A 92,603-nucleotide genomic window follows, 5' to 3' on the forward strand; every position below is an offset into this window, starting at 1 on the left:
CATAACCGACGCTTACGACGAACAGGCAAGGCGCGCGCGCGAAGCTTATACGCGCACATTCTTGCCTGAATATCTGCTTCCGAGGGACCGCGCCTCGCAGGCTGCCTGATCGGCCAGACACGCACATCAATCACACTAATGGCAGGAATTACAAGATGGTGGCGAACGTAAAGGATTTGGCGCTCCGTGAGCGCGCCGCAAAGGTTATTCCCAACGGAATGTACGGGCACGAGGCCACGCATCTCCTGCCGGCATCCTTTCCGCAATACTTCAGCCGCGCCAAGGGCGCCTACATCTGGGATGCAGATGGCAACCGCTATCTCGATTTCATGTGCGCCTACGGCCCAAACCTGCTGGGCTATGGCGATGAACTGATTGACTCGGCGGCCGTGCGCCAACTGGCCGAAGGCGATACCATGACCGGTCCGGGTCCGGTTCTGGTCGATCTTTGTGAAAAGCTGGTTGGCATGGTCAGTCATGCCGATTGGGTCATGGTCTGCAAGAATGGCACCGATGCCACGACGATGGCCATGACAGCCGCCCGTGCGCAAACGGGCATGCGCCGCATTCTCGTGGCGGATGGGGCCTATCACGGGGCGGCGCCCTGGTGCACGCCAATGCCAGGTGGGATCGTGCCCGAAGAGCGGGCCTTCATTTCGAAGTACAAATACAACGACGCTGCCAGCCTGGAAGCGGCCGTGGCCGAGGTCGGAGATGATCTTGCCGCGATCTTTGCCTCCCCGTTCAAGCATGATGCCTTCGAGGACCAGGTTCTGCCAGATCCCACTTATGCACGCCGGGCACGCGAACTGTGCGACCAGACCGGTGCCATGCTGATAGTCGACGACGTGCGTGCCGGTTTCAGGCTGGTGCGCGATTGCAGCTGGGAATTGGTCGGCGTGCGCCCGGATCTTAGTTGCTGGGGCAAGTCATTTGCCAATGGTCACCCAATTTCGGCGCTTCTGGGCTCGGATCGTTGCCGGGCCGGGGCCGAGGCAATCTATGCCACGGGGTCTTTCTGGTTCTCGGCCGTGCCGATGGCCGCCGCGATCGAGACGTTGCGCATTCTGGCCGAAAGCGACTACCTTGAGCGGACCATACGACTTGGTGAGAAACTGCGCGCAGGGCTTGCGATAGTGGCTGAACGGCATGGTTTTACACTGCGTCAGACAGGCCCGGTGCAGATGCCGCAGATACTGTTCGATGGAGATCCGGATTTCCGCATCGGCTTCGCCTGGGCAGAGGCCATGCTGGAGCGTGGGGTCTATGTGCACCCTTGGCACAACATGTTCCTCAATGGCGCCATGACCGATGCCGACATCGATTTCGCCCTCGAGGCGGCCGACGGCGCCCTGTCGCAGGTGCGTAGCTCCATAGCCAGTCTAGAGCCGCATCCGATGCTGATGGCGCTGATGGGGGCGCATTGACGGGGGGGCACCATGTTCGGGTTTCGAGTATTCCAACTGGCAGTCGGTGCGGCCCTGCTTTTCCTGGCGGAGCCGTTCAATTCAGCGCGCGCGGCTACCGAAGAATCCGCAGAGTTGCAGTGGATTGGCAGTTGGGCGGCCGCGCCCAGCGATGAATTGGCGATGCTCCCAACTGTCAATCCAATCCCTTTCTTCGATCAGACACTTCGCACGGTGATTACGCTTTCTGCGGGCGGGGAAGCTGTTCGGGTCAGGATTTCGAACGAGTTGGGAACGGCCAGGCTGAAGATCGGCGCTGTCACCGTAGGCCGTTGGCGTGATGGCGCGATCGTTCCGGGTTCCATCAAGACCGTCCTTTTTCGGCAGCATGGCGACGCAGTCATTCCTGGAGGAGCGGGCATCGATAGCGACCCGCTCGACCTGAAAACTGCACGTGGCGAGAAACTTGCGATCAGCATCTATGTGCCTGGACCGGTGCAGAGGCTGACCGGCCATCTTCTGGGCCTTGATCAAAGCTGGTCAATTCAAGGCAATGCCACAGGCACGGAACAGTTGCCTGCAGCACTCCCTGGCTTTGCGCGGTTGTTGTTGAGCAGGGTCGATGTCGGTTCGAAAATGCGCCACGCAAGCACTATCGTTGCATTGGGCGATTCAATCACCGATGGCTACCAATCCAGCTTCGGTGCCGAAAAGCGCTGGCCCGACGTTCTCGCCCGGTTGCTCAAGGACAGGCCCGGCTGCACGGTCGGAATCGTCAACCAGGGCATATCGAGCAATCAGATGCTGACCAGCGGTGACGGGCTATCGGCAGTTGCGCGGGTGGGACGGGACGTTTTTGCCGTGCCCAACGCCCGGACGTTGATTTTGCTGGAAGGCATAAACGATCTTGGCATGCCTCCGCTGAAAGGGGAGCCCGTCGCGTCGGCAGCCGATCTCAAGGCCGCATTCCAGCAGATTGCGGATGAGGCGCATGCAAGGGGATTGCGAATTGTTGTCGCGACGATCCTGCCTTTCAAAGGCGCGGGAGCACCCTATTTTTCAACAGAAGGGGAGCGCGTCCGGCAAGAAATGAATGATTGGATGCGTGGATCCAGCGTGTTCGACCATGTCATAGATCTGGATCGCAGGATGGCTGACAGGAAAGACGCCGACAGGCTTGCTGCTGACTTTGACAGTGGTGATGGATTGCACCCATCGGACAACGGCTATGAGGCTATAGGACAGGAGATGTTTGCATACCTCGATAAGGATTTATGCCATTGAATCTCCGTTGGGGAACGCCCGGCCCAGCTGCACCAGCAGCTTGCCGATATCGAGCGTTTCCTGCTGTTCGCGCGCCAGGCGCTGCGCTTCCTCGTCGGTGTCGGCCAGCACCGGGAACAGGCCTGGCAGCACCTTGATGTGATCGGGATTGCGCCCGAGCGTGGCGGCGCGTGACTTGAGATCGGCGTAGTAGCGGCGGCCGGAGTCGAAATCCTGTGCCGCGGCAAAGGTGCCGTCGGCGATCGAGGCGTCCAGCGTGCGGCCTTCGCTGCTGTCGCCCGCCTGGAAGATCACCGGCTGGCCCTGGCGTGACCGGGTGAGCGCGAGGGGGCCCGCCACCGAGAAATAGTCCCCCTTGTGATCGAGCCGGTGCTGCTTCGCCTTGTCGAGGAAAACACCCGAGGCCTTGTCGCGCGGGAAGGCGTCGTCTTCGTAACTGTCCCACAGTCCGCGCACCACATCGACGAACTCCTGCGCACGGGCATAGCGGTCGGCATGGAGGAAGTGCTCCTCCCGGCCATAGTTCTGCGCCGCGCCTTCAAGCCCGGTGGTCACGACGTTCCACCCGGCGCGGCCGCGGCTGATATGGTCCAGCGATCCGAACTGCCGCGCAACGTTGTAGGGCTCCCAGTACGAGGTGGTGAGCGTGCCGACGAGGCCGATGCGGCTGGTATGCGTCGCCACGGCGGACAGCAGAGTCAAAGGCTCCAGCCGATTGAGGAAGTGCGGCGCGGTATCGGGCGTGATGAAGGGGGAATCGACGATGAAGACGAGATCGAACTTCGCCTCTTCCGCCAGCTTCGCGTTGCGGATGTACCAGTCGATGTCCACGCTGGCGTCGCCCGGCAGATCGGGATCGCGCCACGAATGCTGATCGGTGCCGACGCCTTCGAGAATGGCGCCGAGGTGAAGCTGGCGTTGCACGGTCATCGTTGTCTCCTGTGTCAGGAGAGCTTTAGACCCGTCCGGTCGCCGGAATGAGCGACCATTGCTGATAGCTTCATGAAGAGTGCCAATGTGGGCTAGATCCGCCCCCCGGCGGCATGGTGTGGTGGGCCCGGCAGGATTTTGCGCCAAGGCGCCAGAACGCTTGGTTTTCTGGGGTTCTAGCCCCCTCTGACCCGTCAGCTGTGTCACACCTCGTTGTCACAGGCAACCGATGATGTGGGTCAAAGCATTCAGGCCAGGTAGCGGCGGTTAGGAAGAGGTCTGTCAGCAGTACGATCTCTTTCGCAAACAGCAGCTCGGTGGTGTTCCAGCGCGGCATTCCAGCTTTGTCCAATCGATCACAGCAGATGGCAGCGGTTCGCCATGCCCTTTTCGACAGACTTCCAGCGAGCAGCCAAGGTGACATTCTTGTCCAACCGGACGTGCCGGACTTCAACGGGTCCATCAGTCACCAGTGGGTCGAGACGCATCTGCAGCTCGAGCCAGTACTCGTGCAGAGAACCATCCATGCGGGGGGGAATGCACTTCAAGATCTACAGGCGGACGGCCACCGTCTGTGTGAGGATGCCCACGGATCTGCAACAGAGACTGGCCCGCGCGGTTTGCCAGAGGGATCTGCAGCCACTTCCATTGTTGCCGAGCTTCCCTACGGCAGATGTTTTGCAAGTGCGCTGTCTTCGCCCAGAATTGGTTCATAGTCTGATCGAACAATCTCACGGTCATTGTGCATGCCATGCTACGCGACGGCACATTGTTTCAGACATACACACTGGTCATTAGATCGAAATGTACCCGCACTAAGCGATTCGGCAGTCCCGCGTCGTGTTTGACGTTTGGGGCGAGGGGGCGTTCCAAATTTCCATGTTACGCAAGCCGGTACTCCTGCTGCAGGAGCCCGACGTTACGCGGCGTCGGATGATGAAATTCAATCTGGAGCTGGAAGGCTTCCAGATTGTTGCGCCGGACTCGCTGCGGGATTTGCAGGAAGATGCCAATCCCATCGACCTTGCGGTTCTTTATTGGGACGGTGCCGGACGGGCGCCGTTGGCCGATTGGGGCGCGTTGCGGGTGCGGAATGGCATCAAGTACATGCCGATCCTGGTCATCACCGAAGCAGACCGCGAGGAAGACCGCCTGGCTGCGTACGAAGCCGGCGCCGATGACATCCTGGTCAAGCCATTCTCAGTGCCCGAGTTCCTCGCCCGCATTCGCGCCATCCTGCGTCGCACTTCACCCGAACTGGGTGGCCGGGTGATCCGCGCCGGCGGGCTGAGCATGGACGTGGGCAGCGGCAAGGTCATGCGTGACGGCGTGGAAGTCCGGCTAAGCCAGACCGAGTTCCGCATCCTGCAATACCTGATGGAGCATGCCGGCAAGGTCCGCTCGCGCGAGCAGATCCGGCATGCCGTTTGGGAATCACCTGACCGGGTGGAGATTCGTGCCATCGACGTGCGGATCACGCGCCTGCGTCGGCAACTGCGCCTTGCCGGGGGCGGGGAGACGATCCGCACCGTCCGCACCGCGGGGTATGTGCTGTCGGAAGAGCAGCCGCGCGTGCGCAGCGAAATTCAGCCGGTCACCGAGGAATTGGTTGGACGAATCTGAACGCGCCGATTGCGGGCGCCGGATGGGTTCAGGACAGCAGCCGGCCGATGGTGTCGCGGTCGAGATTGCCGGTCGGCGCGATGCCGGTCGCAACCTGGAACGCGCGCAAGGCATCAAGCAGCAGCGCCGGGTCCTGCGCATCTTCTGCCCGACCCAATAGGTTCAGCGAGACAAGGCGTTCGGCAATGCGTCGCAGGGTGGCGCTATCCACCGCGCCGGTGGTCGGCTGGGGCGCTTGGGGATCGACCGTGGCGAAACGCTGTCCACCATTGATCGGAGCGGAGGATGGGGGTGTCGACGATGCATCGGGCGGCGTGGAATTGCGCGCCGGCACGGGCTTGGCAGTTACACTGTCGCCGTTGTCGTCGAGCTGTGGCGGCAATTCGAAACCGACGCTTGAATTGGCGGGCCCGACCGGTCCCTTGCCCCCTGCTTGCGCCGGGGCATGATCCGTCTGAGGAATGCTGCTTTCGAGCGAGACGCTTGCCGTGCTGGGGACGCCCCGCGTACTGGCCCTGCCGCGCGGTGCCGGGTCGGGCGGTGCAGCGGGCAGATCCGACAGCCGATAGGGATCGGCAGGCGGTTGCGGCGCCTGATCTGCGGTGGTGCGTGCCGCATCGCCCAGCAGCGGCGAGGCGACCTGCGCCTCCGCCGCACTGCCGATCACGAGCCACGCGGTCAGCGCGACGAGCGCAGGTAGGGCTTCGGGCCTTCGAACCATGACCGGCGCGCCGATCAGTTGGTGAAGGTGCCGGTGGAGCTGGTCTTGCCGCTGTTGTTGCCGGTGATCGTGTTGCCGTTGATCGAGTTGTTGTCACCGGTGATCTGGTTGTAGACGCAGTTGCCGCACGAGCTGATCGAACGGTACATCGTGGTGACCGCGTTGCCGATAGTGGCGGTCTGTGCGTTCTGGCCTTCCACCTGATGCAGCTGGGCCGATGCCAGGGCGTGGGCTGCGCCGCCGTTGTAACCCATGGTGCCCCACGCAGCGGCGGATTCGCCCGCCGAGGCCGGGGTGGCGGCCGCGAAGAACATGCCGAGAGCGGCGAGAGCGGCGGTGGTCTTGTTCAGGATCATGGTGTCCTCCGTGAGTTATCCGCCAGTCGAGGCGCGCGGTTTGGTTGCGATGGAAAAGCCGGATTGCAGGCCGATGGCGGAAATTGTCACGCTGCCGGTGGCGCTCGACTGTTCGCCGTTGATCGAACCGGTGGAACTGACCGTGCCACTGTTGGTGGCGCTGGCCTTGATGTTCGAGATCGAGACGTTGACCGTGCCGGTGCCGCTCGGGCTGATGGTGGTGGCGGCTTCGCTGGTCAGGTTCGACTGGGGGTCATAGTTGACGACCGCGCCCTGCGAGACCAGGCTGATGGCATTGCCCGACCCGCCCAGGATCTGCGGGTTGTTGATGCTGCCGTTCAGCGTCACGTCGCCGCTGTTGATCGCGGTGAGGATCGCCGGATCGTCTGCTGCGATCTGGGCTCCGGCAGGCACGGCGGCCAGCGTTAGCGCAAGTGCGGCGGTGCAGGCGGCGAATCGGGTTTGCAGCATCGCGAACTCCTGAAACTTGCCGGGCGGTTTTATCCGAGGCCCGGAACGCCGAAAAGGAGGGGCGCAGCGCCCCTCCTTCCCGTTTTGCTACGAATGGCGGATTTCCCGCATTCGATGGGCTTACTTGGTGAACAGCGAGAACGACTGCGAGGCGGAAGCGCCGATCGCAGCGGCCGAAACGCTGTTCTGCAGACCGCCGGCGATTTCCGCGCCGGTGATGGTCGAACCTACATAGACCGCCGAGCCGTTGAGCGCGGTGATCGTCGGGGCAGCGGCATAGAGCACGTTCGAGATCGCGCTGTCGCCGCCCGAGTAGTCGTTGACCGCGAACGACATCGAGGCAGAGGCGCCGATGCCGGCAACGCTGATCGAGTTGTTCGAGCTATCGGCACCGATCGAGGCTGCAGTGATGTCGGTGGCGTTGATCAGCGTGGTCGGGGTGTCGAGCGCGGCGAGGCCGGTCACGTCGTTGCTGAAGTCGGCCGTGGTGTCGCCCGCCAGGCCGTTGGCCGACAGGATGGTCACGCCGTCACCCGGGGTGATCACGCCCGTGCCATCGTCGAACGCACCGATCAGCGCGGTGTTGGTCACGTCACCGCCGAAGACGTTGGCGGCGTAGGACACGCTGGCCGACGAACCGATGGCCGAGCTGGAGACTGAACTGGCGTTGGCGCCATCCTGGATGTTGGCAGACAGTTCAGCCGGTTCGATCGCGGTCGGATCGCTGAGGTCGGCGAAGTCGTTCGACGAGTTGCCGACACCGACGTTGGCCTGGTTCAGCGAAGCCACCGAGATCACGCCGGCCCCGGCAGCCGTGTCGGGAGCGGTCGGGTCGATCGCCACGCCGAGGTTGAACACGCCGGTTTCCGAACCCGCCAGGATGGTGGTGGAGGCGCCGACGCTGGCCGAGGCACCGATGGCGGCGGCGCTGATCGAGTTGTTGTTGCCGCCGACGTCAGCGTCGGTGATGTTCACGCCGTTGGACACGGTCATGATGCCGTCGGTGTCAGGCGTCAGGGCTTCCATCGCCAGGCTGTTGCTGGCCGAAACCGTGCTCGAAGGTACGGTGTAGGTCGAAGCCTGTTCCCCATCGACAACGAAGACCGAAGCCGAGTTCGAGGCCGAAGCGCCCAGCGCGACGCGCGAGATCGAGTTGCCCGCGCCGTCGGCGCCGATGGCGGCGCCCGAGATGTCACCCCAGTTGGAAACGTTGCCGCCGTTGAAGGAGCTGGCGATCACGCCATTGGCGCCGTCGGCAGCCAGGATGTTGCCGGTCAGCGACGAATCGGTGGCGCTGGTGACGGTGAACGAGGACGAGGCGCTGGCACCGATGGCGGTGGCGCTGACCGAGTTCTTCTGGCCTTCCACGATCGAAGCCCCGACGGTGCCATCAGCCGCGTCGGACGAGTTCATGGTGACGTTGCCGATATTGCCCGAGGTTACAGTGGTGGGCGTGTTGGTGCCGTCGATGCTCCAGGTGTCAGCAACCTGGGCGTGGGCGGAAGTGCTCGCGAACAGAGCCGTCGCGCCAAGCAGCGCGATCTTGATCTTGTTGATGTTGGTCACGGTATACCCCTATGAATTCGTTAATACCCCGTTTCTAGCCCCGCAGGTACTAGCCCGTGCGCCTTGGGCCTGTTCCTTGAAACAATGGCGACTCTTTGGAGAATCTCGGGTACTTTTTGCTTAACCATACTGTCATTTAGAGATGCCACTTCAGCACAAGTGCTTGAAAAGGTGTGTTTCAATCGCATTGTGTCGATAGAGGGCGGGCAGATGCGGATGGTTAGCGTGCGGTTCGGGGTGTTGCGGGCGAAAGTGGATCGAACCACTGCTCTGCGCCCATGCAGGGGCACGCCCCGGATCGGAGCAGCAATCTGGTCTACGGCAGAAAGCGGTCAGTTCTCGGGAGTGCCAGGCTGCGGCGAGGCCTGGATCGCACCCGGGCGCTGAAGCAGCGAGGGTTGCTGGACCAGCGGTACGGGCTGCGGCAGCTGCGCCGGTTGCGGCTGCGGTCCTGATGGGCGAGTCGCCAAGGGAACGGGCAGTGGCAGCGCGGCGACCTTCTTGCCGTGCTTTTCCTTGCGCGATGCCTTGCCAAGCTGTTCCGCCTCATCACGGTTCAGCTTTTCGTGGTAACCCTTCAGGTCTTCCACCATGCGACGGCAGTTCTCGGGCACTATCGGCATGGCCGCGAGGACATCGGCGACAGACATCGCCACCACGTCACGCGTGGCTTCCTGCAGGCGCTGCTGGTCGTTGAAGCCCATCGTGCCGGTAACCAGCGTACCCTTGCCGTCGCCAAAGATCCGGGCAATGCCGACACCGCCCGACCTGTAATAGACCTGACGGTTGAGTGAGCTGATCGCCATCGTCATGCGGTCGCCCGGCCGGTACATTTCAGCCGAAACCTCGAGAGAGGCGCCGCGCACATCGTAATAGGGGCCGATGCCGGCCACCCGCATGTCAAGCGACGGGCCGCCGATGAAATCGAGCGCGGTGAAGGCGGTCGAGATGATGAAGTTCGGCGCCCGGCTCTGCTGCTGCGAGGCGAGCGACTGTTCGAGCCCTGGCCCGCCAAACTGGCGCAGCGCGCGTTCGGTGTTTAGCTCGTAGTAGTTCATCGCCAGCCCGCCGGCGCGGATCACGGTTTCCGAGGCCCAGATCGCTGCGGTGCCCTGTGGCAGGAAGGATCCGGTGGCGCCTTCGTAGCCATAGGACGTCTTGCCCGTGCCATCCGAATGAACTGCGATGCCGAAGCGGATCTTGTTGAGCACGTGGCTTTCCCGCATGCAGGTCAGCGCCTTGATGATGCCTTCGTTGGGCAGGCTCTGCTGGGGCGGCGGGGCTTCGTTCAGCGTAATGCGATGCTTGGTGCTGATCGGGATGCCGCACCCGGCAAGCGGCAGGCAGGCCAGCGCAGCGCCGAGCCAAAGGCGCTTGGCGCATGCGGCGCGCAAGCGACGGCCTTCGGCAGGGCGGCCATTGGGGCCGTCTTGGTCAATGCTTTGCTTCATAAATCCGGTTGTCTTGCCTGCCGCCATCGCCCTTGCGGGCTGCGCGGGGATTAGATGAGCAATTGTGCAATCAAATTGCAGTTATGTTTCGGTTCGGCGTCAAACATGTACGGGGCCATGCCCTGAACACTGCAATTTAGCTTCCGTTGGTGGCCGCCGCAGTCATCAAGACCTTGCAATCGCCCAGAAAAGTCCGGTTGAAGTCGAACGTGGCAAGATCCTGGGCGTCTGTCATGAACAGTTGCACCGTGTTCGCCTGTGCATCAAAATCGGACACGATCAGCAACTTGGACACGCCACCTGCCATCGGCATGGTCAGTTCGACTCGATCCGGCCAGAGATCGATTACCCGGTTGAACGATCCGACGGCATCCTTGGTCAGGTGGTCCGGATCGGCAAGTACGCGCGTTCCCGGATCAACGGGTTCGGCGGGGTCGGTGGCATCGGGCGGCGGCGTGGTCCGTGCAGGGATCGAAGGCAGCGCCAGCGCCAGATCGTGCCAGGCATCGTACTGGATCTCGTCACGCGATTGTTCGCGCGTCGCGTCGAGATTGGTCGCGTGGCCAAGATGGCAGCGCAGTTCGCGCGAGGGCAGGTGCATCGGTTCGGCCGGCGCACTGGCGGGCGCCGCAGCCAACGTTGCAAAGACAAGGGCAAGGGTCGGACGAAGTGCGACCCGGACTGTGTGCGTGATCGACTGGTATGCCATGATCGCGCGGCTAGGGCGCTTGCATGACTCGGATATGACGTCTGTGACGGCTTGTCCGGAAAATGTCGCAAACGCGGCCTAGCGCACCGGCATGATCCAGGCCGGTTACAGGTTGCTTCGGGCTGTTGCCGCGGTTGCGGCGATCTCGGCGTGTGCGACAGGCGCAATGCCCGCTTCCGCGCAGGATGGGCCGATCGCGCCGCTCTCATGGTCGGAACAGGATCGGCGCTGCCTGTCGCTGGCGATTGCCTATGAGGCGGCGCGCGAACCGGTGGCCGGACAGCAGGCCGTGGCCGAAGTGGTGTTGAACCGGCTTGCGCACCCGTCCTTTCCCAAGAGCGTGTGCGGCGTGGTGTTTCAGGGATGGCGGCGCAGCACCGGGTGCCAGTTCACGTTCACGTGTGACGGTTCGCTGCGCCGCAGGCTTTCGATCGCGACAATGGCCGAGGCGCGGACAGTTGCGGATGCGGTGCTGGATGGCGCGGCTCCAAGGAGAGTGCCCGGCGCACTGAACTATCACGCCGACTACGTCCGCCCGGTCTGGGCCGCATCGCTGCTGCGCGTTAACAAGCTGGGGGCGCATATCTTCTACCGTCCGCTGCCGGGCGGAGTGGCGGAAGGCGCGCGCCAGGTGGAGCGCGACTGGACTGCCGAAGAGCCCGATGGTGCGGTCATCGACCGGGCCTATGCAAGCGGCGGGGCACTGCCGGCGGCAATGCCCGCCGTTCATTCTGCGGCAGTTTCATCGACGACCAGGTCCGACGGACCGTTCGCCCCATGGGGCCTGCCCCTTACACGCTAGTCAGTTCGTCCAGCGCACGATGTAACGGGGGCGCTGCAGCCCGGTGAGTTCCACAACCATGCGCCGCGTTGCATTGGCGCCGTCCGCCATGCGGGCGGTGGCGAGGATCGTCACCGGCCGGTTCTTCCAGATATCCGGATCGTCCAGCGCGATTGCCACGCGCTGGCCGTTGATCTCGCGCTTGCGTTCAAGGATCTGCGGGGAATCGTCGCGTCCATCGACCATGGCGCGGATGGCGAGCGGGCTGGCGAACCGCGCTTCGAATGCGTCGGAACCGGCGTCGGTGGTGACGGCATCCTTCAATCGCGCAACCAGATCGGGGGTGAAACCGCGCACGTCCGCCAGTTCCTCTACCGACCGGAGCGCGTCGTTGCGGGGTAAAGTGCCGCGCGGCAGGTAATAGTCCATCTCGCCGCCGCGGGGCAGGGCGTCATCGTCCTGGTCGATCCAGTCCTGCAGGGAATCGGCCGCCACTTCGAGACGTTCGCCCTGCAGGCCAACACCTTCGAGCAGCCAGACGATGTTCTCACGGTCGATGCTGCCGAGCGGGACCTTGCCGCGTTCGTCCTGTACCGTGATCTCCAGCGTCAAGCCGTCGAAGCTGCGGCGTTCGACTCGCCCGTCGATCGCCCACTTCTTTCCAGCGCCTTCTGCCAGCAGCCCCTGCAGCGCGATCTGTACCCCCGCGTCAGCGGCTGCGGAAACGCGCGCGGCGTCCGCTTCGGCCCCGGCGGTGTCGATCCGGCTGGCCGTGCCCTGCACCAGCGTTGCGGCGATCACCGCCATCGCGCCAATCCCGGCGATCACCGCGACCATGGCGTAGCCGCCTTCCCGCTGTGGGCATGCCTTCAAGGAATGCGGCCCTTGGTGCGGAACGGTTCGAGCGTGCTGATCTTGGCACGCATCTCCTCGGTGATGGCGCTCAGGTCGTCTGGCGTTCTCAGCACGTGCGGCTTGATCAGCACGATCAGCTCGGTCTTGCGCTCGGTGTTGCTGCTGTTGCCGAACAGCAGCGATCCCAGCACCGGGATGCGCGACAGGATCGGCAGCCCGTTCTTGTCGAAGCTTTTCGAATTGCGGAACAGCCCGCCCAGCGCGATCACCTGGCCATCCTGCACCGCTACGGTGGTGGAAACCTTGCGCGTGGAGATGGTCGGCGAATTGAGCGAGGACGACTTGGTGGTCGAAACGTCGCTCACCTCCTGTGCCACGTCAAGCAGCACCATGCCGCTGGCGTTGACGCGCGGGGTGATCTTCAGGATCACGCCGGTATCGCGATATTCGATGGCGTTGATCACCGGTGAATTGGGGCTGATCGTGCTTTGCGAGCTCTGCGTCTGAACCGGAACCTGGTCACCCACCTGGAGCGAGGCGGTCTGGTTGTTGAGCACCATCAGCTTGGGCGCGGAAACAACCTTCACGTTGGTTCGCTGCTCCAGCGCGTTGAGCGCGCCGCGGATGTCGTCGCGGTTCGAATAGAAGTACGAGAAGCCGGGGAAGCTGCGGGCCGGGTTGGCCCCGGTTCCCTCGCTCAGGGCGAAGTTGGAATTGCCGGTCTGGAAATTCCACTGCACGCCATAGCGCAGGTCGTCGTTGAGGCCGACTTCGGTGATCGCGGCCTCGATCATCACCTGCACCGGCGGCACGTCGAGCTTGCGCAGCGCGTCCTCGACGATGCTGTAGTCATGTGCCGAGCCATAGACGACCACGGCATTGTTCACTTCGTCCGTTGATACCCGCACCTTGAGCGCGCCTGCCGTTCCGCCCGCGTTGCCGGAGCCGTCCATGGTGCTGCGCGGTGCAGGGGAGGGCGCGCGTGCGCCCTGCTGGCCATCGATCCCGTCGCCGCTGGCGCGGGCAGCGCCCGGCTGACCGTCCGCCGATTGCGAGGAATCGACGCCATCGCCGCCGCCGATGCCGAAGGTCGTGTTCAACGTCCTGACCAGGTCACGAGCGCGGCTGTTCTGCACGCGATAGACGAAAAGTCGCGCTTCGTTGTTGGTGCCTTCGCGGTCGAGCACTTCCACCCAGCGGCGCACATCTTCCAGGTATTGCTTCTGCGCGCTGATCGCGATCACGCCGTTCAACTTGTCCATCGCGATCAGGCGCACCATGCCGCGCGTGGGCGCATCGGGCGCGTTTATCAGCCGCTCCAGCTCGGGCACGATCAGCCGGCTGTCGGTGCGCTGCGGCACATAGAGGGCGAAGGACATCGAGCGCAGCCAGTTGACGTCGAACTGCGCGATAACGTCATGCGCACCCTTGCGCTGCGCCTCGGTGCCGGCCAGCACCAACGTGTTGCGCGCCGGATCGACCGATTGCACTGCGCCCGGCACCACGCTGTCCAGCAGCTTGCGCAGTTCCTCGGCATTGGCGAACTGCAGCGTCACGGTTTCGGTGGCAAAGCCGCGATCGGGCAGGAAGCCGGTTCCTTCGGCCTTGGCATCGGCCACGGTCATGATGCGATAGCCCTTGCCGGTCCAGACCATGGCAAGGTCGGCTTTCTTCAACGAGGCCTCGAACAGGTCGAGCAACTCGCTGCGGTTGACCGGGCCGGGCGTGGCCAGCGAGACGTCGACATCGCCGGGCACGGTGACGGCATAGGCAATGCCCAGCGTATCGCCCAGCACGATGCGGGCGAGCGTGCGCACGTCGGCACTGGGGATGTTGAACTCGATTGCGCCCCTGGGGCCCTTGCGCTGCCCGGTGCGGGGTGCAGAAGGTGGCGGGGTTTCGCCCCCGATCACGGTGGACTGCACCCCGTCAGGCCCAAGGGTCGGCGCGGCCATGGGTGGCTGCGGCCTGGCACGTTCGACCGGTTCGACCGGAGGGCGGGCCGCCATGGCCGTGGTGGAAAGCAGCAGCAGCGCGAGCATGCCGGTACGGGTCTGGGTCTGCATCATCACTCTTCGCTTTCGCTGCTTTCGTCTTCCTGCGCCGCAGCCGGAGCGGCGGCGCCGAAAGGGATGCGCACGCTTGCCGCGCCCTTGCGGAAACGGGCGTCGTCGTCGGTAATCGCGATAAGGCGCCAGCCCTTGAAGGCGGCGCCGGGGGGCAGGCGCAGCACGCGCCCATCGCCATCGCGCAGCAGCACCGCACTGGTGCGGCCCACCCGCATCGCGCCCAGCACGAACGCGCCGTCCAGCGGCCCGACGGGCGCCGGGGTGCCGTCTGCGGCTGTCGCTGCGCCCGCGGCCACGCGCAGGGGAGAAAACAGCGAGGCGCGATCCGCTCCCGCCAGCCCCGGCAGCGGTGCGACATCGGGCAGGCGCCAGTTGGGCGCGCGCCCGGGCGTAACCTCATCGGCCAGGGGAGGCGGCGGCAGCATCAGCTGCACCACCGCCGTCGCCGTCAGCAGCAGCGCAAGCGCCGCAGGCAACGCGGCGCCCTCAGCGCGCGCGGGCGACAATGAAAGGAGCCGCTGCTTCAAGTCTGACATCGAGAAGATCCGATTTGTAGTTGGTCAGGGCATCGTCGGCGATCACGGTCACAGCATCGACCGACAGCGCCGGGCGCGCCGCGTTCAGCCGCGCGATGATGTCGGACAGCTGCGCATGCCCCATTCGCGCTTCCACCGCGGCGTGGGCCCAGCCGTCATCAGACGCCACGGCTTCCGACGACTTGATCTGTGCGCCCCCGGCCTGGGCTTCCGCCTCCACCCGCGCGCGCAGGGCTTCGCCCGCCTCGTCGACGTTGGCTGCGGCGAGGAAGCGCGTCTGCAGCAGCGTCTGCTGGCTTTCCGCCTCCTTCTGCAGGCTGTCCAGCGCGTCGATCCGGCGTTCGTTGGCGTGGAAGGTCTGCGCCAGCATCAGCTTCTGTTCGCGCCGTGCGGAAAAGCCATCGACGATCGGCCCGATCAGCAGCAAGAGCAGGGCCGCCACCACCGCAACCAACAGCAGCACCGCCACCAGGCGCCGTTCGCGAAGGGACATCGGCCTCATCGCGGGCCCCCCGGCAATGCGGCGGTCAGGTCAAAGGGGCGGCCGGTGCGTTCCTGCCCCATCGCTTCGGCGCGATTGGAGCGCACGGTCACGAACCGTCCCGACTGCTTGAAGGCGGCCACGACGTTGACGTCATCCGCGGCAAAGCCGGACAGGCGCAAGCGCTGGCCATCCCATTCCAGACGCTGCACCCAGGCATTGGCAGGCAGCGCGGCATCCACGGCGGCCAGCAGGCGCAGTGGCTGGCGTTCACGGCGGCGATTGTCCAGCGCCGTTATCCGGCGTGCATTGTCCTGCAACCTGTCCTCTATGCGGCGGACGGCGTTGATCGCGGGGGCCTGCGCATCAACCAGGTCCTGCACGTGCTGCACCTGCTGTCGGTCCTGCAGGATGGCGGTGCCAAGATTGACCAGCACCAGCACCGCCACTGCGCTCCACCAGAACCGGCGCGCCTGCGAAAGCGGCGGCAGAAGCCCAGCCGCGCGCATTGCGGGCGCGAGATCGAACGCCAGCGCCGCACCATCGGGATCAAGCGGCCCCACATGGCGCGGCGCGATGCCCGCTTCGCCCAGCGCGGCGGCGAGCGCCACCGCATCGCGCCGCGCCATTGCGCCCACGCGCACCGTCTGCAAATCGCCTTCGCCCGCCGCGCCCACCACCGAAATCCCGGTCACGATCGAATCCGGCGCAACCGGCATGATCCGGTCCATGTCCAACGCCACCAGCGCGGCAAGATCGGCATGGCCCATGCGCGGCAGGGACAGCGTGCGGACGAGACACAGTTCCTGAGGGAGCACCACGGTATCCGCGCTGCCATCGTTGGCGACCAGCACCGCGCCCCGTTCATAACGGTGCCATGATCGCAGCGCCGAACCACGAACCAACCGTTCGGGCAGCATGGCGCGCAGTTCGCCGATCCACCAATCGAACCCGGCGCGGGCATGCCGCGCCAGCGTGGTCATGTCGGAATTGAGCAGTTCGGTCAGGTTCACGATGCGGCTCCGCATTGCGGGCGGCGGTCGTTTTCGCGGCAGGGGACCTGCAGCGCGCTGCCCGGGCGGACCAGGAACAGCGGCCAGCGTTCCGGCGCACCACGGGCCAGGCCAAGGCGGATACGCACCAGTTGTGGCGGTTCGCTCCGATCCAGCCATGATTGCTGCCAGGTCGGCCGCGCGGTCAGCCGGTCGGGCCCGAAATAGGCGATCTCCAACCAGTCCACCGGGCCCAGCAGGGGCAGGCTGGTCCAGCCTTCGGTAGAAGCAAGACGGGGATCGGCTCCGCCCAACGTGGTGCTGGCATAAAGCGTCAGGTTTCTTTGCGGGGACAGGGCGATGCGCAGATGCTGAAGCGCGTGCGGCCCGTTTGCCTCTATGCCCGGCGCCACGAACGTGAAGGACGTGCCGGTGCCGATGATGTCCAGCGTGCTGCCATCGCCCTGCGTGGAAGGCAGGCTGCGCAGCGCCTCGATCCGGTGGCGCAGCAGGCCCTGCGCGGTCACCACCCGATCGGCGGCGGCATCGCTGCGGTCTGTCCGCAGCGCCAGGCGTGACTGCATGTCCACCACCGACAGCAGCAGGCTGGCCACCAGACCAAACACGAACAGCGCAACCAGCGCTTCGGTCAGGGTGAAGCCGCGCTCGTGCGGGGCAGGGCTTTCCCTCACGGCGCGCTCCGCAGCGATGTCAGCCGCGCCAGTTCGCGGCCGCCAACGGCGTCGGTGATCACCACGCGCACTTGTTGCAGGGCCAGGCTGTCACTTTCCGAACCGCTCCACGGTTCGCTCCGCCACGACCAGGCGAGATCGCCGTCGCTGCCCTGCGCGGGGATCGGCGCGGATTGGCCCACCTGCGCTGCGGAAAGCACCGAGCGCGCCAGCAGGATCGCCTCGCGATGTCGCGCGGCATGCTGGCGGGTGTGAGCAGACTGCCAGACCGTGGAGAAGACCATCCCGGCCATGATGGCAGTGATGGCAAGGGCCACCAGCGCCTCGACCAGCAGGTAGCCGGCTTCGGCCTGATCAGCGCGACGTTGCACCCTGGCCCTCCAGCGAAGTCACGGTCCCGGTGCCCGGTGCGATGGCAAAGGTGGTGCTGCCATTGGCGGCGATCAGCGTCACGCGCCCACCGGTTACGCTGCCATCGGGAAGGAAGCGGATGTCGGCGGGCGCGATTTCGATCCTGACGGGAGAAACGGCTTCGGGCCGGGCAACCCGCCCGTTCAGTGCCAGACCTTGCCGCCCCGCAGAAAGGTCCACCGGCGCCCCCGTCCGCAACGCCCGCGCGCGGGCGCTGGCCAGCGTCGCCTCGGCCGCGCCACGGGCCTCGCGCAGGGCAAGCCCCGCCTGTGCGCGCTCGATCGCCGGATAGGCAAGGCCGGCGATCAGCCCGACCACGGCGAGCACGACCAGCGCCTCGATCAACGTGAAGCCCCTATCACGGGCGCAAGAGGTGAAGGCTGCCGGCACGGTATCACCAGTTGCCAAGGTCCTTGGACTCGCCGTCGCCGCCTTCGGCATTGTCGGATCCATAGGTGTAGATGTCGATCTCGCCATGCTTGCCCGGCGCGCCATAGCGATAGGGCTGGCCCCACGGGTCGGTCAGCGCTGCCGCATTGGGCAGGTACGGTCCGCGCCAGCTGGTCATGCCCTGCGGCTGGGTGACCAGCGCGTTCAGCCCTTCCTGCGTGGTGGGATACCGCCCCACGTCGAGCCGCAGCAGCTTGGCCGCAGCGTCGATGTTTTTCACCTGCACTTGTGCGGTCTGGCTCTTCGAGCTGGACAGGTACCGGATCACCTGCGGCCCGACGATGGCATAGAGCAGGCCGAGTATGGCCAGCACCACCAGCAGTTCCAGCAGGGTGAAGCCGTTGCGCTGAGGGCTTTCGGTTCTGTTTTTCATTGCGATACTGCCAGGTCGTTGAAGCCGAGGATGGCGGCCATGATCGAGGCGACCATCACCGCCACCATCACGCCGAGAGAGACCACGATGGCCGGGGTAACCACGGCGATGGTGCGTTCAATGCGCACGCCCACCTCGCGATCGATCACCGTTGCAAGGCGGCCAAGCATCGGGCCGAGCTGCGAGGTTTCCTCACCGGTGCGGATGAAGCTGAGCGCCATGGCGGGCAGGATGCCGCGTTCCGAAAGGGGAGCAGTGAGGCCGCCGCCCTGCCGCACGATATCCACCACTTCGCCGATGGCAGCATTCATGTGCCGGTTGCCCACAGTGCGGCGGGCCAGCGCCAGCGCCACCGGCAGCGGCACCCCGCCATCGATCAACGCGCCCAGTGTGCGGGAAAAGCGCACCGTTTCGATCGAACGGACCAGTGGGCCGATCTGCGGCACCTGCAACAGCAAGCGGTCGCGCACCAGCGCTGTCGCCGGCTGGGCCAGCGCCTGCCTCGCCGCGAATACCGCCACCGCGATCACGCCTGCCAGCACCAGCCCATTGGCGCGCACGAACCGGCTGATCTCCATCACCACGCGCGATGCGGCGGGCAGCTTGCCCGGCGGGGCGGAGGCGAAAAGCGGCTCGAATTGCGGCACCACGAACAGCAGCATCAGCAGCATCACGCCCAGCGCGATGGCTGAAAGCGCGATGGGGTACGTCATGGCCGAGGAAACCTGCCGGCGTTGCTGCTCGGCCTGTTCCAGCATCTGCGCCAGCCGCGCCAGCGCTTCGCCCAGCTTGCCGTTGGCCTCGCCCGCCTCGGCCATCGCCGGGGCAAGTCCGGGAAACAGCTCGCCCTGCGCCATCAGCGCGGCCGAAAGCGGCGCGCCCTCGCGCACGGCGGCGACTATTTCGCCCAGGCGCGTGGCGAGCGCGGGGTCCGTAACATTGTCGACGGCGATCGCCAGCGCGCGGTCGAGCGGCAGGCCCGCCTGAAGCAGCACGCCCAGCTCGGCGAAGAAGTTGCCTGAAAGGCGGCGCAGGCGCGCATCGCTGCGCTTGCCGGCCTTTGCCGCCGCCTTGCCGCGCGCTTCCTCCACCGAGATCGGCCGCAGGCCTGCTTTGCGCAGCGCCTGCACGGCGGCATCGCGCAGCGCCGCCTCGGTCCGCCCGCTCACCTGCGCGCCGGTGCGATCCAGCGCCCTATATTCGAATGTGGCCACGGCCTCAGTCCTCGGCCGATACGCGGAGGACTTCCTCCAGCGTGGTCAGGCCCTGCCGCGCCTTGGCGATGCCGTTGGCGCGAAGGGTGGCGAAGCCCGCCGCCGCAGCCGCTTCCGCCACCTGCCGTGTATCGGCGCGGCGCAGGATCAGGCTGGCGATGGCGTGGTCGATGCGGATGAATTCGAAGATCGCCATGCGCCCGGCATAGCCGCTGCCCTTGCATTCGCCGCAGCCGACCGGGCGGTGGAAGGTGCGCCAGTGGTCCTGGCTTTCCTCCTTGCCCACGCCCATCCGCGCGAGCAGCGCCTTGTCCGCCTTGTAGGGCTCGCTGCAATGGGGGCACAGCCTGCGCACAAGGCGCTGGGCGAGCACGGCGGTCAGCACGCTGGAGAGCAGGAACGGTTCCACCCCCATGTCGAGCAGGCGGGTCACCGCGCCGGCGGCGGTGTTGGTGTGCAACGTGGACAGGATCATGTGCCCGGTCAGCGCCGCCTGCACCGCCACTTGCGCGGTCTCGTTGTCGCGGATTTCGCCCACCATCATCACGTCGGGGTCCTGCCGCAGGAACGACCGCAGGGCGGTGGAAAAGGTGTAGCCGATGCCCGGGTTGATCTGGCTCTGCACCACGCCGGGCAGGCGGTATTCGATCGGGTCCTCGATCGTGGTCAGCTTGCGTTCGGTGGAATTGAGATGCGCCAGCGCGGCATAGAGAGTGGTGGTCTTGCCCGAACCGGTCGGCCCGGTAACCAGCAGGATGCCGTGCGGCTCTTCCAGCGCGGAAAGGAACTGCGCCTCCAGCACCGGGTCAAAGCCCAGCGCACGCGGATCAAGCGAGAGGCGCGACTTGTCGAGGATGCGCATCACCACGCTTTCGCCGTGGATGGACGGCGCGGTGGCCACGCGCAGGTCGATCTCGTGCCCGCGCACGGTAAGGCGCAGGCGCCCGTCCTGCGGCAGGCGGCGCTCTGCGATGTTGAGGTTGGCCATCACTTTGATGCGGCTCACGATCGAGGATCGCATCGCTGCCGGGCGCGGCGGCATCTCGCGCAGCACGCCGTCGATGCGGAAGCGCACGATCAGCCGGTCGTCGGCCGGTTCCAGGTGGATGTCCGACGCGCGCTGGTCCACCGCATCGGCGATCAGGCGGTTGACCGCGCGGATCGCGGGTGCATCGCTGACCAGGTCGCGCAGTTGCTCGAGGTCGGCTTCGTCTACCTCGTCCTCAACCGCGGCTTCCTGTTCCGCGCGATAGAGCCGGTCGATCGCGGCGTCGATGTCGCCGCCCCGTGCCACCACTGGCTGCGTCGCCAGGCCAGTGGCGAACGCGATGCCGGCGATGGCATCGGCATCCAGCGGGTTGGCCAGCGCAACCCGCACCGTGCCGCCCGCCACCTGCAGCGGCACCACGCGGTGATCGCGCAGGAACGGGATTGAAAGATCGGCGATCTCGAGAGCCTGTTCGGGGAAATCCCCCGCCTCGGCCAACGGCAGGTTGCATTCCTGCGCAAGCACCGCGGCCAGCGCATCCTCAGACATCAGGCCCAGGCGCGTGACGATCTTGTCGAGCGGCTCCCCCGTCTCGGCCCGTGCCAGCATCGCGCGGGAAAGCGCTTCGTCACCCAGCGCGCCTGCGCGCTGCAGCACCGCCGCCAGCGGGTCCGCTCCGGCCTCGCCCGCAGGCGGGTTCGCGGCAATGGCAACGGACGATTGCATGAAGGCAAAACCTGGCGCGCTGACGGATGGACACGATGGGGCCACCGCCTCGCAGCACCCCCTGTCGCGAGCATTTATGCGCATGATGTGACAGAATCATTTCTGTTCTGCTTATCGTGTCGAAAGTACACGTAACCTAAATATATCGAAACAAAATTGTAATAGTAATATATCGGGTTTAATAACAGGAACTTCCTGCAATTGATGGAAGTGTACGTAAACCCGTCTCAAAAATTTCATAATGCAGGGCCAATGTCGCCGGGAATGAATCGGAAGCGGTTCTTCCTCAGGCGGGGCAATGATTAACAATACTTCGATCCTTTCACGGCGAATCGCGCCGTCGGCACTGGCGTGTGCCCTTGCCGCTGCCGCCCTTCCGGCGGCGGCGCAGGATGCGCCTGCGCCCGGTGCCAACCCCGCCATGACGATCGATTCGATCGAGGTCACCGGCGCCACCGTGCTTACCGCCAACGACATCGAGGCGATCGTCTATCCCTACGTGGGCGAGAACAAGTCGGCGGCAGACGTCGACGCCGCACGCAAGGCGCTGCAGGACGCCTATGCCGCGCGCGGATATGAAGCCGTGGTGGTGGACGTGCCGCCGCAGGACGAAGCCTACGCCCGCAACAACATCGTGCAGATCCGCGTGTCCGAAGCCCCCGTGGGCGAGGTCCGCGTCGCAGGGGCGAAGCACCACTCTGCCGATACCGTGCGCGAACAGCTGCCCGCGGTGCAGCCCGGCAAGCCACTGAACCTCAAGGACCTGCAGACCCAGCTGGCGCAGGCCAACCGCATCCCCGATCGCACCGTCCAGCCCTCGTTCCGTCCCAGCAAGACCGAAGGCGCGATCGACGTGGAGCTGAAGGTCAAGGACAGCCTGCCGCTCCATGGCAGCCTCGAACTTGGCAACGACAACAGCCCCAACACGCGCCCGCTGCGCCTCGCCGCCTCGCTGCGCTACACCAACCTGTGGGGCGCGGGGCACACCGTCTCGGGCTCGTACATCGTCACCCCGCAGGATCGCCGCCAGACCGAGGTTTTCTCCGGCTCCTACAATGCGCCCATCCTCGGTTCGCCATGGTCGCTGGTCGTGTTCGGCTACAAGTCCAACAGCAACATTGCCGCGCTCGGCGGTACGCAGGTGCTGGGCAACGGCTGGCAGGTCGGCGGCCGCGCGATCTATCGCATCGCCGGCGAACACGGCGACCAGTCCTTCTCGGTCGGCGTGGACTACAAGGACTTCAAGCAGGACATCCTGATCGCGGGCAAGGTCGCCAGCCAGGCCCCGATCCGCTACCTGCCGGCGGTCCTCGGCTATTCGTGGTCGAATTTCACCGATCGGACGCAGATCGACCTCAACGTCAACGCCACCCTCGGCCTTCGCGTGATGAAGCACCTGTCCTGCGCGGACCTCATCAGCAGCACTTGCACGCCCGAGGACCAGTTCGCGCTCAAGGACTTCAACGCGCGGGAAAACTTCGCGCACCTCAATGTCGACGCCACGGTCACCGAACTGATCGCCGACGACATCAGCCTGATCGCGCGCGTTGCCGGCCAGTATGCGGACAGCCACCTCGTTTCCAACGAACAGTTCGCCATCGGCGGCGAGTCCACGGTGCGCGGCTACTACCAGTCCGAGTCCGTGGGCGATCGCGGCTTTGCCGCCACGCTGCAGCTCGATGGCCCGTCGCTGGCAACCAGCCTGCCCGATTTCGTGGGCGAACTGCGCCCCTTCATCTTCGTGGACTCCGGCATCGTCGGGATCATCGATCCGCTGGCGGACCAGCAGTCCACTTTCCGGCTTGCCGGCGTTGGCGGTGGCCTGCGGTGGCGGCTGTTCAAGCGCCTTTCCGGCGGCGTCACCGTGGGCGTGCCGCTGATTTCCCGACCCGACACCCGCCGCGGGGATGCCCGCATCACGTTTACAGCCAAGGGCGAATTCTGATGTCGTACACGCTTTTCCGGCGCAGCCGCCGGGTTCTGAAGAGCCTTGCAGTGCTCGCGTGCCTGGTGGCCACCGGCATCGCCACGCCGGCTTCGGCGTGGTGGAACAAGGACTGGACCTATCGCAAGGCGGTGACGGTGGATACCACCACCACCGGTGCGAACGTCAGTGGCCCGATCGGTCGGTCGCTGGTCCTGGTGCGCCTGCACAACGGCAACTTCACCTTTACCGATTCACTGGAAAACGGCGCGGACCTGCGCTTCGTCGATGCCGACGACAAGACGCCGCTCGCCTATCATATCGAAAGCTTCGATCCGAAGGCGGGCGTGGCCACGGTGTGGGTTTCGGTGCCGGTGCTGAACGGCGGCGAAAAGAAGCAGATCTGGATCTACTTCGGCAATCAGAACTCGCCAGTGGGTGAAGATGCCAAGGGCAGCTTCGATCCCGATTACACTGCGGTGTACCATTTCAACGAAAAGCCGGGCGAGCCGAGCAAGGACAGCACGGCCAACGGCGCCAACGCCACCAATGCTCCGGCTGGTATCGAAGACAGCGCCATCGTCGGCCATGGCGCGCACTTCGTCGGCCAGGGCGGCGTGACCGTGGATGCCACGCCGGCGCTCGCAATGACTGCGGGCGCGCCTTTCACCTTCACCGCGTGGATCAAGCCGGAACAGCTTTCGGGTGATCAGCAGGTGTTCAGCCGCGGGTCGATGGTGATCGGCATTGCCAACGGCATGCCCTTCGTCGCCATCGGCTCTGCCCGCGCCGCCGCCACCGCGCCGGTCAAGCAGGGAGACTGGACCCACGTTGGCGTCGTCGCCGATGGCCAGACCATCAAGATCTACGTCAACGGCGTGGAAGCGGGCGCCGCCTCGGCCGCGCTGCCGGCTGTCGATGGCCCGATCGTGCTGGGTGGCAACTTCATCGGCGCGATCGATGAAGCGCGCCTGTCCAAGACCGCACGCCCCGCCACCATGATGATGGCCATGGCCAATTCCGAAGGCCCTTCGAACAAGATGGTGGTCGTGGCCGACAGCGCCGAAAAGGCCGGCGGCAGCGCCAACGTGATCGGCTTCATCGTCTCGAAGCTCGAACCGGTCGATGCCGTGATCATCGCGCTGTGCATGGTCCTGCTCAGCCTTGCCATCTGGCTGATGGTCGCCAAGGTGCGCTATCTGAACGCTGCGGAGAAGGGCAATCGCCAGTTCTTCAAGCGCTTTGCCGAAATGCACGAAAACCTCGTGCCCGTGGCCGATCTTGCTGGCGTCACCCCGGCCGAGGCTTCCTTCATCGCCAAGGCGTCGCCCATCGCGCGGCTTTACAACATCGGCATCGATGAACTCGACGTGCGCCGCAAGACGCTGGGCGCGCGCCCGCTCTCGGGCGAGGCCGTGGAAGCCATGCGTGCCGCGGTCGATGCGCAGTTCGTGGAAGAGAACCAGAAGCTCGACAAGATGATGGTGATCCTCACCATCGCGATCTCGGGCGGTCCGTTCATTGGCCTGCTCGGCACCGTGATCGGCGTGATGACCGTGTTCGGCGGCGTTGCCATGGCGGGCGACGTGAACGTGAACGCGATCGCACCGGGCATCGCGGCGGCGCTGCTTGCCACCATTGCCGGCCTTGCCTGCGCCATCCCGGCTCTGTTCGGGTACAACTACCTGAACGGGCGGATCAGCGCGCTGGCAGACCAGATGCGCGTGTTCATCGATCGCCTGATCACCCGCCTCGCCGAAATGCAGGCCGATGCCGCCGAGCTTCGGCAGGCTGCTGAATAATCGACTGGCTATAAGGAGCCCATGCCATGCAGGTAGGCGGCGGCCGCAAGGCCTATGACGATATCAACATCACCCCGATGCTCGACCTCGCATACGTGCTGCTGGTCATCTTCATCCTGATGGCCACCGCCTCGGTGCAGGGCATCAAGGTGGACTTGCCCAAGGCCAGCTCGGCCAAGAGCCTGGTCCAGCCCAAGACCATCGCCCTGACCGTCAACGATCAGGGCCAGGTATTCATGGACGCCTTCCCGGTCACCCTGCCGGACCTGGAAACGCGCCTGCGCAACGCCAAGGCCTCAAACCCTGACGTACCGATCGTGCTGAAGGGCGATACCACGACCCAGTATGGCAAAGTCATGGAAGTGCTGGACCTGTGCCGCCGGCTTGATCTCAGCAAGGTCGGCCTCGTCACCGGCAAGCCCGGCGCCTGACGCGGATTGCTGCGGTGGCCACTGTTCCTGCCTCTTCCGGTTCTCCGCCTTCGGGCGGTGACGGGTTCGATCCCGATGCAAAGCCGCCGCTGCTCAACCGGCTGCTGCCGATCGTCGCGATCGTCCTTGTCGCTGCGGCGGCGTGGTGGCTCTATGGCCAGATCACGGCCACCGGCACGGTGAAGGTGGATAATGAACCGCCCGCGATCAAGGCGGAGATGCTGCCGCCTCCGCCGCCGCCACCGCCTCCGCCACCACCGCCGGACCAGCCTCCGCCCGACAAGCTGCCCGATCCCAACCCGGCCCCCGCGCCGGAACCCGCCCCAGCGCCCGATCAGCCCGCGCCGATGAAGATCGACGGGCCGGCGCAGGCTGGCACCGACGCCTTCGGCATGAGCGCGGGCAAGGGTGGCGGCATGGGCGCCGTGGGCGGCAACGGCACCTGCACCGGCCTGAACTGTGGCGGCGGCGCGCCGATCGCGACGGGATTCTACACGCGTTACCTTTCGGGCGCGCTGCAGGATCGCATTCAGGACAACGACAAGATCAACCGCCAGATCTTCACTGCTGATTTCTCGGTGTGGATCAGCGCCTCGGGCCAGGTCACCCGCGCCGAACTGCTGCGCTCCAGCGGCAATGGAAAGCGGGACCAGATGCTGCTCGCCATTCTCCAGTCGGTGCGCGGGCTCGATGCCCCGCCCGCAGCCTTCCGCTTTCCCCAGAAGATCACCGTGAGGGGCAGCCGTGGTTTCTGACCGCGCCCGCCTGGCCGCCTGCGGCCCTACGACGAACCGGAGTTTCCCGATGCGCAGTTCGCTTTCCCGTTCCACCCTCCGCGCCGCCCTGATCGCGTCGGCGCTTTGCGGAACATGCCTCGGCGGCCCGGCCATGGCGCAGGATGCGGCTGCGGCGGCCGCAGCACCGGCTGCGCAGACGGCTGCGCCTTCGCCCGATGCGATGACCAACCTGATCCGCCTGCTGGTGGCCAAGGGCACGCTGACCCAGGCCGATGGCGATGCGCTGCTGGCGCAGGCCCAGTCTGAAGCCGCCGCCGCGCGTGCCGCAGTGCCGCCCCCGCCGCCGCCGGTTCCCGAAGGCGCGGTCCGCGTGGCGCGCGTGCCCGAAGCGGTGCGTCAGCAGATCCGTGACGAGATCCGCCAGGACGTGATGGCCCAGGCCGCCTCTGAAGGCTGGGTAACGAAGAACCAGGCCGCACCGGATTGGACGCGCAAGGTCCGCGTTTTCGGCGATGTTCGCGTGCGCACGCAGAGCGAGCTTTATGCGCGCACCAACTCCGACCAGATCATCGATATCGGCTCGCTGGTGGAACGCGGCCCGGTGGATCTCAGCCGCCTCGCCAACTACGATTTCCTCAACACCCGGCAGGACCGCATCAACCGCCTGCGCATGCGCGTGCGTCTGGGATTCGAAGCGGAAGTGTCAAAGGGCGTTGTCGCCGGGATCAAGCTGGGCACGGGTGACGACAACAGCCCGATTTCGGAAAACGTCAGCCTCGGCGGCGGCTTTGCCAAGCGCAACTTCTGGCTCGATGCCGCCTATATCAAGCTGCAGCCGAAATCGTGGGCCAACCTCACCTTCGGCCGCTTCGAAACGCCGTTCAACAACACCGAACTGCTTTACGACAATGACCTGCGCTTCGATGGCGTGGCGGCGAAGCTGACCTTGGGTGGCAAGGAATCGGCTTTCAGCCTCACCGGCGGGGCCTTCCCGATCGACTTCGGCAACCCGGCCTATCCCGGCAATTCCACCACCAAGCTCGACTATCCCAGCAAGTGGCTGTTCGCGGGCGAACTCGCGTGGAAGGGCGATGTGACCGACGGCCTCAAGCTGTGGGGCAGCGTCGGCTATCACAGCTTCCAGAACGTGCAGGGCAAGCTGTCCGATCCGTGCAACATGGACCTCGGCAACTTCTGCTCTACCGACGGTCTCGTGCCGCTCAGCCTGCGCAAGGGCAACACCGTGTTCACCATGCGCAACCACGTGGCGAACTCCACCGGCATCTTCCCGCAGGTCTTCGGCCTCAAATTCGGGTACGACATCCTCGACGTGAACCTGGGCGCGCGGATTGCCGTGGACGACCATGTGGGAGCCCGGCTTTCCGGCAACTACATCCGCAACCTCGGCTTCAAGCGAGGTGATATCTGCTCGGGCCTGTTCGACAGCGCCAGCGCCTTCCTCGTCGAACCCTATAACAACTATGGCACTGACGGGAACGCGGACCGCCATGTCTGCACCAAGACCAATCCCACCAGCTTCGTCGGCGGCAACACCGCATGGATGGCCAATGCCGGTCTGGGCTATGACCGCGTGGACAAGCGCGGATCGTGGCGGGTCTGGGCGGAATACCGCTATGTGCAGAGCGATGCGCTGCTCGACGCCTTTACCGACAGCGATTTCCACCTCGGTGGCACCAACGCCAAGGGTTACGTGCTGGGCGGCGAATATGGCGTGCGCGATGGCCTTTCGATCGGCGCGCGCTGGCTGAGCTCCAACGAAATCTCGGGCGAGGCCTTCGCCATCGACGTGCTCCAAGTGGACCTCCAGGCGCGATTCTGACCGTGGGTTGAGACGGGTTGAGACCGGGTTGAAACCGACTGAAGCCGACTGAACCGGCATTGAAGACGACAGAGACAGGGACAAGAGCCATGATTTCTCGCCAGGGAGCGATGCGCCGGAGGCTCCTCGCCAGCGCTAGTGCAACCGTGCTCGGCCTGTCCGTTTCGGTCGCTCCGGCGGATGCCCAGATGGCCCGCCTGCGCGGCGCGGTGGGGGCTGCGCCGGTCGTCACGGCTCCGCCCACGTCGACCGCCACCCCCCTGCGCGGGCAGCGGATGCAGGATGCCCTGGCGGCGCAGATTGCCAACCGTGCCACGATTGCGTCGATGCGCACGATCGTTACCGAAGCGCGCAATGCCGCGCTGGCGGCAGTGCGGACGAAGCCGAGCGACGGGCTTTCCGCCAATGGCCTGAACCCTGCGGTGACCGCACCGGTGCTGGCGGCAAACGATGCCACCGGCCTTGGCACCTGGCAGGGCGCGCTGATGCCGACGCAGGTGCAGTCGGGCGATTCCTATACCGTCACGATCAAGCAGACCGACAGCAGGGCCTTGCTTTCGTGGAACAATTTCGACGTGGGCCAGAACACCACGCTGAAGTTCGACCAGACGCTGAACGGCAAGGCGCAGGCTGACTGGGTGGTGCTGAACCGCGTGGTCGATCCCAATGCGCGGCCCACCACGATCCTCGGCAAGATCGAGGCGGCGGGCACGGTGCTGGTGCTCAACCGCAACGGCGTGATCTTTGGCAAGGGCGCGCAGGTCAGCACGCATTCGCTGCTGGCCAGCACGCTCGAGATTGGCAACTATGCCAAGGACGCCACCGGTGCGGCGGACCCGGGCAACAGCTTCACCGGGCTTACGCTGAAGGAGCGCAACGCCGCATACCTGGAAAACGGCCTGCTTGGCCCTTCGGCCACGCCGACCAAGTTCGTGCCGATGATCACCTCGGCGCTGGCCGGGCAGGGCACCTATTCGATCAACAACGCCCAGGCCGCGTTCTCCGACACACCCGAGGGCCAGGTGGTGGTGGACCGGGGGGCGACGATCACCGCCGGCAAGGGCGGGTTCGTGATCCTGACCGGGCCGAACGTGAGCAACGACGGCACGCTGACCGCGCCCGAAGGACAGGTGAGCCTGCAGGCGGGCCGCGCGATCAGCTATACCGTGTCAACCGGCGACGCCAATGGCGTGGACCCGGACATCCGCGGCCTGATCCTGCGTTCCACCACCGAAACCGGCGGCAATGCGGTCAATAGCGGGCTGATCGAGGTTCCGCGCGGCTACATCTCGCTGGGCGCGGACCTGACCGGCACGGTGATCAACAGCGGGCTGCTGGCATCGACCACCAGCGTATCGCGCAATGGCGCGATCTCGCTGACCGCGGGGCACGTGGTGATCAGCGCGGGTGCCGATCCGGCACATGCGGGTGGCATCGCCATCCTGGAGGACAAAAACGGCGAGACGGTGCCACAGGGGACGGCCGACAGCCCGCCCAACTTCAAGGCATCGCGCATCGAAATCGGCGGCATGTATGTTGCCGCCACCACGCTGGGCGCGCAGGTGGGCCTGCTCGGCCCGGCGCAGGTGGACTTTGGCGCGAACGCGATGCTGCTGGCTCCTGGAGCAACTGTCTCCATCGGTGGCCGTGCTTCGCAGACGTGGGACCCGCAAGACTACCTGGCGCAGACGCATGCCCCGCTGGAAGGCAGCATCAACGTGGCCGATGGCGCGGTGATCGACGTTTCCGGCATCAAGGACGTGGCGCTTTCGGCCGGGCGCAATACCGTGCAGATCTCGCCGCTGAAGGGCAACGAGCTGCGCGATACGCCCAACTATCGCGACGTGACGACCGACGGTTCGTTCACGCTGAACGGCAAGACCGTGTACATCGATCCGCGCAAGAGCGGCGTGCGCGCCGACGGCGTGAAGTGGATCGGTTCGCCGCTGATCGAGGCGGGCAGCGCGGCCAGCCAGATCGGCGTGACCGCCGCCGAGCTGATGACCAAGGGCGGCAACGTGACCTTCGCGGTGAAGATCGTGGAAGGCGCCGCTGATGCCGCCAGCGCGCCGAACGTGAATATCGCCAAGGGCGCGACGGTGGACTTTTCGGGCGGCTGGGTCCGCTATGACGCTGGATGGGTGCGCGAATCCCGCCTGATCCGCGCCGATGGCACGCTGGTGCCGATCTCGCAGGCAGATCCGAACGGCGACTATATCGGCCTGGCCGACACCTATGACGAAACGCAATCGCGCTTTGGCGTGAGCGAGACCTATTCCAGCAAGGCGCTGAACGGCGCGCAGTACGAAGCAGCCTATGACGAGGGCCGCGATGCGGGCGCGATGGTGGTGCGGGCCTCGACCGGAACGGTTGACGCAACGCTGCATGGCGATGCCTTTGCCGGCAAGAACCAGATCGCCGCCGGCACGCCGGGCACCGCCGGATCGGCCATCGCGCGCGATCCGCGCAAGCTGCAGTCGAGTGGCCAGCAGATGCCCTCGGGCGGCTTCCTGCGCATCGGTTCGTTCAGCGGCAGCAGCGGCGTGGGGCTGGGTGGAGACATCTTCGTCCATGCCGATGGCGCGGCCGACCTGCCGGTGGGGCAGGGGGCATTCCTGCTTTCAGACAGGCAGCTGAGCGCTGCCGGGCTTTCCGCGCTGACGTTGCAGAGCAGCGGCAGGGTGACATTCGGCACGGGCAGCAAGCTGACGCTGGCCGATGGCGGCGCGCTGACCGTGGATGCGGGCCGCACCATCACCTTTGGCGGGGACGTGACCGCGCATGGCGGCAGCATCGCCGCGCGCACCTATGAATTGAACGGCATCGTGCTGCGATCCTCCATCGCGACGACCGGATCGGCCTTCACCACGGCCGACGACGTGAAGCACGTCTATGCCGAGGGCGAGGCGCTGCCCAACCTGTTCGACGTGGTGGTTGACGGGACGCTGGACGTTTCTGGCAAGTGGAGCAACGACCTGCTGGCGGCAGGCGGCTTCACCACCGGCAAGGCCTTCACCAACGGTGGCTCGATCAGCCTCGCGGTGGCGCCCAAGGTGCTGGTGGGCCTGGGCGAAAGCATCGATACTGCGACGGACGCGGCAGACCTGACCGGGGATCTGCTGATCCGTCCCGGCGCGTTGCTCAACGTATCCTCGGGCGGCTATGTCGACGCCACGGGCGCGCTGCAGCTGACGGCGCGGGGCGGCAACGTGACCCTGCTGAACGAGACGGTCTACGCCTCGCTATCACGCACCGATCCGCTGCTCGACAATACATCGACCACCGACCTGCCGATCGGAGGCGAGAACCAGTCGGTCACTTTCACACCTTACTTCCTTGAAGACGCAAGCAAGGGTGTGCGTTCGGCGCTGGTGCCTTCGGTACAGCGCTCGGTGATCCAGTTCGACGCATCGAACTTCAAGGGCTTCAGCTTTGGCGGGGGTGGCGCGTTCACGCTGGTGGCGCCCGAAATTTCCCTTGGCGGAACGAAGGTGGACGGCAAGGCGTGGCTGGCGCTGGACTTCCTGCAGCAGACCGGGTTCGGCGCACTGAACCTGACAGCGTGGAAGAGCCGCACGTTCAAGGACCTGTTCGACAACGGCATCGCCGGCAATTCCGCCTTCCTCGACACCACGCAGTTCGTGATCCGCGACGGCGAGACGCTGAACCTGTCGCAGGCCCTGCTGCCGAGCGTGCTGGATCCGGCGGCTGCGTCAAAGCTGATCGGCCTGCAGACTGGTGGCGACGTGACCACGCTGGTCAGCGCGTCGATCCCGGTGGATGCCTGGGACCGGCGGGCGGCGACGCTTTCGATCGGCGGCCTTTCCGAACTGGTGGTCGAACAGGGCGGTTCGATCACTGGCGCGGCGGGCGCGGGCATCACCGCATCGAAGCTGTTCAACCAGGGCACCATCCGCATCATGGGCGGATCAATCCTGCAGCGCAGCGCGCTGCCCGAAGTGTTGCTGAGCCGAGCGATCGGGGTGCGTGATGAAAGCCTGGGCGGCACCGGGCTGGATTCCGTGCTGGGCGGGCATGCCGTGGTGGATGGCCACGTGCAGTATGCCGAAGACGCAACCTCGCTGGTCGATCCCACGCTGACCAACGGTCAGTTGTTCTCGATCTCGGGCAAGGACCGGACGGTGTTCTTCCTTGGCGCGCTGGATGCCGGGACGGGCATCCGGCTGGCGGAGGGCAGCGTGACCGACCTTTCGGGCGGGCTGGTGGTGAACCCGCGCGCGCCGGTGCTGGCCGATGGCCGGCGCATGGTGGCGGGAACGCTCTATGCCGGTGGCAGCCTGCGCACCAGCGCGGCCTTCTTCGATCCTTCGTCGCTGCTGCTTTCCAGCCCCGCCTATGGCGCCGGGCGAGCGCAGGTGATCAAGGGCGGCACGACGATCGATTATGCACGGGCGCAGGTGGGCATGGCGCTGCAGGCCGATGCCGGATCGACCATCGATATCTCCGGCGCTGCGGCCAGCCTGGATGTGCAGACCGGCATCGACAGCTTTGCGCTGACCCCGCAATGGTCCAATGGCGGCACGATCTCTGCGCTGTCGGGCGGCTCGCTGGCGGGCGCAACGATCCGCGCGGCGGGCGGTGCGGCGCAGGCCGAAGGCGGCGTGCTGGAATGGCTGGCGCCGACCTTGACCCAGTCCTACGCCGGGCTTGTATCGACCAGCAACGTGCTGTCGGCCGACCAGATCGAGGATTCCGGCTTTTCCACGCTGTCTGTCCGCAAGAGCCTGGGCCTTTCGGGCGACGTATCGCTTAAGCTGTCAAAGGCGCTTATCCTGTCTTCGGCGGATTCAGCCAGCTCCAGCCCGCAGGAGCGCGATTTCCAGGTGGGGGTGACGCTGCTGAGCAGTGGCGCGGCGCGGATCGAAGCGCCCTATATCCGCCTGTCCAGCCGCGCCCAGACCGCGCCGAGCAGCCTGACCAGTGCAGCAACCGAAGGATCGATCACCTTTGCCGCCAACACCATCGACCTTGTTGGCGGCATCGGCTTTGCCGTGCCCGGCGCGGGCAAGGGATCGGTGAACTTCGATGCCGCAGGCGACATTCGCCTGACCGGGGTGGCACCGGCGGTGGTGGACGTGACGCGGCAGGTGGGCCTGACCGGGGGGGTGATCGCCACTGGCGACCTCTCGTTCAAGGCGAACCAGGTCTATGCCACGACCGGCACCGGCAACCTGCAGCAATTGATCGAGGACCGCCGCAACGGCACCACCAACTCGGCGGCGCTGCCTTTCCTCGTCGCCTCGGTGGCGGAAGGCGGCACGGTCTCGTTCGCGTCGAACGGTGGCGTGGTTCCGGATTCGCCGCTTTCGGCGGGAAGCTGGCTGCGGGTACTGGGCGCGCACATCCGGCAGGACGGGGTGCTGCGCGCACCGCTCGGCCTGCTCGAGATCGGCTCATCCTCCCGCCAGCGCATCCCGGGCTCGCTGACCTTCGCGCCTGCCACGCAGGACGTGACATTCGGCGCGGGCAGCGTGACTTCGGTGAGTGGCAAGGGGCTGAACGTGCCCTATGGCCAGACGACCGACTTGACCGAGTACTACTTCACGCCGAACACCAACGGCGCGCTGACCACAGCGCCCAGCGGGCAGCTGGTGCTGAGCGGGGGGACGATCGATGTCGCCACCGGGGCGACCATCGACGGGCAGGGCGGCGGTGACGTCTTCGCCTATGAATTCGTTTCCGGCACGGGCGGTTCGCGTGACGTGCTGTCCCGCTTCAACAGCGACAGCTTCAGCGCCAACAACGGCCTGCAATATGCCGACGGGCGGCAGGTCTATGCGATCCTGCCAGTGGCAAAGGCGGGCGAAATCGCGGCCGATGACCCGCTCTATTCGGCGGACTATGGCGTTGGTGGCGGGGACCTTTATGGCCTGTCTGCCGGGCGCACGGTGTGGCTGGATGCCGCGCCGGGGATCGCGGCGGGCGAATACCTGCTGCTGCCGGCGCATTATGCGCTGGTGCCGGGGACGCTGCGGCTGGTGGAGAACACCGCGGCGGTCGCGCCCTATGCCGGGGCGGCGGCGAAGCTGCGCGATGGCAGCGTGGTTGTGGGCGGCAGCTTCGGCACGGCGGGCACCGATTTCCGCGAATCCGAGCGCAGGTCGTTCACCGTGCAGGACGCCGACAGCTTCCTGAAATACGCGCGGATCAGGCTGACTTCGGCCACCGACAACTTCGACAAGCTGGCCGACAAGAAGGACCTGGCCAAGCCGCGCGCTCCGCGCGATGCGGCGCGCTTCGTGATCAATCCCGGCACGGCGTTCACCGCCGATGGCGCGTTCCTTGCAGGCGCTGCTGCGGGCGGGCGCGGGGCGCAGTTCGACATTGCCGCATCGGCGATAGAGATCCGCGCGGCGGCAGGTGGTGCGGAAACACCGGGCGTCCTGTCGCTGACCACCGGCACGCTGGCCAACCTGCATGCCGAAAGCCTGTTGATCGGCGGCGTGCGACAGGACAGTGCCGACGGCACGACGCGGCTGGACGTGGTGGCGCGCGACCTGAGCGTGGCGCGCGACGTTTCGTTGGCGCTGCCTGAGCTTATCCTGGCGGTGGGCGGGCAGGATTCCTCGCTGAAGGTTGCAGCCGGCGCTTCACTGGTGGCGACGGGGACGCTGTCGGGCAGTGACGATGGCGCCTATGTCGTCGGCTATGCCGAAGGGCCGCGGCTGCGGCAGGATGCGGACAACACCGGCGTCGGCGCGCTGCTGCGCGTGTCCAGCGGGGCGGACCGGCAGGTGGAGCGGACGATCGATCCATCGCTCGGTTTCTCGGACGGCGCCCAGACCGCGCTGCGCTTCGGTGCCGGGGCAAAGGTGGCTGGCAACGCGTTGATGCTGAATTCCACCGGGGTGGTCGGCTTTGGCGAAGGGGTTTCGATCAGCGGCAAGGCGATCGATTACAGCAGCGCCAAGATCTCGTTCGCCGACAATGGGATGGATCCGGCCATTGCCAGCCAGTTGGCGGCGGCGGACAAGCTGAGCCTGCATTCGCGCCGGGTGATCACGCTGGGCGATGCCCTGCCGGCAAAATTCAACGCGCTGACGATTGATGCACCGGGCCTTGCGGCGGGGGCGGGGGACGCCACGATCTCGGCCAAGACGCTCACGCTCGGCAATTCGGGCGACGAACGTGCCACTTGTTCGGCAAGCGGGCAGGCGGGCTGCGGCAGCGGCGCCAGCCTGACTCTGCAGGCGGACCAGATCACGCTCGGCTCGGGCATGGTCCGCACCTTCGGCTTCGAAGGCGGGGTGACGCTGCAAGCGGCAAAGGGCCTGCTGGTGGAAGGCACCGGTACGCTGGCGATCGACGATGCGGGCGATCCGCAGCGGGTGAGCCTGACCATCCGCACGCCTTTCATCGCCGACCACGCCAGCGGCAAGCAGGCGGACCTTGCCAATGGCGGTGCGGACTATGCCTTCCTCACGACCGGCAAGGTGACCGTGGACGGCACCGGGCTGACCGGCGATCTGGCGGGTGTGAAGCAGGCGCCGGGTTCGATCGTCTCGTTCGGGGCGCTGGATGCCGAAGTCGCCAGCCTGACGGTCAACAACGCCACGATCCGCGCCACGGCAGGCCTCGTCAACGGCTGGGCACGGCGCGATATCGCGGTGACGGGCAGCAGCGCGATCCTGGCGCCCGGGTACCAGACGCGGATCGGCACGGCGGCAGATGGCCTGCTGGCCACGGCGGGCGGCGGCACGATCAACCTGCGCTCGCTCGATGGATCGATCACGCTGGCGTCCACCGCCGCGCTGACCGTGGACAACGGACTGGGCGATGCCGGCAAGCTGATCCTGGCCTCCTCACACGGGGACATCCGCCTGGGCGCGGCGCTGAATGGCGGGATCGCGGCGACGGCGAAGCGCAAGGCCTCGATCACGCTGGACGCGGATCGCATCCTGACCGGAAATGGCGAGGCGTTCGGGCTGGCCGGTTTCGTCAGCGACTATGGCAACCACTTCCGCGGCGACATGGCCATCCATACGGGTGAAGGCGATCTCACGCTCAACGCCGGGCAAAGTCTTGTCGCGTCCAGCGTCAGGCTGGTGACGGACAGCGGGCGGATCACTATCGCAGGCACAATTGACACTTCGGGTGATGATGTCTCGGCCCTGAAGATGAGCGATCCGGCCTATGCCGCCGCGCGCGTGAACGGCGGCGACATTGCGCTCTATGGCGCGGACGGCGTCAGTCTGGCGGCTACGGCGCGGCTCGATACCGGGACCAGCGGCTACAGCGCGCTTGACAGCAGGCAGGCCAGCGCGGGCGATGTGACCATCGGCATTTCCGCGCAGGGTGCGGGGATCTCGATTGTCCAGGGTGCGGTCATCGACGTTTCGGCCGCGCGCACGCAGGACCGGTTGGTCGCGGTTACGGTGAAGGACCCGACGACGCTGAACCAGTCCACCGCATACCGCCTCGCGGCCGGTGACCTTGGTGGCAGCGTGGTGTTCCGCGCGCCGCTGGTGAACGGCGCGGTGGATATCGACCCCAAGGGCACGATCAAGGGCGCCGCGTCGCTGCAGATCGAGGCGTTCAAGCGCTTCGACCTCGATGCGATCGCCGATGCCGGAAAGTTCTCGGGCGTTACGCGCAGCCGTGGTGCGATCCATCTGGATGCCGGCGCAACCGGGCTGCCCAACTTCCTGGCAGACACCGGCAGCAAGGGCGCGATGGCCGAATTCATCCGCAACTTCTCGGTGCGGCTGAAGCATGGCGGCGATCTGACCGGCTATCGCCTGCGGCCGGAGGCGGAGCTGGTTTCCGCCAGCAACGTGGTGATCGACAGCAATATCAACCTGGGCGCCGGGCAGATCACCGACTACGCCGGCGCCCTGCAGGATGGCCTGATCAAGGTCTCGCCGCTTGGCCCCGATGCCACCGGCAACCCGCGTTATGAAGTGGTGGCGGGCAAGGAAGGCGAGCTTTTCGCCAAATACGTGGACATGACGTTCCGCGTCGGCGGCGCGGTGACGGGCGAGGCCGGCGTGCTGACGGTGCGCACGGCCAAGGACCTGCAGGTATCGGGCAGCATCAGCGACGGATATTTCGCGTTCCACGACCGGACCGATCCGGCCTACATCAATTACCAGCTGGGCGGCGGCGACCGTACCTATCACCCCGGGGTGGTGGTCGACTGCGCATCGGGCAGCATCTGCGACTTTGGCCTGCCCTCCTACAGCGAGCTGATCGCGCTGGGGCGCAGGCCCTCGGACGACGATATCGTCAAGATCGACCTGACCTCCGGGCTTCAGGGCGGGCAGGCGACGCCGATCTTCGTCCATTCGCCCTACAGCGCATCAGCCAACAGCGCCGCCGCCAATGGCACGGGCAATAGCATCGGCATCGGCGAACTGTTCCCGCTGGTGGATGGCAAGGCGGTCAACTCCTCGGACATCCGGCTGACGGCGGGAGCCGATCTTGCTTCGGCCGATCCGCTGGCCTTCGATCGCTCTTCGAAGGGATCGGTCACGGTTTCGGGCGAGAAGTCCTATCGCGTCGTGGCGCGTGATGGCGGGGCTTCGATTGGCGATACGCTGCAGCTTGGGTTCGACGATGGCTCGGGCACCTATCTGTTCGACAATGCCTCAAGCTTCCTGAACGGCCGCTTTGCCGACTACGTGGATGCGCAGACGGCGGGCGATTACTACACCCGGCTTGACTGGGGCAGCGATAGCGACCTGTCGGACGCGGCCAAGGCCGCAGCGGCCACGTTCTTCACCGGGCACCGGTTCATTCGCGAAGGTGGCGAAGTCGTAGGCGTCTATGCCTCGCTGGCAGAAGTGGCGCAGTTCCTGTCGGGCGACTTCGGCAAGAACTACGGCAACCTCAACCCGGATCTGAGCGCCGAGGCAAGCTCGGCCGTGACCTTCGACCAGTCGGTTGCGACCTATCGCCCGGTGATCCGCACGGGCAATGGCAACATCTCCATCGCGGCGGCGGGCGACATCGATCTCGTCGGCAGCAGCAAGGTGGTTTACCGCGACGCGTCGGGCTCGTCCCGCGATGCGGGGGGGGCGCCATACGAGGCGGAGTTCAGCTCTGCACAAGTTGGTGGCGCTGCCATCTACACTGCGGGCACGCGCCTGCCGACCATCGGCCTTTCGGGCCGGATCGTGGCCGATCCCGCCAGCCCCGAGAAACTGGATTACATTCCCTCGCCGCAGGGCCTGCTCGATTTCGCGCCCGTCCTGGCGGGCAACGGTGGCGACGTTTCGCTCGAGGCCGGACGCGACGTGATCGGACGGCGCGATATCTGGAGCGAGGCGTTCCTGGGCGAAGGGACCGAGATCGATACCGAGATGCCGGGCTATGAAGCCGGCACCTCTACCTTCGATCCTGCGCATATCGGCGGGTCGAGCCAGCGCTGGCGCGTCGGCGCGGTAGGCCTCGACACGCGGATCGGTGTTGTTTCGCAGCTGTTCGGTTCGGGTGTGGGGGCGCTGGCCGGTGGCGACGTGATGGTGCGGGCCGCGCGCGACGTGGCGGACCTGACGATCGCGCTGGACAATTCGATCGTGACCGACCGGACCGCAGCCGGAGCGAGGACACTGGCAAGCACCGGATCGGGCAACCTGACGCTGCAGGCCGGCCGCGACATGCTGGGTGGCCAGGTTGACATTGCTTCGGGTGTCGGGCGGCTGGATATCGGCCGCGCCGTGGGCTCGGCCGGGGAGACGCTGACGGGCGGGTCGTACGACGACCAGATCCCGAATGCCGACATCCGCAACCTGCTGCGCATCCGGGTCGCGGATTCGAACGTTTCGCTTGCCGCGCGTGGTTCCGTGGTGATCGGCGGCATCGGGGCGCTGGGCGCTGAGCAGGCCGGTGCAGGGCTCAACAGCCAGCTGAACAGCGCCGGCTTCTTCAGCCCGGTGGCCGGCGTTTCCGCATCGACGGTGGGCAAGCTTTCGCTGGTGCAGAACCGCAAGGAAATGCGCGTGGCGTTCATGGATGTCGATACCTCGATCTCCAGCGCCTCGTTCCTGCGCGGCTATGTCCTGCCGCCGTCGCTGGCACTGTCCTCGCTTTCGTCTGACCTCGCCTTTGGCAACGGGATCGCTTCGCTCCAGTATCCCAGCCGCTATGGCCAGCTTTCGCTGGTCGCAGGTGGGAACATGGGATCATTCGCCCTTTCGATGAGCGACGCCAATCCTTCGGACCTGCCGGGCGCCTTCACGGTGGCGAGCTTCGACGGTTTTGCCGGCAACGCCTTCCGCCTCGGCGGGCTGGGCTTCACGTTCGGTTCCGTGGTCGGGCCAACCGATGACGTGACGCTGCGCCTCTACCATGATCGCAACGTGACCCATGCAGACGATACCACTCCGGCGCAGATCTATGCCGGTGGTTCGATCAGCAGCGTGCAACTGGCGCTGCCCAAGGCGGCGCGGGTGAACGCCGGGCGAGACATCGTCGACTTCTATTTCGAAGGGCAGAACGTCCGCAGTTCCGATGTGACCAGCATCGTCGCCGGTCGCGACATCACCGCCACATCGAACCTGCCGCCGCTTGGCTCTTCGGCCAGCGGGCGTCCCTTTGTAAACGTCACGAACATCGTATTGGGCGGGCCGGGTTCGCTTCTGGTGCAGGCTGGGCGTGACCTGGGTCCGTTCCTGAACTCGGTGACCGTGGGTGGCGTCAGCTATGGCGGCGGTATCCGCACCATTGGCAACGAGGCCAACCCCTGGCTCGGCGGACAGGGCGCAGACATCTATGCGCTGTTCGGTGTGGCCAACGGTGCAGACTACGATGCGCTGTCGTCGACATACCTGGACCCGGCCAACCTGGCCAAGCTGGATGGCGACCTGTTCGTGCAGGTGAGCGACAGCGCCGGCAACAAGAGCCCGGACCGGGCCAAGCCGATCTACGCCGCCAAGCTGGCACTGTGGTTGAAGGACAACGCGCCCGACCTGTTCGCAAGCGCCCTGCCGGGCGCGACGGGCAAGAGCGACAGTGCGATCGCGAACCTGGCCTATGGCAGCTATGACAAGCTCTATGCCGCCTTTACCACAGGTCTTTCGCAGGAGCGGCAGCGGCAGTTCCTGATCAAGGAAGTGTACTTTGGCGAACTGACCGCGCCGGCCGATCCCAACGGGCCTTCCTACCAGCAATACGTACGCGGCTATCGCGCGATCCAGACGCTGTTCCCGGCAAGTGCCGGCTATACCGACAACCTGGCGACGTTCGAAACCGACCCCTCAACGGTCAGCGAAGCTCATCCACTGGGCGAAGCGACCAAGAAACTGGTGGATGGCCAGCCGGCGGTGGCGACGCGGGTGATTACCGGCAATGTCGACCTTCGGCTTGCCACGATCCAGACCTCGCGCGGGGGCACGATCGACATTCTCGGGCCGGGGGGCGATTTCATTGCCGGTTCCGTTGTGCGCACGTCGCAGCAGGCTGCATCGAAGTCCACGCCGTTGGGCTCGACCGGGCTGTTCAACATCCGCAACGGTGCGGCGCTCAGCGTATCGCCGGTGCGGATCTCGTCGATCCCGATTGGCTATGAAGGCGTGCTTTCGCTGCGCGGTGGCGAAATCCAGAGCTTCACCGACGGTGACTTCCGCCTGAACCAGAGCCGACTGTTCACTCTGAGCGGGGGTGATGTCACCATGTGGTCATCCAACGGCGATCTCAACGCGGGGCAGGGGCCGAAGACGGCCTCGAACTTCCCGCCGGTGGTGCTGCGCTTTGATCCCAACGCCTTTGCCGAGGTGGACAGCGCGGGCAGCGTTTCCGGCGCGGGCATCGCGGCGTTCCGGCCATCGCTCGATGTCGAACCTTCGAGCGTGATCCTGCTTGCCCCGGTGGGCACGGTGGATGCGGGCGATGCCGGCGTGCGCGCATCGGGCGACGTTTTCGTGGCCGCGGCGCGGGTGGCGAACGCCGATAACTTCAAGGTTGGCGGCACTTCGGTGGGCGTGCCGACGACGGCTGTGGTTGCGGCGCCGGCAGTGCCGGCCAGCGCCACGGCAGCCGTTGCCGCCACCGCCGCGCAGGCAGGCGCGCAGCAGAAGAACGACGCCGGCGATCGCCAGTCGATCATCCGTGTCGACGTGCTCGGCTATGTCGGCCCGGACAGCGACACCTGCCCCAGTGGCAAGCGGGATGCCGACGGCAGGTGCGCGAACTGATCAGCATGAGAGAGTGCAGGACATGACCGTTTCAACCGTTCTTCGCAGCAGCATGGCTTGTGCCCTGGCCACGATGATGGCCTCCGGTCCCGCTATGGCGCAGGCCCCCGCGGCCGTCGATGCCGGGCAGGGTCTTGGCGGTCCGGTGGTGCCTGGGGTCTGCCTGATCTCGCGCGAGGCGGTGCTGGCCAACAGCAAGGTGGGCATCGCGGCGGCGGCGCGGGTTCGGCAGCTGGCACAGGAAGCGCAGGCTGAGGTCGATGCCGAGCGCAAGCCGCTCGAGGCCCAGGCTGCAGCCTTGCAGGCACAGGCCGCGACGCTGACGGCGGACCAGCGCCGCGCGCAGGAGAAGGCGCTTTCCGAGAGGTTCGCGCCGATTCAGGCGAAGGCGGAACTGCGTTCGCGCGAAATCGACCGCACCCGGGCCAAGGCGATCGACACCATTGCCGCCCAGACCCAGCCGGTCATCGCGGCGGTCTATAAACAGCACAATTGCGGGCTGCTGTTTGACCGCGCCGTCGCTCTCGGTGGCAACTTCGGCAACGATCTGACGGTCGAAGTGGTGCGGGCGCTGGATGCGCGGGTGACCACGATAGACTTCAAGCGCGAGGACCTTTCCGGGCAGCCCGCACCCAAGCGCTGAACCAAGGGAATCAACCACGGGAAGGGCGGTTCGGGCCGTCCTTCCCGTTTTATTTTCGGCAGTTGTGACACGTGTTCGTGCCGTAACGGGGCGTGGCCAACGGACTTCCTTGCCAATTCCTTCGCGGCCCCTGCGGGATGCGACATATTCCTCACAAAACTGTCACCGCCAAAAAATAGAGGGGACCCCAGGGACGAATCGGACCCCGAATGCGCAACGCGGTCTACATCGCGCAGTGCAGTCAAAGTTCGTGAATCCCGTGCTGTATGTCCGAATAAGTTCATGCAGCGGAAGAGTTTTTCTTCATGAAGTGCTCGTCCTACCATCGCAGGGGGATGGGAATAAGAGCCGATCTTGAAAAGGGGTAAGTAATGAACACTTTCCAGAAGTCGCAGCTGCTTGCGGCGTCGGCAGTTGCCGCGCTCGTCGGTGGCACCGCCCAGGCCCAGGTCACCTATCCGACCGCTGAACTGCACGCCATGGGCGCCTCGTCGGTGGCCGTTGTGCTTCCGCGCGAACTGAACTGCGTCGGCCCGGCCGGTACCAAGAACAACGTCGGCAAGAACGACGGCACTTCGGCGCCGATCACCGAAGGCGCCTACACCGGCACCGACGCTCCGTTCGACTGCGCCACGCAGGCGATCCAGCCCAACGTCGGCGGCAAGTACATCTCGACCGGTTCGGGTGGCGGCAAGACCGCGTGGAAGAACATCGATGCTTCGGCGTTCTTCACCGGCGCGGCTGGCGCGATCTTCCCGTCGGCCTTCGGCACGACCTGGTCGAACCCGCACTTCGTGATGTCGGACTCGCCGCTGTCGACGTCTGAACTGTCCTCGTTCGCCGCGGCTTCAACCGCGAAGAAGGCCGGCGCCGCGATCCAGTTCCCGCTCTACGTCCTGCCGGTGGCGCTCGCCTACAACCCGGTCTACGGCGTGAAGACGAACCCCGACAGCTCCACCACCAACCTGTCGTTCAACATCGGTCAGCCGGTGTCGGTCGCCGGAAACGTGGTTGGCGGCCTGCGCCTGTCGAAGAAGGTCTACTGCGGCATCTTCAACGGCTACATCACCAACTGGAACGACGCCAAGATCACCGCGCTGAACCTGAAGATCGTCAACAAGAAGTCGGTTGCCGTCTCGCTCAAGGACGCCAACGACACCGACGCCCGCTGGAATGCGGACGGCGTTCCCATCCGTCTCGTCGGCCGTCTCGACAAGTCCGGCACCACCGACATCTTCACGCGCCACATGGCTGCCACCTGCGGCGCCTCGCTCGACGTGGGCCAGGCCAACAAGTACCTGAACGCGGCCGAAACCCTGCCGTACTCGGCTGCTTCGGGCATCGACCTGACCAAGGAACGTTCGGACACGAACTACAAGCCTTCGGTTTCAACCGCTTCGCTGGCCGGCACCGCCGACATGATCTCGGGCGTCATCTTTGACGGCACCGTGATCCGGAGCGGCCGCCTGCCCGATGGTTCGGCCGGTTCGTACACCGAAACGCCGGGCAAGTTCATCGTGGCCGACGGTTCGGGCAAGGTCGCCGGTGCGATCAACCTGGCGGCTGACAAGGCTTCGGCCAGCGACGCCACCGTGCTGCTGAACGGCAAGATCGGCTACATCGGTGCCGACTTCGTCCGTCCGGCCGCCAGCCAGACGCTGCACGCGGCTGCTCTGGAACAGGGGACTTCGAACGCCACCAAGAAGCCGGTCTTCCTGCTGCCGACCGCTCTGAACGCCCAGGCAGCGTTCGGTACGAAGATCCTGCCGCCGCAGTCCGACAAGGGCGGCAAGTACGTGAAGACCGGCACCCTGCTGCGTTCGAACCCGGCTGACTGGTACAACGCGCTCTACAACGGTGACTCGACCCTGGCGAACGCCCCGGTCGGCTACCCGATCACGGGCACGACCCAGTTTGTCACCGGCACCTGCTTCGCCGACCCGAAGGTCCGCAACGCTCTGGTCGCCTTCCTCAACGCCTCGCTCGGCAACCTCAAGTTCACGTCTGCCAACGCGAAGCTTTCGGCTGACACCTTCACCGGCGTGAAGGCTGCGAAGCAGGGCATCAAGGCTTCGATGGGCATCGCTCCGCTGCCCAAGGCCTGGAAGGTCGCGATCACGCAAACCTTCCTTGAGAAGTCGAAGAACAAGGCTGCCGACGGTGCGCTGCTTGGCGATGCCAACCTGTACATCCAGGCCGGCCTGCCCACCAAGGGTGGCCTCGGCAAGGTGAACGTCGACCTGAACGCTGTTGGCGCAACTCCGCTGCCGACCAGCAACCCGTACGTGCTGAACGGCAAGTCGGGCAAGACCGAAGCCGCTCCGAACCCGGGCTGCACCGCCGGTCTGGGCCTCTGATCGACTTCTCGATCACCTGAATGCGAACGGCCCCGGAGCAATCCGGGGCCGTTTTGCATTGCCGTCCTGAATTCAGCGGCGCGACCAGCCGACGTGGTTGGGGTTCTTCAGCGCATTGGCGAGCAATTCCGCCATCGACATGCCCTTCGGCGCTTCGCCCGGCAGGGACGGCGCACCCTCGATCAGATCATGCAGTTCCTTCTTGGTCAGCAATCCGCCGCGGACAGGCCCCATCGGTGGGGCAATGATGCTCAGCAACAGGGAGCGGCGGAGCGGGAAGACCTGGGCCGGTTGTTCGGTCTCGCCATCGACCGGCGTGATCATGCTCGCCTGCCCGAAGCCGGCGCCGATTGACGTCAGGGCGTCACTGTCTTCGCCCGCGATGCTGACGAGGGGCATGGTCATCGTGGCCGGCAGAAAGGCAGGCTGCGGCGCGTTGAAAGGTGAGGCTTCGGTGGGCCCGATCATGACAGCCCGCGTCCAGCTGGCCGGTTGCGAGCGTGATGGCGCCGGAGCGATCGGGCGTGCTGGCGGGGCAGGCTGGCACCAAGCCACCGATGCCGTTTCGAGGATCGAATCCTCGCAGGCGCTGGATGCCTCTCCAAAGTCCACTTCGGCAGCCATCGCCCAGGCTGACGGAGGCCCCGCGTGCGCATCGGGTGCACAAATGGTGGAAGCAGCCATCGCCAGGAGCAGCTGGGCAGCAGTGGAAGCAGCCGGCGCACCGGGCCGGAGCGATCGCAGGGTAAAGCGCACGATTGAGCCGCCTTTGCAAAGCCTTGAGCCCTGCGAGGCTTAAGCGCTGCCCGATTTCGGGCCGGCCAAGACGGAATAAGGGCGAATACGATGCGCGGCGGGAGGTACGGTCTTCAACCTGTAACCTCGCGTCGGCACCGGCATGCGCGATGGCTCGACGCTCCTTCCACTTTGCCATGGGCCTTGCAGCCGCCGTTCTCGGAACCGCGGCGCATGCGGGTGAACAGGCCGAGTGCGCGCGCATGGCCGGATCACGCCTGTGCCGCTTGGTGGCCGAGCGCCTGCCGCTGTCGATAGATCAGTCCGATTGGACCGTCCCGCCCGGGTGTGATTCCAGCGTTTCTGAACTGGACCTGGGCGAAGGCGAGTGGCTGTTTTTCATGGGGGCACGCTGCAATGGGTCACCCATCACGCTCAGCGTCGATCCTGACCACGCCGGGCAGCCCGGATTGCGTGCGATCCATGACATCGAATCGGGCAGGGTGGTGGCTTATGTGACCGTGGCCGAACCAGACCCGCATGCCCAGATCCTCGCCATTGCGCGGGCGGGCCTTTCACAACATGCGCGAAGGGCCTGCGCGATCGGCACTTCGCCGGTGGCAGGCGTGCCGGATGGCGCATGGGTGCTGATCTCCGGCGACAGGAAGCTGCCCGACAGGGACTGCGGTCCTTTTGGGGCAGGGCCGGATGGAGATGCCTACTGGTTCCAGGTTGGGCGCCATCTGTTTTTCATCCCGCCCGGCAACACGCAGGGCGCGCAACCGTTTGACCCGGCGACGTTCAACGTGGTGCGACTTGCCGATGTCGGCAGTTAAGGCGCTGGGCTGCTCCGGAATCGAGGCGGTTAGACAGAGTGCAACATAACTGAAAGTTAACATACGCCATTCTGCAAAGTGAGGGTCCTAGGTCCGTCTCCGCCAAGAACATTGTCAGGGGACACAACATGGCTACCGGACCTTCCACTTCGACCAATCCGTATCTGCTCGCGCTCGAACCCAATGTGAAGATCACGTCGATCCTCACCACTGGCGATGCGCTGGCCGGCAGCACCACCGGCGTATTCGGCGGCATTCCCGACGGCATCGGCGCGTTCGACAACGGCGATGGCACTCTGACCGTGGTGGTCAACCACGAGCTGTCGAGCGGCGGCGCGGTGCGCGACCATGGCGGCACGGGCGCCTACATCGACGCCATCATCGTCGACAAATCGACCCTCGCAGTCGTCAGCGGCGACGATGCGATGAAGACCACATACCTGTGGAACGGCACCAGCTATGTCGCTTCCGCCACCAACTTCAGCCGTTTCTGCTCGGGTGATCTGGCCGACAAGTCAGCCTATCTCAACACCGCCACCGGTCTCGGCACCGACGTCCGCATCTACCTGACGGGCGAAGAATCCGGCGTCGAAGGCCGCGCGATCGCCACGATCATGACCGGCGATCACAAGGGCGAGGCGTTCGAACTGCCCGCGCTGGGCAACCTTTCGTTCGAGAACCTCACCGCCAATCCCTTTGCGCAGGACAAGACCGTCATCGCCGCCACCGACGATGGCACCAACGGCCAGGTCTATATCTACGTGGGTGACAAGCAGGCCACCGGTTCCGACATCGAAAAGGCGGGCCTCGCCAACGGTTCGCTCTATGGCATCAAGGTTGCCGGGATCACCGACGAAGCCAACGGCACGATCGCGCAGGGCACTTTCTCGCTCGAGAAGATCGACAATGCCGCCAGCAAGACCGGCGCCCAGATCGATGCCGACAGCGAAGCGCAGGGCGTCACCAGCTTCCTGCGCCCGGAAGACAGCGCCTGGGATCCGCAGAACCCCAACGTGCTCTATTTCCAGACCACCAACAGCTTCTCCGGCCCCTCGCGCCTCTACAAGGCCGTGTTCACCGACATCGCGCACCCCGAACTGGGCGGAACGATCGAGGCAGTGCTCGATGGCACCGAAGGCCAGAAGATGCTCGACAACCTGACCGTCGGCAATGGCCACGCCATCCTGCAGGAAGACCCGGGCAATCAGGTCTATGTCTCGCAGGTCTATGACTACAACCTCGCCACCGATTTCAAGCAGGCCGTGCTGCAGTTCGATCCGGCCCTGTTCACCCCCGGCCTGCCGGGCTTCATCACCCAGGACGAGGAGTCATCGGGCGTGATCGACGTCACCCACCTGCTGGGTGATGCTGATACCCGCGCCTATCTGCTCGATGCGCAGGTCCACAAGGCCACGGGCAACCCCGCAACCACCGAACCGGGTCAGCTGCTGGTCATGACCATCGACGACGTGAAGGACGGCGGCAACGGCAACGACGTGCTCAACGGCGATGGCGCGGCCAACACCATCTCCGGCTTCAATGGTAACGACGTGATCAAGGGTGGTTCGAACGACGACACCCTGTTCGGCAACAACGGCAACGACGTGCTCGACGGCATGACTGGCAACGACGTGCTCGTCGGCGGTCGCGGCGACGATCGCCTGACCGGTGGCGCCGGCAACGATGTGTTCGACTACAGCCGCCTTGAAGACGGCAAGAAGGCGCCTGCCGGCAACGACACGATCACCGACTTCGCCCATGGCCAGGACGTGATCCTGCTGGCGCAGGGCGTGTGGTTCAAGGGCGAGGTCCACGGTGACTTCAACATCGACGGCATCGTCGACACGCGCATCACCCTGACCAATGGCGGCACGATCACCCTGCTCGGCGTCGATCACATCGAACAGGGCGATGTCACCAACACGCTGGTCCCCACGATCAGCCTGTTCGACAAGGCCGACAAGTTCGACCTGTTCCACGCCTGATCCTTCCGCCGCGGATTACAGGCAATTGCGGGCCGGTTTCCTTAGGGAGGCCGGCCCGTTCATTTTCCCGGGGGGAGAGGCCAGTACCGTCGGCAAGGCGGATTGGACGGGGTGTGGTGGGCCCGGCAGGATTCGAACCCGCGACCTAGCCGTTATGAGCGGCCAGCTCTAACCGCTGAGCTACAGGCCCACACCCTGCGCGGCGTTAGTGGCGCTTGCGCGGCTTGGCAAGCGGGGGCCTTCGCTGCGCTGGGAATGCGGGCCGGTGCCGCCTGCACGTCAGTGCAGAAAACGCATCATATCTGCGCCGCCGCCATGATCTCGCGCACGTTGGTCGGCCGCACCTTGCGCCGAGCGAGATAGGCGAAGACCGTGCGCCACCAGTCATAGAGCGCGTCCAGCTCGTCCTCGTCGCGCACATAGGGCGTGTGGCCGGGGCGCAGCGATGGGCTGTGGAACGAGAACACCAGCACCGGCAGTTCCTCGTCCAGCGCCATGTCGATGCCCTTGATCGCCTCTTCCACGCTTACCCCTTCGGGCGTCAGCGGGATGCGTTCGAGCAGGCCCGCCCGCGCCAGCGCGCCGCGCAGCCGGGGTACGCGCCACATCGCGGGGTAAAGCAGCGGCCCCTGCTGGCGCAGCAGGCCCCAGAACACCGTGGTCAGCGGCAGTTCCATCAGGCCCTGCCGCCGGTCGATCCACCATGGCCGCACCGGATGGTCGCGGAAATTGGGCCCGCCGTGCGAGCTGTAGTCGAAACGCGCGCGCACCGAAGTGTCGATGGCGATCGAATGGTCGGCCAGCATCTGCCCGCTCGACGGGCCCACGCCATAGCGCCCCGCGCGATAGATCAGCGGCGGCCGGCCGAACGCGGTCTCGATCTCGTCGCGCAGCTTGCGGAACTTGGCGCGCTCCAGCTCTGGCGGCAAGTTGCCGGCAAAGCTGTTGTGAATGTTGACTTCTTCCTCGTGCGGGGGGCTTACCCAGGGGTGCAGCTGCACGCCGATTTCCGCGCGTCCCTCGGCCACCGCCGCGCCGATGGCCTCCACCGCCTGCGGGTCGGTCGCCACCGGATAGTCGATCAGGTAGATCGGGCAGACGCCGAAGCCTTCGCAGAACTGCTGGAACTTGGCGAGGCGTGGCACATGGTCCAGGCTGTGCCCGGTGCGTTCAAAGGGCTTGCCCCAATCGAACTCTTCCTCGGTATCCACCGTGACGATGAAGCGCGGGCCGAAGCCTTCGGCAAAGCGCACGAAATCGCCATTCGCAGGAACATCGAGAATGTTCGGCTTGCCCACGAGTTTCCTTGCGTCCGGTCCTTGGCGCCGCTCAGCCGGTGGTGCCTGCGGCGGCTTCTTGGCTAAGTGGCTGACCGGAAACGGTCAAGAGCGGCAGGTCCACGGTCAGGCGTGCACCATTTCTTGACAGGACGCCGCCCGCCGCGCGCACTTCGGCCGCGGCCAGCCGCAAGGCGAAGCCGCTGCCCAGCATGGCCGATCCCATCGCACCGCCCGCGCGCCCGCCATCCGGGGCAAACAGTGTGGCGTCATCGCGCAGCGCCAGCGCCGCGGGCAGGGGAAGCGACAGCCGGGCATAGCCCGCGCCCGCCGCCAGCATGATCGAAAGCCGCTCGCCCGGTGCGGCGGCGCCTGCGATCACCGAAAGCATCCGCCACAGCGTCCGCTCCAGCTCGCCTGCATCCATCGCCACCGTAATGGCCATTTCCGGCAGGTTGCAGCGCAGCTTCACCTCGCGCGGGCCGATCACCGGTTCCAGCTGGCTGACCAGCCGGCCCAGCACGGCCACCAGGTCGGCCTCGCCCTCGGCGCGTTCGCTCCGCCCGGTTTCCAGCTTCACCAGCCGTTCCACTTCCTCGAACCCGGCCAGCATGCGCGCGGCATCGCTGGCGATGCTTGCGGCCAGGCTGCGGTACTGGTGCGGGGTGGGGCCGAACAGCTGCTGCTGGATCAGCTCGGCAAAGCCCTGGATCGCGTTGATCGGGGTGCGCAGCTCGTGCAGCAGCTGGCGCAGCCGGTCGCCGCTGCCATGGGTGTCGTCATCGTTGGCGGCGGCCTTGTCGGCCAGATGCGGGCGGCGCAGGCGCGCGTGATAGCCCAGGAAATGCCCGCCTTCGCGCGCGAAATGCGGGGCGGCATCAATCCGCCACGATCCGGCAACGGGGCCCGCGCCTTCCAGCGTCACCAGCCCGGCTTCCAGCGGCAGCCGCGCCCGCACCGCGCGCAGTGTCTGTGCATCACAGGTGGCGGGTGCTTCGGGTTCCCCGGTGAACGGCCGGGAGCCCACCAGCATCGCCGCGAACGATGGTTCCGCCGCGCAGATCGTGCCATCGGCATCGATGCGGATGTCGATGGCGGTGGTCGCCGGCGGGGTGGACTGAACCGGCGCTTCGGCCTGCGCACCTGCCTCGCCCTCGGGCTCCGCGCCGATTGGCGGCAGCACCTCGCGCGCACGGCGGAACGCTTCGATCCGGCGCACGATCGCACCGATGCCTTCGCTGGCAGAAACCGGGGCGGATGGGGGGGCGGATGCCAGCGCGACCGGTTCCGCCACCGTTTCGCGGGCCGGCACCGGCACCGTCTGCACCAGTCGCGGCGGCGCGGGCCGTGCCGCTTCGCGCTGCACCACCGGTTGCGGCGGCAGGGCGGGGGCCACATAGCCATCCGGCTCGGGCAGCGCAAAATCGTCGATGCCCAGTTGTTCGAGCAAGGCCTCGACCGTCGATCCCAGGTCACGCCTGTGGCGCAGGAAGCCGCGCGCCTGCACCGGCAGGGCGGGAATCATCGCCAGCCATTCCGTCTCGGCCAGCCGTGCGTGGGCGATCGCCGCGATCGCCGCCTTGGGCCCGCGATTGGCGAAGTGCTGCACCAGCCGGGGCGATCGCAGCGCGCAGGATTTCAGCAGGCCTGCGCCTTCCTCGTCCCCCAGTTCGTCGTGCAGCGCGTCAAGCCGGCGCAGGGCCTCGTCATGCCCGTCGTTCCATGCAGCCGCGCCCGTCCGGCCGAGGATGTCGGCCAGCTGGCGATACTGCGTCCGGATGCCCGCCCCGCCGGCCGCGACGGTGCGCAGCACGGTTTCAAGGCGGTCGTCGACGATCATGGACTCTCCGCTTCTGGGCCCGATCTGCGGGCCGATGGATAGGAAGGGGCAGTTACCTCTTGAAACACTAACAAAAAGTGCTGCGCGGGAAAGGTGTTGCTTGTGTGCGTTGCATTGTGGGACGATTGCGATATGAAACAATAAAATTATTCGCCGCCGCACGATAAGGTGTGGAAAATTACCGGGCCTCCGGTGCTTCCCCAACCAAAGCGGCGCATTCGGGATCATGCGACGGGGCTTGTTGACGGCGGACATGGCGACAATGGATGCAATCGATCGGCGGCTGCTCGCCGAACTGCAGGATGAAGGCCGCGTCACCAACGTGGAACTGGCGCAGCGCGTCGGTCTTACCGCGCCGCCCTGCCTGCGCCGGGTGCGCGCGCTGGAAGACGCCGGGGTGATCAAGGGCTACCATGCCGAGCTTGACGCCTCGAAGCTGGGCTTTGCGATCACCGTCTTCGCGCTCGTCAGCCTCAAGAGCCAGGCGGAGGAATCGCTCCGCCAGTTCGAGGATCACATGCGCACCCTGCCCGAAGTGCGCGAATGCCACATGCTGAATGGCGAGATCGACTTCATCCTGAAGATCGTCAGCCGCGACCTGCAGAGCTTCCAGGAATTCCTGACCAGCAAGCTGACGCCCGCGCCCAACGTGGCAAGCGTGAAGACCAGCCTGACCATCCGCACCGCCAAGCAGCTGCCCGGCGTGCCGCTGGAGGGTTGAAGCGCGTCCTTCAGCCCTGCGCCGCGTTCTTGTGGTGGCGGATCACTTCGTCAATGATGAAGCGCAGGAACTTTTCGCTGAATTCCGGGTCCAGCTTTGCCTCGGTGGCCAAGGCGCGCAGGCGGGCGATCTGGCGTTCCTCGCGCCCCGGATCGCTGGCCGGCAGCTTCTTTTCCGCCTTGTAGGCGCCCACCGCCTTGGTGATGCGGAAACGTTCGGCCAGGATGTGGATCATCGCCGCGTCGATGTTGTCGATGCTCTGGCGATAGCCTGCCAGAACCGGATCCTCGCTCATGCCATAAACCCCGGGTTGCCCTTTGATCTGCCCGCTACAGTGCAACTTGCGACTTGCCAAGCGCCGGGGGGCTTGCCAAGCGGGCAAGCGATGACTGCCACCGTCCACACCATGCCCCGCCGGGCCGAGCCTTCGCTGCAGCCGCTGATGGCGCTTGTCGCCGAAGGGATGAACAGCGTGAACGCCGTGATCCTTGACCGGATGCAGTCGCGCATCCCGCTGATCCCCGCGCTGGCCGGGCACCTGATCGCCGGCGGTGGCAAGCGGCTGCGCCCGATGCTCACGCTCGCCGGCGCGGCGCTGCTCGGCTATGGTGGCAGCCGCCACTACAAGCTGGCCGCGACGGTGGAGTTCATCCACACCGCCACCCTGCTGCACGACGATGTGGTCGATGGCAGCGACATGCGCCGCGGCAAGAAGACCGCCAACATCGTCTATGGCAACCCGGCGACGGTGCTGGTGGGCGATTTCCTGTTCAGCCGCAGCTTCGAGCTGATGGTGGAGGATGGCAGCCTGAAAGTGCTGAAGATCCTGTCCAATGCCTCGGCCGTGATCGCCGAGGGCGAAGTGGACCAGCTGGTCGCCCAGCGCCAGATCGAGACGAGCGAGGAGCGCTACCTTTCGATCATCAACGCCAAGACCGCCGCGCTCTTTGCCGCCGCCTGCCGCATCGCCGCCGTGGTGGCCGAACGGGACGAGGGCGACGAACTGGCGCTCGACGCCTATGGCCGCAACCTTGGCATCGCGTTCCAGCTGGCCGACGACGCCATCGACTATGACTCCGACGCCAGCGAGATGGGCAAGGACCAGGGCGACGATTTCCGAGAAGGCAAGATGACCCTGCCGGTGATCCTGGCCTATGCCCGCGGCGACGAGGCCGAGCGCGCGTTCTGGCGCGACGCCATTGCCGGCGATCGCAACAGCGACGAAGACCTGGCCCACGCCGTCAGCCTGATCCGCCGCCACGACGCCGTGCTGGCCACCCGCGAACGCGCCCGCCACTATGCCCAGCGCGCCATCGACGCCATCGCCGCCTTCCCCGCGAGCGCCGCCAAGGCCGCGATGATCGAGGCCGCCGAGTTCGCCGTCGCACGCCGTTTCTGACCCCTGGCGGCCCGGGTAAGCGGGTGGCGAGGTTGACACGGTTGACACTGTCCAATGGGGTGAATTCCGGGCGAGCCGTTTCGCGCGCTGCGGAGGCTTTCGCCTGGCCTGTGCGAGTCGCGCCAAGGTCCGCAATTCCGCCATTCTTCACCGGTTCAAAGAGCCATCAAAGGGGGATGGTCTCAAATCCGGCGCGTGTAGGAAAGTGGTTTTTCAGATAACAGACGTGTCTGTTATTAACCCTGCCGCGACTTGCGCGGGAAGTCCGTTACTTGACGGTGTAGTCTCCGCTCCCTATTTTTCCGCCAAGCATCAGGAGCAGGGCGCAAGCCCTCGCCAACCTGCCCGCCCGGGCAAGGTGGCACCTCGAACAGAGGGATGTGGCCGACGGCAACCAAGCGGGCACCGATCCGGCAACGTCATGCGTCCTTTTCCCGATGCCGCCACGCAAGGGAGCCATGACAATGACCGGACACTGCTGCTACTGCCAGAGCGCCGCGACCGCCAATGCGATCGTGCCGAGCCTGCCAGCCTACACCCTCTATTTCTGCAACCGCGACGGTGCGGCGTGGGATATGAAATCCCGTGCGGAAGTGTTCGCGAAAATTGCGGCTAGTTTCCCCAACTTTACCGCCACCGATGCAGTCGGCTTCTTTCGTGGACGCGAAGTGCCGACGCTGGCGGTGATGATCGCCACCAAGCATGAGATGACGCTGCATCGCCTGATCGGCAAGCTGCGGCATACGCTGGGGCAGGAAGCCATCGGCATGACCGTGGACGGTCGCTATCGTTCGCTTACCGAGTGATGCGGGCGTTTCGAAGGTGCGGCAAGGTGCGCAGGCCTGCTTGCAATCAGTCCTTAAGTACTCCTACTTAAGATACTGAGTTTTATGATCTGTTTTGGCTGAAACGGGACTTTCGGGTTTGACGTTCCGCCGTGCAGGTGGAACGTCTTGACCTTCCAAACAGGAGGGAATTTGCATGAAGTACGCAGCGCTGGCCCTTGCGGCGGCGATCTCAGCACTGGCGGTACCGGCCGTGGCGCAGGACGCCGCACCGGCAGCCGCCCCCGCCCCCGCCGCAACCGTTGCGCACATGTTGCCGGCGAGCACGCTGGTCTCGATAACGCCTGACAAGGAGATCTCGTCCAAGAAGATCGAAGTGGGGCAGAAGGTTTCATTCTCGGTGGTCAACGACATCACCGACAACGGTGCGGTGGTTATCCCGCGCGGATCGCATGTTGAAGGCACGATCAGCTTCAAGACTGGCAAGGCGATCGGCGGCAAGTCGGGCAAGTTCGAGGTCAACTTCGACAAGGTGAACGTGCGCGGCAAGGACTACGCCATGCGCGGCACCCATCGCCAAGAAGGCAAGGGCAATACCGTGGCTGCCGTTTTCGCCACCTGGCTGGTGAGCGGCCGGTCGGCTGTGATGCTGCCGGGCCAGTTCGTGGATGCTTTCACCGCAGAACCGATTCCATACTGATCGGCTGGCCCGGAGGCGCCTCCGGCTTGAGCGAAGGAAGGGGCGGGCAGCCATCACGGCGCCCGCCCTTTTTCGTCATCAGCCGACGAGTGGAGAGGAACGATTGAACCATCCTTCCACCCCCCGCACCGTCGCGAGCGCCAGGCCTGCAACGGCGAGGCCGATCAGCATGTCTGTGAGGTAATGCGTGCCTTCCACGGGCGTTGCCAGCAGCATGGCGGCGTTGAGCGGGACGAGCCAGCGGCGCAACGGCGGGATGGGCCAGGCTGTGGCGATGAACACGGCGGCTGAGACGGTGTGGAAGCTGGGGGCGCAGACGATGCCCTGAAGCGCGCCGAGATCGACCACCTTGAGCGCATGGCTGCGCAGCATGGGGATTATATGGCCCTGGCCAAGCCCCTCCATCGGCAGATAGGGGATGGGGCCGTGCCACAGGTAGGCCAGCGCGCCGCGCGCGGGCAGAAGCGGGAAGACCAGCAGGGTGAGCATGGCCGAGAGCCAATAGGCGGCGAGGAAGCGGCGGGCGTGGTCCTGCCGGGCGGTGACCGCGCAATAGCCGATGATGACCAGCGGGCTCAGCCAGATCGAGGCGTAGGCGGCTTCTCCCACCCATTGCAGCGCGGGGTGGCGCACGAACAGGCCATAGAGCGCCAGCCAATCGAAATGGAGCAGGCGGTCCGAGCGTTCGAGCAGGGCATCGTCGAAGCCGGTGGTGGCGGCCGCGGCGGCATAGCTGCCCAGCCCGCCGATCAGCGCGGCGCAGACTAGGAGCAAGGCGCTTTCAGCGAAATCGCGGACGGTGCGCTGGGTGGATGTTGCAGGGGCGCGGTGCCGGTGCCGGAGGGCGGCGAGCGTGGTGACGAGAAGGGCGAGCGCGGGCAGGGCGGGCCCGCCGAGGCGCAGGCCGATGTGCTGGCGCGCCATCAAGGCCGCCACGGCAAGTCCGCTGGCGACGATGGCGGCGATCAGCCAGCGCACGGGAAATGCGGCGGGAGGCTGCGCGACCGCTGTGCCACCGGGCAAGGGGGGCATCGGGCGGCGGAGCGGCGGGCGCGACAGGCGGCGGGGCGGTGGCGCCGGGAGGCTGCGATCGAGTGCCAGATCCTGCTGCTTCATGGCGTGATGCGATCCATCGTATCCGGTCTGCCCGGCCGGGCGCGCCTGTTCATGGCGAGCGCACGCAGCCGTTCCTGTCTTGCGCAGGGGGGCGGAGCAAGTGGCTGGACAAAATTTAACCTGGGCCAAAGGCGGCGGTAATCCGCCGGGAATGCCCCTGACGGTTCAACCCATCGGGTAGAGGATGTCGCGATGGACCTTGTAGGCGGCCTTCATCGCCGCGTCGGGCAGGACAAGATCGGCTGCGGCGAGGATCGGGGCCAGCTGTTCCAGGGTGGAGACGCCGACGATGGTGGAGGCGACGAAATCGTGCTGCTTGGACCAGGCGACAGCGAAGGTGACGGGATCAAGCCCGAGTTCGCGCGCGATGGCGGCGTAGCGGTCAGCGGCTTCGACCGAGCGGTCGTTGACGAAGCGGCTGGCCATGTCGGCCTGCCGGCCTCCCATTCCGAAATAACTTGAGAAACGCGCGCCATCCGGGCGGGCGCCGGCGGAATACTTGCCCGCCAGAACCCCGCCGGCGATGGGTGAATAGGGGATCAGGCTGACGCCTTCCTGCCGGCAGACCTGCGCCAGTTCGTCTTCAAAACGGCGGTTGAGCAGGCTGAAGTTGTTCTGGATCGTTTCGTAGCGCACGGTGCCGAGGCGTTCGGAAGTGGCGAGCGACTTCATCAGGCCCCAGCTGGTTTCGTTGGAACAGCCGACGACGCGGACCTTGCCGGCACGGACCAGTTCATCGAGCACCTCCATCGTCTCGTCATAGGCGAGGCCGGCATCGGGCCAGTGCGTCTGGTAGAGGTCGATGTAATCGGTGCCGAGGCGGGTGAGGCTTTCCTCTATGGCACGGGTGATGTTGTGCCGGTCAAGCGCGGTCATGCCGCTGCGCTTGGGGCTCTTGAACCAGACGTGGCTGGGGCCGGAGACCTTGGTGGCGAGGATGATCGCATCGCGCGGCTTGGTCTTGAGCCAGCGGCCAACGATGTCCTCCGTCCGGCCGACCCATTCGGGCGATGGCGGCACGGGATAGCCTTCGGCAGTATCGTAGAAATTGATCCCGGCATCGAAGCAGGCGTCAAGCACGCGGAAGGCGGTGGCTTCGTCAGCCTGGGAGCCGAAGGTCATCGTGCCCATGCAGATATCGGAAACGACGATGGCGGATTTGCCGAGGCGGCGATGCTGCATGGGATTCTCCGGTTGGGCGGGCACGGGGTTTGGCAGAGGCGGGGTTTGGCGGGCGCGCAGGAGGGCGTCAAGCCGATCAGCGGCGGCCGCGCAGCCAGCGCCAGAGCCACCAGCACCCACCCGCCGAAACCGCGCCGGCGGCGAGGATGCCACCGCCGATCAGCGCGCCGGTGGCCAGCAGGCCGGTGGCGAGCGCGACGACGATTTCGAGCGTGGTTCTCATCATGCACCTGTGCCCTACACCATCGGCACGGTGGATGAACGCGTGAAACGGGGGTTGCCTCCGTCGGGACGACGGTTAAGCGACGGGGCGTGAGCGATTTGCCGATCCATGCCGTTCTGCCGGACCTGCTGGCCGCGCTGCGCGCCGGCAATGCGGCCGTGCTGATCGCGCCGCCGGGCGCGGGCAAGACCACGGCGGTGGCGCCCGCGCTGATCCGCGAGCCGTGGTGCAAGGGGCAGGTTATCGTGCTGAGCCCGCGCCGCGTGGCCGCGCGCGCCGCGGCAGAGCGCATGGCCGAGATGCTGGGCGAGCAGGCCGGCGAGACGGTGGGCTATGTCACGCGGCTTGATGCGAAACGTTCTGCACGGACGCGGGTTCTGGTGGTGACCGAGGCGATCTTCGTCTCCACGATCCTGAACGATCCCGAATTGCAGGGCGTTTCCGCCGTGCTGTTCGACGAGGCGCACGAGCGGCATCTTGACAGTGACCTGGGGCTGGCGCTGGCAGTGGAGGCGCAGGGCGTGCTGCGCGAGGACCTGCGCGTGGTGGCGATGAGCGCCACGATCGACGGGGCGCGGTTTGCCGGGCTGCTGAACGGCGCACCGGTGGTGGAAAGCGCGGGGAAGGCGCATCCGCTGACAGTGAAGTGGCTGGGATCGCGGCCTGATGTGAAAGTGGATGCGGCCATGGCCAGCGCGCTGGTGCAGGCCTGGCGCGAGGAGGAGGGCGATATCCTGGCCTTCCTGCCCGGCGTGGCGCAGATCGAACGGACGGCGGACCTGCTGGCCGAGCGACTGCCGGGGGCGCTGGTGCTGCCGCTGCACGGGCAGGTGGAGCCGGCAGGGCAGCGCGCGGCGATCCGGGTGGACCCGCAGGGGCGGCGGCGGATCGTGCTGGCGACGAGCATCGCCGAAACCTCGCTGACGCTGGACGGGGTGCGCGTGGTGGTGGACGCAGGCCTTTCGCGCCGCGCGGAGTTCGACAAGGCGGCGGGGGTGACGCGGCTGGTGACGGTGCGCGCTTCGCAGGCCGCCGCGGCGCAGCGCGCGGGCCGCGCGGCGCGGCAGGGGCCGGGCGTGGCATACCGGCTGTGGGAAGAGGCGAGCCATGCCGGGCGTGAGGCGTTCGACCCACCGGAGATCCTGACCCAGGACCTGACGCCGCTGATGCTGACGCTGGCGCAGTGGGGCGCGGGCGATGCGGGGGCGATGGCGTGGCTCGATCCGCCGCCAGCCGCAGCGATGGCGGCGGCGCGCGGGGCGCTTACGGCTTTGGGTGCGCTCGATCGTGAAGGGCGGATCACGGAACATGGCCGGGCGATGGCACGGCTGTCGATGGAGCCGGCGCTGGCGCACATGCTGCTGTTTGCCGCCGAAAGGGGCGCGGGCGGTGAGGCGGCGCGGCTGGCGCTGCTGCTGCAGGAGCGCGGGCTTGGCGGGCGGGGCGAGGACCTGGCGCGCAGGATGGACCGCTGGAACGGCGAGCGCGGCGGGCGGGCCGAGGCTTCGCGCAAGCTGGCGGGACGGTGGGCGGAGAGCGCAGTGCGGGCCCTTCGACAGGCCCAGGGCGATCGGGGTGAGGATAGGGACCCAGCAAAGGCCGCTCGTGCTGAGCGTGTCGACGCACCAAGCGCGGGCGTGCTGCTGGCAGAGGCGTTTCCGGACCGGATCGCGCGGGCGCGGTCTGGTAGCGGGGAGGAGTGGCTTTCGGCAGGCGGGCGGGGATACCGGCTCGATCCGGCATCGCCGCTGGCGACGGCGAAGTGGCTGGTGATCGGCGATGCGCAGGGCGAGGCCAAGGGCGCGCGCATCACTGCGGCGGTGACGCTGGAGGAAGCGGACATCGCGCGCTGGCTGGGGCACCGGCTGGAGGAGCGGCACACGCTGCGGTGGAACGCCGAGGAACGCCGGGTGGAAGCGCGGCTGGAACGGCGGCTGGGCGCGATCGTGCTGGCGCGGGTGCCCGATCCGAAGCCTGACCCGGCGGCGGTGACGGCGCTGCTGATCGAACGGGTGCGCGCCGATGGGCTGGACGCGCTGCCGCTGGGCGCGGCGGCGAGGGCGCTGGTGGTGCGCGGGACCTATGCTGGGATCGAAGCGCTTTCCGAAGTGGCGCTTCTGGCCGATCTGGAGGACTGGCTGGCGCCGGTGCTGGAGGGGCGGCGCGATCTGGAAGCGAATGCGGGCCGGCTGCACGAGGCGCTGGCCGGACGGCTGGACTGGAACGAAAAGCAGGCGCTTGACCGGCTGGCCCCGGCCGAGTTCCGATCGCCCGCAGGGACGAGCCATGCCATCGATTATGGCCACGAGGGTGGGCCGGCCGTTGAACTGCGCGTGCAGGCGCTGTTCGGGCTGGACCGCCATCCCTGCGTGGGCCAGCCGCCGCGCCCGCTGCTGCTGAGCCTGACCAGCCCCGGTGGCAAGCCGATCCAGACCACGGCGGACCTGCCCGGCTTCTGGCGCGGATCGTGGAAGGACGTGGTGAAGGACATGAAGGGCCGCTATCCCAAGCACCGCTGGCCCGATACGCCATGGACCGAGGACCCGAGCCTGAAGACGAGGAACGCGTTCGAGGCGGGGAAGCGTTGAGGAATGGGCCGGTGCCGCCAAGGGAAGGCCGGATGGCCTTTCCGCACCCTTCCCACACTCCTCACTTGATTTGCGCGGCGATTCGCAGGAAAGCGCGTGGCCATGACTGCACGCATCTTTCAGCGCCCGAAGAACGCCATGCAATCGGGCAAGGCCCGCACCAGCGACTGGGTGCTCGAATTCGAGCGTTCCGAGGCGCAGCGTCCCGACCCGCTGATGGGCTGGGCCGGATCTGGCGACACGCAGGTGCAGGTGGTGCTGAACTTCGGCTCGCTGGACGAGGCCAAGGCCTATGCCGACAAGTACGGCATTGCCGCGCACGTGATCCCCACACCGCCCAAGCGGCTGAAGCTGCAGAGCTACGCGGATAATTTTCGCTGATTTTCAGTCGGAAAGGTCATCCGGCCTTTCCAGTGCCGTGTCCAGCCGACAAGGCTGGACAAAGCCAGAGGCAAAGGCCATATGCGCGGCCGGGAGTCGGTCGGACGCTTGCGTCCGCCAACCTGGTCAGGTCCGGAAGGAAGCAGCCACAACGGGTTGCGGCGGGTCGGCCGGCTCCTTTTTACCCCAATCGTCGCAAGGTGGATGTCCGCCCTTGGCCCTCCGGCAGATGGGCAGTCAGTCTGCGCCGCGCATGCGGCTGCGCGCGGCGTTGCGGCTGCCGGTGGCGGGGGCGAGGCCGCTGACCTTGCCGAGGCCAAAGGGCGGCATGTTGGCGTAGATGGTTTCGTGCGCCCCGGCGGGGACCACATAGGTTTCGTGGAAGATGCCCACGGTGCCGTCGGTGCCCACCGCCTTGTTGAAGGCGACCCAGGCGGGCCAGTGCTTCTGTTCACGATCGCGCGCGTAGGCCTCAAGGCTATCAAAGTCCCGCCAGTATTGCAGCAGCACGACGGTGCGCAGGCCCCGGATGAGGTATTCGGTGCCGAGGAAGCCGCTGTCAGGATTACGGCTCAATTCCGCGATCATCGGGCCCATGGCGCGGGCCACGGGCAGCCATTTGCCCAGCTTGCGAAACGCGTTGATGCGCATGCCGATGACGAAGACGACCACCGACCCATCATGGGTGGCGGTCATGCGGGCGGGAACGATCGTGTTCATGCAATCAAGGTTGCATTTTGCAACTGATTTGTCAATCCACCGCTTTGGCGAGGGAGGACATTCGACAAGCGGGGGCGGACGCCTTACCTAGGGCAGGCAATGGGCGATTCCACCGACATGTTTGGCGATCCCGTGGACCAGGATGCTGGTCCTCCGTGGGACGAGGCCGAGAGCGGACCGAGCGCGGCCGAGCTGGAGGCTGCGGGGCAGGCTTCGATGTTTGGCGATCCCGTGCCCCCGGCTGCGCCAACGCCCGCCGCCGTGCAGGAAGCCCCGGCGCCCGCTCCGGTTGCACCGCGGGTTGCTGCGCCCATACCGGCTGCCGCACCTTCTGCCGCGCCAGCTTCGACCGTGCAGCCTTATCGCGTGCTGGCGCGCAAGTATCGTTCGCAGACCTTTTCCGAACTGATCGGGCAGGATGCGATGGTGCAGACGCTGGCCAACGCGATCAAGCGCGACCGGCTGGCACATGCCTTTCTGATGACCGGCATCCGCGGGGTGGGCAAGACATCCACCGCGCGGCTGATCGCCAAAGCGCTGAACTGCATCGGCACCGACGGGCAGGGCGGGCCGACGATCGATCCGTGCGGGCAGTGCGAGCCCTGCGTGGCGATTTCGGAAGGGCGGCACATCGACGTGATCGAGATGGACGCGGCCAGCCACACCGGCGTGGACGACGTGCGCGAGATCATCGAGGCGGTGCGCTATGCCGCGGTCAGCGCGCGCTACAAGATCTATATCATCGACGAAGTTCACATGCTGTCTCGCAATGCATTCAATGCCTTGCTGAAGACTCTTGAGGAGCCGCCGGCGCATGTGAAGTTCCTGTTCGCCACAACCGAAGTGGACAAGCTGCCGGTCACGGTGCTGAGCCGCTGCCAGCGCTTTGACCTGAAGCGCATTCCGGCGCGGGTGCTGAAGGATCACTTCGCGATGATCTGCGCCAAGGAAGGCGTGGAGGCGGAGGACGAGGCGCTGGCCATGGTGGCCGCCGCGGCCGAGGGATCGGTGCGTGACGGGCTTTCCATCCTGGACCAGGCGATCAGCCATGCCGACCTTGCCACCGGCGGCGAAGGCGCCACCACGATCAGCGCCGATCAGGTGCGCGAGATGCTGGGCCTGGCCGACAAGACCATGCAGCGCCGCCTGTTTGGCGCGATGCTGGCGGGCGAGGGGGTGAAGCTGCTGGAGGAAGTGGCGCACCAGTATGCCCTGGGCATCGAACCGGTGGCGATGATGCGCGCGCAGATGGACCTGGTGCACAAGGTGACCGTGGCGCAGGTTTCCGGCACGGCGGATGCGCGCAGCGCCGAGGAGCGCGCCGCGATCGAGGGCTGGGCCAAGGCGATGGGGGCTGGCCAGCTGCACCGGCTTTGGCAGCTGCTGCTGAAAGGCTATGACGAGGTGCGCGGCGCGCCCGATCCGCTGGTGGCGACGCAGATGGCGCTGCTGCGCGTGATGCACGCCAGCGAGATGCCCGATCCGGGTTCGCTGGTGAAGAAGCTGGAAGACGTTGTGGCGCGCGCCCCGGCGGCGGCGCTGGCCGCGCCTGCGGGAGAAGGCGGCGCGGCGCCCGCGGCATACCAGCCCGCACCGGTGGCGATGGACTGGGAGGAGCTGGTCGAGCAGGTGGAGCATGTCTCTCCGCTGACCGGATCTTCGATGCGCCTTTCGGTGCGCGTGATCGAGCTGCGGCCCGGCTACCTGAAGTATGAGCAGGCCCCCGGCCTTCCCGGCGATCCGACGCAGGAAATCCGCAAGGGGCTGCAGACGGCCACCGGCGGGCACTGGCAGGTGGAGCGCGGAACGGGTAACGCGCAGCCGAGTCTGGAAGAGGCCAAGGCTGCGAAAGCGGCGGTGGCCGATGCCGAGATGCGGGACGATCCGCTGGTGAAGGCGGCGCTGGCCGCGTTCCCCGATGCGCAGATCGTGGACGAAGCCGCATCGCGAGATCACGAACAGAGACCCTGGAGCAGGCGCGCATGAAATCGATGGAAGAGATGATCCAGGCAGCCCAGAAGGCGGCCGAAACCATCCAGAAGCAGATGGAGGACGCGCAAGGCCGCCTTGACGCGATCGAGGTGGAAGGCGCCGCCGGCGGCGGGCTGGTGAAGATCAAGGCCAGTGCCAAGGGGCGCGTGATCGGCGTGAGCATCGACGACAGTCTGATCAGCGTGGCCGACAAGGGCATTCTGGAAGACCTTGTGGCTGCCGCATTCAACGACGCGCGGACCAAGGCCGATGCCGCCGCGGGCGAAGAGATGCAGAAGGTGCAGATGGCCGCGGGAATCCCGCCGGGCTTCAAGCTGCCGTTCTGAGTTTTCGGGCCTGAACGCCCCTTTCGCCTGCGGGAGGGGCCGGGGCGGGCAGGCCTGCCGCGCAAATATTTCGGTCTGGCTGCGGTTGTTCAGGAATTGTTGCGGGTTGAATGCGTTATCGGCAATGAGGCGACGGGGCGCCTGTAAATTTGTCGATCCTGGAAGGACTTGCGGTTGAGCGTTAGTGTTGTTGTCTTGACCGCCGCTGCCCTGGCGGGCGCCGAACCTGTGGCGGAAGCGCAGGCGGCTGCCGTGCCGGTTGCCGTGGAAGCGCCACAGCCGCCTGTGGCAGCGCCCGTTTCCCCGCCTGCACCATCGATGCCGGCTGCAGCTTCCCCGGCCGCCCCGAACCCGGCCGCCCCGAACCCGGCCGCCCCGAACCCGGCCGCCCCGAACCCGGCCGCCCCGAACCCGGCCGCCCCGAACCCGGCCGCCCCGAACCCGACCGCCCCAAACCCGACCGCCCCGAACCCGGCCGCCCCGAACCCGACCGCCCCGAACCCGACCGCGCCGCCCGAACCCTCCAACGAGATCGTGGTTGAGGGGGAGACCAAGGCGCCGCCGCAGGACCCGATCGAGCGGGTGAACGAAAAGTCGTTCGAAGTGGTGCAGAAGGTGGACGACAAGCTGATCGCCCCCATCGCCCACGGATACGAAAAGGGCGTTCCGCGCCCGGTGCGGATGGGCTTGCGCAACTTCATCCGCAACCTGACCGAGCCGGTGGTCTTCATCAACTACATGCTGCAGCTGAAGCCCGGCAAGGCGATGGAGACGGTGGGGCGCTTTGCGGTGAATTCCACCATCGGCGTAGGCGGGCTGGTGGATGTGGCGAAGAAGAAGCCGTTCAATCTGCCGTATCGTCCCAACGGGCTGGGCAATACGCTGGGCTATTATGGCGTGGGGCCGGGGCCATACCTGTACCTGCCGCTGGTGGGGCCGACGACGGTGCGCGACCTGTTCGGCCTGCTGGTGGACCGCGCGACGGTGCCGGGGCTGGTAGGCGGGCCTTTGCGCAAGCCGGAATACGTGCTGCCGCTCAACATCGTGGAATCCATCGACGACCGGCTGCAGATCGATGCCGAACTGCAGGAGATGAAGTCCGCATCGAACCCCTATGTCACCTATCGCGAGCTGTACCTGCAGGCGCGGCGGGACGAGATCGAGGCGCTGCATGGGCGCGGACCGCTGGCCAAGGGCGAGATCGGCGTCGCGCCGTTCCCGAAGCCGCTGCATCCGGAACCCGAGAAGCCGGAAGCGGCTTCGCCACCCGCGGCAGTGGTGCCGGCGCCGGCACCGGTCGACCCGCAGGTGAGGCAGCCGGAAGCGGAGGCAATTGCCCCGAAGGGCCCTGTTTTCGTGTCGATTCCGGTGGTGCAACCGATCCCCGTGCAGTAAGTTGTTGTCTGGTAACCGTTGCGGGCTAGCGCAGCGGACCCCGGCGAGGATGACCACCGCAGGACCAACCAGGCGGGGCGGCCTTTCCGGACGCAGAGGAACTGAAAGATGATGCGACAGACCTTGGTTCTGGCGGCAGGCATTTGCGCTCTGGCCGCCGCAGGAAGCGCGATGGCGCAACCCGACAATTCTCCCCAGGCAGCAGAGGACATCGTGGCGCGCGCCCATGCGCGTCCGATGGGCTTCATCGCCACCAGCGGCCCGGATGTGGCCGGGCACTATGCCGTGGCGATCGACGTGAGCGGCATCGATCCGACCACGCCCGCCGGCTGGGCGCGGATCAACCGCCGGGTGAACGTGGGCCTTGGCCAGCTGTGCGATCTGACAGGCGCGCACAACCTGATTACCGGGCCGGATTCGCCCGAACGCGCCGCGTGCCTTGCCGAAGGGCGCGCTGCTGCCGAGGCGCAGATGCACCGCGCGCGCGCCGCAGCCGAACGCGGCGAGACAGTGGCGACGCTGGGGATCAGCACCGCCGGTTGATCCCCAGCGCAAATGGCCGGGGTGGCGCCTGCCGTCCCGGCCGACTGCTTTAACGATTGTGCCGTAACGAAACTTCGCCAAAACGGATTGATCGCCGCGCGGCAGGACCGGGTTGCCGGGCATGATGCAGAAGCAGCGCCACACCCGCCCCGCGTGGTGGAGGCGAGATGGCAAGCGATTGATTGTATTCCGTTACTAACAATCGTTGAGCCGATCCGGGGTGAGACCTGCCAGCCCAATGGCGTGCCCCGGCGTGCGAAGCGTCCTCCACTTCGCTTTGGAACCCGCTGAAAAACAACCCTTTCCGAAGCATGTCCCGGCTGCTGCCGCGCCTGCCCGTGCCATCACCGCCGCCCGAACGGCAAGGCGAAGGACAGGTTTGCGATGGCGACGATTCCGGTGGTGGTGTTGGCGGGGCAATCGAACGCCGCGTTCGGCGGCGTGGACAACCGGCTTTATGAAGTGCTGGCGGCAGGGGGCAGCGACTTCGAGCTGGTGAAGGTGGCGGTGGACTGGACATCGCTGTTCGCCAACCCGGACCAGGACTGGGACCCCGCCTCAGGCGAGCTGTTTGCGCAGCTGGTGGCGGCGACCAAGGCCGCCGAGGACCGCGTGCGCGCAAGCGGCAACGAGCCGGTGGTCTATACCCTGTGGATGCAGGGGGAGATCGACGTGGGCACGCCGGGCTATGACGCGAAGCTGGCGGACTTTATCGGGCAATACCGCAGCGCCATCGGCCAGCCCACATCCACCTTCGGCATCAGCCTGCTGCCCTATGCCAGCGACGTGCGCAGTGCGCAGCTGGCGGTGGCAGCTGCCACGCCCAACGTGCTGACCGTGGAAACGCTGGGCGCCACCACGTGGGACGGGATGCATTACGACAAGGCCTGGCGCGAGAAGATTGCGCAGGACTTCCTGGCGCAGGCGGCGGTCACCACCGGCAGTTCGGCGGGATACGACAACGGGCTTGCGGCGGCGAAAGTGTGGCAGGACGGCGCGATCACCCGCGTGATCGGCCCGCAGTTCGTTGACTATACCTGGAACAACGGCAGCCACGCCACGATCATCCAGACGTTCTCCGGCGACGACACGGTGATCACTGGCGCCTTCATCGACACCATCCGCACCGGCGACAACAACGACACGGTGTGGTCTGGCGGGGGCAACGACTTCATCGACCTGGGCATGCATGACGACGTGGCCCACGCCGGCACCGGCAACGACCGCGTGATCGGTGGCTTCGGCAACGACCAGATCTGGGGCGACGAGGGCGACGACTGGCTGCAGGGCGTCTATGAGGACGACACGATACGCGGAGGCGCGGGCAACGACCGCATCGACGGCGGGGAGGGCGATGACCGCCTGCTGGGCGATGACGGCAACGACACGATCGTGATGGGGCCGGGCCGCGACGTAGTGACCGGCGGAGCGGGGGCGGACCGCTTCGTCTTCGTGACCGGCGAGACGCCGGAGCCGGGCCGTTCGGGCATGGACACGATCACCGACTTTTCCGCGCGGGCGGGGGACGTGATCGACCTGTCCGCCATCGACGCGAATGTGCTGGTGGATGGCGACCAGGCATTCCAGTGGATCGGCGCGGGCAAGTTCACTGGCCATGCGGGCGAACTCCAGGCCGTGGCAGCGCGCGGGTTCACGCTGATCGCCGGGGATACCGACGGCGACGGCAGGGGGGATGTGTGGATCAGGCTGACCGACGTGGGGGCGATCGATCCGGCGGGGATTGTTCTTTAAAGTGGAGCGTTTGGAATGGGTGGGGAGCGGATAGACCGCAATCGGAGGCAACAACCCCAAACCGGACACTCAATCGAGTGAAGCCAGCACCTTCGAGACTTCCTCTTGCGTCCACAGCTCGTCTCTGTCCTCTATGAAGCGACTACTGTCGTCTTCGAGGAAAGCGACGGCATCACGGGTAACCTCATCCTCAAACTCGATGTCGTCACTCGCTACGATGCAATCTGCAACATAGACTGCGGCGTCAAAAGACAGTTGCCCATCCCTGACGGCGGTTAGGAAGCGACGCACGGCAGACCGGGTCATGACAAAAAGCGGCCCATCTGAAATCGCGATGAAGCCGTGTTTTGTTTCTCGAAGGTCGGCGTAGAACTCGGCGACCTCACCCGCGATTTCCTCCATGAACGTGTTGGGAGCGAGTGTTCCAGAGAGGAACGCGACGAGAGAAGCGTGTTGCATTGCGAAAGAATGGAACGCTGAACGAATGTCCGCAATCCGGAAACGCGCAGCTCATTGTTTACGTCCGCAACTGGGCGAAAGCAGCCACCAACCCCTTGGCCAAAACCCGCTCACCCTGAGCATGTCGAAGGGTGTTGGCGCTGGCTGTGGTGTTGGGCTTTGGTGGTTCGACAAGCTCACCGCGAGCGGGTTTTGGTTTGCTGGATCGACTTACCCGAACCCTCAGCTCTCCAGCTGCAGCATGTTGTCGCGGAGCGTCTCGAACGCGCGGCCATCTGAAAGCGTCAGCAGGTCGTCGTGTTCCAGTCCGCAGTTGCGGCGCAGGAGGCGGGCGGCGGCGGTGCGGTTGGCGGGGGAGAGGCCGTGGGTGGTGGCCAGCACTTCCGGATTGTGGCTGATCGTGCGGTCGAACAGCAGTTCGAGGTTGCGCGGGTGATAGGCGTTGCCGAGGAATACCAGCCGCCTGGCGCCGCCCATGGCCTGGCGCAGGCGGTGGACCGAGGGCTGGTCGGCCAGGCGTTCGGCATGGGTGCGCACTTGCCCGGCGATGGCGTGGATGTTCCAAGGCTGCTCGCTGCCCGCCCATTCGGCCTGTGCGTCCTGCCCCGGCTGCCACGGCAGGCGGCCGACGCTGCCATAGGGGTGGATGATCTGCAGCCGTTCGCCCACGATGCGCTGCGCATCCTTCAGGTCCAGCCCATAGGCCATGACCAGTGCGTGCGGCAGGAAGTGTTCGATCGCACGGTCATAGTTGAAGCAGATGATGGTCAGGTCTTCGAACGCATGTTCCAGCCGGGTGCGCGGCAGGCCGGCGGTGAGCAACTGGCCCAGCCAGAACAGCCAGCATTCGTCGGGCTTGCCCAGCAGCGGCAGTTCGCCCGGCTGGCGCGGGGCTTCGCGCAGGGTGGCGCGCGTTTCGGCCTGGCCGATGTGGAACGCGATGGCGATCTTGCCCGCCATGGTGGCCAGCGGATCATGGTCGATCTGTTCCAGCACCATGTCGATCGCGGTGCCCATGCGCGCGGCGGTGCGCAGCAATTGCGAGGCGCGCACCATCTCCATGTGTTCCTTGCCCATGCGTTCTGCCTGCTTCATCAGGTGGCGCACGAGGATCTGGCTTTCACGCGATTGCGCCGGGGTGCCGAGCCGCGAGAAGTCATAGCCCGCCACCACGCGCGCCAACAGATCCTCGCCCGAGGGCATCTGCAGTTCGCAGCTTGCCCCGGCGCCGACCACGATGGTCGTCTTGGTGCGGATCATGCGGCGGCCCCGATCATGAGGCGGTTAATGCGCAGTTATGCCTAATATCGGGTTTACGAAGGAGAAATGGATTAACTTTCGGAAAGTTCGGGCCTGAATTGTCGCGATCCACAGCCGTCTTAACCTTTGCCATTGCGGCCACGGGTTGACGATCCCATATCGGACCCGGCCCCCGCACGGCATCGTGCAAGATCGTGGGGTCGGACGGACACGTGAACATGAATCTTTATCCTCTGCTTCCCCTGCGTGACATCGTGGTGTTCCCCGGCATGGTTGTGCCCCTGTTCGTGGGCCGCGAGAAATCCGTGGCCGCGCTCGAAGCGGCGATGGCCGGTGACAAGGACATCTTCCTGCTGGCGCAGCTCGATCCCGGCTGCGACGATCCCGATCGCGACGATCTTTACGACACCGGCGTGATCGCCAGCGTGCTGCAGTTGCTGAAGCTGCCCGACGGCACGGTGCGCGTGCTGGTGGAAGGGCACCGCCGTGCCACGCTGGAGGCCCTGCGCGCCGAGAACGGCAGCGGTGGCGAAATGCTGGTGGCGCAGGTCGAACCGATCGACCCGGTGGAAGAACACGGCACCGAGATCGAGGCGATGATGCGCTCGGTGGTGGACCAGTTCGGCGAATACGCCAAGCTTTCCAAGAAGCTGCCCCAGGATGCCGGCGCCCAGCTGGGCGATATCGAGGACGCGGGCAAGCTGGCCGACGCGGTGGCGAGCAACCTGGCCGCCAAGGTGGCGGACAAGCAGGCCGTGCTTTCGGAAAGCGACCCGCTCAAGCGGCTGGAAATGGTGCTCTCCTTCATGGAGGGCGAGCTGGGCGTGCTGCAGGTGGAGCGCAAGATCCGCGGCCGCGTGAAGCGCCAGATGGAAAAGACCCAGCGCGAATACTACCTCAACGAACAGCTCAAGGCGATCCAGAGCGAGCTGGGCGGCGGTGACGATGGCGAAGCCAACGAGATTGCCGAGCTGCAGGAGAAGATCGACAGCCTGAAGCTTTCCAAGGAAGCCCGCGGCAAGGCGCAGGCCGAGCTGAAGAAGCTGAAGACGATGCAGCCGATGAGCGCGGAGGCCACGGTCATCCGCAACTATCTCGACGTGCTGCTGGGCCTGCCGTGGGGCAAGAAGAGCAAGCTGAAGAAGGACATCCCGGCCGCGCAGGCGATCCTGGATGCCGATCACTATGCGCTCGACAAGGTCAAGGACCGCATCATCGAATACCTGGCGGTGCAGGCGCGGACCAACAAGCTCAAAGGTCCGATCCTGTGTCTCGTCGGCCCTCCGGGCGTGGGCAAGACCAGCCTGGGCAAGTCGATCGCCAAGGCTACCGGCCGCCAGTTCGTGCGCCAGTCACTGGGCGGCGTGCGCGACGAGGCCGAGATCCGCGGGCATCGCCGCACCTATATCGGCTCGCTGCCGGGCAAGGTGGTGACCAACCTGCGCAAGGCCGGCACGGCGAACCCGCTGTTCCTGCTCGACGAGATCGACAAGCTGGGTCAGGATTTCCGCGGCGATCCCGCCTCGGCCCTGCTCGAAGTGCTTGATCCCGAACAGAACGCCAAGTTCCAGGATCACTACCTGGAACTGGACGTGGACCTTTCGGACGTGATGTTCGTGTGCACGGCCAACAGCCTGAACCTGCCGCAGCCGCTGCTCGACCGCATGGAGATCATCCGGCTTGAGGGATACACCGAGGACGAGAAGGTCGAGATCGCGGAACGCCACCTGGTTTCCAAGCAGGTGGAAGCGCACGGCCTGAAGAAGGGCGAGTTCGAGCTGACGCAAGGCGGCCTGCGCGACCTGATCCGGTATTACACCCGCGAGGCGGGCGTGCGCACGCTGGAGCGCGAGATCGCCCGGCTGGCGCGCAAGAGCCTGCGCCAGATTCTTGAAGGAAAGGCGCAATCGGTCACGATCACGCCCGAAAACCTGGCCGACTACGCCGGGGTGCGCAAGTTCCGCCATGGCATTTCGGACGAGGAGAACCAGGTTGGCGCGGTGACGGGCCTGGCCTGGACCGAGGTGGGGGGCGAGCTGCTGACCATCGAAAGCGTGACGGTGCCGGGCAAGGGCGCGGTGAAGACCACCGGCAAGCTGGGCGAGGTGATGAGCGAGAGCGTCCAGATGGCGTTCAGCTTCGTGAAGGCGCGTGGCCCGAGCTATGGCATCAAGCCTTCGATCTTCCAGCGCAAGGACCTGCACATCCACCTGCCCGAAGGCGCGGTGCCGAAGGACGGGCCGAGTGCCGGGATCGGCATGGTGACCGCGATGGTATCCACGCTGACCGGCATCCCGGTGCGCGCGGACGTGGCGATGACCGGCGAGGTCACCCTGCGTGGCCGTGTGCTGGCGATCGGCGGGCTGAAGGAAAAGCTGCTGGCCGCGCTGCGCGGCGGCATCAAGACCGTGCTGATCCCGGAAGAGAACCGCAAGGACCTGGCCGACATTCCCGCCAACATCAGGGAAGGGCTGGAGATCGTGCCGGTCGCCCACGTTGACGAGGTGCTTGCCCGAGCGCTGGCCGCGCCGGTGGAAGCGATCGAGTGGACCGAGGCGGACGACCTTGCCAGCCAGCCGGGCGCGCCCGCTCCGGCAGCGGCGCCGGCAAGCCCCACGGCGCACTGAAGGCTGCACGCAGACACGGCGCGGGATCGCTTCGGCGATCCCACGCTTCTGCGTGCGCAAGTCATTGTGCAATGCGGTAATTTCGATTGTGCGCCGCACATTTGCGCAATTTCCTTGCTCAAGGCTCAGGAATAGCCCTGAATCGCCCGGAATCAGGGGATAAATCGCGTTTTTTCGTCGCATTTGCCTTTGACAGCGGAATCTTTCTCGTCTCTCTTCCGCCGCACCCGATAGGCGATTCCAAACCGCAGTTTTCCCACATAAAAGGTAGGGGGTTCCGCAATGAACAAGAACGATCTGATCAGCGCAGTGGCCGACGCAAGCGGCCTTTCCAAGGGCGACGCGACGAAGGCCGTGGAAGCGGTGTTCGACTCCGTGTCCGCCGCCCTGGCCAAGGGCGATGAAGTGCGCCTGGTCGGTTTCGGCACCTTCTCGGTCGCCAAGCGCAAGGCTTCGACCGGCCGCAACCCGCGCACCGGTGAACCGATGTCGATCAAGGCTTCGGCCCAGCCGAAGTTCAAGGCCGGCAAGGGCCTCAAGGACGCCGTCAACTAAGACGGAAAACGGAACGCCCCGCGACCTGCGGTTCGGGTCGCACGCGCGGGGTGAAGCCGGTCCAGCATAAAAGACCGCGCCGGATGGATCGTCCGGCGCGGCTTTTTTGTGCCTGCGCTGGCGTTGCGATCAAGGCGCCAGCTTGATCAGCGCGGTTGGCGCGGCGGGCGTGGAGGCGCCAATCTTCCAGTCCAGCCGCTTGCCACCGGCGTCTGCCTGCGGCCCTTCATCGGTGTTGTTGGCCAGCACCGCGCCATCGGTCACCACGGTGAAGTGGCCGTCCAGCTTGGGGGCGTTGTCCTTGCCGGCCGCCTGGCCCAGACCCGGCATCTGCGGGGTGGAGCCGCCCGGCATGAACGCGGGCGCATCGACCCGCACGGTGCCATCCTTGCGGCGGATCACGGTGACGAAGGGCACCACCAGCGGCAGCCGCTCGATGGTGGGAAAGGTGAAATCGTGGTCGAGCCGGCCAGTCGCCTCGTACTCCACTTCGAACAGGCCCTTGCCCTTGCTGACCACGGACTTCCAGCCCTGCTGCCGGGAAAGCCGATCGGCGAATTCCTGCGCGGCGCGCGGATCGGCGGGATCGATGCCGCCCATCATCGAAGCGACGGCCTTGCGGCTCTTTTCCTGTTCCCTCGCCTTGTCGGCGCGGCGCTTTTCCTGTTCGCCGGCCCAGTCTGCCTTCTGCTTGGCGAGTTCCTGAGCGGAGCAATCGTGCTCCTCGCCGGTATCCTCGTTGGAGCAGGGCGCGGCGACGAACTCCTCCTGCTCCTCGTCTTTCGACGAGGGTGAGGGATCAGCCAGCGGGGCCAGCACGATCTCGCCCTTGTAGTGGAAGGTGAAGGTGCCGTCCTTGCGCACCGCGAGGTCACTGGCGAAGCGCCCGGGCAGCAGCATGCAGGCCGCCAGCAGCAGGCCCGTGGCCAGCGCGGCAATGGCGTTACGCGTGTTCATTCGAAGCTCCCCCCCTCCAAGTGCGGCGGGCGGAGGATCAGTCCTCCTCGCCCGCCCGAGTCGCGACGGCATAGAGCGCGATCGCCGCCGCGTTCGATACATTGAGGCTTTCGATCGCCGACGCAATCGGCAGCCGCGCGATCGAATCGCAATGCTGCGCCACGTTGTGGCGAAGGCCTTCGCCTTCCGCGCCCAGCACCAGTGCCACCGGGCCAGCGGGCAGGGCACCCGGGAATGCCGCATCGCCATCGCCATCCAGCCCGATGCGCCAGTATCCGGCCTCCGAGATCGATTCGAGCGCGCGCGACAGGTTCACCACCCGCACCCATGGCACCACTTCCAGCGCGCCCGATGCCGCCTTGGCCAGCGTGCCGGATTCAGGCGGGGCATGCCGGTCCTGCGTGATCAGGGCCGCCACGTCGAACGCCGCACACGAACGCAGGATGGCGCCCACGTTGTGCGGGTCGGTCACCTGGTCGAGGATCACCAGCGTGCGGCCCTCGGCCTCGTCGAGAATGTCGTCGAGCGCGACATCGTCAAGCGCGCTGCAATCGAGCACCAGCCCCTGGTGCGGCGCATCGCGCGCCACCAGCCGGGCGAGATCGGCGGCCTGCGCATATTCCACCGGCAGCGAAGTGGGCAGTTCGGCGTCATGGTCGTCCAGCATGGCTTGGATCGCCTCGCGCGTGCCCCACAGCTTCTTGGCCTGGCGATTCGGATTGGTCAGCGCCGCTTCCACCGCATGGCGGCCCCACAGGCGCACTGCACCGGCGCTGGCCCGGCCTGAGCCGCGCCCGCCCTGCATGCGCCCGGCGCGCCCACGCAGGGCCTTGCCCTTGCGGCCGGATTCGCGGGAATGATCGTGCGGGGGCATGGCTGGACCTTTCTGGGGGCAGGCGTGAATATTTCCGCCGCCCTGTGCCAGCCGACCCATTGACAGGCAAGCGATGCTTCGCCAAAGGGGCGCCTCTCTCGGCCGGACGGTGCCTTTTTCGGAAGGTTCCATCGACTAAAGGGAACGGCTTTCGGGCCCGGACCTTTCACCGGCAGCACTGGTGTGGACAGGTGGCCGAGTGGTTAAAGGCAGCAGACTGTAAATCTGCCCGCGCAAGCGTACGCTAGTTCGAATCTAGCCCTGTCCACCACCCCCTTATCCGCAAGCATCCACGAATGACCGTGGAAATCCCGGAAAACCTAGGGTATTCTGCGCTTCTTGGCCCGCATTTGTCCGCTGCCGTTTGCATGCAGCCGGACCCTAGTGTGGGAGGGGTGTGGGAGTAAGTTGGCTTACTCCCACACTGCACCCCTCCCAAGGTGGGCTTGAAAGTGTGGGAGGAAGAAATGGGCAAGCTCACGGCGGTAGCGGTCAAGGCAGCGATGGCGAATCCTGGCACCTATCAGGATGGCGATGGATTGGTTCTCAGGGTCGATAAGCGTGGTGGAGCCTACTGGGTCCTCAGGCTCCAGCGAGACGGCAAGCGACAGGATATCGGCTTGGGTAGCGCCAAGCAGATGACACTTGCGGAAGCGCGGCAAAAAGCCACGGTCTTGCGAAAGGCGGTCAAGGTCGACCACCGCGATGTTCTGGCCGAGAAAAAAGACGAGGCCGCCGCCAAGGTGACGTTCCGCGCAGCCGCGACTCAGTACCACAGCGAAAACGAAGCGGGCTGGAAAAGCACGGTCTATGCGCGGCAGTGGCTCGCCAGTCTCGAAAACTATGCCTTTCCGAAGCTGGGTGACATGCCGACGGGCAGCATTAGCAGTGCTGATATCATCGCTGTGCTGACCCCGATCTGGCAGGAAATCCCCGATACCGCCCGCCAGGTCCGCAACCGGATTTGCGCCGTGCTGGATTATTCCCACGCGAAGGGCTGGCGCTCCCGCGAGGCCCCGTCGGGCAATGGCAGCCTGAAGGCGGGTCGCGGTCTGCCACGGCAAGTGAAGGTGCGTGAGAATCGCAAAGCCATGCCCTATGTCGCGCTGCCCGGATTCCTCACCGCCTTACGGCGCAAACCATCCTTCGGGCGGCTTGCGCTGGAGTTGCTCATCCTGACTGGAGTGCGCAGTCAGGAGGTCCGCCTGGCGACATGGTCCGAATTTGACCTAGAGAGCCGGTTGTGGACGATCCCCGCCGAGCACATGAAGCGAAACAAGGCGCATATCGTGCCGCTGTCTGACGAGGCTCTGGCCGTGCTTGCAAAAGCCGATGCCCTGCGGATGTCTGAGAGCGACGTCGTGTTTCCCGGCGTAGCTGGTAAGCCTATGTCTGACATGACGCTGCTCAAGGTGCTGCGGGACATGAGCGAACCATACCACGTCCACGGCTTCCGCTCTGCGTTCACCGATTGGGCAGCAAATGAGGGCATCCCCGATGCCGTGGTAGAAGCTGCTCTCGCGCACAAGACGCCCGACGCTGTCCAGGCGGCCTATCGCCGCACAACCTATCTCGGCACACCCGACCAGCCCGGCGCCCGCGTGAAGTTGATGGCAGCTTGGGGGCGTTACTGCCTAGGGGTGGCGACGGGCGCGGACAAGGCAGCCCCGCCGGCTTGAGTGTGGGATCAGCTTACCGATGCTCTCGCGCAGCAACTGAGACGAGAGGCAAACTCTCACCTTGAGCGTCGCTCTACAATTCGGAGCGACCGCTAAAAGCGCCAATGGCGAAGCACTTCGCGGACATAGCCAGGAGTCTCGCCATTGCGGGGAATGCCGCCTGCACGCTCAACGGCGCCGGGACCTGCATTGTAGGCAGCTACCGCGAGGTGGACCACGCCAAACCTGTCGAGCATCTGCCGCAGGTATCGCGCTGCGCCGAAGATGTTGGCCATTGGATCGAAGCGATTGAAGACCCCGAGTTCTTTTGCCGTAGCGGGCATCAGCTGCCCAAGGCCCGCGGCACCCGCCGGGCTGACAGCCAAAGGGTTGTAACGAGATTCTGTCCATACGAGCGCATCAAGCAGGCCCGCGGGCAATGAGTACTTCGCCTCCGCGGCATAGATGTGAGGCAAGTAGGTTGCTCGCCGAAACCCGGATGGGGCCGGCTTGGCATTGGGTTCGTATCTGTATGGCAGGTTGACCCGGCCATCGTCCGCCACTGATAGGCGCGGTGCTGGGGCGGTCTGCGCGGAACGCCAGAGCCCATGCTCGACCAGTTGAAAGCCGTTTGATGCTTCCGCAATCCGAATGCCTTCGGAGTGGCTGGCCGCAGCGCCGTTCGTAGCTGGCGCTGTTATGTCCTGAGCACTGGCCGGGATACCAGAAGTGATCGCGATGCCCGCGATCAAGAGAGTTCTGATTGTCATTTCTCGATCCTTGTCTAGCCGAATCGAGTGAGAACATATAAAGAACAAGCGATGTAGGAAAATTGGAATGGCGCGAGTGCAGAGCGGAGGCTGCGCGGGGAGGGCACCTTAACCGGAGAAGGTCGATGCCCCCGTTAGACAAAGTTCATCAACTCGAACGCCGCGCCCGCACGATAGTCGAAAGCCTGGGCGGAACATGGCGCCAGAACAAGGGTATGTGCTGCTGCCCAGCGCATGACGACCGTACCCCCTCGCTGAGTGTGACACTGGGTCGGAAAGCGATCCTGTTTCATTGCTTCGCAGGATGCTCGAACGAGGAGGTCATTGCGGCACTGGACCGCCAGGGTGTTCGCAGCCGTGACCTGTTCGATGGCTCTGGTGCCGTGGCCGCTGATCGACCGGAAAAAAGCGCCTTCAATTCCAACGCGCGGCGTTTGTGGCACTCGGCGACGGCGATCTCCGACAGCCCTGCCGAAGGATACCTCGCGCAGCGCGGGATCCTGCGTGCCTCTGATCAGCTCCGTTATCTCGGGCGCACGCCGCTCGGGCCACGTGGTGCGGTCCAGTTCCTCCCTGCAATGTTGGCGGCAGTCACAACCGACATCGGCATAATCGCGATACACAGGACATTTCTCGACGCGCCGAGCGCAAAGCTCGCCGGTTTCGATCGGCCTAAGCGTGCGCTGGGAAGCCTTGGCTATGGTGCTGTCAGACTTGCCCCGCCAGCAGCGGGCCGGTTGGGTCTTGCCGAAGGTATCGAAAGCGCCCTTTCAGCCATGCAGCTGTTTGGCATTCCTTGCTGGGCAACGCTCGGTAACGAGCGGTTCGGCCTCGTCGCGATTCCAGAGGGCGTGCGCGAGCTCTACCTGTTCATCGACAATGATGCGGGAGGCGAGCTCGCAGATCAGCGCGCGCGAAGGGCATATTCTGAGCCCGGCCGGGTGATCCAGTCGCGAGCGCCAGCGTCCACCGGTTTCGACTGGAACGATGAACTCAAGGCGAGGCTCGCTCGGAAAACCTGATCAGCGAGCCAAAGGGGAGGGGGCCTTCGGCTGATTGAGTCCTGCGAGACGCAGGACCTCGTCAGGAGGTTTCCCATGTCCAACTCTTCCCTCGCCTTCGCATTCGATCCACCATCTCCGCCGCTTGTCGTGACGGCAGCCAAAGCAATGGCGTTGCAATTGGCAGCAGGCAGCGCGATTTCGCGTAGCGACATCAACCGCATCATGACGGACCACTTCGGCGCAACCGATGCACTCGGGGCATGGTCAGTCCGTGATGCTCACGCTGCGCTCGAGCTGGCGCAGGTTCAACACCTGCAAGCATCAGATCAGATCCAGCTCTCGAGTCCGATCGGCGAGGCCGAACAGTTCTTCTGCGGCCTCGATGCCCGAGTTCCGACCCAGACCAATCGCAGCGACGAGCAGATCGAATGGCAGCAGTTTGCAACGCCGCCGCGGCTTGCTTGGCTCGCCGGACGGGCCTGTGGACTGATGCCCAACGAGCTCGTGCTCGAACCCTCGGCCGGAACGGGCATGCTTGCGGTCTGGGCCGCCAAAGCCGGCACCCGCCTTGTCCTGAACGAAATCTCGCCGCTGCGCCGCGACTGCCTAACTGCTGTGTTCCCCGCTTCCCGTGTGACCGGACATGATGCCGAGTTGATCGACGAATTGCTGGATCCGACCGTCGTCCCAAGCGCCGTACTCATGAACCCGCCCTATTCTCACGGGATCGAGCGGGGTCGCGATGGCCGCACCGGGGCGAGGCATTTGCGATCGGCCTGGAACCGCCTTGCTCCCGGCGGACGGCTTGTCGCGATTATGCCTGAATGGTTCGACTGTGCGAAGTTCCTGGCGGGGCTGAAGGAACCGATCTCGCTGCGGCTCAATGCCGCCGTCGAACGCGCGTTCGTCAGGCAGGGCACTGGCATCATCACGCGGCTGTTGGTTCTCGATAAGGTTGAAGGCGCCAACGAGCTCGTCGCTATTCGCACGAACGCGTTCCGCCAGCTGGCCGATCTCGTCGATGCCTTGCCGGCTCGCGCCAGCCTTGAGACTGCGCGCGAGAAATCCAGCCTTCCGGCTCGTTCGCCGTTCCTTTTGGTCGCCGCGCCGCGCAGGCCGCTGCCGATACCAACAAGGATCACTCCTGCAGCCTCCGCCATCCAGCCGCTCAACTACGTGCCGCTTGCAACCCCTGCGCCGGTCGCCCCTCAGGTCGGCCACTATCTGCCCTATCGCCCGAGCAGGATCGCCATCGATGGCGCGGCCGGGCATCCGACGCCGCTCGTCGAGTCTGTTGCCATGGGGTCGATTTCGGCACCCAAGCCCGAGGCGGTGCCGCAGCTGCCTGACGGGCTTATCGCCAAGGGACTGCTGTCGGCTGCCCAGGCAGAGACTCTGATCTACGCGGCAAGCGCCCATGCGCGCGATCTACCCGGCCGGTTCGAGCCCGAGGACAAGGGCTGTTCGCTCAAGGCCTCGGCGGACGGTCAGGTCTACCGAAAGGGCTATTTCCTTGGGGACGGCACCGGCGCGGGTAAAGGACGCCAGGTCGCGAGCGTCATTCTCGATCGCTGGGTGCGCGGCGAGCGCCGCCATATCTGGATTTCGAAGAACGAGGCGCTGCTGGAAGACGCGCGCCGCGACTGGGCTGCCCTTGGCGGCATCCCGATCGACGTCCAGCCGCTGGCGTCCTGGAAGCTGGGCACCCCGATTGCGATGCGCAACGGGATTCTCTTCGTCACTTATCCAACCCTGCGTTCAGGCCGGAGCGACGCAACGCGATTGGATCAGATCCTCGACTGGGCCGGTGAAGACTTCGACGGCGTGATCGTGTTCGACGAAGCGCATGCCATGGCAAATGCCGCTGGCGGCGAAGGATCGCGGGGTAAGGTCAAAGGCTCGGAGCAGGGTATCGCTGGCGTCCGCCTGCAGAACCTCCTGCCCCGGGCAAGGGTGCTCTACGCTTCGGCAACTGGTGCGTCCGACGTCAACAACCTCGCCTATGCGACCCGCCTCGGGCTCTGGGGTCCGGAGACCGCCTTCGCCGATCGCGAGGCCTTCGTTGCCGACATTCGCGACGGCGGCATCGCCGCGATGGAACTGGTCGCGCGAGATCTCAAGTCGCTCGGCCTCTACACCGCGCGTGCGCTCTCCTTTGCAGGCGTCGAGTATGAAATCCTCGAGCATTGCCTGACCGAGGATCAGATCGCGGTCTACGATGCCTATGCCGAGGCCTGGGCCATCATCCACGCTAACCTGCGCGAAGCGCTGGAGGCCACGCGCATCGTCGACAGCGAAACTGGCGGGACGCTCAACTCGGGCGCCAAGTCGGCAGCACTGTCGATCTTCGAGGGAACCAAGCAACGCTTCTTCGCGCAGCTCCTTCTGTCTATGAAGCTCCCGAGCCTATTGCCCGCGATCGATACGGCGATTGCTGATGGGAACGCCGTTGTCGTCCAACTCGTCTCGACGGCAGAAGCCATGCTCAACCGCCGGCTTGCCGAACTGTCTGACGAGGAGCGCGAAGCACTCGAGATCGACCTCTCCCCGCGGGAATACGTGATCGACTATCTCGCCAAGAGCTTTCCTGTCCGCCTGATGGCGGTGTTCACAGACGAAAACGGCAACCCTCGGTCCGAGCCGATGAGTGACGAGCATGGCGCTCCCGTGCTCTGTAGCTCTGCGCTTGCTGCGCGCGACCGGATGATCGAGCAGCTCTGCGCCTTGCCGCCGATTGCCACCGCGCTTGATGCCATCATCGAACGCTTCGGCGTTGACCAAGTGGCGGAAGTCACCGGTCGCACACGTCGGCTCATCGTCGGCCGCGATGGTCGTCAGAAACTCCAATCCCGCTCGCCGCGCGCCAATGTCGCCGAGACCCAGGCCTTCATGGACGGTGCCAAGCGCATCCTGGTGTTCTCCGATGCCGGGGGAACCGGGCGCAGCTACCATGCCGATCTGACCGCCAAGAACCAGGCCCGCCGCGTCCACTTCCTGCTCGAGCCGGGCTGGCGGGCTGACGCCGCAATCCAGGGGCTTGGCCGGACCAATCGCACCAATCAGGCGTCGGCCCCGCTGTTCAGGCCCGTGACCACCGATGTGCGCGGCGAGCGCCGCTTCATCTCGACGATCGCGCGACGGCTTGACAGCCTCGGCGCTCTGACCCGCGGACAGCGCCAGACCGGTGGCCAGAACCTGTTCGATCCCGCCGACAATCTCGAAAGCATCTACGCCAAGGAGGCGCTCCATCGCTGGTTCGGCCTCTTGTTCACCGGCAAGCTCGAAGCGGTCAGCCTCGGGCGCTTCCAGGAGCTGACAGGCCTGCGGATCGAGGCGCCTGACGGGTCGATGGTCGATGATCTGCCGTCGATCCAGCGCTGGCTCAACCGCATCCTGGCGCTTCCCATAGCCTTGCAGAACGCGATCTTCGATGAGTTCATGGGGCTGGTCGAAGCGCGTATCGATGCCGCCCGGCAGGCTGGCACGCTCGATCTCGGCCTCGAGACGATTGCAGTCGAGGACTTCACTGTCCTGTCGGACACGCTGCTGCGCACCGATCCGGCATCGGGCGCGACGACCCATCTCCTCGAACTGGAAATCGCGAGGGCCCTGAAGCCGCTCACGCTGACGCGGCTCGAAGAGACCCACGGCATCACCGGGCAGCGGCAGCGCCCGGTTCGCAACGCCCGCTCTGGTCGGGTGGCCCTGCTGGTCCCCGCCCGCAGTATTCTTGCCGATGACGGTACGCGCGTGGCCCGCTTCGAATTGCTGCGTCCGCTCAAGCGCAGTCACATCACCGACGATCAGCTGGCGGAAAGCAGCTGGGAGGACATTGCCATCGGCGCTTTCCGCGAGGCGTGGGCCGCCGAGGTGGAAGAGGCGAGGACGAGTCACAAGCGCGAGCGCCTCTATCTGGCGACCGGTCTCCTGCTCCCGGTCTGGGACAAGCTGCCATCGGATTTCGTGAGGGTGAGCCGCATCTCGGCTGCGGATGGCCGGTCGCTCCTTGGCCGGGAGGTTCCCGTCCACTGCGTGCCCGAACTGTGCCGAGCGCTGGGTCTGGAACGCGAGCAAACTCTTTCCGCCGACGACGTTGTCCAGACCGTCTTGGCAACGGGCAGGGCCATCGAGTTCGCGGGCCGCGAGCTGCTCATGGTCAAGCGCAGCTTGGTCAATGGCTCACAGCGAATTGAGCTTACGAGATGGAGTGCTGCTCGGCTCGACTGGTACAAGGCCCAAGGCTGCTTTACCGAGATCATCCGCTATCAGACCCGGCTCTTCGTGCCGATCGAGGGCGCGGCGAGCGTGATTGCCAGACTGGCATCATCGGCATAGTTCCTTGCCAAATGGCATTATCTTAAATATATGCTGCCATATGGAGAACTACCATGCTGGCTCTGCAACCCGTTGATACTGCCGTTACCGCTTTCCGTCCCGATCCGATCACCCAGGACGAAGCAGCTGCCATGTTCCGGGCAGTCCTCAATCTGTTCGGCAAATGGGAGTTGACCGACGAGCAGGCTGCAACGCTGCTCGACATGCCAGTGCGCTCCTATCGCCGATGGAAGGCAGAAGGCCCGGGGCGCATCTCGCGTGATGGGCGCGCGCGTCTTTCCAACCTCATGGGGATCCACAAGGCGCTTCGCATCATCTTCTCGGAGGCGACCCGCGGGTACACTTGGATCAGAGCAGCGAATGAAGCGTTTGGCGGAGCCAGTGCGCTCGAAGTGATGCTGGGAGGCGAGCTTACCGACATCATGCGGGTGCGTCGCTACCTCGACGCCGAGCGCGGTGGCTGGTGAGCGAAACAGCAGAAATCCCCGTTTCTAGAGTTGAGTGGAAGGGCGCTGTCAGGATCATCCGCAGCGCCTTTCCGCCGATTGATCTGTTCGAGGACATCGCCGATCCCGCGGACTGGCCGCTGCTGATTTCGGCCGAGCAGAAGACCAATCCACGCATTATGGCGACGATTGGCAATCTCGACCTCGTTCCACCAAGCCGGCGCGTCGGCGGCAATGGGGCTTCCTACCTTATGGCCCCATTCACCCACGTCAGCACTGACCGGCCAAGCCGCTTCACCGACGGGAGTTACGGCGTGCTCTATGTCGGGGACCGGTTCGAGACCGCATTGTTCGAGACCATCCACCATCATGCCCGCTTCATGGCGCGAACCAGGGAAGCACCGGGATGGACCTCGCAGTTCCGCGAAATCATCATGTCGGTCGATGCAGACCTGCATGATCTCAGAGCTCAGGCGGGGGAGCCGGTTCCGGCGCTAGATTCCGACAACTATTCTGCTTCACAAGCACTCGCGCGGCACCTTATGGGCGCGGGTTCGGACGGGATTGCTTACCCGAGCATCCGGCACCTCGGCGGGGAATGCGTCGCGCTATTCTACCCGGATTGCGCATCAAATCCGCTTCAGGGGCGGCACCTCGACTATCACTGGGATGGCGCGCGGGTTGATCTGGTTCGTGATGCGGGATCGGGCGCTGTCTTCCGGATTGTCGATTTGCCGCCCGATCCCGCCTGACCGAACGAGCTGGGTCTCGCGCCTGCGCTTGGCTAGGTTGCCTTCCACCAGCTGAGCATGCGTTGCCACCAACTGGCTGGCGGTCGAGGTGCGGACAGGGTCGTAGCGGGCGTCTCCTGGCTGGGCTGAGCAACATCCGAGGGATCCGCCTGCCTGAAGTAGCGAGCCTTCGCTCTTCGGTCTCGTTGTCGCTCGGCAGCGACTTGTGCTTCCGACCAGGGCGGCGCAGCGATCACCTTGCCGCGGCGGATCACATAGTGCGAACGGCACGGCAGCGTCCAGTTCCCTACCGAAGGGTGCAGACTGATCGCCTCTCCGTCGTAGGTGATGTTCCAGTCTGTTGGGGTAAGTGGCGTCACTACTTCCTCTCCGCAGCCACAGCAGCAGCTGTGCGCGACGCTGCCGTATTCCATCGATACGTAAAGAATCCCGGGGACGAGCGGCTCAGGAAAGCTCTCCACGAAGCGATGTTCGAGTTCGGTATACCGGATCATGACTGGTCCTCGTTGAGCAGCATGTTGCCGTCGAGTGTGTAGGTCGAATGATGTTCGCGCTCGAGGTCGCAGTAGAATCCGCACAGCTTCTTCCACTTGATTACCGCCAGGACAGCGTTGAGCGCATTGAGGTCGGCTACCTGGATATTCGAGGCGTAGATATCCCCGGCCCCGCCGCCGGCCAGGGGAATGCGATTGTGCTGGCTGGCCTTGGTCCTGCTCTCCAGAGTGCTGGTCGTAACCCTCAAGATGCCACTAAGGCCCTGTTCGCCGAGTTCTAGACCCATGCCGATATCGACAAAGCCGACTCCGCGTGCGTGAAGCCATTCTACGAGGGCGGCTTTCGCTTCACCTGCGTCAAGGCTTAGGAACGCGAAGTGGATGCCTTCGAGCAGATCAATGGTCTCGGCTGTAATCGCCTTCGGCACCGCGGTTATGCCGCGATGCATGCGCGAGTAGATCGCCGCAAAATAGTCGACTTTCAGCGGTGCGTCGCGCAGGTCGTCAAGGCTAGGCGCCCCAGGGGCACGAAAGGCATTGTGCTGAAGGAACTCGTCAGGATCGAAGAGGCGGATTTCCGCTACCGGCGTTTTAGCCAGCATGTCGAGAATATAGCTTCCCGACCCGCCGAGGCCGATGATCGCGATGCGGTGCCCCGCGAGCTTGGCGGTGAGCGCGCCGATCCCGACCCTGTCCGACGCCGTCTCGACGTAGTGAAAAACGCTCTCAGCGTCCTCCTCATCGTCGATCACGCGGTGGGGGCGCGGCGAGAGCGTGGTGTCGATTACCGCAGCAGGTCCCGAGATGATCGAAGCATAGGTCGACATCTTGTGGTGGTAGTCACGATACCCTCCTTCAGGCTTGCTGGAGAAGGCGTGCTCCGCTGTGAGCCCATTGCCAAGCTCGAAGTGCGCGGTCTGGTGGGCGATCGCCGCGATCGGCTTTCCATCGGCGAAGCAAGGGTAGTCTCCGTCGAAATGCATGACGTGAGTGTCGGGCGGCCGGGTCTGGTCGCCGGCCAAGGCTAGGCTCGAGATAAGTGTGCCCTTGCGAACCTTGCGGTGGGCATCGACGTAGGGGACCTCGCGCATGACGAGGAACCCTCCGACGATCTGGACGAAATACCCTTCCTCGCGCAGCCTAGCGAGATCGGCGTTACGACTGAACAGTGCGCGTGACATTGAAGATCGTCCCCTGCTTGATGGTTACCGAACCGTGCGCGCTCAGCTCGCCGGCGTGCGGCTTCGAGGCCGCCTTGCGGTAGGTCATGGAGAACACGACGTTGGCTTCGTGCGGACCCGGGAAGGCCAGCTCGACGATCTGCTCGAAGGTCACGGTCGGACCGCGAACCACGCGCGGACGCGTGTTAACGATGATTTCGATTTCTACCGACGGGCGCGGGGCGTTGTAGAAGCGTTCGATGCCTGGAGCGCTCAAGTCGACCAACATGGCCGGCTCGATGAGAACGTCGGTTCCGCCACGCACCTCGAGGAACACCGCCTCTTCGGGCCCGGGCTCAGCGATCTGATTGAGAATGCGGCCGCTGATTGCGGGCTTGCCCCAGCGCTGCTGGTCATCGTTGACCTCGAACTTGAATTCGCGGTCGGTGAGGAAGGCGACGAAGCGCTCGGCGCCAGCGGTGCTGAGGTCGAAAGGTTCATCGAGGCGCACGTCCTCGAAGTCGCCGGTCGGGAGGATCGCGAACAGGCTGTAACCTCGGTCGGGTTCAAGCCCTGCCGCTTCGAGCACCTGGCGGCCCAGCGGGATCGGATCGGCAACGGTGAGTGCGCGGAAGTCGAGGTTCTCGAGGGCGAACTGGAAGCGATAGGCCCGTGCCGGCCGCAGGCTCCGGCCTTCGCGGAGGGCATCGCCGACATCATCAAATTCGGGAAGTTCAGGGGTAGCCATTTTGATTTGTCCTTCGGTTTGCCGGAAAAGCCCGGCTACGAAGGGACAATCGGAACAGCGGCAGCCGACCGGAAAGGCGCTCAGAAGTTTTTTTGCAGGGGGCCTGTCGGGACGGGCCCGCACACGAAGAACGCCGGACAGCCGGGGCAGACCCGCTGGTTGGGGTTCGTTGGAAATCTGCCAGCGCGAACATCCGCAAGTACGGTAGCGAGGAGTTCGCGGCGCCGACTGATAACGAGCTGCGAGAGCTCGAGCGGAGTCACGGTATTACTGGTCAGATGGACAACTTCGGCGCTCGCCCCCGTCGCGTTCTCCGCGATTGCAAGTAGCGCAGCAGCCACGCTGAGATCTTCGGTGTCTGCCTTTCGGAACACGCCGGTGCGGATACGCCGGTGGATACGACGACCTCGCGCATCGACGAGCACATCGTCGGCGCTAACGATTATTTGGTCGCTTCCTATCCCGAGCGGCAATTCCGTCGGCATCTGGAATTGATGGGCATCGCGCGATCGCCGGAACCGCATCACAAGCTTGACTGCCGTAGCCCGCAGTTCGACGAAACTTCCCGGTATGTCGAGACCGTGATCGTCGCAGGCTTGTTCGACTGTAGCCCGGAGAATTGCATCGTCGGAGATGTCGAGCCCGCTGCGCACGACTGCGCGCACGACAGTCCGGGCGGCTTCGTGCATGCGCATGTAATCGCTCTCGGTTCGGCGGCCGCCGATGCCGAGCACATGAGTGTAGAAGAAGCGCCGTTTACACTTTTCCTTGTCCAGCATTGCGACCTGAGAATCTCGTAAGCGAATAGGGCCGTCGATCAATAGTTTGATCGGCTCGGCTTCGAGCGCAGGTGGCAGCGCTTGGACGAGAGCGGGCACTCTTTCGATAACGGCAGGACCAAGTCGCGGCAGGAAGGTCGAAAGCGGGCGCTGCTTGCCATCTGTCTTCTCCGTGGCGGCATAAAGTATGAGACGATCGCGCGCGCGTGACGTGGCGACGTAAAACAAGCATTCGCGCTCTTCTGCGTCGCCGGCGCAAAGCGCAGCTTTGACGTCGCCGGTTATGCTGGCGATTACGCCTTCGGGGGGAAGGCAGGCAGGTGCCTTCGGAAAACTCGGGAGTGTGTCTTGGTTGAGGCCTGGTAGATGTACGCCTCGAAACTCAAGGCCTTTCGCACCGTGGATCGTCATGAGGCGGACGGCGTCGAGTCCCTGCGCCGCTACAGGTAGCTGACGTAGGTCGCGATCGTCCCCGATAGCTACCAGCCGCCTGATACGTTCAAGTAGGCGCGGAACGGTGCGACCCTCCACGCGTGGCTGCGCGCGTAGGAAGTTCATGAACTGCCAAATCGCGATGCCTTGGCTACGTTCGGCGATGGAATCGGCTTCGGCTATTCGGGCTGCTATGCGGGTGCGGTCGAGCAGGACAGCCGCCAGAGTTCGCCACGGTGGAGAGTCGGCGTCGAATCCATCGAGAGCTGCTGCGAGCCTATCGAGCGCGGTCATTGCTTCCGCCGACACCGCTAGGCGGCGGCGCTCGGTCAGCCATTCCAAGGGTTCGGCCTCTTTGGACCGCAACGTTTCGAGGACGCAGGCGACATCGCCGAGCGGCATGGCAAAATCGGGCATGCAGCCGGTTCGGACGAGCCCCATCGCGCGACCATCAGCTAGCAAAGATAGCAGCGACAAAAGGTCCTTGACCTCGCTTCGCTCGAACAGGCTGCCCAGAAAGAGAACGGGCACGTCCATCCGTTCGAGGTCGCGGGCGATTTCGCCAAGGCGCTCATTCCCGGTACACAGCACGGCTTGGTCTCGATAGGCAATGCCGGCTGTCCGAAGCTCTTCGATGCAGTCGGCGATTGCTACCGACTGCTCTTCCTTGGCCGGGCGGAGCCTAAGTTCGATAGGGTGACCGCTGGCGCCGCGATGGGCATCCAGCTCCGCATTCGTCCTACTCGCGGCCATCTTGGCGGCGAAAGTGGAATAGGCGGTCACGATTTCGTCACTCGACCGGTAATTGATCTCCAACCGGCCTGATGCCGCGCCGGGAAAATCCTCGGACGTGAACTTAGAGGTGCTGATCGGGGAGGCACCGCGAAAACGATAGATCGACTGCCTTGCGTCTCCCACCACCCAGAGATTCTCGCCGGTCGGGCGCAGCGCCTTCAACAAGCGCACACTGGCTCGGTTGACGTCTTGGTATTCGTCAACAAGCACGTGATCGTAGGTCTGGCCAAGCTGGGCGGCGATCTCAGGGCGCGTCTCGAGAAGTTCGACGGGGAGTGAAACAAGGTCGCCGAAATCGATCATATGCCGTTGGCGTTTGAGCGTTTCGTAGAAAGCGTAAACGCGCGCGACTTCTGCCGCTTTCAGGGCTTCTGTATGACGCGGCTCGACGCCTTCGGCAGCAATGCGCATATTCTCGGCGTGGCGGGCATATTCGCCGGCGTCGACGACCTCGTCCTTTGCTCTCGAGATGGCCGCTAAAATGTCCCCTATAAGACGCGTCGGATTATAGAGATCCTGGTAGTAATCGAGCGCGAGCTTGGGAAACTCTGCCTCGAGGAGCTCGACTGCTTCTACCCGGTCCATCAGGCGCGGATCGTCGGGAAGGCCGAATTCAGCATGAAAGCGCCGCACAAGATCGAGTCCGAACGCGTGGAAGGTACCAATCCACATGGCTGCTGCCGTGTCCGGTCGCTTCGCCACGATGCGCTCGGCCATCTCGCCAGCGGCTTTGTTGGAATAGGTTAAGACGAGCAGCCGCCTCGGATCTACACCCTCGTCCAGTAGTTGCACCACCCGAGCAGTGAGTGTCTGGGTCTTGCCGGTCCCAGGCCCTGCTTCGAGGAGATAGGCTCGCCCGCGGTGTCCTGCCGCTTCTGCCTGAGCAGCGTTCAATGGATACTCTTCGCGAAAGCTGCTGTCGGGTTCGATGACAGGTAGCAGCAGACCGTCGAGCAATTGCTGCATGACAGCATCCAGCGAAGCATTCATGCGTCCTGCGATCTCGTGTGCAGTCAAACTGTCAACCAGATGAAGGCGGCATAGGACCTCGCGCGGCAGGAGAAGTTCACGGGCGAACAGGTCCATTTGAACCTCGCGCCGCTGTCTTCGGCCATAGTCGACGACCCGATCAATTCCGGTCGGTGAGGGCTCGGAGGGACGCGCCATGTCTGCGTACAGCACCGTGGGTGATGCGGTTGCATCACCTAACACATGGTGGCCGATTTCATGCGCAATAAGGAATGCTTGTTCGAATCGGGAGCCCACGTTTTCGTGGATTATGAGATCATCGGCTGGAACCAGCGTCGCGCGGCCGTTGTCCAGACTGGCAGCGCCAGGGTTTGTTGTCTCGACGTCAAGGCCGCGTGTCTTCGCGATGGCGACAACAAATGTGTAAGGATCGGTCGGATCGAGCCCGTGCATAACGGCATCCGCATGCATCTCGGCCGCCCTGCGGCGTCCCAGCTCGATCGCATCCATCTATTCGCCGCTACCTGCCAGAAGCTTCGACCGATCAGCCTCGGAAACCCCGGCATCGATCAGGATTTGCTCAAAGGTCATTTGCTCCGCGGAGCCGGGCGGGCGGCCCGACTTATAGCTTCTGCCGGTGGTCATGGGTATTGGCGGCTGGCGCATGGCTGCGATCACATGCGCGGGAGGCAAGTCGAGAGCGTCCGAGAGGTTGCCAAGGATGGTATCGGGAAGGCTCGATGCCAGGACGCGGTGCTCTCGCAGGCACGTGATGACCTGCCTCGGCACGCCGAGTTTGCGAGCTAGGTCCTTGCCGATGTCTCCAGTGAGGCGGGCCAACGGGTCTTCGCCGGCGGGTTCGCTTGGAGTAGCCGCCTTGTGCGTGATCCATGCGGCATCGATGCGCGATTCATCGGTAGCCGACAGAGGACTCTCGTCTTCGTGCTCTGGTGCCGCAAGCAACTGCGAAAAATCGATGAGCTGGATGGCATACTGCGGATAATCCTCGACGTATTGTCGAAGCACGTCGCCATCATGGACGCCTTCTGATTGAAACAAATCGAGCACAGCGTCGAGGGTGAGGGGCAGCGGGTTGGCGGTCATTGGTCGTCCCCAGGATTAAACAGGGCCCCGAGTGCTTTTAACGCTCGGTCCCGATAGTTGCGAACCGTCTTCTCAGAGCAGTTTAGAGCCTTCGCTATTGTCATCACCGAAGGGTCGCTTGAATCGATTTGCCAACCGCTCAAAAGGAGGTGAATGGTCCTTCTTTGTTCAATTGGCAGAGCCTCAATCGCTCTATGGAAACGTGTCCGGAAAAGCGGATCGGTAAGCAGTTCGGCGTCGAGAAGACTTGTCGTGGTTGCCTGGGCTGCGTCATCGGACGTGCCGCTGCTCTCGTCGTCCAGCGACGCGGTGCGACTTTCCTCTTGCCAGACTCGGTCCTGCGCATCGAGGCGCAAGCGTTTAACGGCGAGGTCGAACCGGACCTCGAAGAAGTCCAGCTTGTCGTCGGGCTCCTTACGATCCTTCGCGAGCATCTCGACGAAGCGGTCGAAAACGGCGTTGCGGATGCGCTCGTTGCTGAGCGAAGAGGAATCCTTGGAGATTTCGGCTCGCGGTACCGATCGGAGCACCCTCTCGATAAGGATCTTATATAACTGTTCGAACCAAGCGTCCGAGTTGTCCCGGCGACTCCTCCGGACGAAATAAAGCAAGCACTCACTCGGCAGGTAATCCGGATGCTTGCGATCGCGGATGCGTGCGCGTTCAAGGAGCACATTACGCGGCAGATTGGCGAGACCTGCGAGAAGCGGTTCAATGATGTCGGGACGTTGATAAAGTGTCCCGTCGGCTTTTCGCTTAGTGAGCGGAACAATCAACATTTCCTCCCTTGTCCGCACGTTAGCATCGATGCGGCGGTCTGTTAATCGCCACTGAAAAAACAACCGGAAAGGCCGGAGTAAAAAATTTGATTTCGTCCAGTGCTCCTCGGCTGTGTTTGGTGCCGGCTATACAAATATGGCTGAGCCATGCCCTAGGCGCTCCGGAGCCGTGTGGCTTGCCCTGCCGATCGGCAGTTTCGCTGCGAACGCATTAGAGTGGAGTGGGCTTTGCCCTAATTGAGCCATTTGGACGTCGATAGTCGACGTGCCGGGCTCACAATCAGGAGTGTGACCCATGATCAAGTCGATCCCGCTGAACAAGCTTGTCCAGTCGCCCCGCAATGTCCGCCGTCACAGCGATGCTGCTGCGGATGCCGAGCTCAAGGCCAGCATCGCTGCCTGCGGCCTTCTGCAGAACCTCATCGTCAGACCCGCCGCCAAGGGCAGGTTCGAGGTCGAAGCCGGGGAGCGCCGCCGCCGCGCCATGTTCGCGCTAGCAGACGAAAAGATCCTTGCCCGCGATCACGAAGTCACCTGCCTCGTGCTCGAGGACAGCGCCGAAGCCGCGGTCGAGACCAGCCTCGCGGAGAACTTCCACCGTCTCGCCATGAACCCGGCCGACGAAGCCCAGGCCTTTGCGGCGCTCGTGGCAGGCGGTGCGACTGTCGAAGATGTTGCCCGCCGTTTCGGCCTGACTGTCCGCTTCGTCGAGGGTCGGCTGCGTCTCGCAACGCTTGCGCCCGTCGTGTTCGAGGCACTGGCCTCCGGCCAAATCACCCTCGATATCGCCAAGGCTTTCGGCGCGACCTCAGACCAGGACATCCAGGCCCGGGTGTTCGAGCAGGTTTCCTCGGCCTACTATGCCCCCAATCCGGACAGCATCCGGCGCATGGTCCTTTCCGGCACAGTCCGGGGCAGCGATCCGCGCGCCCGTCTCGTTGGCCGCGACGCCTATATTGCCGCGGGCGGCCGGATCGAGCGTGAGCTGTTCGACAACGACGACAGCGAATCCTGGGTGGATGTTGCCTTGCTAGAAAGCCTTGCCGCCGCGAAGATGGAAGAGCAGGCCAAAGCCCTCGCCGCCGAGCAGGGTCTCGCTTGGGTCAAGCCGACGCTCGATCCCTATGCCAGCCACGATCTGGTCGAAGGGCTGGTCCGGCTTCCTGCCGAACCGGCGCCATTGACCGACGCAGAATTGGCAAGGCTCGACGAACTCGATGCCTCCTATGACGAGCATGCGGCGATCCTCGAGGATGAGGACAGTGCCGAGGAGGCTGTGGCAGCCGCCGAAGCGGCGATCGAGGCCATCGAACGCGAATGCCAGGACATTCGTGCCCGCCCGCCCGTCATCGCGCCGGAGCTCAAGGCCGAGGCAGGAATGGTTCTGGTGCTCTCCCGCGATGGCACACCGGTTCTCCAGCCGGTGTTCTACGGCGAGCGTCAGGCTGAACCCACCGAAGCCGACGACGGGATCGAAGTCGTTGCAGGCGAAGAAGGTTCGGACAGGCACCGGACCACCTTGTCGAAACGTCTGGTCGACGAACTCGCGATGCAGCGCCGCGATGTTCTGGCACTTCACGTTGCATCCGATCCCGGGCTGGCGCTCGACATCATGGTCTTCACCCTCGCCGATGCCGATACCCACGACTGGCAGGCGCGCCCTTCGACCACGCTGCGCGCGCCTGTTCCAGCAGGCCCGATCATCGGCTTCGAAGCCAAGGATGCGCCGGCGAGCAGCGCGCTTGCTGAGCTCAGATCCGGCCTCGACGAAAGCTGGCGTGCGGGCACCGATGTGACTGCCCGCTTCGATCTGTTTCGGGCGCTGCCCGATGAAAGCCGAGCCGCATGGCTTGGCTTTGTCGTTGCTCGGTCGCTCGAGGCAAGCCTCAACATGTCCGGTGAGCGCCAGCTTCCGTTCCAGGATCACCTTGGCAGCCTGATCGGCATCGACATGGCGCAGTGGTGGCGTCCGACAACCGCCAACTACTTTGACCGGGTGTCGAAGCAGGTGACCCTCGATGCGCTGACCGATGTCGGCGGTCTCGAACTCTCTTCGCGCTTTGCCTCGGTCAAGAAGGGTGACCTCGCGATGAGCGCCGAGCGCGTCTTCGCCGGCACCTACATCACCGAGGTCGAGGTCCGCGAAAAGGCCCTGGCCTGGGTGCCTGAGGTCATGCGGTTTGCCTCCGCTGCCCCGGAGGCTGGCGAAGCCGAGATCGACGCAAGCGACGCTGAGCCTGGTGTCGACTGCGAAATTCCCCGCGAACTGGCCGCCTGACCTCCTCCTGACAGGCTCGGCCACTCGCACCTCGAGAAGCGGTCCTTCGGCTCACGCCGGAGGGCCGCTTCTCTATTGGGAGGAGAGCAGAGGGGGCTCGGGAACCTCTGGCACTGACCGGCGAACCCGTCGCCGATTGTCCAGATGCCGCCATCAGGAGAACCATCATGGCCTATCGCAAGGAGCAGGGCGGCGGCCTGTCGCCCGCCACCCGTATCACCCAGGAAATCATCGCCCGTCTGGAAGCTGGCACAAAGCCGTGGATCAAGCCGTGGCGCGGTGTCCCGGTCTCCCGGCCCTTGCGGGCCTGTGGGACTCCGTACCGCGGCATGAACGTGTTCTGGCTCTGGATGGTCGCCGACATGTGCGGCTACGCATCGCCGTTCTGGATGACCTACAACCAGGCGAAATCGCTCGGAGCTCAGGTCCGCAAGGGCGAGAAGTCGACCATCGCGATCTTCTACAAGAGCTACACCAAAGAGGTGGAAGCCCCCGATACCGGCGAAAAGACCGACGAGGCCCGCCGGGTACTGAAGGCCTATCCGGTCTTCAATGCCGATCAGGTCGAGGGTCTGCCCGAGCGCTTTCATCCGGCCGCAACGCTGGAACTGATCGAGCCGGAAGGCCGCGAGGCTGACCTCGACGCCTTCTTCGCCGCCATCCCCGTCAACCTGCGCCATCAGGGCTGCGAGGCCTATTACGAGCCGACTGCGGATCGCGTGACGATGCCGCCGGTCAGCCTGTTTGGCGGTTTCGATCACTATTACGCCACGCTTGCCCACGAGGTATGTAACATCGCAAGTGTCCTCATTTCGAGGACAGTCGATGGCCTCCTCACTTTGGTTGCGCGGCACCATCGCAGGGCCTGCCTTGCGATGTCAGGACGGGAGTCCTGATCA

The 92,603-nt window shown here is 65.3% G+C and carries 72 protein-coding genes, 2 tRNA genes, 1 other RNA gene, 1 pseudogene and 1 riboswitch (1 of these 77 only partly in view); of the genes and pseudogenes, 37 read left to right on the forward strand and 39 right to left on the reverse strand.

Translation table 11 applies throughout. The features are described from left to right. The 3 genes in view from POM99_RS14175 to POM99_RS14185 are tightly spaced (at most 46 nt apart) and all read left to right on the forward strand, a layout consistent with a single transcriptional unit that may run on beyond the window. A protein-coding gene (locus POM99_RS14175) for a TetR/AcrR family transcriptional regulator (protein WP_277278941.1) crosses the window boundary here: on the forward strand, nucleotides 1–109 show its final stretch. It extends 569 nt beyond the left edge of the window; the window shows 109 of its 678 coding nt (coding positions 570–678); its start codon lies beyond the left edge, outside the window; the stop codon is at nucleotides 107–109. Nucleotides 110–155: 46 nt separating this feature from the next. After that, on the forward strand, nucleotides 156–1,427 hold the full coding sequence (locus POM99_RS14180; protein WP_277278943.1) for an aminotransferase class III-fold pyridoxal phosphate-dependent enzyme: 1,272 nt from the start codon (nucleotides 156–158) through the stop codon (nucleotides 1,425–1,427). 12 nt (nucleotides 1,428–1,439) lie between these two features. Further along, on the forward strand, nucleotides 1,440–2,690 hold the full coding sequence (locus POM99_RS14185) for an SGNH/GDSL hydrolase family protein (RefSeq protein ID WP_277278945.1): 1,251 nt from the start codon (nucleotides 1,440–1,442) through the stop codon (nucleotides 2,688–2,690). Here the strand turns inward: POM99_RS14185 and POM99_RS14190 are convergent. Both POM99_RS14190 and POM99_RS14195 read right to left on the reverse strand, forming a co-directional pair. Continuing rightward, nucleotides 2,679–3,620 (reverse strand): NtaA/DmoA family FMN-dependent monooxygenase, encoded by a 942-nt coding sequence (locus POM99_RS14190; protein WP_277278947.1) that lies wholly within the window; start codon nucleotides 3,618–3,620, stop codon nucleotides 2,679–2,681. The genes POM99_RS14185 and POM99_RS14190 overlap by 12 nt on opposite strands. A gap of 356 nt (nucleotides 3,621–3,976) precedes the next feature. Beyond that, nucleotides 3,977–4,147, reverse strand: a complete 171-nt coding sequence (locus POM99_RS14195) for a hypothetical protein (protein WP_277278949.1) — start codon at nucleotides 4,145–4,147, stop codon at nucleotides 3,977–3,979. Between the two features lie 313 nt (nucleotides 4,148–4,460). Here POM99_RS14195 and POM99_RS22400 point away from each other — a divergent pair, with 313 nt between their 5' ends. Beyond that, complete coding sequence (locus POM99_RS22400) at nucleotides 4,461–5,243, forward strand: response regulator transcription factor (protein WP_277278950.1); 783 nt, start codon at nucleotides 4,461–4,463, stop codon at nucleotides 5,241–5,243. 28 nt (nucleotides 5,244–5,271) lie between these two features. On the opposite strand, the gene POM99_RS14205 is transcribed toward POM99_RS22400, so the two are convergent. From POM99_RS14205 to POM99_RS14230, 6 genes are all read right to left on the reverse strand, one after another. Next, nucleotides 5,272–5,964, reverse strand: coding sequence for a hypothetical protein (locus POM99_RS14205; RefSeq protein ID WP_277278952.1), 693 nt, complete (start codon nucleotides 5,962–5,964; stop codon nucleotides 5,272–5,274). 14 nt (nucleotides 5,965–5,978) lie between these two features. Next, nucleotides 5,979–6,320, reverse strand: coding sequence for a hypothetical protein (locus POM99_RS14210; RefSeq protein ID WP_277278954.1), 342 nt, complete (start codon nucleotides 6,318–6,320; stop codon nucleotides 5,979–5,981). Between the two features lie 15 nt (nucleotides 6,321–6,335). Beyond that, nucleotides 6,336–6,791 (reverse strand): hypothetical protein, encoded by a 456-nt coding sequence (locus tag POM99_RS14215; RefSeq protein ID WP_277278956.1) that lies wholly within the window; start codon nucleotides 6,789–6,791, stop codon nucleotides 6,336–6,338. A gap of 120 nt (nucleotides 6,792–6,911) precedes the next feature. Continuing rightward, nucleotides 6,912–8,357, reverse strand: coding sequence for a hypothetical protein (locus POM99_RS14220; protein WP_277278958.1), 1,446 nt, complete (start codon nucleotides 8,355–8,357; stop codon nucleotides 6,912–6,914). Nucleotides 8,358–8,689: 332 nt separating this feature from the next. Further along, on the reverse strand, nucleotides 8,690–9,808 hold the full coding sequence (locus POM99_RS14225; RefSeq protein WP_277278960.1) for a hypothetical protein: 1,119 nt from the start codon (nucleotides 9,806–9,808) through the stop codon (nucleotides 8,690–8,692). Nucleotides 9,809–9,944: 136 nt separating this feature from the next. After that, a complete protein-coding gene (locus POM99_RS14230) occupies nucleotides 9,945–10,445 on the reverse strand; it encodes a hypothetical protein (RefSeq protein ID WP_277278961.1) in 501 nt (166 codons plus the stop codon). A 238-nt stretch (nucleotides 10,446–10,683) separates the two neighbouring features. Here POM99_RS14230 and POM99_RS14235 point away from each other — a divergent pair, with 238 nt between their 5' ends. After that, nucleotides 10,684–11,319: a cell wall hydrolase gene (locus POM99_RS14235; RefSeq protein ID WP_277278963.1), complete on the forward strand. Its 636-nt coding sequence runs from the start codon at nucleotides 10,684–10,686 to the stop codon at nucleotides 11,317–11,319. Here the strand turns inward: POM99_RS14235 and POM99_RS14240 are convergent, their stop codons facing one another. The 11 genes from POM99_RS14240 to POM99_RS14290 are packed head-to-tail and all read right to left on the reverse strand — an operon-like array spanning nucleotide 11,320 to nucleotide 21,085. After that, nucleotides 11,320–12,135 carry a type II secretion system protein GspK gene (locus POM99_RS14240; protein WP_277278965.1) on the reverse strand — a complete coding sequence of 272 codons (816 nt, stop codon included), beginning with the start codon at nucleotides 12,133–12,135 and terminating at the stop codon, nucleotides 11,320–11,322. A gap of 32 nt (nucleotides 12,136–12,167) precedes the next feature. Then, complete coding sequence (gspD, locus tag POM99_RS14245) at nucleotides 12,168–14,219, reverse strand: type II secretion system secretin GspD (protein ID WP_277278967.1); 2,052 nt, start codon at nucleotides 14,217–14,219, stop codon at nucleotides 12,168–12,170. A gap of 2 nt (nucleotides 14,220–14,221) precedes the next feature. Next, nucleotides 14,222–14,698 (reverse strand): hypothetical protein, encoded by a 477-nt coding sequence (locus tag POM99_RS14250; RefSeq protein ID WP_277278969.1) that lies wholly within the window; start codon nucleotides 14,696–14,698, stop codon nucleotides 14,222–14,224. 10 nt (nucleotides 14,699–14,708) lie between these two features. Further along, entirely contained in the window at nucleotides 14,709–15,251 is a 543-nt protein-coding gene (gene gspM / locus POM99_RS14255) for a type II secretion system protein GspM (protein WP_277278971.1), read from the reverse strand. Nucleotides 15,252–15,256: 5 nt separating this feature from the next. After that, nucleotides 15,257–16,252: a PilN domain-containing protein gene (locus tag POM99_RS14260; protein WP_277278973.1), complete on the reverse strand. Its 996-nt coding sequence runs from the start codon at nucleotides 16,250–16,252 to the stop codon at nucleotides 15,257–15,259. After that, a complete protein-coding gene (locus POM99_RS14265) occupies nucleotides 16,249–16,923 on the reverse strand; it encodes a PulJ/GspJ family protein (protein ID WP_277278975.1) in 675 nt (224 codons plus the stop codon). Before POM99_RS14265 ends, POM99_RS14260 begins: the two co-directional genes overlap by 4 nt. Further along, nucleotides 16,920–17,294: a PulJ/GspJ family protein gene (locus POM99_RS14270; RefSeq protein WP_277278978.1), complete on the reverse strand. Its 375-nt coding sequence runs from the start codon at nucleotides 17,292–17,294 to the stop codon at nucleotides 16,920–16,922. Before POM99_RS14270 ends, POM99_RS14265 begins: the two co-directional genes overlap by 4 nt. Next, a complete protein-coding gene (locus POM99_RS14275; protein ID WP_369011641.1) occupies nucleotides 17,278–17,829 on the reverse strand; it encodes a pilus assembly FimT family protein in 552 nt (183 codons plus the stop codon). The genes POM99_RS14270 and POM99_RS14275 overlap by 17 nt, the downstream gene beginning before the upstream one ends. Beyond that, on the reverse strand, nucleotides 17,729–18,157 hold the full coding sequence (gene gspG, locus POM99_RS14280) for a type II secretion system major pseudopilin GspG (RefSeq protein WP_277278982.1): 429 nt from the start codon (nucleotides 18,155–18,157) through the stop codon (nucleotides 17,729–17,731). Before gspG ends, POM99_RS14275 begins: the two co-directional genes overlap by 101 nt. Beyond that, entirely contained in the window at nucleotides 18,154–19,371 is a 1,218-nt protein-coding gene (locus POM99_RS14285; protein WP_277278984.1) for a type II secretion system F family protein, read from the reverse strand. Before POM99_RS14285 ends, gspG begins: the two co-directional genes overlap by 4 nt. Nucleotides 19,372–19,375: 4 nt before the next feature. Beyond that, nucleotides 19,376–21,085: a GspE/PulE family protein gene (locus POM99_RS14290; protein WP_277278986.1), complete on the reverse strand. Its 1,710-nt coding sequence runs from the start codon at nucleotides 21,083–21,085 to the stop codon at nucleotides 19,376–19,378. Between the two features lie 298 nt (nucleotides 21,086–21,383). On the opposite strand from POM99_RS14290, the gene POM99_RS14295 reads away from it, so the two are divergent. The 8 genes from POM99_RS14295 (at nucleotide 21,384) to POM99_RS14330 (ending at nucleotide 43,973) form a co-directional block, all read left to right on the forward strand. Then, the gene (locus POM99_RS14295) at nucleotides 21,384–23,030 is read left to right on the forward strand and encodes a ShlB/FhaC/HecB family hemolysin secretion/activation protein (RefSeq protein WP_277278989.1); all 1,647 of its coding nucleotides are present in this window, start codon (nucleotides 21,384–21,386) and stop codon (nucleotides 23,028–23,030) included. Next, the gene (locus POM99_RS14300; protein WP_277278991.1) at nucleotides 23,030–24,811 is read left to right on the forward strand and encodes a DUF2341 domain-containing protein; all 1,782 of its coding nucleotides are present in this window, start codon (nucleotides 23,030–23,032) and stop codon (nucleotides 24,809–24,811) included. The genes POM99_RS14295 and POM99_RS14300 overlap by 1 nt, the downstream gene beginning before the upstream one ends. A 26-nt stretch (nucleotides 24,812–24,837) precedes the next feature. Further along, the gene (locus POM99_RS14305) at nucleotides 24,838–25,242 is read left to right on the forward strand and encodes an ExbD/TolR family protein (RefSeq protein WP_225206570.1); all 405 of its coding nucleotides are present in this window, start codon (nucleotides 24,838–24,840) and stop codon (nucleotides 25,240–25,242) included. 14 nt (nucleotides 25,243–25,256) lie between these two features. Further along, on the forward strand, nucleotides 25,257–25,997 hold the full coding sequence (locus tag POM99_RS22405) for an energy transducer TonB family protein (RefSeq protein ID WP_277278993.1): 741 nt from the start codon (nucleotides 25,257–25,259) through the stop codon (nucleotides 25,995–25,997). Between the two features lie 49 nt (nucleotides 25,998–26,046). Continuing rightward, nucleotides 26,047–27,819 (forward strand): putative porin, encoded by a 1,773-nt coding sequence (locus tag POM99_RS14315; RefSeq protein ID WP_277278995.1) that lies wholly within the window; start codon nucleotides 26,047–26,049, stop codon nucleotides 27,817–27,819. Nucleotides 27,820–27,908: 89 nt separating this feature from the next. Then, entirely contained in the window at nucleotides 27,909–40,973 is a 13,065-nt protein-coding gene (locus POM99_RS14320) for a filamentous hemagglutinin family protein (RefSeq protein ID WP_277278997.1), read from the forward strand. Between the two features lie 94 nt (nucleotides 40,974–41,067). Next, nucleotides 41,068–41,616, forward strand: coding sequence for an OmpH/Skp family outer membrane protein (locus POM99_RS14325; RefSeq protein WP_277278999.1), 549 nt, complete (start codon nucleotides 41,068–41,070; stop codon nucleotides 41,614–41,616). 371 nt (nucleotides 41,617–41,987) lie between these two features. Then, on the forward strand, nucleotides 41,988–43,973 hold the full coding sequence (locus POM99_RS14330; protein WP_277279001.1) for a substrate-binding domain-containing protein: 1,986 nt from the start codon (nucleotides 41,988–41,990) through the stop codon (nucleotides 43,971–43,973). A gap of 72 nt (nucleotides 43,974–44,045) precedes the next feature. Here POM99_RS14330 and POM99_RS14335 read toward each other — a convergent pair whose 3' ends face one another. Next, complete coding sequence (locus tag POM99_RS14335) at nucleotides 44,046–44,441, reverse strand: hypothetical protein (RefSeq protein WP_277279003.1); 396 nt, start codon at nucleotides 44,439–44,441, stop codon at nucleotides 44,046–44,048. A 557-nt stretch (nucleotides 44,442–44,998) separates the two neighbouring features. On the opposite strand from POM99_RS14335, the gene POM99_RS14340 reads away from it, so the two are divergent. Both POM99_RS14340 and POM99_RS14345 read left to right on the forward strand, forming a co-directional pair. After that, nucleotides 44,999–45,544, forward strand: a complete 546-nt coding sequence (locus POM99_RS14340) for a hypothetical protein (protein ID WP_277279005.1) — start codon at nucleotides 44,999–45,001, stop codon at nucleotides 45,542–45,544. A 128-nt stretch (nucleotides 45,545–45,672) separates the two neighbouring features. Continuing rightward, nucleotides 45,673–47,529 carry an alkaline phosphatase PhoX gene (locus POM99_RS14345; protein ID WP_277279007.1) on the forward strand — a complete coding sequence of 619 codons (1,857 nt, stop codon included), beginning with the start codon at nucleotides 45,673–45,675 and terminating at the stop codon, nucleotides 47,527–47,529. 114 nt (nucleotides 47,530–47,643) lie between these two features. On the opposite strand, the gene POM99_RS14350 is transcribed toward POM99_RS14345, so the two are convergent. From POM99_RS14350 to POM99_RS14360, 3 genes are all read right to left on the reverse strand, one after another. Continuing rightward, a tRNA-Ile gene (locus POM99_RS14350) sits at nucleotides 47,644–47,719 on the reverse strand. Nucleotides 47,720–47,825: 106 nt separating this feature from the next. Next, nucleotides 47,826–48,827: a polysaccharide deacetylase family protein gene (locus POM99_RS14355; protein WP_277279009.1), complete on the reverse strand. Its 1,002-nt coding sequence runs from the start codon at nucleotides 48,825–48,827 to the stop codon at nucleotides 47,826–47,828. Nucleotides 48,828–48,858: 31 nt separating this feature from the next. Beyond that, complete coding sequence (locus tag POM99_RS14360; protein WP_277279011.1) at nucleotides 48,859–50,646, reverse strand: histidine kinase dimerization/phospho-acceptor domain-containing protein; 1,788 nt, start codon at nucleotides 50,644–50,646, stop codon at nucleotides 48,859–48,861. Between the two features lie 253 nt (nucleotides 50,647–50,899). On the opposite strand from POM99_RS14360, the gene POM99_RS14365 reads away from it, so the two are divergent. Then, on the forward strand, nucleotides 50,900–51,367 hold the full coding sequence (locus POM99_RS14365) for an Lrp/AsnC family transcriptional regulator (RefSeq protein WP_277279013.1): 468 nt from the start codon (nucleotides 50,900–50,902) through the stop codon (nucleotides 51,365–51,367). 10 nt (nucleotides 51,368–51,377) lie between these two features. Here POM99_RS14365 and POM99_RS14370 read toward each other — a convergent pair whose 3' ends face one another. Continuing rightward, on the reverse strand, nucleotides 51,378–51,662 hold the full coding sequence (locus POM99_RS14370) for a chorismate mutase (RefSeq protein WP_277279015.1): 285 nt from the start codon (nucleotides 51,660–51,662) through the stop codon (nucleotides 51,378–51,380). Nucleotides 51,663–51,752: 90 nt separating this feature from the next. Here POM99_RS14370 and POM99_RS14375 point away from each other — a divergent pair, with 90 nt between their 5' ends. From POM99_RS14375 to POM99_RS14385, 3 genes are all read left to right on the forward strand, one after another. Next, entirely contained in the window at nucleotides 51,753–52,766 is a 1,014-nt protein-coding gene (locus POM99_RS14375; protein WP_277279017.1) for a polyprenyl synthetase family protein, read from the forward strand. 304 nt (nucleotides 52,767–53,070) lie between these two features. Further along, nucleotides 53,071–53,174, forward strand: a riboswitch (SAM-I-IV-variant riboswitch). Nucleotides 53,175–53,230: 56 nt separating this feature from the next. Next, nucleotides 53,231–53,572, forward strand: a complete 342-nt coding sequence (locus POM99_RS14380) for a hypothetical protein (protein ID WP_277279019.1) — start codon at nucleotides 53,231–53,233, stop codon at nucleotides 53,570–53,572. Between the two features lie 175 nt (nucleotides 53,573–53,747). Continuing rightward, nucleotides 53,748–54,251 (forward strand): hypothetical protein, encoded by a 504-nt coding sequence (locus POM99_RS14385; protein WP_277279021.1) that lies wholly within the window; start codon nucleotides 53,748–53,750, stop codon nucleotides 54,249–54,251. A gap of 78 nt (nucleotides 54,252–54,329) precedes the next feature. On the opposite strand, the gene POM99_RS14390 is transcribed toward POM99_RS14385, so the two are convergent. The 3 genes from POM99_RS14390 to POM99_RS14400 form a co-directional block, all read right to left on the reverse strand. Next, nucleotides 54,330–55,367, reverse strand: coding sequence for a phosphatase PAP2 family protein (locus POM99_RS14390; RefSeq protein WP_277279023.1), 1,038 nt, complete (start codon nucleotides 55,365–55,367; stop codon nucleotides 54,330–54,332). Nucleotides 55,368–55,532: 165 nt separating this feature from the next. Continuing rightward, nucleotides 55,533–56,549, reverse strand: coding sequence for an aldo/keto reductase (locus POM99_RS14395; RefSeq protein WP_277279025.1), 1,017 nt, complete (start codon nucleotides 56,547–56,549; stop codon nucleotides 55,533–55,535). Between the two features lie 76 nt (nucleotides 56,550–56,625). Beyond that, nucleotides 56,626–56,775: a hypothetical protein gene (locus tag POM99_RS14400; protein WP_277279027.1), complete on the reverse strand. Its 150-nt coding sequence runs from the start codon at nucleotides 56,773–56,775 to the stop codon at nucleotides 56,626–56,628. Nucleotides 56,776–56,861: 86 nt separating this feature from the next. Between POM99_RS14400 and hrpB the strand changes: the two genes are divergently transcribed. From hrpB to ffs, 3 genes are all read left to right on the forward strand, one after another. After that, complete coding sequence (hrpB, locus tag POM99_RS14405; protein ID WP_277279029.1) at nucleotides 56,862–59,360, forward strand: ATP-dependent helicase HrpB; 2,499 nt, start codon at nucleotides 56,862–56,864, stop codon at nucleotides 59,358–59,360. 102 nt (nucleotides 59,361–59,462) lie between these two features. After that, nucleotides 59,463–59,741, forward strand: coding sequence for an ETC complex I subunit (locus POM99_RS14410; protein ID WP_277279031.1), 279 nt, complete (start codon nucleotides 59,463–59,465; stop codon nucleotides 59,739–59,741). 89 nt (nucleotides 59,742–59,830) lie between these two features. Then, nucleotides 59,831–59,925, forward strand: an RNA gene (gene ffs, locus POM99_RS14415) — signal recognition particle sRNA small type. Nucleotides 59,926–59,978: 53 nt separating this feature from the next. Here the strand turns inward: ffs and POM99_RS14420 are convergent. Further along, complete coding sequence (locus POM99_RS14420) at nucleotides 59,979–60,461, reverse strand: DUF4188 domain-containing protein (RefSeq protein WP_277279033.1); 483 nt, start codon at nucleotides 60,459–60,461, stop codon at nucleotides 59,979–59,981. Between the two features lie 99 nt (nucleotides 60,462–60,560). Here POM99_RS14420 and POM99_RS14425 point away from each other — a divergent pair, with 99 nt between their 5' ends. From POM99_RS14425 to POM99_RS14445, 5 genes are all read left to right on the forward strand, one after another. Then, nucleotides 60,561–62,447: a DNA polymerase III subunit gamma/tau gene (locus POM99_RS14425; RefSeq protein WP_277279035.1), complete on the forward strand. Its 1,887-nt coding sequence runs from the start codon at nucleotides 60,561–60,563 to the stop codon at nucleotides 62,445–62,447. Beyond that, nucleotides 62,444–62,779: a YbaB/EbfC family nucleoid-associated protein gene (locus POM99_RS14430; protein WP_277279037.1), complete on the forward strand. Its 336-nt coding sequence runs from the start codon at nucleotides 62,444–62,446 to the stop codon at nucleotides 62,777–62,779. Before POM99_RS14425 ends, POM99_RS14430 begins: the two co-directional genes overlap by 4 nt. Nucleotides 62,780–62,974: 195 nt before the next feature. Next, nucleotides 62,975–64,174, forward strand: a complete 1,200-nt coding sequence (locus POM99_RS14435; protein ID WP_277279039.1) for an MlaA family lipoprotein — start codon at nucleotides 62,975–62,977, stop codon at nucleotides 64,172–64,174. Nucleotides 64,175–64,282: 108 nt separating this feature from the next. Continuing rightward, nucleotides 64,283–64,717 carry a hypothetical protein gene (locus POM99_RS14440; RefSeq protein ID WP_277279041.1) on the forward strand — a complete coding sequence of 145 codons (435 nt, stop codon included), beginning with the start codon at nucleotides 64,283–64,285 and terminating at the stop codon, nucleotides 64,715–64,717. A gap of 384 nt (nucleotides 64,718–65,101) precedes the next feature. Further along, entirely contained in the window at nucleotides 65,102–66,469 is a 1,368-nt protein-coding gene (locus tag POM99_RS14445) for a sialate O-acetylesterase (RefSeq protein WP_277279042.1), read from the forward strand. A 69-nt stretch (nucleotides 66,470–66,538) separates the two neighbouring features. Here POM99_RS14445 and POM99_RS14450 read toward each other — a convergent pair whose 3' ends face one another. Continuing rightward, entirely contained in the window at nucleotides 66,539–66,928 is a 390-nt protein-coding gene (locus tag POM99_RS14450) for a hypothetical protein (RefSeq protein WP_277279045.1), read from the reverse strand. A 222-nt stretch (nucleotides 66,929–67,150) separates the two neighbouring features. Beyond that, nucleotides 67,151–68,188: a hypothetical protein gene (locus POM99_RS14455; RefSeq protein ID WP_277279047.1), complete on the reverse strand. Its 1,038-nt coding sequence runs from the start codon at nucleotides 68,186–68,188 to the stop codon at nucleotides 67,151–67,153. Nucleotides 68,189–68,406: 218 nt separating this feature from the next. On the opposite strand from POM99_RS14455, the gene lon reads away from it, so the two are divergent. Both lon and POM99_RS14465 read left to right on the forward strand, forming a co-directional pair. Further along, on the forward strand, nucleotides 68,407–70,815 hold the full coding sequence (gene lon, locus POM99_RS14460; protein WP_277279049.1) for an endopeptidase La: 2,409 nt from the start codon (nucleotides 68,407–68,409) through the stop codon (nucleotides 70,813–70,815). 282 nt (nucleotides 70,816–71,097) lie between these two features. Beyond that, nucleotides 71,098–71,370, forward strand: coding sequence for an HU family DNA-binding protein (locus POM99_RS14465; RefSeq protein ID WP_277279051.1), 273 nt, complete (start codon nucleotides 71,098–71,100; stop codon nucleotides 71,368–71,370). 129 nt (nucleotides 71,371–71,499) lie between these two features. On the opposite strand, the gene POM99_RS14470 is transcribed toward POM99_RS14465, so the two are convergent. After that, the gene (locus tag POM99_RS14470; protein WP_277279053.1) at nucleotides 71,500–72,327 is read right to left on the reverse strand and encodes a hypothetical protein; all 828 of its coding nucleotides are present in this window, start codon (nucleotides 72,325–72,327) and stop codon (nucleotides 71,500–71,502) included. A 37-nt stretch (nucleotides 72,328–72,364) separates the two neighbouring features. Beyond that, nucleotides 72,365–73,201, reverse strand: coding sequence for a 23S rRNA (guanosine(2251)-2'-O)-methyltransferase RlmB (gene rlmB / locus POM99_RS14475; RefSeq protein ID WP_277279055.1), 837 nt, complete (start codon nucleotides 73,199–73,201; stop codon nucleotides 72,365–72,367). 185 nt (nucleotides 73,202–73,386) lie between these two features. On the opposite strand from rlmB, the gene POM99_RS14480 reads away from it, so the two are divergent. Together POM99_RS14480 and POM99_RS14485 are read left to right on the forward strand one after the other, a co-directional pair. Then, nucleotides 73,387–73,472 (forward strand) — tRNA-Tyr (locus POM99_RS14480). A 196-nt stretch (nucleotides 73,473–73,668) separates the two neighbouring features. Beyond that, nucleotides 73,669–74,880, forward strand: a complete 1,212-nt coding sequence (locus POM99_RS14485; protein WP_066701236.1) for a tyrosine-type recombinase/integrase — start codon at nucleotides 73,669–73,671, stop codon at nucleotides 74,878–74,880. 92 nt (nucleotides 74,881–74,972) lie between these two features. Here the strand turns inward: POM99_RS14485 and POM99_RS14490 are convergent, their stop codons facing one another. After that, the gene (locus POM99_RS14490) at nucleotides 74,973–75,629 is read right to left on the reverse strand and encodes a lytic transglycosylase domain-containing protein (RefSeq protein WP_277279058.1); all 657 of its coding nucleotides are present in this window, start codon (nucleotides 75,627–75,629) and stop codon (nucleotides 74,973–74,975) included. Between the two features lie 125 nt (nucleotides 75,630–75,754). Here POM99_RS14490 and POM99_RS14495 point away from each other — a divergent pair, with 125 nt between their 5' ends. The 4 genes from POM99_RS14495 to POM99_RS14510 all read left to right on the forward strand — a co-directional run bounded on the left by POM99_RS14495 (nucleotide 75,755) and on the right by POM99_RS14510 (nucleotide 82,166). Next, nucleotides 75,755–76,651: a DUF7146 domain-containing protein gene (locus POM99_RS14495; RefSeq protein WP_277279060.1), complete on the forward strand. Its 897-nt coding sequence runs from the start codon at nucleotides 75,755–75,757 to the stop codon at nucleotides 76,649–76,651. Between the two features lie 75 nt (nucleotides 76,652–76,726). Further along, a complete protein-coding gene (locus tag POM99_RS14500; protein ID WP_277279062.1) occupies nucleotides 76,727–80,968 on the forward strand; it encodes a strawberry notch-like NTP hydrolase domain-containing protein in 4,242 nt (1,413 codons plus the stop codon). Nucleotides 80,969–81,021: 53 nt separating this feature from the next. Further along, nucleotides 81,022–81,435: an MbcA/ParS/Xre antitoxin family protein gene (locus POM99_RS14505; protein WP_277279064.1), complete on the forward strand. Its 414-nt coding sequence runs from the start codon at nucleotides 81,022–81,024 to the stop codon at nucleotides 81,433–81,435. Next, nucleotides 81,432–82,166, forward strand: coding sequence for an RES family NAD+ phosphorylase (locus POM99_RS14510; RefSeq protein ID WP_277279065.1), 735 nt, complete (start codon nucleotides 81,432–81,434; stop codon nucleotides 82,164–82,166). Before POM99_RS14505 ends, POM99_RS14510 begins: the two co-directional genes overlap by 4 nt. 32 nt (nucleotides 82,167–82,198) lie before the next feature. Here the strand turns inward: POM99_RS14510 and POM99_RS14515 are convergent, their stop codons facing one another. The 6 genes from POM99_RS14515 to POM99_RS14540 form a co-directional block, all read right to left on the reverse strand. After that, entirely contained in the window at nucleotides 82,199–82,660 is a 462-nt protein-coding gene (locus tag POM99_RS14515) for a ubiquitination-like system serine protease family protein (RefSeq protein WP_277279067.1), read from the reverse strand. Next, on the reverse strand, nucleotides 82,657–83,841 hold the full coding sequence (locus POM99_RS14520) for a ThiF family adenylyltransferase (protein ID WP_277279070.1): 1,185 nt from the start codon (nucleotides 83,839–83,841) through the stop codon (nucleotides 82,657–82,659). Before POM99_RS14520 ends, POM99_RS14515 begins: the two co-directional genes overlap by 4 nt. Continuing rightward, nucleotides 83,816–84,568, reverse strand: a complete 753-nt coding sequence (locus POM99_RS14525) for a multiubiquitin domain-containing protein (RefSeq protein WP_277279073.1) — start codon at nucleotides 84,566–84,568, stop codon at nucleotides 83,816–83,818. The genes POM99_RS14520 and POM99_RS14525 overlap by 26 nt, the downstream gene beginning before the upstream one ends. A gap of 80 nt (nucleotides 84,569–84,648) precedes the next feature. Further along, nucleotides 84,649–88,053 carry an ATP-dependent helicase gene (locus POM99_RS14530; protein WP_277279075.1) on the reverse strand — a complete coding sequence of 1,135 codons (3,405 nt, stop codon included), beginning with the start codon at nucleotides 88,051–88,053 and terminating at the stop codon, nucleotides 84,649–84,651. Then, a complete protein-coding gene (locus POM99_RS14535; protein ID WP_277279077.1) occupies nucleotides 88,054–88,647 on the reverse strand; it encodes a hypothetical protein in 594 nt (197 codons plus the stop codon). Then, the gene (locus POM99_RS14540; RefSeq protein ID WP_438823017.1) at nucleotides 88,644–89,423 is read right to left on the reverse strand and encodes an RNA polymerase sigma factor; all 780 of its coding nucleotides are present in this window, start codon (nucleotides 89,421–89,423) and stop codon (nucleotides 88,644–88,646) included. Before POM99_RS14540 ends, POM99_RS14535 begins: the two co-directional genes overlap by 4 nt. Before the next feature lie 298 nt (nucleotides 89,424–89,721). Between POM99_RS14540 and POM99_RS14545 the strand changes: the two genes are divergently transcribed. Both POM99_RS14545 and POM99_RS14550 read left to right on the forward strand, forming a co-directional pair. After that, nucleotides 89,722–91,704: a ParB/RepB/Spo0J family partition protein gene (locus tag POM99_RS14545; RefSeq protein ID WP_277279082.1), complete on the forward strand. Its 1,983-nt coding sequence runs from the start codon at nucleotides 89,722–89,724 to the stop codon at nucleotides 91,702–91,704. Nucleotides 91,705–91,871: 167 nt separating this feature from the next. Next, nucleotides 91,872–92,492: pseudogene (locus POM99_RS14550) on the forward strand (ArdC family protein); the annotation flags it as partial. Nucleotides 92,493–92,603 lie beyond the last annotated feature (111 nt).

It is taken from the genome of Novosphingobium cyanobacteriorum, assembly GCF_029436685.1.
GTDB classification, from domain to species: Bacteria; Pseudomonadota; Alphaproteobacteria; order Sphingomonadales; family Sphingomonadaceae; genus Novosphingobium; species Novosphingobium cyanobacteriorum.

Excerpts from the sequence above, each read along its gene's own strand:
- POM99_RS14180 (WP_277278943.1), top strand. The coding sequence starts at position 156 with ATGGTGGCGAACGTAAAGGATTTGGCGCTCCGTGAGCGCGCCGCAAAG.
- POM99_RS14185 (WP_277278945.1), top strand. The coding sequence starts at position 1,440 with ATGTTCGGGTTTCGAGTATTCCAACTGGCAGTCGGTGCGGCCCTGCTT.
- POM99_RS14190 (WP_277278947.1), bottom strand. The coding sequence starts at position 3,620 with ATGACCGTGCAACGCCAGCTTCACCTCGGCGCCATTCTCGAAGGCGTC.
- POM99_RS14195 (WP_277278949.1), bottom strand. The coding sequence starts at position 4,147 with ATGGATGGTTCTCTGCACGAGTACTGGCTCGAGCTGCAGATGCGTCTC.
- POM99_RS14205 (WP_277278952.1), bottom strand. The coding sequence starts at position 5,964 with ATGGTTCGAAGGCCCGAAGCCCTACCTGCGCTCGTCGCGCTGACCGCG.
- POM99_RS14210 (WP_277278954.1), bottom strand. The coding sequence starts at position 6,320 with ATGATCCTGAACAAGACCACCGCCGCTCTCGCCGCTCTCGGCATGTTC.
- POM99_RS14215 (WP_277278956.1), bottom strand. The coding sequence starts at position 6,791 with ATGCTGCAAACCCGATTCGCCGCCTGCACCGCCGCACTTGCGCTAACG.
- POM99_RS14225 (WP_277278960.1), bottom strand. The coding sequence starts at position 9,808 with ATGAAGCAAAGCATTGACCAAGACGGCCCCAATGGCCGCCCTGCCGAA.
- POM99_RS14235 (WP_277278963.1), top strand. The coding sequence starts at position 10,684 with ATGCCCGCTTCCGCGCAGGATGGGCCGATCGCGCCGCTCTCATGGTCG.
- POM99_RS14240 (WP_277278965.1), bottom strand. The coding sequence starts at position 12,135 with ATGGTCGCGGTGATCGCCGGGATTGGCGCGATGGCGGTGATCGCCGCA.
- gspD (WP_277278967.1), bottom strand. The coding sequence starts at position 14,219 with ATGCAGACCCAGACCCGTACCGGCATGCTCGCGCTGCTGCTGCTTTCC.
- gspM (WP_277278971.1), bottom strand. The coding sequence starts at position 15,251 with ATGTCCCTTCGCGAACGGCGCCTGGTGGCGGTGCTGCTGTTGGTTGCG.
- POM99_RS14275 (WP_369011641.1), bottom strand. The coding sequence starts at position 17,829 with ATGGCGCGCCGGGCAAGCATGGCGAGATCGACATCTACACCTATGGAT.
- gspG (WP_277278982.1), bottom strand. The coding sequence starts at position 18,157 with ATGAAAAACAGAACCGAAAGCCCTCAGCGCAACGGCTTCACCCTGCTG.
- POM99_RS14290 (WP_277278986.1), bottom strand. The coding sequence starts at position 21,085 with ATGCAATCGTCCGTTGCCATTGCCGCGAACCCGCCTGCGGGCGAGGCC.
- POM99_RS14295 (WP_277278989.1), top strand. The coding sequence starts at position 21,384 with ATGATTAACAATACTTCGATCCTTTCACGGCGAATCGCGCCGTCGGCA.
- POM99_RS14300 (WP_277278991.1), top strand. The coding sequence starts at position 23,030 with ATGTCGTACACGCTTTTCCGGCGCAGCCGCCGGGTTCTGAAGAGCCTT.
- POM99_RS14305 (WP_225206570.1), top strand. The coding sequence starts at position 24,838 with ATGCAGGTAGGCGGCGGCCGCAAGGCCTATGACGATATCAACATCACC.
- POM99_RS14315 (WP_277278995.1), top strand. The coding sequence starts at position 26,047 with ATGCGCAGTTCGCTTTCCCGTTCCACCCTCCGCGCCGCCCTGATCGCG.
- POM99_RS14320 (WP_277278997.1), top strand. The coding sequence starts at position 27,909 with ATGATTTCTCGCCAGGGAGCGATGCGCCGGAGGCTCCTCGCCAGCGCT.
- POM99_RS14325 (WP_277278999.1), top strand. The coding sequence starts at position 41,068 with ATGGCGCAGGCCCCCGCGGCCGTCGATGCCGGGCAGGGTCTTGGCGGT.
- POM99_RS14330 (WP_277279001.1), top strand. The coding sequence starts at position 41,988 with ATGAACACTTTCCAGAAGTCGCAGCTGCTTGCGGCGTCGGCAGTTGCC.
- POM99_RS14335 (WP_277279003.1), bottom strand. The coding sequence starts at position 44,441 with ATGATCGGGCCCACCGAAGCCTCACCTTTCAACGCGCCGCAGCCTGCC.
- POM99_RS14345 (WP_277279007.1), top strand. The coding sequence starts at position 45,673 with ATGGCTACCGGACCTTCCACTTCGACCAATCCGTATCTGCTCGCGCTC.
- POM99_RS14360 (WP_277279011.1), bottom strand. The coding sequence starts at position 50,646 with ATGATCGTCGACGACCGCCTTGAAACCGTGCTGCGCACCGTCGCGGCC.
- POM99_RS14365 (WP_277279013.1), top strand. The coding sequence starts at position 50,900 with ATGGCGACAATGGATGCAATCGATCGGCGGCTGCTCGCCGAACTGCAG.
- POM99_RS14370 (WP_277279015.1), bottom strand. The coding sequence starts at position 51,662 with ATGAGCGAGGATCCGGTTCTGGCAGGCTATCGCCAGAGCATCGACAAC.
- POM99_RS14375 (WP_277279017.1), top strand. The coding sequence starts at position 51,753 with ATGACTGCCACCGTCCACACCATGCCCCGCCGGGCCGAGCCTTCGCTG.
- POM99_RS14380 (WP_277279019.1), top strand. The coding sequence starts at position 53,231 with ATGACCGGACACTGCTGCTACTGCCAGAGCGCCGCGACCGCCAATGCG.
- POM99_RS14385 (WP_277279021.1), top strand. The coding sequence starts at position 53,748 with ATGAAGTACGCAGCGCTGGCCCTTGCGGCGGCGATCTCAGCACTGGCG.
- POM99_RS14390 (WP_277279023.1), bottom strand. The coding sequence starts at position 55,367 with ATGAAGCAGCAGGATCTGGCACTCGATCGCAGCCTCCCGGCGCCACCG.
- POM99_RS14395 (WP_277279025.1), bottom strand. The coding sequence starts at position 56,549 with ATGCAGCATCGCCGCCTCGGCAAATCCGCCATCGTCGTTTCCGATATC.
- POM99_RS14400 (WP_277279027.1), bottom strand. The coding sequence starts at position 56,775 with ATGATGAGAACCACGCTCGAAATCGTCGTCGCGCTCGCCACCGGCCTG.
- POM99_RS14410 (WP_277279031.1), top strand. The coding sequence starts at position 59,463 with ATGACTGCACGCATCTTTCAGCGCCCGAAGAACGCCATGCAATCGGGC.
- POM99_RS14420 (WP_277279033.1), bottom strand. The coding sequence starts at position 60,461 with ATGAACACGATCGTTCCCGCCCGCATGACCGCCACCCATGATGGGTCG.
- POM99_RS14425 (WP_277279035.1), top strand. The coding sequence starts at position 60,561 with ATGGGCGATTCCACCGACATGTTTGGCGATCCCGTGGACCAGGATGCT.
- POM99_RS14430 (WP_277279037.1), top strand. The coding sequence starts at position 62,444 with ATGAAATCGATGGAAGAGATGATCCAGGCAGCCCAGAAGGCGGCCGAA.
- POM99_RS14440 (WP_277279041.1), top strand. The coding sequence starts at position 64,283 with ATGATGCGACAGACCTTGGTTCTGGCGGCAGGCATTTGCGCTCTGGCC.
- POM99_RS14445 (WP_277279042.1), top strand. The coding sequence starts at position 65,102 with ATGGCGACGATTCCGGTGGTGGTGTTGGCGGGGCAATCGAACGCCGCG.
- POM99_RS14450 (WP_277279045.1), bottom strand. The coding sequence starts at position 66,928 with ATGCAACACGCTTCTCTCGTCGCGTTCCTCTCTGGAACACTCGCTCCC.
- POM99_RS14455 (WP_277279047.1), bottom strand. The coding sequence starts at position 68,188 with ATGATCCGCACCAAGACGACCATCGTGGTCGGCGCCGGGGCAAGCTGC.
- lon (WP_277279049.1), top strand. The coding sequence starts at position 68,407 with ATGAATCTTTATCCTCTGCTTCCCCTGCGTGACATCGTGGTGTTCCCC.
- POM99_RS14465 (WP_277279051.1), top strand. The coding sequence starts at position 71,098 with ATGAACAAGAACGATCTGATCAGCGCAGTGGCCGACGCAAGCGGCCTT.
- POM99_RS14470 (WP_277279053.1), bottom strand. The coding sequence starts at position 72,327 with ATGAACACGCGTAACGCCATTGCCGCGCTGGCCACGGGCCTGCTGCTG.
- rlmB (WP_277279055.1), bottom strand. The coding sequence starts at position 73,201 with ATGCCCCCGCACGATCATTCCCGCGAATCCGGCCGCAAGGGCAAGGCC.
- POM99_RS14485 (WP_066701236.1), top strand. The coding sequence starts at position 73,669 with ATGGGCAAGCTCACGGCGGTAGCGGTCAAGGCAGCGATGGCGAATCCT.
- POM99_RS14490 (WP_277279058.1), bottom strand. The coding sequence starts at position 75,629 with ATGACAATCAGAACTCTCTTGATCGCGGGCATCGCGATCACTTCTGGT.
- POM99_RS14495 (WP_277279060.1), top strand. The coding sequence starts at position 75,755 with ATGCCCCCGTTAGACAAAGTTCATCAACTCGAACGCCGCGCCCGCACG.
- POM99_RS14500 (WP_277279062.1), top strand. The coding sequence starts at position 76,727 with ATGTCCAACTCTTCCCTCGCCTTCGCATTCGATCCACCATCTCCGCCG.
- POM99_RS14505 (WP_277279064.1), top strand. The coding sequence starts at position 81,022 with ATGCTGGCTCTGCAACCCGTTGATACTGCCGTTACCGCTTTCCGTCCC.
- POM99_RS14515 (WP_277279067.1), bottom strand. The coding sequence starts at position 82,660 with ATGATCCGGTATACCGAACTCGAACATCGCTTCGTGGAGAGCTTTCCT.
- POM99_RS14520 (WP_277279070.1), bottom strand. The coding sequence starts at position 83,841 with ATGTCACGCGCACTGTTCAGTCGTAACGCCGATCTCGCTAGGCTGCGC.
- POM99_RS14525 (WP_277279073.1), bottom strand. The coding sequence starts at position 84,568 with ATGGCTACCCCTGAACTTCCCGAATTTGATGATGTCGGCGATGCCCTC.
- POM99_RS14530 (WP_277279075.1), bottom strand. The coding sequence starts at position 88,053 with ATGGATGCGATCGAGCTGGGACGCCGCAGGGCGGCCGAGATGCATGCG.
- POM99_RS14535 (WP_277279077.1), bottom strand. The coding sequence starts at position 88,647 with ATGACCGCCAACCCGCTGCCCCTCACCCTCGACGCTGTGCTCGATTTG.
- POM99_RS14545 (WP_277279082.1), top strand. The coding sequence starts at position 89,722 with ATGATCAAGTCGATCCCGCTGAACAAGCTTGTCCAGTCGCCCCGCAAT.